Origin of the sequence: Bartonella gabonensis, assembly GCF_903679515.1 — a bacterium.
Taxonomy (GTDB): domain Bacteria; phylum Pseudomonadota; class Alphaproteobacteria; order Rhizobiales; family Rhizobiaceae; genus Bartonella; species Bartonella gabonensis.
Window position 1 is genome coordinate 57,672 of the sequence record NZ_CAHOYM010000001.1, and the last position, 112,901, is coordinate 170,572.

The window sequence follows — 112,901 nt, forward strand, 5'->3', positions numbered from 1 at the left end:
AAAGGACTGGCATCAAAATATTCTTCTAATATACTAGGTAATTTTGATTGATCATTTTCTTCTTTTTGTATTTGTTGTGGAATAATAACAATACGGTAAACGGCTTCCTCCTCTAAGAGAGAAGAAGCAGAGATAAAACAATGAAATATTTTCTCATAAGTCGTCTGTGAATTTAAACATAACGAAAACGTATAAGGGAAAGAGTAACCTGAATTTTGATACCTGTTTGTTTGCAAACAAATATCACTCCATGAGCTCTTAGCGCCAACGCTCTCCAATAATGGATCAAAATGATATTGACCAACCGAAAAATTTGCTAAATCAATAGAGAACCATTCGGAAAAAACCGCATTGGCATAAAGAAGTGTGCCGTGTGTATTAACGGATACAAAACCAACAGGCGCTTGATCTAAGTGATTGATCGCCTCTTGAAGGTTAGAGAAAAAAACTTCTCGCGTTTGTTGTAAATGCGAAATATCGCTAATGCGCCAAAATAAAAGCTTTTTTTTCCGTTTTGTAATAGGTTGAACAGAGATATTATACCAAACAGATCTTTTTTGTATAGAATCGGTAAAAATTGGTTGCTCTACTCTTAACTCTTCTTGCGCAGAAAAGTTATTACAGGCTGCAACTTTTAAGCGATAGGAAAGTGCACCAGCTCCTGGAAGATCAGCAATAACCCTATAAAAAGATCCTTCAGGCTTATAGGTGAGAATTTTTTGATAGTTTTGATTAGAATAATAAACAAAACCAGAAAGATCAGAGATTACAATTGCATCATCGCTCCCATTAAAGATACTAAAAACAAAATCTTCATGCAGCGACACTGCGTGGTATCTTAAAATTCCCATTCCACTCAAAATAAGTGTTGCAACACCGATAGTTGCTAGAATCAAAAAAGATGCTACCCCAACCTTTTGCAAATAACTTTGTGGATAAAAAAAATCTAAAATGCCCACAGTGAAAAGGAAAACTAAGATAAAAACAACACCCAAAACCACAACTCTCCGACGAACAGAAGACGAAAACGCTGATCTTTCATTATTCTCAAAACCTTTATCCATCTCTCTTTGCCTTAGATTTAGCTGTTTCTTATACCTAGAAACTTCCTTTATATCCATTGTTATAAAATATATACTATGATATCATTTTTCTAAGAAAACTCACTTAATGTTAAAAGATTTATTTCTTGTTTTTAAATGAATCTTTGAAGGGTATGTTTATAAATTTATCTCAATAAAAATGATAGTTTCCATACCAGAATGGGAGAAAAACTATGGTTATCTGGTTATCAGAACAAATAGGTGTATCTGCTGCAAACATAACGATATTTTTTTTGTTTTTTATAATAACAATCACAGCTTTTATCATAATTACCTTGTTTTCACGCCGTTTAAATATGGGAAGATTCAAAACTAATAGAAAAAAAAGTCTATCACGATTAACATTATGTGAAGCAATTTCTATAGATCGAACACGCCGCCTTGTTTTAGTCCGTTGTGATAATAAAGAACATTTACTCCTTATTGGTGGGTTAACAGATGTGGTCGTAGAATCCAATATTACCAGTATATCCAAAACACAAAAGAGAGAAATACACACTCATCCCACTTCCCTGACAGAAAGAAACAATACGCCAGATAAAGTCTCTTCTTCTTTTACGAATCAAGCGGTAAAAGATTCAGCTATCACGGCCGAAATTGAAGGAAGACAAGAACCCTCTCTGTTTATTCCCACCCCTCCAAAATAAAATATACAATCTTATCACTTGCAAACTTCATTTAATTATCGTTCTAATGAACTTAATCATCACGATAAACTTTTTCACGTCGTTCGTGACGTTCTTGTGCTTCCAACGACAAAACGGCAATCGGCCGAGCCTCAAGACGCTTTATACTAATAGGCTCGCCGGTTTCTTCACAAAAGCCATATGTCCCATTATCAATGCGCTCCAAGGCAGCATCTATTTTTGAAATAAGTTTCCTTTGACGATCACGAGCACGTAATTCAATTGTACGATCAGTTTCACAAGACGCCCGATCAGTCAAATCGGGTTGACCAACATTCTCTTCCTGCAAATTCTCCAAAGTCTCACGCGCTTCTTTTAAGATATCATTCTTCCAAGAAACCAATTTCGCACGAAAATACGCCTTCTGTCGTTCATTCATAAAAGGCTCATCTTCACTAGGGCGATATTGATCATCAATCTCTTCGCTCATGCAATAAAAAACCTCCACATCTGTTTTGTGGGGTCTATATATTGTGCAATACCCATCAACACAAGAATAAAATGTTTTTTCATAACAATCTACAAATATGTCTAAATGTGCTGTTTTGTCTTGATCGCTTTTTTATTTAAGTTGGATTTTTGATCCAAGATCATCTTTCTCATTTATTGAGAAACCTCAAATTCAGAGCCATCCCCTTCTCCTTCTTCAGGAGACTAAAGTTTAAATGGCACACCAATCAATCATTTCACCAATACAAAAATAAAAATCTTTATAAAGGCAAAGTGTGATATCTACGATTCAAATACATTAAAGCATCTTTTTCTTGACTACGGTTGATTGCAACAACTTCACCAATCAATACACAATGGGTTGCATGCTCGTGCCAACAAATCAAGCGACAATCAAAAGATGCTAAAGCATCTGAAAGACTAGGCGCTCCCGTTTGCAAAGTTCCCCATTGTGCAACATCAAAACGCCCATTTTGTGTAACATTGCAACGTCTTGAAAAGGCGTCAGCTAATGGACGATGTTTTCCTGCCAAGCTATTAACACAAAAAATTCCATTCTCCATAAACACATGATTCTTCAGATTATGGCGCATGAGACAAACAAGCAGAGTTGGAGGATCATCGGATAAAGAACAACACGCCGAAACCGTCACCCCGCGCTTTCCCTTAATGCCATCTGTTGTTACAATATGCACAGCACCTGCAAAATGGCTCATAGCATCTCGATATTCTTGCGAAGAAACGGTAATATTATCTTGAAGTTCAGGCATCAAACATGTTTTATGATTCGACATATCTTTCACTTATCAAACTTTAAAATTTCAAGCGATCTTTCTATAAAAAGATCTATAATACGTATTTTTTCTTTTTCGTCATAACACAAAAGATATTTGTGTATACACCGCGACATGATAAAACAGCCAATCAAGGAGATTTTTATGCCCCATTCTCATCTCATTTCACCTTCACTCTTGGCTTCTGATTTTTCTAAACTTGGACAAGAAACATTAGATGTTGTTGATGCTGGTGCAGATTGGCTCCATCTTGATATCATGGATGGGCACTTTGTTCCTAACATCACCTTTGGCCCTGAAATCGTCAAGGCTCTGCGTCCATTAACCAAAGCAATATTTGATGTCCACCTGATGATCAAACCCGTTGATCCTTATTTGGAAGCTTTTGCAAAAGCTGGCGCAGATATTATAACCATTCATGCTGAATCAAGTCCCCATCTTCATCGTTCACTCCAAACAATCAAAGCAATGGGTAAAAAAGCAGGAATTGCACTCAATCCAAGCACCCCTGAACATGTCCTTGAATATTTGCTTGATCAATTAGATCTCATCCTCATCATGACGGTCAATCCCGGTTTTGTTGGACAAAATTTTATTCCCGAAATAAAAGATAAAATTAAGCGTGTTAAAAGCATGATTGCAAACCGCCCTATTGATCTTGAAGTTGATGGTGGTATCACCGTTGATACAATTGGAATAGCTGCAAAAGCTGGTGCAAATGTATTTGTCGCAGGCTCTGCAATTTATAAAAACGGAAACAAAGAGCTTTACAAAGCACGCATAAGTGCATTGCGCCAAGCAGCAATCCTCTCACAACAAGGAAAAAAATGATGATCGCACGTTATTCCCGCCCTGAAATGGTAGCAATTTGGTCTCCCGAAACCAAATATCGTATTTGGTTTGAAATTGAAGCCCATGCCTGTGATGCCCTTGCTCAACTGGGGGTTATTCCGAAAGAAGCCGCTAAGGTCATTTGGGAAAAAGGGGCAGCTGCGGAATTTGATGTCAATCGTATTGATGAAATTGAAGCCATTACCAAACATGATGTTATCGCATTTCTAACCCATCTCGCTGAGTTCATTGGACCAGAAGCACGTTTTATCCACCAAGGCATGACATCATCTGATGTTCTCGATACAACGCTGAGCATTCAATTGATGCGTGCAAGTGATATTTTACTCAAGGATATAGACCAACTTCTTGCAGCCTTAAAAAGACGTGCTTTTGAACATAAAGAAACCATCACCATTGGGCGGAGTCATGGCATTCATGCTGAACCAACAACATTTGGAGTCAAATTTGCTCTTGCATACGCTGAATTTTCCCGTTGTCGCAAACGTCTTCTTGCTGCACGCGAAGAAATTTCTACTTGCGCGATTTCAGGAGCTGTAGGAACTTTTGCCAATATTGATCCACGCGTTGAAGAACACGTTGCAAAAGCCTTGAAGATGCGAGCTGAACCCGTTTCCACCCAAGTTATACCACGGGATCGTCATGCGATGTTTTTTGCAACACTTGGTGTTATTGCGTCCTCTATTGAAAGGTTAGCAATAGAAATACGCCATTTACAGCGAACGGAAGTTCTCGAAGCAGAGGAACATTTCTCACCAGGGCAAAAAGGTTCATCGGCAATGCCTCATAAACGTAATCCAGTTTTAACAGAAAATTTAACAGGATTAGCCCGTATAGTCCGTGCCTTTGCACTCCCTGCTATGGAAAATGTAGCACTTTGGCATGAACGTGATATTTCTCACTCATCTGTTGAGCGTTATATTGGCCCTGATGCAACAATTACACTTGATTTTGCTCTTTCTCGCCTCACATCTGTCATTGAAAATCTCATTGTCTATCCAGAAAATATGCAAAAAAATCTCAATAAATTCCGAGGTCTTGTTCATTCACAACGGGTACTTTTAGCACTCACACAAGCAGGAATCAGCCGCGAAGATTCGTATCGGATTGTACAACGAAATGCGATGAAGGTTTGGGAACAAGGAAAAGATTTTTTAGAAGAACTGCTCAACGACAAAGATGTTAGCAAATCTTTAAGTGAAGCAGAGCTTCGAGAAAAATTTGATCTTTCTTACCATACCAAACACATAAATACGATTTTTAAACGTGTTTTTGAACAACAATAGAACACCATAGAAAGCCCAAATCTATTCCATCTATGATCAAAAAACCTATTGTAACAAAGAAAACAATTCATGAAAGCAAATCAACTCGATATTCTTATTGTTCCTGGCTACAAAGGATCTGATCCTGATCATTGGCAAACACGTTGGGAAAAGAAACTGTCGACAGCCCGCCGTATAGAACAAGCCCATTGGTCAAAACCTGTTTGTGAGGAGTGGGTTAATGAAGTTAAAACCGCTATCGCACAAGCTCAAAGGCCTGTTATGCTTATTGCTCATTCATTAGGCGTTCCTACCGCACTTCATGCAACTGTACAAAACGCAGAAAAAATTTGTGGTGCTTTCTTTGTTGCGCCTCCCGATGTCGACAATGAGAAAATACGTCCCAAACATTTAATGACATTTGGCCCCTATCATCGTCAAAAGTTGCCTTTTCCTTCTATTGTCATAGCCAGCAGCAACGATGAATTTTGTCAATTTTCAGTAGCAGAAAAAATCGCCCATGACTGGGGGTCACTCCTTGTTGATGCTGGGAATTCTGGCCATATTAACACAGAATCAGGGCACGGACCTTGGCCTGAAGGGCTTATGGTCCTCTCTCACTTTCTTGCAAAAATCTGATCCCAAAGAGGGGCTGCTTTCTCTCATTGCCCCCTGTATCTCTCCCTTGGGGAGATGTATCATGACAAAAATTATAAAAGTATCATAGCAATAGCATTGAGAATTTCAATCAATTAGGATAGTATCATTTACCAATGTTATTAAAAACCTCTCAAGATAAATAGAGAATCATAATGAATCGTCGCCACCGTATTTATGAAGGCAAGGCCAAAATTTTATATGAAGGACCGGAACCAGGAACGTATATTCAATTTTTTAAAGATGATGCCACAGCCTTTAATGCAAAAAAACATGAAATTATCGACGGGAAAGGGGTTTTAAACAACCGAATTTCGGAACATATTTTTAGCCATCTTGGACGTTTGGGCATCCCAACACATTTTATCAAACGCATAAATATGCGCGAACAGCTTATTAAAGCGGTAGAAGTTATTCCATTGGAAGTTGTTGTTCGAAATGTTGCGGCTGGCTCTCTTGCTAAGCGTTTAGGACTAAAAGAAGGAACCCCACTCCCGCAATCCATCATTGAGTTCTACTATAAAAATGATTCTCTCGATGATCCCATGGTGACAGAAGAACATATCACTGCTTTTGGGTGGGCTGTCCCACAAGAGTTAGAAGATATCATGCAACTTTCAATTCGTATTAATGATTTTCTTTCTGGACTTTTTGCCGGTGTTAACATCCAATTAATTGATTTTAAAGTGGAGTTTGGTCGCCTATGGGAAGATGAAACAATGCGCATTGTTCTTGCTGATGAAATTTCACCTGATTCTGCACGACTATGGGATATGCAAACACGAGAAAAAATGGATAAAGATCGTTTTCGTCGTGATATGGGGGGGCTTATTAATGCCTATCAAGAAGTTGCCAAACGCCTTGGTATTATGAATGAAAATGAACCAACGAGGCCAAGTGGTCCCGTCTTGGTAAAGTAAAAACTCGTCAAGCTAAAGCAAGGTAAAACAATTACCACCTTCTATAAATACACCTCTTCAAGGAAGAGGTTCTTTTAACAACAGGAAAAAAAAATGAAAGCACGCATTACAGTTACTTTAAGAGAAAGTGTCCTTGACCCACAAGGAGAAGCAATTGTTGGTGCTTTAAAAAGTTTAGCTTTCAAAGGTATTCACTCCATTCGTCAAGGAAAAGTTTTTGATATTGTTCTTGATGATCAACCGTCTCAAACCGCAAAGAAAAAACTTGAGCAGATGTGTGAAGAGTTACTCGCAAATACTGTCATTGAAAATTATACTATCGAACTTCTTTAAGTGGAACGCTCATGAAAACTGCCATCATTCAACTTCCTGGATTAAATCGCGACCGAGATATGGTGGCGGCATTGCATCATATAACAGGAGTTGAGCCACTCAAAATTTGGCAAACAGAAACAACAATTCCAGATGTAGATGTTATTATTATTCCTGGTGGTTTTTCTTATGGCGACTATTTGCGATGTGGTGCTATTGGAGCGCGAACCCCCGTCTTAAAAGCTATTCATGAAAAAGCACAAGAAGGTATTACTATCATAGGCATTTGTAATGGATTTCAAATTTTGTTGGAAGCTGGATTGTTACCTGGAACTTTAATGCGTAACGCTTCCTTAAAATTTGTTTGTCGTGAAATCAAACTTGAAGTCGTTAATGCCAAGACAAAATTTTCTCGTTATTACTCTAAAGGACAAATTATTCGTTGTCCTGTTGCCCATCACGATGGAAATTACTTTGTTGACAATGAAACATTAAAACAGATGGAAGACAATGAACAAATTGTTTTTCGCTACGCAGAAAATACAAACCCTAACGGCTCAATAAAAGATATTGCTGGTATTGTTAATAAAGCTGGTAATATTCTTGGTATGATGCCGCATCCTGAAAACTTTATTGAATCAGCCCACGGAGGGATTGACGGTCGTTTACTTTTTCAAAGTGCTTTAGAATTAATCAATGGATGATGCTATAAAAATCCTTGTCCTCTATAATTATAAAAACAAAGGTCTATATCATTTCTTACGTTGTAAATTTATAAACGGAAATTTTAAATTCATACAAATAACAATGGATATTATTTTTTGAACACATAATGATTTAAAATTGTTTTTTGTCTTGAAATCCACCCAACCAAACGAACAAAATCTTCAGCTTACGGTCTCATGAATATTTTTATTATTAAATTACGTAGTTTTCCATAATCTAAGCTGCTAGATTAAAAAAAATTAAAAAACTAAATTTCGATTAATTTGACGGATAGATACTCATGAATCCTTGCAATAACATCAAGATTACACCAGAGCTCATTACACAACACGGACTAAAAGAGGATGAATATCAACGTATCCTAACGTTAATCGGTAGAGAACCAACATTTACTGAACTGGGAATTTTTTCTGCAATGTGGAATGAACATTGTTCCTATAAATCCTCTAAAAAGTGGCTCAAAACGCTTCCAACAGAAGGAAAGTGCGTCATTCAAGGTCCTGGTGAAAATGCTGGTGTTATCGATATTGGTGAAGGACAATGTGTGGTTTTCAAAATGGAAAGCCATAACCACCCTTCTTATATTGAACCTTATCAAGGGGCGGCAACAGGTGTTGGTGGTATTTTACGTGATGTCTTTACAATGGGCGCTCGTCCTGTTGCCGCGATGAATGCGTTGCGATTTGGTGCTCCTGATCACCCACGAACACGCCATCTTGTTGCTAGCGTTGTTTCTGGAATAGGTGGTTACAGCAATTCTTTTGGTGTTCCAACAGTTGGTGGAGAAGTCAATTTTGATGAGCGTTATAATGGCAATATTCTTGTTAACGCTTTTGTCGCCGGTATTGCAAAGACAGACACCCTTTTTTATTCTAAAGCACAAGGCATTGGGCTTCCCGTTGTTTATCTTGGTGCCAAAACAGGGCGAGATGGTGTTGGTGGAGCAACAATGGCTTCTGCTGAATTTGATGATTCAATCAGTGAAAAACGCTCAACCGTTCAAGTCGGTGATCCTTTTACAGAAAAATGTCTTCTTGAAGCATGTTTAGAGCTCATGGAACTTGGAGCCGTGGTTGCTATTCAAGATATGGGAGCCGCAGGTCTCACCTCTTCTGCTGTTGAAATGGGTGCAAAAGGAAATCTAGGAATACAGCTTAATCTCGATACAGTTCCTGTTCGTGAAGAAAACATGACCGCCTATGAAATGATGCTTTCTGAAAGTCAAGAGCGTATGCTGATGGTTCTTAAACCAGAGCTAGAAAAGCAAGCAGCAGCAATTTTTCATAAGTGGGGGCTCCATTTTTCCATTATTGGAAAAACAACCGATGATTTACGTTTCCGTGTATTTCATCAAGGAGAAGAAGTTGTTAATCTTCCCATCAAAAAACTTGGTGATGAAGCGCCTGTTTATGATCGTCCTTGGAGTGAACCTGCAAAAAAAACGCCTCTGAAAGCAGAAGATGTCATAAAAGTTGAGAATCTTGGTGATACACTTTTAACCTTATTGAATTCTGCTAATCAAAGTTCAAGACGGTGGGTTTATGAACAATATGATACTCTTATCCAAGGAAATAGCCTTGTTTGTCCAGGAAGTGACGCAGGTGTTATCCGCGTAAGCAATAAGAGTAAACGAGCCCTTGCTTTTTCTTCTGATGTAACACCTCGCTATTGTGAAGCAGACCCTTATGAGGGAGGAAAACAAGCTGTCGCAGAATGCTGGAGAAATATTAACACGACAGGTGCAATACCACTGGCTGCGACAGATAATCTCAATTTTGGAAACCCTGAAAAACCTGAAATTATGGGACAACTGGTTTTAGCGATTAAAGGCATCGGAGAAGCCTGCAGAATCCTCGACTTTCCTATCGTTTCAGGCAATGTTTCTCTTTACAACGAAACAAATGGGGAAGCTATTCTTCCTACCCCTACAATTGCTGGTGTAGGCCTTCTGAGTGATTGGTCAAAAATGGTAACAATAAGTGGTATGCAAAATGGAGATCGTATCATTTTAGTAGGAGATTGCGGCTCTCATTTAGGACAATCAATCTATGCACGTGACATTTTAAATATTGATGCAGGTGCGCCTCCCCCTGTAGACTTGCAACTTGAGAAAAAGCATGGTCAATTTGTCCGAGATGTCATTCACAACGGTTTTGTTCATGCCGCTCATGACATTTCTGATGGAGGACTAGCGATTGCACTTGCAGAAATGGTCATTAAAGCCGGTAAAGGAATCAAGGTAAAATTAAGCAATAAATCTCCCCACCATGCAGAGCTTTTTGGAGAAGACCAAGGACGTTATCTTTTAGCCATCAAACCTGATGCTCTCAACAGTCTTAAAGAGCATGCACAAACCCATGACGTTTCTTTAATAGAGCTAGGTCAAGTTGAGGGAGATTCCCTTAATATAGATGGAATATTCACACTTTCAGTAGAAAGTCTTACACAAGCCTATGAGAATTGGTTTCCACAATTTATGGGTGAAGAGTAAAAAATTATTTTTTCTCTTACACAACTCTTACGAAAAAATGAACGACATAGGAGAATAATGATGGCAATGAGAGCCCATGAAATTGAAAAACTTATTCGTGAAGGTATTCCTGATGCTACTGTAACAATTCGTGATCTTGCTGGTGATGGAGAACATTACGCTGCAGAAGTTATTTCTGAAAGTTTTCGGGGTAAAACCCGTGTTCAGCAACATAAAATGGTCTATGATGCTCTTAAAGGTAATATGGGAAATGACCTTCACGCCTTAATGTTACAAACAAATATCCCAAAATAGTCTAAACTTTCCTCTTGCATTCATTCATTCAATAAGATTAAAAAATAGTGCGAATATAATTACACACTTATAAAAATCTAAAATATAGAGGGATAAAAATGACCACTGTTCATGATTTTATTGACAACGAGATTAAAACAAACGACGTCATTTTATTCATGAAAGGAACACCTGAGGCTCCACAATGTGGTTTTTCAGGACAAGTTGTTCAAATCCTTGATTATTTAGGATTGAATTATAAAGGGATTAATATTCTAACTTCTAACGAATTACGTCAAGGGATCAAAGAATACTCAAATTGGCCAACAATACCACAGCTTTATATCAAAGGTGAATTTATTGGAGGGTGTGATATTGTTAAGGAAATGTTTCAAAACAATGAGTTACAGAAACTTTTGAAAGAAAAAAATATTCCTTGTAATCAGTCATAGGTATCTTTCATTTTATTCAGACTCTTAAAAAAGAGCTGTTTTCAGACGAGATTTTTATTTCAGGGATGCCATATGTCATACTCAGTTGTTGAACAAGCGCACAGTGATTCGATTAAGAAAAAAATTGGCTATAAAGAATTTGTTATTCTTATTGCTTCACTCATGGCCATTAACGCTATAGCTGTAGATATTATGTTACCAGCTATGCCCAATATTTTGGGAGGCTTAAATGTTCTCAACGAAAATGACCAACATTATATCATTTCAAGTTATCTTATTAGCTATGGTATTTCTCAAATATTTTTTGGTCCAATAAGCGATCGATATGGGCGACGGAAACTTATGCTTATTGGGCTTGCTTTTTATTCATTTACGGCAATTGGCTGTGCCTTTGTAACTGATTTTTCTCTCTTGCTTATTTTGCGTGTCTTACAAGGCATTGGAGGAGCTTCTATGCGCGTTCTTACGGTTTCTGTCGTTCGTGATCTCTACAGTGGTCGAAAAATGGCAGAGGTTATGTCTATTGTTATGATGGTTTTTCTTGTTGCCCCCATGATTGGCCCTGCAACAGGACAGATCATCTTGCTGCTCGGACATTGGCAATTTATTTTTGTGTTTATGGCAATGATTGGTTTTGGGCTAATGACTTGGATTCTATTTCGCTTGCCTGAAACTCTTCATGAACAACGCCCTCTTTCCTTTTCTTCCATTAAACACAATTTACGGATTGTTGTGACAAATCGTACAACACTTTCCTACACACTTGCAACATCCATCATTTTAGGCTGCATTTTTATTGCTGTTAATACATCACAACAAACCTATGAAGGAATTTATAACTTAGGCTTTTGGTTTCCGATAGCATTTGCCATCGGTGCTGCATTTCAGGCTTTTTCATCATTCATGAATTCTAAACTTGTCGGACGTCTTGGAATGCGGCGTATTGCACATACTATGCTTTTGCTCTTTTGTGCTACTTCATGTATTTGGTTTATTGGATCCGTTTTAGCTGGTGGTGTTCTCCCTTTCCCTTTTTATATGACGTTATATTGTATATTAATGTTTACCTGCGGTGGTATAATGGCCAATTTCAATACACTCGCTTTAGAATCTGTGGGGGAAATTGCTGGAACAGCCTCTTCTGTCTCCGGCTTTCTCCAAACATCTATCGGTGCAGGACTGAGCTTTCTTATTGCCCAACAATTTGATGAGACAACCATCCCAAACTCAGCAGGATTTTTCTTTCTAAGTCTCGTTGCCATTCTTCTTGTCTTGTGGGCTGAACGCGGTCATCTCTTTAGGCAATATCATCATAATTCTAACGAATAAACATACTTAAAAGAAGATTAATAACATCTCTCTTGAATAAGAGAGATATGCCTATTACACAAAACAGAATACCTCACAATAGGACACTCGTGTATTAAACATTCACACATTTATTTTAAAGATACACCTTATCAAAGCATCAAATCATTTCACAGCAACACCTATGAATAATATAAAACCATTCTATCATCCTCACACTTATGAAGCGTGCAAACCTATTGTATTTATATTTCTCTGTTCCCAATGTTATGACAGCTCTTGGCACTTGAGACAAGCTCATAAAAGACATTTTTAATTTTTTTCTTTATAAATTTCTATCTACAACACCGACCTACTGTGATGTACACAAGCAGATCATTTTGATTGTTTTAACATGAACAAGGTCGAAATAAGAAAATCTATGAATATTATAGTCTCTTATTTAACATAATAAGATATTATTATAAATCAATATGTTATCGTATAATAAAACACATAAGCATTTCTTTTTACGATTTTATATGCTTGAAATAAAAATGTTCTATTATTTAGTTGATAAATTTTCCTGATTTTGGAAATCCTTTTGGAACCAGACGCCCGACACCCGCACGCATTCCCATCCATTCAATAAGCCCCTCAGCTTGACGGTTAAAGATTCGTTCAGCTGTGTCTTGCCAACTTAAGCCTCCTGATAAATTAAAAGTCTTAACATCAACAATACCACCCTCTTTGTAACGTTGTAACCGGACTCCTTTACCACGATTCATTTCAGGTATTTGTTCAATAGAAAAAATAAGCATTTTGCGGTTTTCGCCCACCACGGCAACATAATCACCATTGACCGGAACACAAAGCTTTACCTTATCAGGAGATTTCACATTCATCACTTGCTTTCCTTTTCGTGTATTGGCAATCACTTCTGTAGCAGGAACGATAAAGCCATTTCCGTAATATGAAACCAAGAGTAATTTTTCTTCTGCATGATGCACAAAAGCTGTAAGAACGTCATGCTCATCATCCATATCAACTAAAAGACGAACGGGCTCACCTTGTCCTCGTCCTCCAGGCAAACTATTTGCACTAAGTGTAAAAAACTTTCCACCCGTACTTATCAGCACAATCTTGTCTGTCGTAAATGCCGGAAATGCTAACTTTAAACTGTCTCCTTCCTTAAAAGAAAGCGCTTTGTAATCGTTCAAATGTCCCTTCAAAGCACGCATCCATCCCTTTTCAGAAATAACAACAGTAATCGGTTCTTTTTCGATCATTGCTTGTTGAATATCGTCAAGATCATGTCTTGGCGCTTCTTCAAATGTCGTACGCCTTTTCCCTAAGGGCGTTTCAGGACTAAAAGTGTTGCGAACTTTTTTAATTTCTTCTGAAATTATTTTCCATTGTTTTATAGGAGAATCTAACAAATTCTGTAGTTTTTCTTTTTCAGTTTTAAGTTTTTCAAATTCCTTACGAATTTCAAATTCTTCAAGCTTTCGTAAAGAACGCAAGCGCATATTAAGAATAGCTTCAGCTTGTTTTTCTGTTAATTCAAAACGCTTAATTAGCTTCTTTTTCGGTTCATCCTCTTCACGAATAATATGAATGACCTCATCCAAATTTAAATAGGCAATGAGATACCCATGAAGAATTTCCAATCGGCCATCAATTTGATCAAGCCGATAATGAGAACGTCGAATAAGAACTTCTTGACGATGTTCAAGCCATTGCTGCAAACTTTCTCGCAGAGAGAGGACATTCGGTCTTTTCCCCAAAGATAAAACATTAAGATTAAGAGGAAATCTTATTTCAAAATCAGTCAATTTAAAAAGAGATTCCATAAGAAGTTCAGGATCAACCGACCGATTTTTAGGAACAAGCACAATGCGGATATCTTCTGCTGATTCATCTTGAATATCCTCAAGCATTGGTAAGCGCCGCGCCAGTAACAATTCCGCAGTTTTTTCAATAAGGCGTGACTTTTGAACTTGGTAGGGAATTTCAGTCACAACAATCACATAAGTACCACGGCTACCTGTTTCCTGATGCCAACGTGAGCGCAATCGGAAAAAACCTCGCCCGATACGATAAGACTCCTCAATACTCTTTTTAGGCTCAATTAAAATGCCCCCTGTCGGAAAATCAGGTCCCAGCACAAATTGATTTAAATCTTCATCACGCGTATCAGGGTGTGCAATCAAATGCAGCGCCGCATCACAGAGCTCAGCAACATTATGGGGAGGAATAGATGTTGCCATACCAACAGCAATGCCAGAGGAACCATTGGCTAAAAGATTAGGGAAAGCACCTGGTAGAACAACAGGTTCTTCATCTTCTTCATTATAGGTCAAACGAAAATCAATAGCATTTTCGTTAATTCCCTCAAGTAACAACGCAGCCACTTCTGTCATCCGTGCTTCCGTATAACGCATAGCCGCAGCATTATCACCATCAATATTACCAAAATTGCCTTGTCCATCAATCAACGGATAACGAACTGCAAAACTTTGAGCCAAACGCACCAAAGCATCATAAATAGATGCATCCCCATGAGGATGAAATTTTCCCATGACATCACCGACAATCCGCGCACATTTCGCATAAGACTGTCCAGGGTTCAGTTTGAGAAGACGCATCGCATGAACAATCCGCCGATGGACAGGTTTCAATCCATCACGCACATCAGGCAAAGCACGATGCGTAATCGTAGAAAGCGCATAAGCCAAATAGCGTTCCTGTAAAGCCGAACGCAACTCTATTGGCTCAATATATTCTTTATCAAAAGGTAAATTCATTTTATCAAACAGAGTATTAGAACAAAAATTCCCACAATAATAAGAAATTACTGTGTAGGATTTATTTAATGCAAATTTTTATGAGTAAACTTTTTTATTAAAAGACAACTACATAAAAATAAACGTTGTAATTAGAACATGAACAGAAAATTATATCAATTTGAAAAATTTATATATGTCTCTTTCCTCTTATTCTAAACAATATATGAAAATATTTAATACATTATCGAAAACTTCTTTCAATATCCTCTTTAAGAGTTAAAAAACAATGCTCTTATTAGCTAATACATCTAAGCAAACTGGAGTCATGGCATAACTTTTAAAAATGATGTGAAATAAATTTTTATAGTCTCTCCAACAACAATTTCCCCCCTAAATATATTTTTAAATGCAGATTATTCTAAACAAAAATCTTATTAAAAGCTTTGCTAAATCGGACGATATAATTTAATGGCTCACAAAGAGTCATTTCGCTCCTTTTGAGAATGATAAAAGTGCCTTTCAAACACCATCTTTATTATAAAGATAATTGTATAATAACTCCATCCAGTTTTTCTATAAAAAACTTAAAAAATATTCAGAGCTTATAGAGATTCCCAAGGTTAAGTCCATAGGATGCAGAAACGCATTATTAGTATAAACACGAAGAGACATAATTATCTTTTACAATATTATAAAACTTCAAAAAATATAAATAATACATTGATATATAAAAATAATTCATTCATTGTATTCTAAAGTTTTCTCATTTCCAATTTATTCATGATAAATTCAATCACAATCATTTTCCTGTTTATCACAAAAGGAAGAACCACTATCCAAGTAAGGAATAAAAATACTGAAACCATTTGCATACAAAAACTGTCAGCAACATTAAAACCTAGAAAGTAGAATGACGACTTACCCTTTATTCAATAAAGATTGTGCGGTACAATAGTTTTTATACCACTCATGAGGTTTTTAGTTATACCCTTCACGAGCCCTCGTACATCATAAAACAAGATCAACTGCATCGAGAGATATTTCTTTAGAAACGCTGTCCCTTGAAAAATTAATCCAATAGCATTCTTTTTGCCTCTCTAAATCCATAAATCAACCTTATGAATTGTTTTTGTGAGGAGCAGCCATGCGGATTCCTAAATCACGTAATTGCGTGGAAGAAACATCAGACGGAGCACTCATCAAAAGATCAAGTGCCTGTTGATTCATAGGAAATAAAGCAACTTCACGTAAATTTTTAACACCTTGCAACAGCATAATAATGCGGTCAATTCCCGCAGCCATACCACCATGGGGTGGAGCCCCATAATGGAATGCACGATAAAGACCACCAAAACGATCTTTCACAACTTCCTTAGAAAGCCCTACAAGTTCAAAAACTTTAAGCATCATTTCTGGTAAGTGATTACGAATTCCACCAGATGCAATTTCATAACCATTACAAACAAGATCATATTGAAAAGCTTTAAGTGTAAGAGGGTCTTGACACTCAAGAGCATTTTCTCCCCCTTGAGGCATGGAAAAAGGATTATGTGCAAAATCAATCTTTTTCTCATCTTCATTCCATTCAAAAAATGGAAAATCAACAATCCACGCTAAAGAGAAACTCTCTCTATCGACAAGGTCTAATTCTTCTCCTACCCGTGTGCGAGCTGCTCCAGCAAAAGATGCGAATTTTTTGGGATCACCAGCCACAAAAAAACAAGCATCCCCACTTTCAAGACCAAGTTGCATACGAAGCGCTTCCGTTCGCTGCTCACCAATATTTTTGGCAATAGGCCCTGCTCCTTCAAATTTTCCTTCTTCCTTACGCCAGAAAATATAACCAAGCCCTGGTTGCCCCTCACCTTGTGCCCATACATTCATACGATCACAAAAAGCACGACTCCCACCCATTTTAGCCGGAATAGCCCAAACTTGCGCATTCTCATCATTCGCTAAAATCTGAGCAAAAACTTTGAAACCAGAATTATAAAAATGCTGAGAAACATCTTCCATAATGATCGGATTACGCAGATCAGGCTTATCAGAACCGTATTTCCGCATTGCTTCATCATAAGAAATGCGAGGAAAGTTTTGTGTCACAGTTTTTCCATTTGCAAATTCTTCAAAAATAGAACGCATAATAGGTTCCATTGTTGCTAAAACATCTTCCTGCTCAACAAAACTCATTTCAACATCTAATTGATAAAATTCACCAGGAAGACGATCAGCCCGCGGATCCTCATCTCTAAAACATGGCGCAATTTGAAAATAACGATCAAAACCTGACATCATCAACAACTGTTTATATTGCTGTGGTGCTTGCGGAAGTGCATAAAATTTCCCCTGATGAACACGGCTTGGTACCAAAAAATCACGCGCCCCTTCTGGTGATGAGGCTGTCAAAAGTGGCGTTGTAAATTCCGTAAAACCATTATTCTGCATAGCCCGTCTCATAGCAGCAATAATTTCAGTCCGACGCATGATATTTTTATGCATAGTCTCCCGACGCAAATCAAGAAAACGATATTTTAACCGAATATCTTCTGGATAATCAGGCTCACCAAAAACTGGTAAAGGAAGCTCTTCAGATTTTGAAAGAATTTCTACCTCTTGTGCAAAAATTTCAATCTCACCTGTTGGAAGCGTTGCATTAATAACCTCATCAGAACGTGCACATACCTTCCCATCCACACGAATAACCCATTCAGAACGCACTTTTTCAATAACTTTAAAAGCCGGCGAAGCAGGATCCGCAACAATTTGTGTGATTCCAAAATGATCACGTAAATCCACAAAAAGAATTCCTCCATGATCACGAACACGATGAACCCATCCCGAAAGACGAACTTGTGTTCCTACATCACATCTACGAAGAGCCGCACAATGATGACTGCGATAACGGTGCATGTTTTTTGCCTTTGATTATAATATTCACATGCGCTACAAACGCTTTTTAATAACCATTTGTCAAGATATGAGAATAAAAACGCAAAAATAAAGTCAATAAAAGACAAATTTAATCTATCGAATTATAATAGAATGATGAATCTTATTACACAAACAACAGATCTTGAAATTGCACTTAACGCTCTTTGTACCTCTGATTTTGTAACAGTTGATACTGAGTTTATCCGCGAAACAACTTTTTGGCCTCAACTGTGTTTAATCCAGCTCGCATCACCAGATGTTACAGCTCTCATTGATCCCATAGCGCCAGATATTGATTTACAACCCTTTTTTGACCTCATGATCAATAAAAAAGTTGTCAAAGTTTTTCATGCTGCCCGCCAAGATATTGAAACAATTTATCATCTTGGAGGTGTTATTCCTTTCCCTCTCTTCGATACACAAATAGCAGGATCAATTTGTGGATTTGGTGATTCTATCTCCTATGATCAAATTGTACAACGCTGTACGGGGCATCATATTGATAAATCGTCCCGCTTTACAGACTGGAGTTGTCGCCCCCTGTCTGAAAAACAGCTGCTCTATGCCCTTGCCGATGTCACTCATCTAAGAGATGTTTACCTCCTCTTAAAAAAAAGGTTAGAAAAAAATCAACGTGTTCACTGGATGGATGATGAAATAACAATCCTTTTAAATCCTAAAACTTATGATATGCCTGAAGATGAAGCATGGAAAAAAGTCAAAGGAAAAGTTAAAAAACCGCGTGAACTTGCTGTATTACAAAAGATAGCAGCTTGGCGTGAACGTGAAGCACGAAAATATAATATGCCCCGTCGCCATATCATAAAAGATGAATGTCTTATAGAAATAGCAACCCAACAACCAAAAGATGAATCTGCATTAAAACGGTTGCGCAGTCTCAGTAAAAATTGGGATAAACGCTCAATTGCGCAATCATTAATCAAAGCGGTCCATGAAGGTTTAGAGGTCGATCTTTCTACTTTACCGCCCCTTCCTAAACATAATTCACTCAATGATACGACAGTCGCTGTGATCGATCTACTTAAAGTTTTATTAAAACTCGTTGCAGCCGAAAATAGCATTACCCCTAAAATTATTGCAACATCCAATGATTTAGAAAAAATCGCTAATGGAGGAGCAAAGAAAAATATCCCTGCTATGAATGGCTGGCGTTATGAAATATTTGGTCAAAAAGCCGAAAAACTTCTAAAGGGCCAGATAGGTTTTTACTTTAACGATGGAAAAATAAACACAAAACAGCTTTAGTGTAAATTTCTCCCACACTCTAAGATTTTTATAAAACCTTCTCCTAAAAGGAAGCTAATTTTATGTCACAATGAGTGGAAAATAAAAAAGAGAAAAATTTTGCAATCGCTCCTTATTAAATCAATTTTATTTGAAATAATTTAAAAAAATCTCTGAGTAAATTTAAAACATTCTCATTTAAAAAAAATCCATATCGAAATGTAACAATTAAAAATGAGCGAGCATAGAAACTAAAATAACCAACAATAGCACCATTATAAGGTCTAAAACGCAAATAAATGAGCAGGAAGAATCAAGAAACTTCAAAATCAAGAGGTTGATTTATTATTTTTGATAACTTCTTTAATCGTCCAAGAGGACGTTCTCCCAATAATCCAGCGTAATTTTTGGGAATCTGCAAAACAATATGATCTGCTTTTTTATGCCACAATAAATGAGGTAAAATTTCTGCAACAGAAGCGCTAAACAGATGAGCAATACGCATGGTTTCACCAAGAATACGTGCTTTTTCAATGATATTTTGCGTTGCTAATTGAAAAATGGGTAGAGATTCTTTATCAACCAATAAACTCGTATTGCGAAAAAAAACAGCCAGCGCTGCATAAAGGCGCCCCTCATGAGAAATTCCTGGATAAGACCCTAATGCTATCTGATTGGCAGCTTCATTGCCCCGATAATCTGGATGTATACGCCAACCAATATCCGCAAGAAGACAAGCCGCTTGACGATAACGACATTCATTTTCAGTCTCTGAAATTCCAAAAACGTCAAAGGCATTCGTCGTAAAATCAATAAGTTCTTCTGCTTGTTTTGGTGAACGTGCCCGCAAAATAGCCATTTCTGTACACGCAGCAATGAGAGGGTCTGAAAGTCGAATCGCCTGCGGCAAGCGTGAATAAAGAAAACCTTCACGAACACCAGCACCAGAAAAGATTATCTTTTCAAACCCCATACACTGAATGAGTTCAATAAGAACAATTGCCCCATATGATAAAAGTTTCCGACGATTCTGTGAAACTGCAGCAATCCCTCTCATATTATCAATATTGCCACTTGCGACAAGACGTAAAAAACTCTCCATTTCCACGGCATCAACTTCATAGCCATGCATAACAGGGAGCCGATAGTGTTTCATTGCCATATGGAGCTTTGCCAAATTACGCCATGTCCCCCCTACGGCATAAAAATAACGTGCCATACCTTTACGCGTACGCGCAACAGAAGATTGATCAAATTGCTCATGTACAATTTTTGCAGCGACAGCACTATCATTATTTGACATATACTGTAGCCGTAAACCACCTAATGGAAGTGTTATCCCTTCACCGACATCACAATGATCAATATCAATCAGCTCTAAACTTCCACCACCAAGATCTCCAGAAAGACCCTTTGGTTGATAAAAAGTAGAAATAACTCCATAGGCTGAATACATAGCTTCTTCACTTCCTGAAAGAAGATATATTTTTTTTTGCAAAATATCCTCAGCACTTTGAATAAACGCGACGCCATTTTTTGCATCTCGTGCTGCTGCCGTTGCTAAAGTATAGACCTCCTCTGCCCCAATCTGTTGACAAAGCGTACGAAACCGTTTGAGCGTTTGCAACGCCATTTTCATCGCTTTTTCTTCTAAAAATCCCGTTTTTGCCACACCATGACCGAGACCACAAAGAATCTTTTCATTAAATAAAACCGTTGGTGAGCGAACAAGCCCCTCATAAATAACCAATCGAACAGAATTTGATCCAATGTCAATAACAGCAACAGGTTTACGCCCTTTTAACCGGCCTTGAGCATCTCTATATGTCATTGGATTTCAGTCTTTATGAATTTCAGCTTGTTGCCGACGCAATGCAACCAAACGCGAAATGGAAGATTCAAAAGACTCATTCTTCCCCGCAAAACCTGTATTGGCCATAAAATACTCCTGCGCATTAAACGGACTTTCACCTATCTGCGGTGTGATACGTTTTGATGTTCCATCCTTAAGTATATCAAAGCTTTGTTGATTATCAATGAGATTAGCCACCATAATTTGTAAAAGAATCTGTCGACGTACCATTTTATTAAAAACTGGAACCAATATTTCAATACGGTAGTCAAGATTACGAGGCATCATATCAGCAGAGCCTAAATAAACAAGTGCATTTTCATTAGGCAAATCGTGTCCATTCCCAAAACAAAAAATGCGACTATGTTCAAGAAAACGCCCTACGATTGATTTTACACGAATATTATCCGAAATTCCTGGAATACGAGGACGTAAACAACATATCCCCCGCACAACCAAATCAATCTGTACCCCTGCTTGACTAGCACGATATAAAGCATCAATAATTTCAGGATCAACCAATGCGTTAACTTTTATCCAAATAGCAGCAAATTTTCCTTGTTGTGCATAAGCAATTTCTCCTTCAATATGCTCTAAGATACGACCACGCAATGTTAAAGGCGAAAAAGCAATCTTCATTGTTTCATGGGAACGCTCATATTGTGCAATATAATTGAACAATAACACAACATCATGAGCGATATCATTATCCGTGGAAAAAAAAGAAAGATCCGTATAAGTCCTAGCATTAATAGGATGATAATTTCCTGTTCCAAGATGAACATAAGAACAAAGACGTTTTCCTTCACGCCTCACAACCAGAGACATCTTAGCATGTGTTTTTAAGGTAATAAAACCAAAAATAACTTGAACCCCAGCACATTCAAGATCCCGTGCCCAACGAATATTTGCTTCCTCATCAAAACGTGCTTTAAGTTCTACCAAAGCAGTCACAGACTTTCCCCGTTTAGCGGCTTCAATCAAAGCGCGAACAATTGGGCTATCATTTGATGTACGATAAAGTGTTTGTTTGATTTCTACAACATCAGGATCGTGGGCAGCTTGACGTAAAAATTGGACAACAACATCAAATGTTTCATAAGGGTGATGAATCACGATATCATTTTCACGAATAGCCGAAAAACAATCCCCCTTATGCTTACGAATAGCTTCCGGAACACGAGGAATATAAGGAATAAATTTGAGGTCATCACGGGGAATAGAAACAATCTCTGAGACCATATTAAGTGCCAAAAGTCCATCAAGAACATTAATACAGTTATCAGGAACAGCAAGACAATTCGCTATAAATTGGCGTAAATGCTCTGGCATTTTTGCATCAAATTCAACTCGAATAACCTGCCCACGCCGTCGCTTTTTAAGAGCCTTTTCAAAAAAATGAACAAGATCCTCAGCTTCCTCTTCTACTTCAATATCACTATCCCGAATCACTCTAAATGTACCAATTCCATGGACCTCATAGTGAGGAAATAGATATTTGATAAAAAGGTAAATAACATCTTCAGATGCAATAAAACGAAAATGATTACCCTCTTGAGGTAGAAGAATAAAACGTCTCAAAAGCATTGAAATGGGCAATAATACTGTACGTGCGTGTTGCCCCCTCCCTTCAGACAATTGTAGTGCAAGAGAAAGACCTAAATTAGGAATAAAGGGAAAAGGATGTGTAGAATCAAAAGACAAAGGTTTTAAAACAGGAAAAATTGTATCAAGAAAATATTTTTCAAGCCATGATTTTTCAATTTCTGAAAGATCATCAGAACAAATAATTTCAATATTATTCTTTTTTAATTCACCACGTAAAACATTCAATTCTCGTAGTTGATGAATCTGCAACTGTGAAATCTCAGCTAACACAACATCAAATTGTTCCTGTGGGGTATACCCATCTGCACTGCACGCTGTAACATGAGCACGAACTTGAGCAGCAAGACCAGCAACACGAACCATAAAAAACTCATCAAGGTTTGTTGCTGAAATCGAAAGAAATTGTAACCGTTCTAATAAAGGATGTTTCGAATTAGCTGCTTCCATCAAAACACGATTATTAAATTGTAGCCACGAAAACTCTCGATTAATAAATCGTGCTGGATTTTTCATTGTTATATCCGATATAGAAATTTTATCTGCCACCCTCTGTTCCATATATTTTTATGAATCTTCTTTTATACTTTCTAAAAACCTTAACGAAATACCTCACATAACATTCTATAATATGTTATCACCCTCATAATAACATCAATGTCTTATTTTTATTATCATGTTTCCATTTAATATTTAAAAATACTGAGAACAATTTCCATCTGCAAAGTACTAAAAACATGACGATTATTCCATATAGCATACAAGAAAAGCACTTTGTCTTAAAAAGCATCTTGCATTATTATAAACATTATTACAAACTCACGCTTATAAAATAGAAGAACCTGATCATAGCTGATGAGATAATTTATTTTGGAGTTTGTGCACCATGGCTGATCATAACATTCCCCATTTCCAAAATGACCTTGGATATAAAACAATCGAAATTGGTGTGAAAGAATTTATGTGTGTAGGGGCGACACAACCATTCGATCATCCCCATATCTTTATCGACATGGGAGCAGCTGATGAGAAAATCTGCCCTTATTGTTCAACCCTTTATCGTTATGTCCCCTCACTATCATACGATCAAACAAACCCAACAGGATGTTTATATCGTCCAGACGAGCTGCTGTAATGCGTTCTTGGATTTTCTACCACTCTTTTAATTCTGCTTATTTAATATGAAACCATTTGTGGAGCACCCCCCCATCATCGTTGGAGGAGGAATTGCTGGTTTAAGCACCGCTTTAGCGCTTGCTCATAAAGGAATTGCAAGCACCATTATCGAAAAATGCAAGCAACTTGAAACGATAGGTGCTGGTATTCAATTGACTCCTAATGCAACATCTATTCTTGCTCGCTGGGAACTTCTTAACAAACTTACTAAAGTCGCGATAATCCCACATTTTCTTGAGTTAAAAGATGGTATATCTTTAAAAATACATCTACGTGCTGATCTTATCAATCTAACAGAAAAATATTGGAAAGCCCCTTATATGATAATTCATCGTGCGGCTTTACAAAAAGTTTTATATAATGCAGTGATTGAAAATCCTTTGATCAAATACAAAGCAGGCGAAACGATCGTATCCTCTAGCCAATCTGCAACCAACATTCAAATAACGACAATAAAAACAGATACAGCAACAAAACAGCTTTATTCAACGCATCTCTTAATCGGTTGTGATGGTGTGTGGTCAACATTACGGCAACAATTTCCTTTTCATGAAAAAGCAAATTTTAGTGGCTTTATTGCTTGGCGTGCAACAACAGCGTGTAATAGTCTTCCTCAAGACTTTTGTTCTTCGTTACAAAATATGAAAACAATCACAGCTTGGATGGGACCCAATAATCATCTTGTTGTCTATCCCATTCAAGCATCAGAAGAAAATTTTAATTTTGTCGCCATCACAAATGGAAAAAATTCAAAAGAAGAATGGGCCCATAAAGGAGATAAAGAAAAACTAAAATCTCTTTTTAAGGGTTGGAATTCAAAAATCTTACAAATCTTTGATCATATTGATGAATGGAGATATTGGCCGCTCTTTCACATGAAACAAAATCGTTTTTTAGGCTCAGAGAGACAAGTGTTTGTTGGCGATTGTGCGCATGCAGCTTTACCTTTTGCAGCGCAAGGTGCCGCTATGGCAATCGAAGATGCCGCTACATTAGCTGAAGCACTTTCACTGAAAAATCTTTCAGTAACAAAAGCACTTGCACTTTACGAAACAACACGCATCCCCCGTATGACAGCAGTAAAAAAACGCGTAGATTTCAACAGATTAGTTTATCATGCAACCGGTCCCATAGCCATCGCACGCAATTTCATGATGAAAATTCGTACACCTGAGAGTATTATGTCAAGCCTCCATTGGCTTTATAGCTATGATACCATGAATGCCATAAAAAAATATGATGAAAACTTATAAAATTCTTCCAGTACTTCAAATATTACTAAGGAAAGAGATTTCTTGGTTTTATGACACTAAAAGTCTATCATAATTTACTCAAATAAAAGCAAGATCTCTCAAAATCATCTATATGGTTTTCAAAGCTCAACTTTCAACTTTTCCATAAGCAAAAATCTCCCAATAGCCCCTATCTTTAATCTTGTTTTAACTCAATTCTACATCGACAACACCCTGAATTAATTTCATAGCATTTGCGACATGTGAATTTACCTTATATCGCTTTGGAAGTGCAATTTCGACTTCTCGCAATCCATTCTCTTGAATTAAAATAAGCCCAACCTCTCCATGTCCGCCAAGTGTTAAATTTTGTTCAATTTGTGGAAGCATATCAACTGTTTTTATAAAAAGACGCATCATTTTATGCTGCTGCAATGCTTCTTTTTCCAAAGACTGAATTGTCTCAATTCGCAAACTAACCCCTTCAGAGCGATTTTCTGCGCTCACCGTAATAATAAAAGATTTTCCAGGTTCTAGCATTTCCTCATAATCCGAAAGTGTTTCAGAAAAGAGAACTGCCTCATATTGTCCACTTGTATCAGAAAAATGAATAATTCCCATTTTTTTACCAGATTTTGTTTTGCGCACATTTTTTGCCACAACGGTTCCAGCAAGCCGTGCAGCCGTTGCCCCCCCCTTAACGGCATTGGCAAAATTACTCCAAGTCTGAACACGTTTTTTGGCAAGAATAACTTGATATTCATCCAATGGATGAGCAGAAAAATAAAAACCTATTGCTTGAAATTCTCGATAAAGTTTCTCAGCCAGCAACCAAGAAGTCGTTTGCGATAAAATCAATGGCTCTTTTAATCCGCCTGCCATTCCAAATATATCAACCTGCCCACTAGAATTGTCATCGATAATACGAACTGCTCGTGCATGAAGCGTTCCAAGATTGGCTAATAAAACTTCACGTGCAATATTAAAACAATCAAAAGCCCCCGCACAAACTAAACTTTCCATCGCACGCTTATTAACAATACGAGGATCAACACGTGCACAAAAATCTTCCAGATCCTTAAAAATCTTATTCCCACGACAAGCAACGATATGATCGACAACTGTTTCTCCAACCCCTTTTATGGCAGCAAGAGAATAATAAATACAGTTATCACCAACCTCAAAAACACGATGAGATGTTTGTATAGAAGGTGCAATTACTTCAATACCCAGCCTTAATGCCTCACACCGAAAATCATTGAGCTTATCCGTATTTGTCATATCATACGTCATTGAAGCAGCTAAAAATTCAACGGGATAATTGGCTTTCATATAAGCTGTTTGATAAGAAACAATTGCATAAGCAGCAGCATGCGATTTATTAAATCCGTAATCGGCAAATTTTGCTAAAAGATCAAAGATAACATCAGCTTGCTCTTTATCCACTCCACCAGCAACGGCTCCATTGACAAAACGCGTACGCTGTTTTTGCATTTCTGCATGAATTTTTTTCCCCATAGCACGCCGTAATAAATCAGCTTCTCCAAGCGAATAACCAGAAAGCACCTGAGCAATCTGCATAACCTGTTCTTGATAGACTATAACGCCTTGTGTTTCTTTAATCAGGTGATCTATTTTAGGATGAATAGAAGCTATTTCCTCTTCCCCGTGTTTGCGTGCATTATAGGTTGGAATATTCTCCATTGGACCAGGACGATAAAGCGCAACCAGCGCAATAATATCTTCAATACGGTCTGGCTTCATTCCAATTAGCGCCTTACGCATACCAGAACTTTCCACCTGAAATACGCCAACCGTTTCACCACGTGCCATCATAGCGTAGGTTGTTTCATCATTCAGCGGAACATTTGACAAATCTATTTTGATCCCTTTTCTGGCAACAAAATCAACGGCCATTTTCAAAACAGTCAGCGTTTTTAATCCAAGAAAATCAAATTTTACCAACCCGGCCTGTTCAACATATTTCATGTTAAATTGTGTAACAGGCATATCAGAACGAGAATCACGATACATCGGAACAAGCTCCCAAAGCGGACGAGCTCCGATAACAATCCCAGCAGCATGAGTCGAAGCGTGACGATAAAGTCCCTCCAACTGAAGTGCTATATCTAATGCGCGTCCTATGAGCGGATCTTTTTTCTTTTCCTCTTCAAATTTAGGTTCATCCTTAATAGCATCCGCTAATTCCACCTGACTTCCTGGCGTAGCAGGAATTAATTTTGCAAGATAATCTACCTGACGATAAGGAACCTCTAAAACACGCCCCACATCACGCAAAACCGCACGTGCCTGTAACTTACCAAAGGTAATAATTTGAGCAACTTGATCACGTCCATATTTCTTTTGAACATATTGAATAACTTCTTCACGCCGTTCTTGACAAAAATCAATATCAAAATCTGGCATCGAAACACGATCTGGATTAAGAAAACGTTCAAAAAGAAGAGAAAAACGCAATGGATCAACATCGGTAATCGTTAATGCATAAGCAACAAGAGAACCCGCACCAGAACCCCGTCCTGGTCCGACCGGAATATCATGAATCTTCGCCCATTTTATGAAATCTGAAACGATGAGAAAATATCCAGAAAATTGCATACGTGTAATAACTGAAACCTCATAATCAAGCCGCTGTTCATAATCTACAACCGTATACCCTTCAGCTAATCCAATGGTTTCAATCCGCATTTTCAAACCAGCTTTAGCTTGATTTAACAATTCACTATCTTCTAATTCTAAAGTTATTTCTGAATTAGCAGATTGTTCTATAAAACGAGGCAATATCGGTTTTCGAAGAGGTGTGGCTACATGACACCGCAAGGCAATTTCAACACTATTTTCTAAAGCTTCTGGAAGATCAGAAAACAGTGCAACCATTTCATCTTGTGACTTCAAGTAATGATCTGGCGTCACCCGTTTGCGATCTGGATTAGAGATGATTTGTCCTTCTGAAACAGCCATTAATGCATCATGCGCTTCATACCCTTCTCTCTTCAGAAAAAAGGCTTCATTCGTTGCAACAAGAGGAATTTCATGTGCATAAGCCAATTCAATAAGGTCTGCTTCTACTCCTCGGTCATAAGAGCTATGCCGTTGTAATTCTACATAAAGACGATCAGAAAAAATTTTTTTCAAATAAATTAAGCGCTCAAGGGCGCGTTCTTTTTTTTCTTCTGCCAAAGAGAGATTAATAGATCCTCCCTTGCCACCCGTTAAAGCGATTATACCTTCACTGTGTGCCGACAACCAATCAGCTTTTATATGAGGAGGGTCAATATCACATTTATCAAGATAAGCACGGCTTACAAGACGAACCAAATGAGCATAACCGGTCTCATTAGCAGCCAACAAAACGATAGAACAAAAATCAGAAGCACAACGTCCTTTAACCAAACGTGAATGATCATTTTCATCACAAAAATCAACGGTAAGCTGACAACCAATAATAGGTTGGACCCCATGAGAAAGACAATACTGCGAAAATTCCAAAGCCCCAAATAAATTATTGGTATCAGTGATAGCAACCGCTGGTGCATGATCTGAAATCGCCTGTTGAATAATTTGTGGGATTTTTAAAGCCCCTTCGAGCAAGGAATAAGCTGAATGCACTCTTAAATGAATAAAGCGAGGAAGAGAATTTTTATACTCTTGCAGTTTATTTTTATCTTTGACCACTCTCACAATTTCCTAATAAAAACTAAATGCCAAACAGCACCCCTTAAAGAAAAAATTCCACACTAACATAAGTTTAAAGCTACAAATTTATCATCCCACGCAGAAAAAATATCTCAATTTTATTGATATTTATAAGAGAGTTCTATCAAGAAAATGCTTCTATTCACAGCAAATAAACGCCTCAAATAAAAAGAAGCAAAATACACCTTAATATAAGCCCTTTAATTTTAGCATTCTTTTATTGTATTTCTCTATTAAATATTAATTTTTTCCTAAAATTCCATGTGTTCATAAAACAATTCCCTCATTATGACTTTATCCCCAAAAAGCTCTTCTAAAGGTCTAGAAAAAACAAAAAGAGCAGGTTAAATTTCCCCATGCCTCCAAGTCTTCTTACCCCTCTTTTTAATTCTATTCGGACCCTTTCTGGTATTACACCTAAAGTCTATGGCTTACTGACAAAACTTTTAAATATTAATCCTACAGAACGTGAAATAACCCTTATTGATCTTCTTAAATTAATGCCCCATTCTGTTATAGACCGCAGAATGCGTCCCAGCATTGCTCATGCAAAAGAAGGAGAAATTGTTACGCTCGAAATTGTCATCGATCAACATCAACCTCCACCCCGTGGTCATAACAAAACTCCCTATCGTGTTATCGCTCATGATCAAACAGGAAAAATAAATTTAGTTTTTTTTCATGCTCAGCCTCTTTGGCTCAAAAAACAACTCTCTGAGGGAAAAAAGATCATTGTATCAGGAAAAGTTGAATGGTTTAACGGACAACTTTCAATGGCGCATCCCGACTATATCGCTCCAATCGAACAATCAGCTCAGATTCCTCTCATAGAACCTGTTTATCCCTCTACCGCAGGACTCTCTTCAAAGACGCTAAGACACGCCATACAAAACACTCTTGATTTTATTCCTCTCCTCCCAGAATGGATAGATGAAAATGTTAAAAAACAGCAAAATTTTTCTTCCTTTTCTGTTGCTTTACGCCGTATCCATGCCCCCATTAATCCCGATGATCTATCCTTAGAAAGTACAGCACGCAAACGTCTTGCCTATGATGAACTGCTCGCTTGTCAATTGGCACTAAGTCTTGTACGTTTGAAAACAAAATCTCTTGTTGGGACTTCTCGATCATCAACAGGAATTTACACGAAAAAATTGCTTAATGTTCTTCCCTTTCAGCTCACAAAGGGACAGATAAAAGCGATAGAAGATATTGCCAATGACCTTGCTTCGCCAGAACCGATGCTAAGACTTCTCCAAGGCGATGTAGGTGCAGGAAAAACCGTTGTAGCACTGATGGCAATGGCACAAATTGCTGAAAATTCAGGACAATCAGCTTTAATGGCCCCCACAGAAGTGCTTGCTCGGCAACATTTTGCAACCATTGCCCCACTTGCCGAAAAGATCGGATTACAAACAACACTTTTAACAGGACGAGAAAAAGGAAAATTGCGGACAAATATCTTGAATGATATTTCATCAGGTCAAGTTTCTATCGTCATCGGAACCCATGCTCTTATACAAGACAGCGTAACTTATAACAATCTCGCCCTAACCATTATCGATGAACAGCACCGTTTTGGTGTGCATCAACGTATTGCCCTTACAGAAAAAGGCGATAAACCTGATATGCTGGTCATGACGGCTACCCCTATTCCCCGCACACTTGTCTTAACAGCTTTTGGTGACATGGATGTATCCAAAATTACAGAAAAACCAATGGGACGACAACCCATTACAACGGCAATGCTTTCTTTGAAACGTATTGATGAACTTATAGAACGAATTGCAATTGCATTAGAAAAAGGAGAAAAACTCTATTGGATTTGTCCTTTAGTAGAGGAATCAACAATTCTTGATCTCACTTCAATTGAAAATCGTTTTGCGTTTCTTTATGAACGCTTTGGAACACGTGTTGGGATGATCCATGGCAAAATGTCTACAGCAGAAAAAGAAGCTGCCATGACATCTTTTAAATGCGGAAATACACGTATTTTAGTTGCAACCACCGTCATTGAAGTAGGCGTGGATATCCCAGACGCTTCGATTATTATCATTGAACACGCAGAACATTTTGGCCTTTCACAATTGCACCAATTGCGTGGGCGGGTAGGACGAGGCGATAAAAAATCTTCCTGCATTTTGCTCTATAAAGATCCACTAACCAAAACAGCAGCAACACGTCTGAATATTATACGCAATACAGAAGACGGTTTTGAAATCGCTGAAGAAGATTGGCGCTTGCGAGGTGAAGGAGAACTTTTAGGCACAAAACAATCCGGTGTCCCTGAATTTCATATAGCCAATCTTGCTGTTCACAGTGATCTTTTGTCAATAGCAAGAAAAGATGCACGCTTATTTTTACAACGCGATCCTCATCTTTCTTCTGAGCAAGGACAAGCTTTACAGGTGCTCCTTTACCTTTTCGGACATGATAACGCTACACGCCTCTTACGAGCAGGATAATGAGAGAAAAGAACCTTTGACAAAAAATAAAAATACCTCCCCTATGCAAATATACTTTTTTCTTGAGATCACTCATAAATGATCTAACGCAATCCCTACACCATTATGCTTCATGAAAGAATAACAAACCAACAGCAGCATCTTCTCTCTCAACCTAGATAACCTTTTACATTAAAAGAGGAGCAGCATAGTGCGTTCTTTTCACCCTTATATTCATACATCTGATCCATTTTTTGATCGGTTCAGAAAACATTTTTTATTCTGTCATAAAGATTTGGAATGAAAAATCCTGTCTTTGGTATTCTCATTCAACAGAGAAAATGAAAAAATAAACTACCATTATAAATCAATTTGTTACACTTGATCATTCTCCAAAAAATCAGAAATACACAATCTATTTTTATTCAACGGTGACTGATTTTGCTAAATTACGCGGTTGATCGACATCTGTTCCTAATAAAACAGCCGTATGATAAGCAATTAACTGAATGGGGAGAGCATAAATAATCGGAGCAATAAATTCTGGAACATCTGGCAAAATAATCGTTGATAAAGTCTTAAGACAAGCTACTTCTCCTCCTTTTTTATCGGTTATCAAAATAATACGACCATTACGCGCTACCACTTCTTGCATATTAGAAAAAGTTTTTTCAAACCACCGATCATAAGGAGCCACAACAATAACGGGTATTGTCTCATCCACCAGTGCAATAGGTCCATGCTTCAACTCACCCGCTGCATAACCTTCAGCATGAATATAAGAAAGCTCTTTCAGTTTAAGGGCTCCCTCCAAAGCAATCGGATAAGAAGTGCCACGTCCCAGATAAAGAACACTTTTTGCATTCACCAAATCACGACAAATGGATTCAATTTTTCCTTCTAATTTTAAGAGCTCATTTAAAATACAAGGAACTTTTGCCAATTGTTGCACCAATTGTTTTTCCATTGAAGCTGAGAGATGGCCACGTTGTTTAGCAGCGCTAAGTGCGAGTGCAGCAAGTGTTGCCAATTGGCAGGTAAAAGCTTTTGTTGAAGCAACACCAATTTCCGGTCCGGCAAGTGTTGGGAGAATAAAATCAGTCTCCCTTGCCATTGTTGATTGCTCAACATTCACAATTGTTGCTGTTTTTACACCCCGCTCACGACAATAACGTAAAGAAGCCAATGTATCAGCTGTTTCACCGGATTGAGAAACAAACAGTGATAACACATCAGGCGTTATAGGGGGTTCACGATAACGAAACTCGGACGCAACATCATTATCAACACTTAAAGCAGCAAATTTCTCAAACCAATAGCGCGCAACTAAGGTTGAATAATAAGCCGTTCCACAACTCGCAAAAAGGAGACGATGAATATTTTTCCAATCAATAAAATTCTCAAAAGATCGAACGGTATAATTTCCAAGATCAAGATAATGCGCCAAATTATGAGAAATCACTTCAGGTTGTTCAAACATTTCCTTGTGCATAAAATGACGATGATTACCCTTAGAAATCAATAAGGCTTCTTCAAGTAATGTTGTCACACAACGTTTTACCGGTCGATTGTCTCTATCATAAATTGTGACGCCCTCCCGTGTGAGAACAGCCCAATCCCCATCTTCCAAATAGCTAATATGATCAGCAAATGGTGCCAAAGCAATAGCATCTGATCCCACAAAAAATTCATCTTTTCCATAACCAATTGCCAGTGGGGGACCAGAACGAGCCGCAATCATAAGGTTATCTTCACCCTCAAAAATAAGAGCAACAGCAAAAGCCCCTTGCAGCCTTTTCCAACTAGTACGCATAGCCTCTTGCGGAGAAAGACCACTTTTTAATGCACGCGTTATTAAATGTGCAATAACTTCCGTATCCGTCTCTGTTTCAAAGATATAACCATCCTCGATGAGTTCCTTTTGCAATTCTACAAAATTTTCAATAATACCATTATGAACAACCGCAAGCTTTTCAGTTACATGGGGATGAGCATTGCGTTCAACAGCAACTCCATGCGTCGCCCAACGGGTATGGCCAATCCCTAAACTTCCCTCCAGAGGTGTTTTTTTTAATTTTTCTTCTAAATGAACCAGCTTCCCCTCAGCACGTACACGATGAAGATGACCATTATGGACTGTTGCCACCCCAGATGAATCATACCCTCTATATTCAAGACGTTTTAACCCCTCAACCAAAGAGGAGGTAACACACCTCTTTCCAAGAATTCCAATAATTCCACACATTCAAAAGCTCCAACCCACATTTAAGATTTAAATTTCATAAAACAATCTAACAGTCTTTCATTTAAAACTATAAATAATAAAATTATTTAAATATGGAGTACGGCAATTTTTAAGAATAAACCTCCATCCATCGTTAGATCGACATGAAACAAAGAAATAAACTGAAAATGGTCATTTTTTCTGTTTGTTTTTTGATAAGTTGTTCTCTAATAAGCGCGCCCGAAATTTTGTTGCATAGCCCTCTTTTATAACCTGTCGTGCACGCCCAAAAGCCATACTGTTCATAGGAATATTTTCAGTAATAACACTTCCTGAAGCAATATAAGAACCATCCCCTATCACCAATGGGGAAACAAGTGCCGTATTCGACCCAACAAAAGCATGATCACCAATCGTAGTTTTATATTTATTAAATCCGTCATAATTGCAGGTAATCGTACCGGCTCCAATATTGGTATATGCACCAATTTCGGCATCACCAATATAACTTAAATGATTGATTTTAGAAGCCTCTCCTACCTTAGCTTGTTTGACTTCACAAAAATTTCCAACCTTTACGGATTTAGCCAACTCTGTTCCAGGACGCAAACGTGCATAGGGACCAATCTGTGCATCTTTACCCACCACAGCACCTTCGAGATAACTAAATGCATGAATAACAGCACCAGATTGTATTTTCACACCTGATCCAAAATAAACATTCGGCTCAATGATCACCCCTGGTTCAATCTCCGTATCATGAGAAAAATAAACTGTTTCTGGTTTAAGGATTGTTACACCTGATAACATCAAATCACGCGCTTTACGCTTTTGCCACAAAGAATCAGCCTCAGAAAGCTCAAGACCGTTGTTAATTCCTACAATATGTTCAAAAGGGACTTCAACAACACGCACATCCAATCCTTCACGTATAGCCAGAGAAGCAATATCTGTTAAGTAATATTCTTTTTGCATATTATTATTATCAACCTTCTCTAAAAGAGAAAGTGCATATTTTCCACGCATAGCGAGTATTCCCCCATTACAAAAAGAAATCTTTTTTTCTTCATCGCTCGCGTCTTTTTCTTCTACAATTGCAATCAAATGACCATTTTTCTCGAGAAGGCGCCCATAACCTGTTGGATTTTCGGTATGAAAGCCTGCAAAAACAACATCTACTCCATCAGCAAGCTGCGCACGCATTTGCTGCAATGAATCTTGCTGAATGAGAGGCGTATCCCCAAAAACAATGAGAATATCATCCACTCCCTTTTGCAAAGCCAAACGAGCCGATAAAACAGCATGCGCTGTTCCTAAACGCTCTTTTTGTTCAAAAATCATTACATCTTTTACAAATGACTGAACAACATGTGCAACCTCTTGAGCACCAAATCCCACAACGACAGCCAATTGTGAAGAGCCTGCCAATTCTATTTGTTTTAGAACGTGGCATATAAGAGGCAATCCAGCAATTTTATGAAGCACCTTAGGGAGAGACGATTTCATACGCGTCCCCTCACCTGCAGCAAGAACAATAGAAAGACAACTTCTAACCATAAAAACACATCAGACTAACGAGAAAATCCAAAAAAATTCATAATATCGTGCCAACGAATATCTTCAATATAACTCAATGAAGGATAATGTTCTAAAAGCCAAAATGAAAGATCCTGCATAGAGCCTGTTAAAAATAAAATCCCTGTAAGAATAAGAAAAACACCAATAATTTTTTCAACTTTTCCTAAATGAATACGAAAAGCTGCTAAAAAACGCATAAAACTACTCGAAAATAAAGCTGCCAACACAAAAGGAACAGCAAGACCTAACGCATAAACCGCTAATAGAATAGCACCCTCGCCCACAGTTTCTTTTGTTCCAGCAAGCGTTATAATAGGCCCTAAAATGGGACCAATACATGGTGTCCAACCAAAGGCAAAAGCTAAACCAATAACATAGGCCCCAAACAGACCAGCAGGTGTTTTATGAGTCTGAAAACGTGCTTCACGAAATAAAAACGAAATCTTGAAAAATCCTAAAAAATTTAAACCAAAAATAATAATGATAATTCCAGCAGCAAGTGCAAACCACTCACGATAATAACCGATGAACTTACCAATTGTACTTGCACTAGCACCTAAAGCAACAAAAACAGTGGTAAACCCAAGAACAAAAGCAATAACAGAAGACAACAAAGCCCACCGTATAAAGACTTTCTCATCGCGTTTTTCTGAACGAAAGTCATCAATACCAATCCCTGCCATATAGCATAAATAAGGAGGAACTAATGGCAAAACACATGGCGATAAAAAAGAGAGTGCCCCAGCAAAAAACACACCAACTGTTGAAACTTCAATCAAAACGTACACCCCATCTTTCATCATGGTTTAGTTCCATGAACAACGATCAATCCATATCTTCATTAATTCGTTGCATATTTTGTTCATTCGCCACCACACTTATATCTTCATCATGGCCAGAAACGACAGAGAAAACCTTTTGATAAATTTTATCTTTATTTTTAGCAATTGCAATATACTCTCCCTCCGCTAACACGAGTGAAACATAAGCCCCAACAGTTTCATAAACAATATCACCAGAATCATTGGCAAGAGACCAACTTGTATCTGCAAGCGCTTCCCCACCTTCTTGTCGCACCAGCTTTAAAATAATTTGGGCCGCCTGATGTTCAAGGGTAACTTCTGTCATTTTACCAGCCTCCACTTGAATATCCGAACGAGCCGTCGCATTAATGGAACCATAATGGGAAGCAACATGGTAGCGGCCAGCTTTTAAACGCACAACAGATTGAGGCTTAATATTTGATAAAATCACCCCTGTATCATCATTTTCTTTTTCATCCTCATAGATTGTGAAACGTAATTCCTTCTCATTGATTATACCATTGAGCAGTGTCGCATTTAAAATAAGACCACCTGCCTCAAGGTGAAAGTTTTTCACAAGACTCTGCCCATTTTCTAGACGAATAGGGCGCACAGCACTCATATGACCAAATGAGACATGAACAAGATAACTTCCTGGCTCTAAATCAAAACGTGCACTCCCCCCCTTATAGCTTGCCACTAATGGTAATTTATTATCAATCCCGAGAATAGGAGCATAAAGGCGCCAGACAAGCCCTTTCTCAATATCTTGACGGCTATTTGTTAATCGAGCATTCAAAATGAGTTGTGCCTGAGATGCTAAACTCTCTTTTTCCTGCTCTGGGGACTTTATAATAAAACTCCGTGATTGCCCCTGCTGCAGATCTACTCCTTCTTCACAAAAAGCACCATGGCTCCAGATCAATAAAGTAAACACCATGCATAACCGCACACATCGGTGCACTATTTTTATAAGATTAGCCATTTTTACATTGTTAACCAACATGATATTTTTTTCAAGAAACAATATCACAAAGCCCCCAATCTCAAATTGAAAAACTTACACCACAACCACAGGATGAAACAGCATTGGGATTATGAATTTGAAAAGATTGCCCCATAAGATCATCAACAAAATCAATCTCAGCTCCCTCCATGAAAGGAAGCGATAATGAATCAATAATTACAGTTGCCCCATCTTTTTTGAGAACGAGGTCATCTTTACACATTTCAGAAACCAAGTCATATTTATAAGAAAAACCAGAACAACCACCACCTTCAACAGAAATACGTAACGCTATTTTATCGGGTTCACGCAAAAGTATCTGTACAATTTGCTGAGCAGCAGCATCTGAAATTTTCACATTCATTTTATATATCCTTGCATTAAACCATCAAGAAAGAGTATTCCATATTATAGAAGGAGAAATTTATTCATCATAAACCAACCTCAATTTTAAGATGAGAATGGACAACTTGCAATGAATATAAGCACTATCAACTTCAATTACCAATCTAGAGCGGTCTATAGTGCCAACCCGCAAACAAGTCGTGGACGATTATTCCATGAAGCGATGAGCTCTACCCGCTCACCCTTTCAACGAGATAGAGATCGTATTATCCATTCTAATGCATTTCGATGCCTTAAAGACAAAACGCAAGTATTTATCGCTGATGAAAGCGATTCTTATCGTACAAGGCTGACGCATTCAATAGAAGTTTCTCAAATTGCACGAACATTAGCCCGTACCCTTTGTATTGACGAAGATCTTGCCGAAGCCATTGCCCTTGTTCACGACTTTGGGCATACGCCCTTTGGCCATGCAGGTGGAGATGCCCTCAATGAAGCCATGGCTCACTATGGTGGTTTTGACCATAATGCACAAACCTTACGCATTGTTACAAAACTAGAACAGCGCTATGCAAATTTTGATGGACTTAATCTCTCATGGGAAACACTCGAAGGACTTGTGAAACATAAGGGTCCCCTTTTAGGCCCTTATGCAAAGAACAAAGAGGTTCCTATTGACATTCTCCAATACAATGCAAAACAGGATCTGAAGCTAGACTGTTTTGCAGGACTAGAAGCGCAATGTGCTGCGATTGCAGATGATATTGCTTATAATGCGCATGATATTGATGATGGACTACGTTCGCAATTTTTAACACTCAATCAGTTCGAAGAGGTTTCACTGACAGCAGAAATCTTAAAAGATATAATAGATGAGCACCCCCACCTCGACCAAGCACGACGTGGTTACACACTCGTACGAAGACAAATAACAACCATGGTCGAAGATGTTATCAAACAATCATACGAAAACTTGGCACGCATCAAACCAAGCAGCATAAACGATATTTACCAAGCAAAACAAACCATTGTTACCTTTTCACCCACAATGACCGTTTATGAAAAAGAACTAAAAAACTTTCTCTTTAAAAATCTTTATTATCATGATCAAGTACTGAACCGTCGCAATACAGCAAAATGCATTGTACAAAAATTGTTCAATTGTTATTATGAAAATCCAGATACAATGCCTGAAAGTTGGTGCAAAAAAGCAGTGCACTTAAAAAATCAAGAGTTAGCACGTCTGATTGCTGACTTTCTTTCAGGAATGACTGATCACTATGCTCTACGTGAATATCACCGTTTATTTGACGATACAGATCATTTCGTTTAATTGCTTTTGGCATCATCATGGAAGCTCAATATGAATATCTTTAAATACTTCGAAAAAAAAATTAAAAGATCAATTGAATTATCTGATATAAAAGGAAAAGATGGAGAAGATCTAGATTTATCAAAAATCACCGTTGATCCCCCACGTGATTCCTCCCATGGTCATTTATCAACCAATGCTGCTATGGTTCTTGCAAAGCCTATTGGGATGGGGCCCCGTGCACTTGCAGATAAAATCATAGAACTGCTTAAAAATGATGCCTCTATTGAGAATATTGATGTTGCTGGTCCTGGTTTTATCAACATCAAGCTTACAAAATTATTCTGGCAAGATGCTATAAAATCCATGCTTGAATTAGGCCTTTCTTATGGCCGTATCCCAATGGGACAAGGAAAACGCGTCAATGTTGAATATGTCTCAGCAAATCCAACAGGCCCCATGCATGTAGGACATTGTCGCGGAGCCGTTGTTGGAGATGTTCTCTCCAATTTGCTGCAATTTACGGGCTATAACATTACGAAAGAATATTATATCAATGATGCTGGTCAACAAATCGAAGTCCTTGCTCACTCCGTACTGTTGCGCTACCGTGAAGCTCTTGGAGAAAAAATTAATGAAATTCCAGAGGGACTCTATCCTGGAGAATACTTAATACCATTGGGTCAATCGTTATCTCAAGAGTTTGGTGACCAACTCCTCACCATGGATAAAGATGAAGCCTTATCCATCGTGAAAGAACGGGCAATTCAGGCAATGATGTCCATGATTTGCGAGGATTTGGCAGCTCTTAATATTTATCATGATATCTTTTTCTCTGAACGAATGCTTTATGCAGATAATGCCCGCGCTATTCGTAACACCATTAACGACCTCACTATCAATGGTTATATCTACAAAGGAAAACTCCCCCCTCCCAAAGGGCAAAATATAGAAGATTGGGAACCAAGCGAGCAAATTTTGTTTCGTTCAACAAATGTTGGTGATGACCAAGACCGTGTTTTGATTAAATCTGATGGTTCTTACACTTATTTTGCTGCTGATATTGCTTACTTTCGGGATAAATTTAATCGTCATTTTGATGAAATGATTTATATTCTAGGAGCAGACCATGCTGGTTATGTAAAGCGACTAGAATCCATGGCAAAAGCAATTTCTGGTGATAAAGCCCAATTAAGTGTTTTCTTATGTCAATTGGTAAAACTCTTTCGCAATGGTCAACCTGTACGTATGTCAAAAAGAGCAGGATCATTTGTCACTCTAAGAGATGTTGTTGAGGAAGTCGGTCGAGATCCAGTGCGTTTTATGATGCTATATCGCAAATGCGAAGCGCCTCTTGATTTTGATTTTGCAAAAGTAACAGAACAATCAAAAGATAACCCCATCTTTTACGTACAATATGCAAGTGCACGTTGTCACTCAGTCTTTCGTCAAGCACAAGAAGTGCTTCATATTGAAAGCTTTTCAAAGGACATATTGATCCCTCATCTTCATCGACTAACAGATGACAATGAAATATTATTAATACGCAAACTTTCTGAATATCCGCGTATCATTGAACAAGCCGTCGTTCATAAAGAACCTCATCGATTAGCCTTTTATCTTTATGACCTTGCCTCCTGCTTTCACACCCATTGGAATAAAGGGAGTGAAAACCCCAATTTACGCTTTATTCAGCCTAATGATAAAGAGTTATCCTTTGCAAGATTGGGCTTGATACAAGCTGTTATCAATATTTTATCATCAGGACTGAGCATCATAGGAGTCGAAGCCCCAATAGAAATGCGTTGAAAAAGTTCTATAAATACATACAATAGATACTGTATTGGTAAACTTTTTCATGTATCCTTGCATGAGCGGGGGAAAATTTAATTTTAATATAACAAATCAAAATTAACCATTGATTGCATATTAAGTGCAAATCATTATGTGAGAAAAGCTATGAGCGATAACGATCGCAAAAATCCGCACGAAACAAAACACGATCATGAACCCCATGATCCTTTAAAAAGACTTACGCGCATTTTTAATCCGACCAAACAAAGTGGAAACCAAAATGAACACTCTTCTTTAGAGACAGATCGTTCAACATCTCATTCCAAAACGCCATCTCATGATGATGATTTTGATTTATCCTTTCTAGAAGAAGAACTTAAAAATAATTTAACACAGAACTTACCGTTTGATGATCAAAAAAAGCAATGGAACTTGCATGCAACCAGTAATGCAACAGTCTCAGATATTGCACAAACTGGTTCTTTAAACCATTCAAACAAAAATAATTTATCTACAGAGAGATATTCTTCACCAAGCAGTCATGATGAAGAACAAATCTTAGACGCACTTTCTCCATTACCCATTCAAAAGAATCAATTGTCTCAACAGAAAAAGACAGCAACAAGTGCTAATCCTTTTTTTGAAAAAAGGAATTTTACCTCACAATCAGAATCAGAATCAGAAAATTTCTTTTTTGATAAATCCGAAAAGCGCGAAAATAAGAGAGACGACACAGAAACTGTTGAACAAACCCTTCGTTTTTCACAAACGACCTCACAACAGCCTGAGAGTGTGAATATACAAAAAACGTATAATGACAATAAAAACTTCTATAAACCTTCCATAAACCATCCCTATAACATTGCAGCGGATCAAGAAAATTGGACTGAACAAGATTATATGGATGTTTCCTCTTCTCCGGAACCAAATGAATTTTTGTCATCTTCTAACCTTGCGTCAGAAAGACAAAACACAGCAAAAAATCAAACAACAAGTGGCTTCTCCTCGCCTTTGGATTCTACACATGTTGATACACAATCTTATTTAGAGGGATCTTCACAAGAAGATCATACAACTAATTATCTCCATTTTTTTGAAGAAAATCTCTCACAACAAAAAACTTATAGTGAAAAAGTTCCAACCTATAATGAGGATCAAACGCAATACATCAATAAGGCTGAAAATGTCTCTAACCCAAACAGAGAAATTTCATATAACCAAAATGATTTAGATGATTTTCTTTCTTCATCAAAACCTCTTAGTACAAAACAAACAGAGAGCTTTTTTGCCCATAACTATACACACAGAGATACCCCCCCTCCCAATGTTGATACTTATAAATTTTCAGAAGAAATCGTAGAAAAAACTGGCCCTATTATGGTTCCAGAAGTCCCGTATGAAGCCCCAGAATATGATGTACCAACAAATAGTTTCGAAGAAGAATTTGCGGATGTACTCAATGTAGGAAATGTTCCAACAGATGATTTTTCTCAAAAACAACAGAAAAATGAATCTTTCAATGAAATTTTTCATCAAACTATACAAAATTCAAAAGAAGGGATTTATATAAACTCTAAAGAACAAAATGCCGACTATTTTTCTGCTGCTAATATGGAACATAATTCCCCCTCTTTTAGTGATAGTGAGAATTCACCATACACAGGCTCAGATGAAATCCCCGCATACCCTTCAGCACCTCCTCCCTTTAAAAGTTCTATTTTTGGTAAAATTTTCTTTAAAGGTATTTTTCTTCTTATTTTAATAGCCATTGGATTTGCTGGTTATTCTCATTTTTTCATGAAATCACAGAAAAATGAAGCAATGGTCATTATTCAGGCTGACAATACACCTTTTAAATTCAAACCAGACACAACTGAAACAAAAAATGATGTTGCTCATAATTTAGATGTCTATAAACAAACGACTGGACGAAATGACAAACAAGAAAATACACAACAATTTCTTATCGACAGCTCTGAACAACCTGATAATTTAGAGGGATTAAATCCAGAAGAATCTCTGAACGTCTCATCATCTTCTTCAACTGAATCTGATGTTGAAGATGCTGTTACGCAAGCTGTTACTCATACTATTCCAACGCGCGAAGTACAGACCGTTATTGTCAATCCAGACGGTACAGTTACACTCGCTCCGATGCATCAAAAAGAGAGCAATACTGCTGCTCAATCTGCAGAAGCCGTTGATCAAATTCCTGACGAGATTCAACAGTCGTCCATTGTTTCGTCGCATGATTCCGATAAAAACAACCAAGAAAGTGATTATGATCTCAAAAATAATATTGATAAAATAATCGCCGAAAATACTTCTAACGCGGGTATTGAAGAGAAATTTATCCCTATTCCCTCTCAAGCAGAGAGAAATGCAGAAGTCGAAACGCACGCCGCATCTCGCCCAACATCCCCAAACAAAGTTGCACCACAAAATTCAGAGGGTTATTATGTGCAACTCGCCTCTCAACCTACGCATGAGTTAGCGAGAGATTCTTTAAAAAAGATGGAATCAAAATTTGGATTCCTTATCGGATCCCGTCCTTTAAATATTCAACCGGCTTTGATACCAGGAAAAGGAACCTATTACCGTGTTCGTATTCAAACGCAGAACCGTAATGAGGCTATAATCCTTTGTGAAACCATTAAAAGTTCTGGTGGAAATTGCTTCATAACACGCTAAACCAATCATGCAACGATTCTAAAAATCGTTGCATGATTAATTTCAAGGCCATTTATTTTCAATAACATTTAGTTACTGAAACATTTAGTTACTGATCGAAAACGTTAGAAATTAAAATCGTCTCAATTTTTTTCACTGATCTATTTAAGTTGATTTTATTTTTTGATCTACGTTGATTTTGCCTTCTCTAAAAGATTATGTTTACGAAAAAATCACTGCGTACTCTTATCGCTATAAGGTACAGGAGGGCGTGAACTTAAATCTTTTTTTTGGGGGGGTATACTCTGGCTTGTTTCTGGAGTATTATAATGTGAACTATGTTCAGGATCTTGTGCAAAAAAAGATCCTAAAAAACCAAAAATAAACCAGATAAGAACCAATGCAAGAAGAATAGCAAAAATACCCTTAGCGATTGAAACACGCTGTTCATGATCTTTTCTTTCTGTAGCCATACGTTCTTCATATGTGTGATAATTTTTATCAATCATAGTGGATTCCTTTTCTCAATGCCCTTACCTTTAAATTTTTTAAAAATCTGCATATATGAAATTATTTCAGATACTTATTTTGAGAAAACGATAAAGAGAGATAAAGGTTCCAGACACCTTCATAAAATTAAGAAAAACCGAGGATAGAATTAAAATATCAAGCATAGCCTTTGAGTTCTGCAATAAAACATTGACACAAAGGATTAGCTAATAATAAAGTTATGGCCAAAATATCTCATTATTTTTATTAATAAAAAATAAAAACACTCTCAAAAGGTTTTTCTTATGAAATCTCCCATATCGTCACTTCCCTTTAAAATAGAAAAGCACCCATCACCTCTGTCGGAAGAAAAACGTGAAGAAATTCTAAAAAATCCCAGTTTTGGTCAATTTTTTACAGACCATATGTGTACTATTCAATGGACAGAAGACAAAGGCTGGCATAACGCCGTTATTTTTCAATACAAAGCTTTAGAAATTAACCCTGCAAGTACTGTTTTGCATTATGGACAGGAAATTTTTGAGGGTTTAAAAGCCTATCGTGCAAAAGATGGACGCATCTTACTCTTCCGTCCTGATGCCAATGCAGAACGGTTTATAGAGTCAGCTAAACGGTTAGCCATGCCAGAATTACCAAAAGATGTTTTTCTGGATGCCGTTCATCAATTAGTAAAAGCTGATCAAAAATGGGTTTCTGATCATCCCAGCGCTAGCCTCTATATCCGTCCATTTATGTTTGGCAATGAAAACTTTTTGGGTGTTCGCCCTTCTCAAGAATATCTTTTTTGTGTCATAGCTTCTCCAGTTGAATCCTATTTCAAAGAAGAGGAAAAATCTGTTAGCGTCTGGATCGAAACAGAGTATAGTCGTGCTGGTCCAGGAGGGACAGGTGCTGCCAAATGTGGAGGAAACTATGCAGCAAGCTTACTTGCACAAAAAAGTGCAACCGAAAACAATTGTAGCCAAGTGCTCTTCCTTGATATGATTGAACATAAGTGGATTGAAGAGCTTGGCGGTATGAATGTCTGCTTTATTATGAACAATAATACACTCGTAACCCCTCCCCTTAATGGAACTATCCTTCCGGGAATAACACGTCATTCAATTTTACAGTTGGCTCAACAAATGGGATTAACGATAGAAGAACGTCCTTATTCTTTTGCAACGCTTCAAGAAGATGCAAAAAGTGGACATCTTAAAGAAGTCTTTGCTTGTGGTACAGCTGCCGTTGTCACATCAATCGGTCGTTTTAGATATAAAGGGGGAGAATTTATTATTGGGAATGAAACAATTGGAGAAGTCACAAAGGAACTTCGAACACAATTGGTTGGTCTTCAAAAAGGGAATATAGAAGATAAAAATGGCTGGGTGCACTCTGTCCAGCTCTCATAATAAGACGAATATTCTTATATCTATAAACGCTTCCATGAAGATATATCGACTTTCATGGAAGCGTACACACTAAAAACAATCTGTCTATTTTTTAGGGGTGACAGAAAAAAACATTAATCAAATTTTGAATGATCTCTATGCTGTGCTTTAATATTACGAACTGTCCCCGTATGGGAACGCATTACAAGAGTTTCCGTTTGAATGTAACGAGACGTGAATTTAACACCAGACAGCATATTACCATCTGTTACCCCTGTTGCTGAGAACAAAACGTCTCCCTTTGCCATTTCTTCCATTGTATAAACCTTATTGGGATCACTAATCCCCATTTTGGCTGCTCGAGCAATTTTCTCTTCTGTATCAAGCAACAAACGACCTTGCATCTGTCCTCCAATGCAACGTAAAGCAGCAGACGCTAAAACACCCTCTGGGGCTCCACCAATCCCCATATAGATATCAATACCTGTTTCTTCTGGATCAGTTGTATCAATAACAGCAGCAACATCTCCATCACCAATCAAACGAATCGACGCCCCTGTCGCTCGTACTTGATCAATCAATTTTTCATGACGAGGTCTATCCATAATACAAACAGTAATCTGATTAACAGCCACTCCTTTAGCCTTTGCAAGAGCATGAATATTATCGGTAGGACAAGCATCTATATCCACCACTCCCTTTGGATAACCAGGACCAATAGCAATTTTGTTCATATAAACATCAGGAGCATAAAGGAGGTTACCCTTTTCAGCAATTGCAACCACTGCCAAAGAATTGGCAAGATTTTTAGCACAAAGTGTTGTTCCCTCAAGGGGATCAAGAGCAATATCGATCGCTAGCCCATTTTGAAGACCTACTTTTTCTCCGATATAAAGCATAGGTGCTTCATCCCGCTCACCTTCACCAATCACCACTGTACCCTCAATAGGCAATTGATTAAGTTCTCGCCGCATTGCATCTACAGCAGCTTGATCTGCAGCCTTTTCATCGCCACGTCCACGCCAGCGCGCAGCAGTAACCGCAGCACGTTCAGTGACACGTACCAATTCAAGTGTCAAAATACGATCAAGTCCATTTAAAGTCTTCTGAGTTGTGGACATATGTAAAGAATCCTACCGAATAAATACCAGAAAAAATATGAGTCCCTATTAAGCTCTAAGAATAAAGCTTTTGGCAAAAATGAAAACTTTCCACAAGAGATAAAAGTATTCAAGCTTGTCTTATCAAGACAAGTTATCAATTCTCTGCCATACGTTCAATACGAATGAATTGAGATTTTGCTACAAGAAGTCCATCTTTTTCAATTTCTGCAAGTGCCTGTCGTACATTCACCTCTGTTGTTTCATGCGTGATTAAAATAATTGTTTTTTCAATCTGATTTTCTATAAAAGGTCTTTGAACAATCGACTCTAATGAAATGTGATTATCAGCCATATGCCTTGCAACCGCGGCAAAAACACCAGCACGATCATGAACATTTAAACGAATAAAATAGCCCCCTGCATGATGTGAAATACGTGCTTTTTTATGAGGAGCAAGCTCTAATGCTGGACGTCTTAAAACAGGTGCATAGTGAAAACCAGAACGTGCCTTTGCTATATCAGCCAAATCCCCAATAACAGCTGATGCTGTTGCCATTCCTCCAGCGCCAGGACCAGAAAACAATAATTCACCTAATAAATCACTTTGAATAGAAAGAGCATTGGTTACACCATTTATCTGGGCAATCATTGAGGACGTTGGGACCATGGTTGGACGAACGCGTTGCTCTATTCCAGAATCTGTTTTTAATGCAACCCCTAAAAGCTTAATTCGATACCCCAATTCATCAGCCGCTCGGATATCAATTTGCGAAATATTATGAATCCCTTCAACATAAACATCATCTAATGAAACAGCTGTTCCAAATGCCAAACTTGTCAACAAAGCTAATTTATGAGCCGTATCATTTCCCTCAATATCAAAAGTTGGATCTGCTTCAGCATAACCAAGTCTTTGTGCATCGGCTAAACAATCTTTGAATGAAAGACCCTCCGTAAACATGCGAGTTAATATATAATTACAGGTTCCATTGAGAATACCATAAATCCGCGATATGTGATTACTGACAAGTGATTCTCTCATCGCTTTAATAACAGGAATCCCCCCTGCAACGGCTGCTTCAAAATGAAGAAAAACACCTTTTTGTTCTGCAATTATAGCTAACTCTACCCCATGTCGAGCAAGAAGAGCTTTATTGGCAGTCACAACATGATGTCCTGCCTCAAGTGCTCTCTTAACAGCAGTATACACAATATCCCATTCACCACCAATTAACTCGACAAAAACATCAATCTCATCAGAGGCAGCCATCTCCACAGGTGAATCAAACCATCTTATATTACTGAGATCAATTCCACGATCACGGCCTTTATCACGCGCATTAACAGCAACGACTTTGATGAATCGCCCACATTGACAAGCTAAACTATTCGCTTTTTCACATAGAGCTCGAACAACTGAAGTACCAACCGTACCAAGTCCCGCAACGCCAACTTTTAAAGCTTCTGCCATTATCTAACCACTGATCCCTATCTTTATTGAAAAATTGTTTAAATGATGTGCCTGTGAACACAAAGAATGCTTATAACCATCAGGACAAAAGAAATCCCCTACTCTCTTCACTCTATTTTTTTCTAATAGAATTATCCCCACTTATTCAATCAAAATTCCTAAAAATACAAATATTTATTTTCTTTTAAAATTTCATGACCTTTATAAAAGATCTAATTCAAAATAAAAATCTGCAAAACTAATAAATGCAAGTTGCTGTAAAAAATTGCCTTGTTTTTTAAAAGAAAAAACCTTCTCATAAAAACTCAACTCTATTAACAATAGGATAGAAAAAATCTCTCAAAAAAACAATTAATAACAAACGAAAGAATACTGAAGACTTTCTAAGAAACTCTTCTCAATCAACAAGTATTAACCAAAAAACATTCTTTCATGTGATACGTAAAGAGAATGAACACAATAAAGCAAATTAGTAAATAATGCCACATTCCTCCCTACTATTATATAGCTTAAACTAGTTCTTTAATGCAAAAATTTTAACGCTCTCCTATATCAAAACAGAACCTTACATTAAAGTAAAAAAACAAAAACTCATGTGTGTACAGCATAATTCTGAAATATTACAAATATGGAGAATAAATTTGCAAAATTCGAATATTTTATCCCAACTTATTGCCACTCTTTTGAAAAACGAACCCAAATAAATCCTTTATCTGTGCTGATTCATTTTCAAATAAAGAAATTTCTAAAGATGCAAAAAATAAACAGCTTTAAAATGTTGTTATGATCATTTTTACCTATACCTCAAACTGAAAATAAACAAAAATATCATTCACCGTGCATGATGTCCGCACCAAAAATTTCTATTCATCATAATAACTCTATATTTTTTCCACAAAAATCTTAGAAAATAAAAGGCTTCAAACAAGATTCGTTCAAAAATTATTCAATAAAACACACTTTTTTCAAAAAAAATGATATAGAGGGCTTGCGAAGTAAAAAGATCCTCTCTATAAGCCTCATCATTGGTTTGCGCCCATCGTCTAGCGGTTAGGACATCGCCCTTTCACGGCGGAAACAGGGGTTCGATTCCCCTTGGGCGTACCATTCCTTCTTTTTATTCTATATAATATATTCATTTTATTTATATTTTAAAATATGAGAGATGCATATATAAAAATGAGGGAGGAGGCTTTTAAAGGAATCTCTTCGTAAAAAGGTGCAAGAGTCATCATGTGATTGATTTTTTATTTCTTTTCACGAATAGCACTCTAATTTAGGCTATTAATAGCAATAAAAAATCGGACAAAATAAATTTAGAGAGCTCTTACTCATTATAAAGTGAATTTATAAGCYTTATTTACACGTATGCTGTTAATTTTAAATTAAAACCTGCTACGCTCTTTATGCATTGCTTTCAATCTTCAAAACTGAAATTTATCCTCAAAACGCATTTTAAATGAATTATTCCTCATTAGAAGGTCTGTAGTATCATATTAAATTTTCCTATAAACAAACAGGCCATAATTTAGAATATGATCAACTCATCAAATAGTTGAATGAAAACTGTGATAATAAAAACGCATATCTCTCCAGTAATCTCCTTACTTTATTGATCATATATTCTAACAGTTATATTTACATAGCTTTTCTCCTTGTTTTTACTTTTCATTATAAATCTGAAAGTGCTATAAAGTAATATCACTTAAAAGGAAAAGGACTTCTAATGGCAAAGATCAAAGTAGAAAACCCTGTTGTTGAACTCGATGGGGATGAAATGACCCGTATCATCTGGAAATATATCAAAGATAAATTAATCCATCCCTATCTCGACATTGATCTCAAATATTATGACCTTTCCGTCGAAAACCGTGATGCAACCAATGATCAGGTAACGATCGATTCTGCCAATGCTATCAAAAAATATGGGGTTGGTATAAAATGTGCAACCATCACCCCTGATGAAGCACGCGTTAAAGAATTTAACTTAAAAAAAATGTGGAAATCACCCAATGGCACCATCCGCAATATTTTAGGAGGAGTCATTTTTCGCGAACCCATTATCTGTAAAAATGTCCCCCGCCTTGTTCCTAACTGGACCAAGCCAATTATTATCGGACGTCATGCTTTTGGTGATCAGTATAAAGCAACAGATTTTAAATTTCCAGGCAAAGGGAAATTAAGTATTAAATTTGTCGGTGATGATAATCAAGTTATTGAGCATGATGTTTTTGATGCCCCAAGCGCAGGGGTTGCCATGGCAATGTATAACCTTGATGAATCAATTCGTGATTTTGCCCGCGCATCTTTTAATTATGGACTACAGCGGAATGTTCCGGTTTATCTTTCAACAAAAAATACCATTTTAAAAACTTACGACGGTCGTTTTAAAGATATCTTTCAAGAAATATTTGATACGGAATTTAAAGATGAATTTGAAAGCCGTAAATTATATTACGAACATCGTCTCATTGATGATATGGTGGCTTCTGCATTAAAGTGGTCTGGTGGATACGTATGGGCATGTAAAAACTATGATGGGGATGTTCAATCTGATATTGTTGCCCAAGGCTTTGGCTCTCTTGGTCTTATGACTTCCGTTCTCATGACACCAGACGGTAAAATTGTTGAAGCAGAAGCCGCACACGGCACCGTAACACGCCATTATCGTCAGCATCAAAAGAATGAAGAAACATCAACAAATTCTATTGCATCTATTTTCGCATGGACCCGAGGACTAGCGCACCGTGCCAAACTTGATAACAATGAGAAATTAAAAAACTTTGCCACAACATTAGAAGAAGTTTGTATTAAAACCGTTGAAGAAGGTTTTATGACTAAGGATCTCGCACTTTTGATTGGTCCTAAACAAAAATGGCTTTCTACAACGGGTTTTCTCGATAAAATTGATGAAAATCTCAAAAAAGCAATGAGCAATTAAGGAATAACTTAATTAAAATTCAAAGCTCTATTTAGGGCTTTGAATTTTTCTTGGAGAATTTAAAGAACTCCCTTATAAGTAATAAAGAGGATAAACTTTTATTAAATAGCAAAAACAGTGAAAAAACAAAGCTGGTCTACACTTTTAGTGGGTAAAAATGGTCTTTGCTTTTTAACGTTTACAGGCGGTGTGATGTTGCACGCCACCAACGTTTATATTGTTATTACTATTTTACCCTCTCTTATGAAGCATATTGGCAATGAGATATATTATTCTTGGGTGGCAACTGTTTTTATTACAGCTTCACTCATAGGAACTTGCCTTGCAACAAAAATATTAGGGAAATTGGGTCCTCGCAACGCTTATGTTATCTCTGGGCTTATCTTTACCCTAGGGACTTTCCTGTGTAGCATTTCTTCATCTATGCCATTATTTTTAATAGGACGCTGTATTCAAGGATTTGGAAGTGGTTCTTTATTATCCCTATCTTATTCCATGGTACGTATTATTTTCAGCCCATATTTATGGTCACACGCATTAAGTGTTATTTCTGGAATGTGGGGAATATCAACCTTGTTAGGACCAGCAATTGGGGGATTTTCTGTATATTATGGCCTATGGCGAGCATCATTTTGGATCATTGGCATATTAGCTATATTTTTCTCACTCATTGCTTTTAAACTTTTACCCAAAAAGAATAAAAACAATGTTCCAACATCCCCTATCCCTTTTATTCAACTTCTTACACTTACCTTATTGATTTTTATCATTTCTGTTGGAGGGGCTATGGAGTCGACAATGGCAAAAATTTGCGGGCTAGTTATCGGGCTTAGTCTCCTCTTTGTTCTAGCAAAAATTGAATCATTTACCCTTCATCCCATGTTGCCACACAAAACCTTTTCTTTTTCTTCTGAAATTTTTCCTGTTTATACATTGATACTCGTTATGACAACAGTCGTATACAGTATGGAACTTTATTTTCCCCTTTTTCTTCAAAAGCTTCACGGGCAAGCTCCACTTATTGCTGGTTATATAGCAGCACTCATGAGCCTAGGGTGGACATGTGGAGCCCTCTCAAGTGCTGGTGTCTCCGAAAAAAAAATTCGTAACATCATTGTATACTCTCCCTTATTAAAACTGTTAGGCATCACTATTCTTTTATGGCTCATTCCAACAGAAATTTCCACACTTGGATATATTCTTATTATTTGCTTAGCACTATTTTCTATTGGAATCAGTGCGGGAATAGCGTGGCCACATTTGCTCACAAGAATCTTTCAATGTACAAATGATGAAGATGCTCTCCGTGCGAGTGAATCCCTTACCTCTGTACAACTATTTTCAGCGGCCTTAAGTGCAACTCTAGCGGGAGTCATCACCAATCTTGCTGGTCTTTTTAATCCTGGAGGAACAATAGGAATGATCTTAGCAGCAAAAACCCTTCTTATAGTGCTCATGGGTCTTTTGTTTTTTCTTGCTATTCCATTAGCGCTGCGCATTTCTTACTGCATATTAAAAAATCCAACAGGACATTCCAATAATAACTAATAATAAATATAAAAATTCCTTTTTCACTTAAAAAAGAAAAATATTAAGCATGCTTCTCCATAGACCATGAAACGCAAAAAATCATTAATCCGCACAAAGTTAGAACACTTCCTAAAACAGCTGTATATTCATAACTATAGCCTAATTGTAAAACCAATGCTCCTGCTTCTGCACCAAGAGCGTTAGCAATATTAAAAGCAGACTGCATTAATGCTCCTGCCAAAACCTGTCCCTGTAGTGCAACATCCATAATTTTTGTTTGTATAGAAGGCATAGCCGCAAAAGAAGTCCCAATAAAAAAGCATCCTATTGCAGCTGTTAACGGAGCATAGGATAAAAAGAAAAAAAGCAAAAAAACAAATACGCTCCAAAGCATAGAAAAAAATATCATCGGCGAAATACCTATTTTAACAGCTAATTTAGGCCCCAAGATATTTCCTACCACCATCCCCAATCCAACTAAAGGCATGATAAAGGGTACCCACTCAAGCGAAACACCAGAAATATGCATTAATGTTGACTTAATATAAGTGAAAACAGAAAATAATCCTGACGCTCCCACCGAAACCATTGTCAAAAGAAGCCACACCTGCTTTTGCTTTAATGCCCCCATTTCGCGTAAAGGGCTTGTTCTTTGGGTCCTTGAATCGCAAGGCAAAAAATTCCAAATAAGAAAACAACACAATAAAGCAATCATACCCACAAGGATGAAAGCAATCTGCCAACCAATAAGCTGGCCCATCAAAGTCGCACTTGGTGCTCCTAAAACGGTTGCAATGGTTAAGCCAAGCATAACAGACCCAACAGCTTTAGAACGTTCATTCATTTTCACCATTGAAGCTGCAACCATAGTCGCAAGCCCAAAATAAATGCCATGGGGAAGACCACTAAGAAAACGCAACGCTACCAATATGCTAAAGTTAGAAAAAAATGCGCTGGCAATATTTGCTAAGGCATAAAAAAACATCAACCCTATCAAAACAGTTTTGCGTGCAAATTGAGCAGTTGCAACAGCTAAAAAAGGAGCTCCAATCACAACCCCTAACGCATAAGCAGAAATATATTGACCCGCAGTAGGAATATCAACATATGAACTTCGTGCCATCTCTGGCAAGAGCCCCATTGCAACAAACTCTGCAGTCCCAATAGCAAAACTTCCCACTGCAAGAGCTAAAATTGCTAAACACCGTATTTTTGAATCAATCTCTAATGCAAGAATGTTTTGTTTATGAGAATCCTTCATATCATCACTTCTGGACAAGAATTTTTGCTGTAGATATCTGTAATACATAAAAATAAAAACTCAAAATATTGTTACATACATGCAAAATCGTTCTCAATAAAATTTTAGAAACATTTTGATATAAGTATTTTATGAGGTTTTAAGTAAGATGCTTTAATGAAGGGTCTTTTAAAAAACTAACGGTTATAGATATATTCAAATATTTTTATGAGTCCTGCCAGATAATAAATCGAGATAATAAACTTTTTCTCCTCTTTTCAGCAGTTTCAATTTTACCCTAAAAGCTTTATTTAGAACGATGTATCACACACTATAAACAACTCTAAAATTTATCGAAGAACGCATTCCAAACAAGTGAACAATACCTCATCATTATTCTGATACAAGTATAAAACTTCTCCATAATTTATATTTCTACGTTTTTATTACCTGAATGCTCCCCTTCCAAATCAATAAACTATAATTGAAACGAATACACCATCCTTATACATTATTGCAGAGTCTTTTTAAAATTCTCATAATAATAGAGCTTAATTTCCCCATTGATTAAATCATCCTATTCTAAAGATATTCACTATTATCTCATCTCATAGAGGAATAATATAAAATCATTTTTTATCTAACTCACTCTCTGTAAATTTGAAATATTCACGTAATATATTATGATTTTTTCATATAAATTTTATCAATAAAGAAGAAAATAAATATAATAATTTTTTATTAAAAATATTTATCGATCTTTTATAAAAGTAAAATTATATTATAAATAATTATTATATAAAAATAATAAAAACACAAAATGTAAAACTACAAATTTTAAAGAGTATAATATTAATTTATTATTACTTTAGGTTTATAATAAATTATCTGTTCTACTGCAAGTAACACATTATTTACCTTGATCAATAAAAAACACAAAGGAACTCATAAAAATACAATTTTAATACTTCTTTAAGGCTTCGCTAACGCCTCATTAACATTGTTGCTTTAAACAGTCATCAGAACAGAATAAACTGTTTTTCTCCGGATCAGGTAGCGCGTACCGGAGTAACAGTTTCTGTTTTATATGATCATTACTTCTATTTTGTATAATAATTACAAAAAGAATATGTGCCTATAAAATAGCACCTTTACCTTTTAAGATAGTGCAATTTTATATTTTTGAAAGGTATTTCTAATTTCATTTTTTAGTAACATTTTTAAGTAAAAAAATAAAGCACTATAGGAGATGAATGTTTTAGCGTCCTTGTGCCCATAGAGCACGCGTTTCAGTGCAAAAATCAACATAACAGCCTTCTTCAATGGCATCACGAATTCCTTGCATCAGTTGTTGGTAATAAAAAAGATTATTCCAAGTCAACAACATACCACCAAGAGATTCACCAGATTTGATCAAATGATGCAAATAAGCACAACTATAATCATTTGCTGCCGGACAAAGTGACTGTGGATCAAGAGGATGGGGATCTTCTGCATAACGTGCATTCCGTAAATTAATTCTACCAAAGCGTGTAAAAGCTAAACCATGACGTCCCGCACGCGTCGGCATAACACAATCAAACATATCAATACCACGCGCAACACTTTGTAAAATATCATCCGGTGTTCCCACCCCCATAAGATATCGCGGTTTATCTTCTGGCAAAACCGGACAAGTAGTATCCAACACTGCTGTCATAACACTCTGCGGCTCACCAACAGCAAGCCCTCCAATCGCATAACCTTTTAAATCCATTTCTTTTAATGCTTGAGCAGAACGTTCACGCAATTTCATATTATCCCCCCCTTGAACAATCCCAAACAATGCTTTATCCGGTTGATCCCCAAAAGCTGTTTTACAACGTTGTGCCCACCGCAATGAAAGTTCCATAGCTTCTTCCATCTCTTTTTCAGTGGCTGGTAATGCAATACATTGATCCAACTGCATCTGGATATCCGCATCAAGAAGTCCTTGAATTTCGATAGAACGCTCTGGACTCATTTCATAGTAGGCTCCATTAATATAAGAGCGAAAAATCACACCTTGTTCAGTAATTTTACGGATACCCGCCAATGACATAACCTGAAAACCACCAGAATCGGTTAAAATAGGTCCATTCCAGCGTGAAAATTCATGTAATCCCCCCAAACGTGCAACACATTCAGCTCCTGGACGTAACATTAAATGATAAGTATTCCCCAAAATAATATCTGCCCCAAGATCACGTATTTGATCCATATACATAGCCTTAATGGTTCCTGCCGTCCCAACAGGCATAAAAGCAGGTGTGCGAACACATCCACGTCCAGTAATAATTTCGCCTCGACGCGCACATCCATCTTGAGCAATTTTTCTATAATGAAATGTCTTTATCATCACTCTTATCTTCTTGATTCCATCAATACATATCTCTCATAGAAAGAAATAAGATATCTTTCTTACGAGCATTGCCATAAATTTTATGAATTAATTTTTGATTCACTTAAGCCAGCATAAAAAAATAAATGAGACAAAAAAACATTTTTTGTTAAGAAATCAGCATAACAAAAAAATAATCTAACTTCAAAAAAGAGCAAAATATCATACTTCAAAATATCGATGCTTAACGTACCAAAACCTTAAGAGAACTGCGAAATTATTATCTCGATAATTTCATTTCTACATATGAGCAAGGGATTAGTTTATAAAGACAATTTACTTTTTGCATATTGAATGAGAGAAGCGTTTAGCATAAGTAAGAATCTCTCATTCCAAACCTGTTTCATGTTGAATCCCTCCAAATCACTTATTTACACATTACAAACAATTTGGCCCATTAAAGTGAGACTGTACAAAAAAGACTAAAAATACCTCTTAATAAATGCGCTCGAGTGTCAAAAGCTTGTCTCGAGGCCACATTAGAGACTGAAAAAGTGTGTAAAGTGCCAGCTTTTTATAAAAAACTTTGCAAAACAACACCCTGAACACAACTGACTTTGCTTTTTTATCTTAACAGCTGTTTGTACAAATCCTTGGCACCATATTCTTAAAAAATCAGATTGAAAGAAATAACGAAGAATTCTTGGCTCGAGAATATAAAAGAAAGACATGATACTACAAAAGAGTTTCGTATGCCTTTATTGATTAGAAAAGACTATTTAGCAATTTACAATTGAAACGCGCAGGCTTTATACTATTTCTCATCTGCAGCAATAATAGCTTTGGTAATTGCATCAGGATCAATAACAGGTTCACCACGTTTAATTTCATCAACTTTTTCCATACCTTCAACGACCTGACCCCATATGGAATATTGACGATCAAGCCAAGGAGCATCTGCAAAACAAATAAAAAACTGCGAATTAGCAGAATTCGGATTCTGACTCCGTGCCATAGAAACTGTACCACGCTTATGAGAAAGATTTGAAAACTCTGCTGTTAAATCTGGTTTTTCTGAACCACCCATCCCCGCACGTGATAAATTAAATTTTTCACCATCCTTCTTTCCAAATTGCACATCACCAGTCTGCGCCATAAAACCATCAATAACGCGATGAAAAATAACATTATCATAAGCACCTTCACGCACCAGTTCTTTAATACGCGTAACATGACAAGGCGCCAAATCAGCAAAAAGTTCAATAACAACTCTGCCCTTCGTTGTTTCAAGAATTAAGGTATTCTCTAAATCTTTATTCTCAGCCATATGGAAAACTCCTTTGATTTATCTTTCAATTTGTAAAGTAGCAGCATGAATAACATCAGGATTTGTTACGGATCCATTATTACTGGCGGTACCTTTTTTAATTTTATCAACAATATCCATCCCCTTTATGACTTCCCCAACAACCGTATACTGACCATTTAAAAAAGAAACATCATCAAAACAAATGAAAAATTGAGAATTTGCGGAATCTGGATCTTGTGAACGTGCCATCCCAACAGTACCGCGCTTAAACGGCTGCTTTGAAAATTCAGCCGGTATATTGGGATAATTTGAACCTCCCATACCAACGCGTTTCAGATCAAAATCTCTACTGCCTTTTCTTCCAAACTTTACATCACCAGTTTGTGCCATAAAACCCGGAATAACACGATGAAATACAACATTATCATAAGCCCCCTCTTTTGTTAGTTTTTTTGATTTGCGCAACATGTTTTGGCGCTAAATCAGGACGCAAACGAATAATAACATTACCGTCTGTGAGAGATAAAACAAGCAGGCTTTCACCACTTATTGGGCTTGTTGGGCTAAAATTATCAGCAACAGCGCGCAATGGAAAAAAGCAAACAACACATATCAAAACAGCAAAGAATCTACGAAACACAATTATTCACCCCTAAAAGACTGGAATTTCAAACACAAAGCTTGTGCAATATTAGGCGGCACAAATGGTGACACATCCCCTCCCATAGAAGCAATTTGACGAACCAATGTAGACGTTATCGCACGTCCAGAAACGCTTGCCGGCAAAAAAACAGTTTGCAATTCAGGCGCCATAATGCCATTCATCCCTGCCATTTGCATTTCATAATCAAGATCAGTACCATCACGCAACCCACGAATAAGAAATGAAGCACCAACTTCACGCGCCTTCTCAATGAGAAGGTTATTAAATGAAAGAACCTGCAACCGATCAGAATCTGCACCAAACAAATCTCTCCCTGCCTGCGTAATAAAATCAACGCGCTCTTCAAAGCTAAAGAGTGTTTTTTTCCCTGCCTGTATACCTATAGCAACAACCACCTTATCAGCTAAAACAAAACACCCTTTCAAAACATCAAGATGACCGTTTGTGAGAGGATCAAAAGAACCTGGATAAAAAGCAATTTTCATGATTTCACTCCACCCTCTTCAAAATTATGTTTCCTCGCTTATATCAACTGTGTCAGAACACTTCTCACCTTCATTCTCTAATGAACGTGTATCATCTTCAGGTTCAGAAATACGCTCAACAGATACGACCTTTTCACCTTCAGCCGTATTAAAAATTGTCACTCCTTTAGTTGAGCGCCCAGCAGTACGAATTCCCTCAACAGGGACGCGAATAAGCTGTCCCCCATCTGATACCAACATAATTTGATCTTGCGCCTTCACCGGAAAAGCCGCTACTAATTTACCAATTTCAGTTGTTTTAGATGGATCTGTTGCACGAATCCCTTTTCCTCCACGTCCCGAAATCCGGAACTCATAAGAAGAAGAGCGTTTACCATAACCAAATTCACTCACTGTCAAAAGCATTTGTTCACGTGCAAGGAGTTCCGTATAACGTTCATCTGTTAACTCTGTTTCAGCGCCTCCATCTTCCTCATCAAGAGTGACAATATTTTCAATATCAGCATCTACACCAGCAGCACGCCGTTCATTCATCACCCGTTTAATATATGCAGAACGTTCAATGGACGTCGCCTCAACATGCTCTAAGATTGTCATCGAAATGACTTTATCGCCTTTAGCCAAATTGATACCACGAACCCCCACAGAATTACGCCTTGCAAAGACACGAACATCCACAACTGGAAAACGAATACATTGTCCATTCGCTGTTGTGAGAACGACATCATCATGTTCTGTACAAGTTTCAACAGAAAGAATTTCATCTTCTTCATCAAGTTTCATGGCAATTTTACCATTACGATTAACCTGAACAAAATCTGATAACTTATTACGACGCACAGTACCACGTGTTGTCGCAAACATGATATCCAATGCATTCCAGCTTGCTTCATCTTCAGGCAAAGGCATAATCGTTGTAATGCGTTCGCCTTGTTGTAAGGGAAGCATATTGATCAAAGCCCGCCCACGCGATTGCGGTGTCCCCAGCGGTAATCGCCAAACTTTTTCCTTATAAACAATCCCACGTGATGAAAAGAAAAGAACCGGAGTATGCGTATTGGCGACAAACAAACGCGTTACAAAATCCTCATCCTTCGTGGACATACCAGAACGCCCCTTACCGCCACGACGCTGTGCACGATAGGTACTAAGAGGAACGCGCTTAATATAGCCACTATGACTCACCGTTACCACCATATCTTCTGGCGCGATCAGATCTTCACTCTCCATCTCAGCGCTACCAAAACCAAATACCGTACGTCGCGGCGTTACAAATTCCTCACGAAGAGTACTCAACTCGTCTTTAACAATACGCATAATGCGTACACGCGATGCCAAGATATCAAGATAATCAGCAATATTCACACCAATTTTATTCAGCTCATCAGCGATTTCATCGCGCCCAAGGGCTGTCAACCGTTGCAAACGCAATTCTAAAATAGCACGCGCCTGTTCTTCAGAGAGGTTATAAGTACCATCCTCATGAATAATATGTCGGGGATCATCAATAAGTTTAATCAAAGGAGCAACATTCATCGCTGGCCAGCGTCGTTCCATTAATTGTGTACGTGCTGTCTGCGGATCAGGAGCTTTGCGAATAAGCGCTATAATTTCATCAATATTGGCAACCGCAAGAGCAAGACCAACCAAAACATGAGCCCGTTCACGCGCTTTACGCAAAAGATATTTTGTTCGCCGACTAACAACCTCTTCCCGAAAAATAACAAATGCACGAAGCATATCAAGCAACGTCATTTGTTCAGGTTTGCCTCCATTCAACGCAACCATATTACAACCAAAAGAAGTTTGCAGCGGCGTATAACGATATAATTGGTTTAAAACAACTTCCGCAACAACATCTTTCTTCAATTCAATGACAACGCGATATCCATCACGGTCAGATTCGTCACGCAAATCAGAGATTCCCTCAATGCGTTTATCACGCACCAATTCGGCCATTTTTTCAATCATCGTTGCCTTATTAATCTGATAAGGAATCTCACTCACAATGATTGCTTGTCGACCACTGCGAATTTCTTCAATATCAACTTTAGCACGCATAATAATTGAGCCACGTCCTGTTTCATAAGCTGAACGAACACCAGAATGGCCGAGGATAATCCCCCCTGTAGGAAAGTCTGGACCAGGAATAATTTCAATTATTTGATCGAGTGTGATATCGGGATTATCAATCAGAGCAATACAACCATCAACAACTTCACCAAGATTATGGGGCGGAATATTGGTTGCCATTCCCACAGCAATCCCCCCTGATCCGTTCACCAAAAGATTAGGAAAACGCGCTGGTAAGACAACCGGTTCACGTTCACGCCCATCATAATTATCCTGAAAATCAACCGTATCTTTATCAATATCAGCTAAAAGTTCTTCTGAAACTTTTTCTAAACGACACTCAGTATAGCGCATTGCCGCAGGTGGATCACCATCAACGGAACCAAAATTTCCCTGACCATTAATCAATGGATTTCTCAAAGAGAAATCCTGCGCCATACGCACCAAAGCATCATAAATCGAAGCGTCACCATGGGGATGGAATTTTCCCATAACCTCCCCAACAACACCAGCAGATTTACGATACGGCTTATTAAAAACAAGCCCCATCTCATTCATAGCATGAAGGATACGTCGATGAACAGGTTTAAGACCATCACGGACATCAGGGAGTGCACGCGAAACAATTACACTCATCGCATAATCAAGATAAGAGCGTTGCATTTCATCAATAATGCTGATTGGTTCAATACCGGTCAGCACATCACCTTCTAGCTGTGGAGTAAGATCGGTCACAATTTTAAAACTTTCAAAAAAGAATCATTTCACTTTGTTTATATCGAAAAACAAACCAGAATGCTAATTTCTCTCTCATAATGAAGAAGAAATTTAACAATATTTTTCAAGATGTTATTAATTTCTATTAAAAATTACCAATACTAATAAACAATTTCCACTCCGCTAAACTTCAAAAATCTAAAACAAATAAACTATAAAGAAATCGTAATACTGTAATTTAAAGACTCTTAGAAAGGGACGTCATCATCCAATTTGTGAGAAAAACTCTCTCCCATTTGGCTATTGTTTTGACCAAAAGCATTTTTTTGATTTGAGCTACTATCCGCAAAGCCACCACTGTAACTACCCCCTTGACCTGCTCCTTGCTCCCCACTTGCTCCCCCACGCCCATCAAGCATTTGTAATTCACCACGGTATTTTTGCAAAACAACCTCTGTTGCATAACGATCATTTCCATTTTGATCTTGCCATTTCCGTGTCTGCAACTGCCCCTCAATATAAATTTTGCTGCCTTTTTTTAAATATTGCTCTGCAATTTTGACAAGGTTCTCATTAAAAATAACAATATTATGCCACTCGGTGCGTTCTTTTCGCTCATTTGTATTCCGATCACGCCAACTTTCCGAAGTAGCAATACGCAAATTTGCCACTTGATCTCCAGAATTCAAACGGCGGATTTCAGGATCCGCACCGAGATTCCCAATCAAAATAACTTTATTAAGGCTACCAGCCATCGCATAAACTCCAAAATTTTAATTCGTAAATAATCTGTCATAGAACAGTTATAACCATCTTGACCTTCAATTTACACGACTGTAATTGACCTTCAATATGGACATTGCTATCTTTTCCAATATTGGATCTGTGTAATTATAACAAAATATGATAATGACGCATAGTTTATTCCATCAATAGAGAAAAAAAGCTGCTCATTTGTATTTTTCTTTTTACAAAACTTATACCCTCTTTCTGCGTTAAAGCAGTTAAGCACGTTGTAATTCTAAAAAAACAGTTTTATTTCATTTTAGAGGCTTAATTTTTGTCACATATGCCAAGGATAAAATATGACGCATCAAAAATATATCTCCATTCGCGGTGCACGTGAGCATAACCTTAAAAATATTGATCTCGATCTGCCTCGTGACAAACTCATTGTTATAACAGGACTTTCTGGATCTGGAAAATCATCTTTAGCTTTTGATACAATTTACGCTGAAGGACAGCGTCGCTATGTTGAAAGCCTTTCAGCTTATGCACGCCAATTTCTCGAAGTCATGCAAAAACCCGATGTTGACCGCATAGACGGCCTTTCTCCAGCCATCTCCATTGAACAAAAAACAACCAGCCGCAATCCACGCTCAACCGTCGGTACCGTCACCGAAATCCATGACTATATGCGTCTTCTCTTTGCCCGTATTGGTATTCCTCATTCTCCTGCGACTGGACTTCCTATTGAAAGTCAAACAGTAAGCCAAATGGTTGATCAAATTATGACCTTACCAGAAGGAACGCGAATTTTTATTATGGCCCCCTTAGTGCAAGGTCGAAAGGGAGAATATAAAAAAGAGCTAACAGAACTTTTAAAAAAAGGATTTCAACGCGCTAAAGTGGACGGAAAATTCTATGAAATCCCTGATATTCCACCTCTTGATAAAAAGTATAAACACGACATCGATGTCGTGGTAGACCGCATTGTTGTACGAAATGATATCACCTCCCGCTTGGCTGATAGTATAGAGACTTGTTTACAGCTAGCCAATGGACTTGCCATTGCTGAAATGGCTGACCAACCCTTGGTACAAAAAGAAACAACAAAAGAATCTGCTCATAAATCAAAAAATGCCACACACAAACGGCTTCTTTTTTCAGAAAAATTTTCCTGCCCTGTATCAGGTTTTTCTATCCCTGAAATTGAACCACGTCTTTTTTCGTTCAATAATCCTTTTGGAGCCTGTCCTCTCTGCGATGGACTAGGCATCAAAAAAGCAATGGACCCACTGAAAATTGTACCCAATAAAAATCTTACCTTAAAAGGCGGAGCCATTGCGCCTTGGGCTAAATCAGACTCACTCTATTATAATCAAACCTTAGAAGCATTAGGAAAAGCTTACGGTTTCAAACTCACAGATCAGTGGTGTGAACTCTCTAATGAAGCACAACAGGCTATTCTCTACGGTACAAAAAGAAATGAAATCTCTTTTATCTACAAAAATAATTCTGATTCGCATAAAATGACTCAACCTTTTGAAGGTATCATCCCCTATATGGAGAGACGCTGGAAAGAAACCGATTCTGCTTGGTCGCGTGAAGAAATTGAGCGTTATATGTCTTCTTCACCTTGTCCAGCGTGTCACGGTTATCGTTTAAAACCAGAAGCACTTGCTGTGAAAATCCATGGCATGCATATTGGGCAAATATCTGATCTTTCTATTCTAAAAGCAGATGATTGGTTTGCCAATATCTATCAATATCTCACTGAAAAACAACGGAATATCGCGGTACGTATTTTAAAAGAAATTCGCGAACGCCTAGCTTTTTTAAATCATATAGGATTAGAATATCTCACCTTATCTCGAAATTCAGGGACTCTTTCTGGGGGAGAAAGCCAACGCATTCGATTAGCCTCCCAGATTGGTTCTGGTCTTACAGGCGTCCTGTATATTTTAGACGAACCGTCCATTGGTTTACACCAACGTGATAATGAACGCCTCTTGGAAATGTTACGCCATTTGCGTGATCTTAGCAATACAGTCATTGTCGTTGAACATGATGAAGATGCTATTCTCACAGCAGACCATGTTGTTGATATGGGCCCTGCGGCAGGCATTCATGGTGGTAAAATCATAGCGCAAGGGACACCGCAAGAAATTATAGAAAATCCAGCCTCTCTCACTGGCCAATATCTTTCAGGAAAAATGGCTGTTAGAATGCCTCCTCAACGACGTAAAATATCAAAATCAAAAATTCTTAAAGTTATCGGCGCCAAAGGCAATAACCTTAAAAATATCAGTGCGAATATTCCTCTTGGAACCTTCACATGCATAACCGGTGTTTCTGGAGGGGGAAAATCAACATTTCTTATTGAAACGCTTTTTAAAGCAGCATCACATCAGATCATGGGCTCTCATCACAGTCCTGCCAGCTATGATAAAATTGAAGGTTTAGAATTTCTTGATAAAGTGATTGATATCAACCAATCCCCCATTGGACGCACCCCACGTTCTAATCCCGCAACCTATACAGGCGCTTTTACACCGATTCGTGATTGGTTTGCCGAACTTCCAGAATCAAAAGCCCGTGGTTATAAAACAGGGCGTTTTTCATTTAATGTTAAAGGAGGACGCTGCGAAGCCTGTCAAGGTGATGGAGTCATCAAAATTGAAATGCATTTTTTACCGGATGTCTATGTGACTTGTGATGTCTGTAAAGGAAAGCGCTATAATCGAGAAACCCTAGAAATAAAATTCAAAGAGCAATCTATCGCTGATATTTTGGATATGACAATCGAAAAGGCAGAGGAATTTTTCCACGCTGTTCCTGCTATTCATAATAAAATGGAAACCCTCATGAAAGTGGGATTGGGTTACATAAAAGTAGGACAGCAAGCGACCACGCTTTCTGGTGGGGAAGCACAACGTGTAAAACTTGCGAAAGAACTTGCACGCAAAACAACGGGACGTACACTGTATATTTTGGATGAACCGACAACAGGTTTACATTTTCATGATATTTCCAAACTTCTTGAAGTGCTCCATGATCTGGTCGAACAAGGCAACACCGTCATCGTCATTGAACATAACCTTGACGTTATCAAGACAGCCGACTGGATTATTGATTTAGGACCAGAAGGTGGAGATCGCGGTGGTGAAATCGTTGCAACTGGACGCCCTGAAGATATTATTAAAGCTCCCGCTTCCTATACAGGAAAATTTCTAAAAGATGTTTTACTGCGCCAATCTCTCTACAATTCCAACTCTTAAAAAGACTTACCTTTGAAAATACAACATATGAATAAGGACTGTACTTTTATTTTTTATTATTGCCTGTCAATTAACATCTCATTCTAGTGCAACAGGATATTTAAAACAAAGGCTGAAACAATTTAGCACTTTATAAGCTTTTTCAGTTTTTGTATTATCAAATAGGAACGCGCGCATATTTGCGTATCTTTTCTCTGTTTGTTTATATCTGAAACAACCCAAAAGCCTAACTTGAGAAGAATACAAAGTTTTAAAGATATAAGAAGTTGCCATCTCTTTTTAATTCATTTTAACAGCTTTCAAAAACATCCACAGCAAGATCTTATAATGAAAATTGCACATTGCTTCACGCTTTTGTTTATCGCGTTCTTTAATAAGATCACACTCCTCACGAAGGGATAGAACGCCCCAAACGAAATCATTTGCGTTACCAATTCTAGATATTTGTCTTAAAGAAACATTTCTCAATGATCCCAAGTCCATTTCATGACATCCCCTATGAATGATATCTTGATGCATCTATTATTATACACCAGCATCTTTATACTTATGATGGAGCAAATCGCTGCTCTCATGATATTTGCCAATATTTGCTAGTCACCATTATCCCCAAAAACCTTGTATTTGATATGCCGTCTATTATAGGCATTTTATTTCTCTCTTAACCGTTTTTATCCACACCCCCGTACAATTTATGATATACAAAGGTATTGTTTTAATTGATTAACCATAAAAAGATCGAAAATGAAAAAATCTCACGCTATGAGAGTTTCTCATTTAATATGAAAAAACGTCTAATTATCCTTATGAGACAAAGTATTATTCAACAAAAAAGAAAAAACTCTCTTAATTATCTTATTTTATTCTATACAAAGAATTGTAAGATTTTTTTCAAAACAACAGTATTTCACTTTATTCTACAAAAAGAACTCTCCTCCAAGAGCATAGAGGAGCATTATTTTCGACTTTTTGTGCACAAAGTATCTGTTGGACTTCTTACAGTTGTCAATATAATGTGATGCAGTCTAATAAAGACAAAATAACGTTGGAGATAATTTCAGCATGAAAAAAATTGAAGCCATTATAAAACCTTTCAAACTGGATGAAGTAAAAGAAGCGCTTCAAAAAATTGGACTGCATGGTATTACTGTAACAGAAGCGAAAGGTTTTGGTCATCAAAGGGAACATACAGAACTTTATCGTGGTACGAACTATGTTGTTGACTTTCTACCTAAAGTAAAAATTGAAATTGTTGTATCCGATGAAAAACTGAAGCAAACTGTTGATGCTATACGCAAAGCAGCTCAAACGAAACATATAGGGGATGGAAAAATATTTGTCTTTTCCATTGATGATGCCATTCGTATAAGCACTGACGAAACTGGGATTGATGCTCTTTAATAGACAACGAAAATTCATCTTTTATTACCCTCAACGCCATATTAAGGAAATTGAATATGACAACCGCATCAGATATTATCAAACAGATTGCAGACAACGAAATCCGTTTTGTTGATTTACGTTTTACTGATCCACGAGGAAAATTGCATCACATTACAATGGATATCGCAGAGATCAGCGAAGACACCTTTAATGATGGTGTTATGTTTGATGGTTCGTCAATTGCTGGTTGGAAAACAATTAATGAATCTGATATGGTTTTATTGCCTGATCCCAAAACAGCGTATATTGATCCTTTTTTTGCTCAGTCTACTTTGGTCATATTTTGTGACATCCTTGATCCTGTCTCTGGTGAATTTTATCGTAGAGATCCTCGTTCTATCGCCAAAAGGGCTGAGGTTTATATGAAATCTTTAGGTATTGGAGATACAATCAATATAGGTCCAGAAGCAGAGTTTTTTATCTTTGATGATGTGCGCTATAAAACGGATCCTTACAACACAGGGTTTAAACTCGATTCAAGCGAACTTCCTTCCAATGATGATACAGAATATGAAACAGGCAATTTAGGACATCGCCCACGAATGAAGGGAGGCTATCTTCCTGTCCCGCCAATTGATTCCTGTCAAGATATGCGTTCTGAAATGCTCACAGCACTCAAAGATATGGGCGTACAGGTTGAAAAACACCATCACGAAGTGGCAGCAGGCCAACATGAATTGGGGATTCGTTTTGATACGCTTGTTCGCGAAGCGGATAAAATGCAAATTTTTAAATATGTCGTCCATCAAATAGCAAACAGTTATGGAAAAACAGCAACCTTCATGCCCAAACCAATTTTTGGTGATAACGGATCTGGAATGCATGTTCATATTTCTATTTGGAAAGATGGCAAACCCATTTTTGCGGGAAATGAATATGCTGGGCTCTCAGAAACCTGTTTATTTTTTATCGGTGGTGTTATTAAGCACGCGAAAGCAATCAATGCCTTTACTAATCCATCCACAAACTCCTATAAGCGTTTGGTTCCTGGTTATGAAGCTCCTGTCCTTCTTGCCTATTCGGCACGTAATCGTTCTGCATCTTGCCGTATTCCAATGAGTTCTTCACCAAATTCAAAACGCGTAGAAGTTCGTTTTCCAGACCCAACAGCAAATCCTTATTTAGCATTTGCAGCTCTCTTAATGGCTGGTCTTGATGGAATCAAAAACAAAATTCATCCTGGACATGCCATGGATAAAGATCTTTATGATCTACCCTTAAAAGAACTCAAAGATATCCCTACCGTTTCAAGAAGTCTGCGTGAAGCACTTGAAGCACTCGACAAAGATCGTGGCTTTCTTAAAGCTGGCGATGTTTTTGATGATGATCAGATTAATTCCTTTATTCAAGTAAAGATGCAAGAAGTCTTGCGTTACGAAACAACGCCCCATCCTGTTGAATTTGATATGTACTATTCTGTTTAAACAATCGGTACGTATTCTTTTAATTTTTAAAATGGAGGCGAAAGCCTCCATTTTTGTGGATATTCTTCTCGTGTAAGAGTGCAAGAAGCTTTTTGCTTATCTACTTTTCCTTTATAATCATTTTGAATCTCTTCAAATTAATTAGCAAGGTTTCTAATGCGGCGAATTTATTTTCTCGTTTCCATTCTTTTGTGCATTGTCCTTATTACATCAATAACGCAAGCACATACAATTACAAACCAAAAACTCATAGCCCTTGAAAAAGCAACATCTGCTTATAGTAAAGCACTTAAAAATGCCGATGCAAATGCCATCTTAAATACTATCCCTCCCGAAATCATCAACAGCTTAATCGCCAAAAAAAATTTTAGTCTATCACAATTTCGGCAAATCATGAAAAGCCAAATCGAACAGTTAGCAAAAAATTATAAGATTGAAAGTGTCCACATTGACCAAAAACAAAAACGTGAAGGTAAACTTGATAATGGCATTCCTTATTTTGTTATACCTGTAGAGCTTGTAACCACAACAAATGCAGGAAAAAAATGCTCTATTCAAACTGAAATTATTGCCCTATTTCACAATAACCAATGGTATTTTATCCGAGATAATGACGAAGCAATTTTAAATACAATTGATGAAGTGTTTCCTGGACTTGAAAAAGTAAAAATCAATCCTCAAAAAGTCACAAAAATACTGTAATGGGAGAAAGAAAGTTTATAAACAAGTTGTAACAATTGTAGCAGCAGCCTTAAACTCAATTTTTTTATGAGCACGGCGTTCCATTGTCTCTTTATCCGTTCCCCACTGTTCCATCATCCAATCTTCATCTAAATGGGCAATAAACCAAGCATGATCCGCATCAATTTGTCCCGCAGCGACCGCAAGAGCAATAAGAGCAGATCCCGTTAAAGTTGTCATCACATGAAGTGCAGCAAGCATATAAGGAGACTCAACGCTATGCAAATAATGACTCACGGCTTGAAGTGCTTCTGGTGATTGTTCCACATGCATCAGCCCTTCTGTCAAATAAAACCGTGCTCTTAGTTTTTCTTCTGCCCAATCCAATAAAGGATCCCATTGCTCAGATTGTTTTTGCACCAGTTCTTTAGGGGTTTGTGCGCGATAAAAGATCATATCACAAACAACAAAACGCAATAAATCTTCAAAAACAACCTGCATATCATCAGCAATACCATCAATAACAGTGTTAACAAGACGTGTCATCGGCATTTTTGCTGGATCAACAACGTGCTTTTGGCTCTCAAATTCCTGAGCAATGAATTCCGCAAACACTTTCGTTGGCACAAGAAAACGGCGCCTTGCTGGTGTTTTAACAGGGCGTTCATCTAATAAGATTGTAAAGCCCCCCTCCTCATAAGCGATTTTCACTTCCCTATAAAACCGCTTGGGATGTGGTTGGCATGAAAGATTTTGAGTCTTTTGAACAGAATTATCTTTATTTAAACTATTTTTATTCAAGGGACGATCAAAATGATTCAAAATTTCACGCATATTGTTTCACCTCTGATATTTCAAAAAACGACAGTTTTTCAAAGCACTATATATCCGATTAAGGTTAAATTGATTTTTCCCTATCTTAAAGAAGAAAAAAGATCTTACCAATCCAAACCGATTTTAAAATATATCCTTCCTTATAACAAATAAAACAATGATCTTCTCCCTATATTCAGCAACAGTTGTTAGAATAATTTTTTAAAAGAGTTTATTTTCTTATATCGTACTTTTATCGTGCTTTTTGAAATGTTGATGCATAACAAAGCATGATTGAAATGAATCAAAGTTATATTCAATTTAACTTAGAGAATCTTAAGCAAGTAATATCACTGATAATGACAGATATAGAAGCACTTGAAACATTAGATGATGACGCTTATTTGGCAGGGGCTAAGGTTTATATCCAAAATAATCTTAGAAGACCGCAAACCTCCTAGTCACGATTTAATTTTTCAACATCATACCGTGCACAAGCACGTTCTTGGGGGATTAAATCATTGAGTTTCTTAAAAGGACGGTTATTCCTATTTACTTTTGCCATTCTAGCTTTGTTTTCCATAAGTTGGTTATTATCTAAAAATTTGGTGAGCAATATACCTGTCATGCATGCGGTTGGACTGAGATTGTGTGCGACGGCTGCTGCCTTATGGTTGATGGCAGTCTTTCATGAGAAAGCCATTTTCAGATCCCTCCCATTGCTTTCCATGATACTTTCTTTTTTAATTCTATCGGTGTTAGGATTCTCACTGTACTTTGTCTGCAGCTTCGGTGCATTAAAGTCACTCAAAGCCAGTGATTTAACCATGATTTTAGCCACTATTCCAGGAATTACCTATATATTGGGAACACTGACGAAGAGCCTTATGTTCTCATGGTTCAAGCTTATCGGTATGATCATTGTCAGTGTAGCGGCTATAACATTTAATATAAACAGTGTAGAGAGTGAATTTTACAGCCTGATAGGAATACTCTTGCTTTAATAGCAGCGCTTTCTTACTCTACTTATGGCTTATTATCTAAACATTATCTAAAAATTTACCTTTACTCACCTCACTGGCTTGGATCACGACAATTTCTGCGGCATCGTTTATGCCATTATTCATTTTTGATCCTGACCTGCTCTTCTATCTTAGGTTAGAAGATATATTTAAGATATTGATTTTAGGAACTGTTTGCTCAGCGCCCGTTTACGTATTGTACCAAAAAGTTTTAGCCGAAGGAGGTGTATTATACGCTAACACTATTGGCGTATTATCTCCTTTTGCCGTGGTTGCATGTGAATGGATCATCGGCTCGAGCACTTCTCTCAATATGATCAAAATAATTGCTATGATGATGGCTGTTATAGGGATATCACTCTTATTTATAAATGCATCAAAGGTATCTAAATGGCAACAGAAACGCCATTCCCAAAATTCCAAATTTAATGAGGAAAATGAAAAAACTCGCGTTAGTTTGCCAACGCAATGCAAAACTACCCTTTATATTTGAAGCTGCGAGGGCAGCTGATATCGAATTAGTCATGATCTATGATACTGCTGAAAGCGCTCCTATTCAGCTGCCTACAGCAGTTACTTCAACTTGGCAACTTCCTATTTTTGACAACTCAGAGGCAGCTCTAAACGCTTTTGCAGCAGGAGCAAAAGAACACAATATTGGTGGAGTTATAACCCTTCGTGAAGAAGCCATCCTATGGACAGCTTTGGCCGCAAACAAAATCAATACTCCAAGTATTGAGCCAGAAGTAGCGGCATTAACCCGAAACAAATATCTCATGCGTCAAGCTTTTGCTAAAGCAGGGCTTAGAACACCAAGATTTTTTTATATCAATAATCCAGAAGACCTATCACAAGTGCATGCCTTAGATTATCCGCTCGTCATTAAACCCATCTCTGGATGGGCAAGTACAGGCGTAATGTTAGCTAAAAATTCCACTGAACTTCCTGATCTCATTAAAGCAGTATGGAATGTTCAGCATAAAGACATGGTACGTTTCAATGATAAAAATAAACCTTTAGGTTTAATAATAGAACAGTATTTGCCAGGAAAAGAGTTTGTCGTAGAATGCTTTGTCGATACGGCAGGTGTCCATGTTCTGGCTGTTGGCGACAAAGGGCAACCTGAAGAACCATGGTTTGAAGAAACAATTTATCGTCAACGCTGTGATATAGACAATCCTCTCATTATTGCTTTATGTGAGGTTGCATGTGCTGGCGTTAAAGCTCTTGGTATAAATATGGGAGCTGCCCATGTAGAGCTCCGCCTAGATGCCAATAACTTGCCTTATATCATTGAGATCGGTGCTCGTATCGGTGGATCGGGTGTCTCCCATTTTATTTTGGAGCAAGGGACAGAGATTTCATTTGCAAAACTCTGTATGAAAGCCGCTTTAGCTGAACCAACCCCAAACCTTCCCGATATACTTCCTGCTGAAAAAGTAGTAGCAAATTATATTATTCCTCTTCATGGGTATGGACTCTTCTGTGGATTTTCAGGTCTCGATAAGGTTACACAACATCCACAAACCACCAGAACTATAATTTTCTTTGAAACTGATCATTTTTCACCACCTCCACCAGCATTTGGTGGATATCCTGGCTTTATTTTCTCTATTCATGCCTCAAATCAAGAAGCGTGAGATTACCATAAATGGCTTGATGACACCTTAAGTATCTTATGGAACCACCATATTTAAATAACCTGATAGAGATATTTCTTTTACCCTTAACTTGGATATCAACCTCACCGATACAGATAGAAACAAAATCACAATGCGATTGCCTAAAATTTCTCACAGACCCTCTCCTTAAAAGGACATATTTCAAAACCCAACGGTTGAGAGAACTATGACCTACTTTTACACCGCATTTTAACAGAAGCTCTTCAATATTTCTATATTTGAAGCAATGAGGACTTATAATCGACTTTTCGGCATGACCAACCTCTTCTACCCCCACTCTGATTTAAGAATTATATTTCATATCTATCTAACGAGCAAGGCAATGGTCTTGTTCATATATTCAACAACAGCTGCCAGAACAATTTTTTTAAAGAATTTATCTCGATTTAAAGACTGAAGATCTTGAATTTAATAGTGCTAATTTTATCCATAACCTTGCACGCTCTCCCTCTAAAAAAAGGTATTTCCACACACTCACATGTTTTAAAAATACTACTTACAGACTATAAAGCAAAATAGAAAATGCGCATCACTCAAAATATGAAGCTATGCATTTTAATGCACCATTCATCTTTTCTTAACAGCAAAAGCCCCCAATCAGAAATCAATATCCCCTTCCTTGTTATACTTAATATCAGTTCCCTCAAACAACGATGTTTGCCAGTATATAAAGATAAACAATGCGGCTATTTTAAAAAGCTAATGACGAATACGTCTCATATATCTGTAGCCCAAACAATGTAATCCTTTTATATTTATTAAAACACATGGATTATTTTGAAAAAGATTTATTAAAAATGATAACGAAATCCACCAGAAAAACGAACTCCGGAAAAACCTGCTTTGGTTAGCTTATGCTGATAGCTAAGATCACTGTAAAGTGTAACTTTAGAAGAAAATTGCGCCTTAATGCCCAAACCTGTTTCTAAAGAAGAACCAAAAGCACCTAACTGGAAAACATCTTTTAGATAAACAAATTGTTTTTCACCAAAACGATGTACAAGATGAATCTTGCCATTAAAAGAAATAATACGATCCTTTTCAGATGCCGTAAATATTTTACTTAAATGTCCTCCAATACGCATCAACCATTGATCTCCTTTTTTCATCTCAACATCAAATCCATCAATATCACGAAACTTATCAAATTGAAGATGTTGATAAATAAGCTGAATCTGCGGATCAAAAATAAGACCATCCTGTCCTGTCATAAAAACCTTACCAGCAGACACGGAAACATTCAGAGAATTTGCTTTTAATGTCGCAGTCTTACCCCAAGCATGAGTAAGCACATCCCCTTTAAACAAACCATAAGATAAAAGACCATCTACATAAAAACCAGTGTTGTGTTCCACACTACCATATGCCGTAAATGACCATTTATTAAACGGACTCTTTTGACTTTGCGCCACGTTACGAGGTTGTAAGGAAAGCTTTCCATAGGTTCCTATAATCCCAAAAGATGTCGTATTATATGCCCCCTCTATTGTTTTGAGTAAAATGTCTGTTTCTATAGCGTTATAATCAACATTTCCATCGTACCCATATTTAAGAAGAGACAAATCTGAAACATAATGATAACTCCCACCATAACCATGAACAGATAAAGCAAAACTCCCTTCAACTTTTAATAACTTACGAGAAATAGACCGCGAAGCTTGCAACTGCTTTTGTTGATGACTGATATCTATGATCCCCACATGAAATAAAGCATTTTGTAACAGAAGATAGGTAGGAACTTGTGGAACAACTTCCCTAATCTTTAATTCAGAATGAGCAATAACAGACTTCACTAAAGCAGGCTGAATATATTTACTTTCAAGGCGGAAGTCCCAAAAATCTCCCTCTCCTTCAACTAATCTCTGAGAAGTTTGTGCTTTTCCAAGAGCAGAATCTGGCCCATAACCATTAAGATAATATTGGTAAGGCAACCCCTCTAATGCAATATAAGCACGATTTAACTGAAAAGAATCCTCTGCCGCTTTTCCGGAAACCTGAATAAGTGAAATACTATGAGCATTTTCACCGGTTGCTATCTCCCCCTGATCTCCTAGAACAAATTGCACATAAACTGTCGTTTTTCCAGAAACATCACCTTGTATTAAAAGTCTATCAGTCTTTTTATTATCGAGCAAACCATCACTACTGAGATGTGTATTGAGATAAATATCCGCACCATCTTGTGCACTATATACTTCTTTCTCTCCCTTTCCAATATGAAGTGTCTGATACTCTTGAAACATTGGTGTTTCAAAAGCAATAAAACTATCAGAAAGTTTTACAAATGAAAGAAACGAACTTGTATGATTTGCAACTAGCGAATCGATCTCTCTTCTTCTCGTCAAAAACCATTTTGATCCTCTTGTCAAATAAAGCTCAGCAGTAGAATTATCGGCAACACGAGTTCCCCCAATCACTGAAGAAGAATCAGCCAAAATCGCTACAGTCCCCCCTTTTTCAGCGGTTAATAATAAATCACCAGAAATTTTTGTGCCTTCTGTTACTGCAATATAACTCTGACTGTTATTACTTTGAATAGCTGTTCCAGCTGGAACCTCAAAAACCGTCCTCTTCAAAAAAACAAATCCCTGTCCGTACACATTATCCTCTCCTCCCATTTCAAAATGTATACCATGCTTGTTACCTATTGCCTTAATGGTTGAATCTTCAATATTAACTCGCGAAATTAAAATATTTCCTTCCCAGCCGACAGCAGATTGTGTGTTAAAATCTTGTCCAACTGTTAAAACATGAACATCAGTAGAAACAATATTCGTATTTTTTAAAGAAACAGAGCCCTGCTGTTTTACAGCAAAAACTGTATGCGTAATTTCCTCATTTGTATTTTTTCTATCTTTTATTTTTTGACATTTTGAAGAAATGGTAACATTATCTAAAATTGCACTCCCCCCTCTCCCCACATAAAGCGCAGCCGCATCATTCACATCAATAGCTCCACCTTTCATCTGAATACTCGCATCAGAACTAATGAAAAGAGCACTCTCTTGACCAATACCCTGACCTGCCACTTTAATTTTTGTATTCGTTAACATAACAGATGCTCCAACATTCTCTGCATAAGCAGCGACCTGAGAAGCTTCAATTTTTCCACGATTGACCTCAATTATTCCACGATCAGCTTTAAGACCTATTGACACATTTTTAAAAGTTGAATCGCTCAAGACAATTTTTCCCCCTCCTGTTACAACAGCACCATAAATATCTTTTATATCTTCAGTACCTTCAATCTCTATACGCATTGCCTGGATAACTGTATTTGGCTCCTGTACTCTTATAGCAGCAGGAAAATTGAGAGAACTTTTCCCCTCATTCTTTGATTTAACAGGCACCGTGAACTTATATATTTTATCACTAATTATATGCTTTGCACCATCACTGCTGCATTCATAAGGTAATTTGTTTTCGTCACATGACAGTGGTACAAACGAGTGAGAATGTGCCTCAATATTTATATTTAACAAAAAAGAAAAAATRGCTGCTGTAAAAACACACGAATACAAGCGATTATTAAATACCTTGATTATCATTGCTTTTCAAAACTTTCTTTTTTCAACAAAAACAAAAAATGCTGGCAAAACAATAAACCGCACATTAAATACAATAAGAACAAAATTAAGCAGAGTTGTTTTATTATTTTTCTGATAAATGACAGTATTTAATAATAGGTTTTGTATTTTATGTAAAGAAAGAACACAAAATTTAAAAAGATCATTGAAAATGACGCTCTTTTTAAAGATTCATCCCCACGAGGCTAGGAACTACAACACAAAACACCAGAAAATTAATCTCAAAAAAACGCGAAGAAATATGAATTTTGAAGAGATATAATATTCAATTTACCTCATTTCCAAAAATAAAAATACAACAAAATGGAAATAATTTTTAAAATTCAAATGATCAAAATATTATTAATAAAAATATCACACAATGAAATGCAGTGAAATCTATAACCGCATCATTTCTTCAACGACAACAAAAATTCAAAGAAACGCGCACTGCTGATATAAGCTAATGTACACAATTTCTACATTAAAATTGACAGCTATCTAGCAAAAAAATTGAATAAACAAACAAAACTTCTCTTCATGCCCTATCATCAATGATTTGAATGAATCAATAAAATACTTTAGGATATATCATGTCAAAACAGATCATAAAATGAAAGGCTCTTTAACATCAAAACCACTTGCATAAAATTCTAAATTTCCAAATAAGAACTAAAATACAGTGAAACACTCTCTATCCTAAAATTGAAAAACATCAAAATCAGTTTTATGAAAACAATCTGTTTATGATCGTTAAAGCAGATATTTTAGCAAAGTTATTTTTTGCCATTTTTATATTGAATAAATTTCTCAACATTCCCCAATATCATCATCTAGTCATAACACTATTGCAACTTTCAAAGCTGATGAATATCCATTATATCAAGAGGTAAAAGAGCTGTATTTTTCTCTCGCTTCTCCATAATATTTTTCWCTTAATTATTGCTTTAAAGAAGAATATTTTACTTTTTCAAAGCTTTCTTATTTTCTGGAATTTTTTATCATTTTCAAGATGTAACATCAAATCTCTCTCTTGTTTTATCGAATTAGTTACACCAAAAGTATCATTGTCCATAACCTGCTGATACCCTACTACCATTAAATTAATTAAAAATGAATCACTTCGCGGCGCTGATGAAAAATAGATTCCCTTTGAATCTTGCAATTTGTAGCGATAACCTGCTTTAGTTATGCATTCATAAACTGCTGCAAACTCACTTGCATGTGAATCCATATTTTCAGAAGAAGTGTAAATTGGTTTCCAGCCACATTTTGACAATGCTTGTTGGACCACAGATTTATTGACACTAGGCTTTTCCCATAATGCAAAAGTCGATGGAGGGGGTGTATTAATACATCCTAGCAGAGTTTAATAAATGGTAGCACTCAATAATTTCAATATTTCTTTCATTTCCCCCTTCTTCAATATTTACGACAGAAAGATTGCTAAATCTGCTAATATTTGCTCACATGCAAGATAACTTTCGTTAACATATAGACACTACCCCCCTATGCAAGAACAAGAATGTGAGAATTTCTAATTACAGCAGCCTCAATATTTAAGGCTGGCATTCAGGTTGTTCTTTGTGCTCTTCACAATGAGGACTATCCAAGCGCCTCTCTACACTTCGCTGAGGAATAACAGCATCAGGCTGACAAATTGGAAGATTTTCATATTTCTCACACCACTTCACTCTTCCTAATTTATCTTGGAAACCTGCTTGTATCATACATGCATTCACAGACTCCTCTGCATTAAATTTCTCATCGGTACTTTTTTCAGTATCAAGACGACCATCAAGATGCTGGATTCCGCATTCCAACAGAGCTTTTTTGACCTCAAGTTGATCTGCACCAGACTTTTCCCACATATCTACAGACGTTCGAGAAGGCTGTTCTGGATAACACCCTACCATAACAAATAAGGCTATCCCGCTTAATAATTTTAAAATCTGCYTCATTTTTCTACCCTTAAATAATTTTTATATTACGAAACAATCTCTAAATTATTTTAAATGTTATTTTTTCATTTCCAAAACAATGATGGATATTAATCAATAATGATCATTTATTTTTTTCCGATGACTATGCCATTCGGCATTGTATCAAAAATACAGCAAAATTACTACTAAAATCATATTCTATCAACGCTATGCTTATAATTATTCTCAATATTTTGACAACAATTGAAATAGATATTTTTATAAATCATTGCGCTACATTTGTAGGTCCCATAGTTAAATAGCGTTGGAATGGCTAAACTGAGAAAGAAATCCCGCACCGATATGGGAATACCTAGAGGTGGGATTGTGCTTTCCACAAACAGCAAAACTTAAAGTTTACATTCAGATGCATTTTTATTTTTTTTACAAAAAGGGCTGTTTAAGCGCTTTTTGACACTTGACTGGGGGAAGACAACGCTTGGACGACAATTGGGAAGGTTCTCTTCTTTAAAAGTATAACACCAATTACTTCTGCTTTTACGGCGAAAACCTGATTGAACCATGCAAGCATCAATGGCGACCATGTCAGTAGGAGTGAGCGTTTGAGTTTCTGGATCGACATCATAAGGGGTTGGCATGCCACATTCTAACAGGGCTTTTCCTACTTCAGTAAAATCTACTCCTGGTTTTTTCCACATAGTTATGTATCCTGGAGCAGGCTTACCTAAATTACATGCAATCATGCTTAACAGAATGACCCCACTTAATATTTTTAAAATTTGTTTCATTATTTGTGCTTTTGTCCAAGAACCTTTTTAACGACGGCTGGGACGCTTTGAAGATCCATTTTGTAAAGCTTTTGTCTTTTGCTGATATTTTTTTTTCATCCTCAAAATGCGCTAGTAAAGCGCGTTCCTTTTTCGTTTTGTTGGTCACACCAAAGGTGTCATTATCCATAAATTGCTGATATCCAGCTACCATCAAATTAACTAAAAGCGAGTCACTTTTCACGGGGGGGACAAAATAGATCCCTTTTGAATCTTGCATTTTGTACCGAAAACCTGCTTTTTTCATGCACTCATAAACTGAGGCAAATTCACTCACATACGAATCCATATTATCAGGAGAAGCATAGATTGGTTTCCAACCACATTTTCGACAAAGCTTGTTGGAGCATCGCTTTATCGGCACCTGGTTTTTCCCATAAGGCTAAAGTTGATGGAGGAGGTTGGTTAACACATCCAGTGACACTTAACAGAGCTATGAAGCTCAATAGTTTTAAAGTTTTCTTCATTTTTCCCCTCTTTCAATGGATTTATTTGCTATTAGAAGGCTCTAAAGCCTGTTGATATTTTGTCCGATAGTGAGGACTGAGTTGAAATAGTTGTTTGATAGAACAATCCCGCACCGCCATGGGAATACATGGATGTGAGGATTGTACTTTCCATCAACAGCAAAATTTAAGGATAGCATTCATATTGTTCTGGATGTTTTTTACAAAAAGGGCTGTTTAAGCGCCTCTTGACACTTCTCTGGGGAATGACTGCACCAGGACGACAAATCGGCAAGTTTTCGGCTTTATAAGTATAACACCACCCACCCGCTCTTGCTACCTGTTCATCTTTATAGCGGAATCCTGATTGAAGCATACATGCATAAACTGTTGCTTTTGCATTAATGCTCTGCTTTCTGTTTTCTGGAAAAACATCATAAGGGGTTGGCATACCACATTCTAACAAGGCTTTTCCTATCTCCGTAAAATCTGCTCCTGGCTTCTCCCATGCATCCAAATATCCTCCAGGAGTTTTATTAAACTGACATCCTGCAATACCTAACAAAGTTACAGCACTTAATAGCTTTATAGTTTGTTTCATTTTTCCCTCCATGATTTACTTAAAGGTCTTTGTTCTCGATGCGATGAGCCATAGCGTGCTCTACACTTATCACCTGCATCTCCAAGGCAAGTATGGGGACTTATGGGATTGGTGATCACTCTCAACCCTTCTGACAAAGCATTGCTGCCAGCAGGTGCTATCTCGTAAGTATAGCCATTGCCGCCAATCACTCCGCTTACAAAGTCATATCTATGCCCATCAAAACCAATAGTGGTTTGTTTACCATCACTCAAATAAGATAACAGACCGGCTGCAGCCAAAACATTCGCCGCTGGTCCATGGAAATTCATCGTCGTATTCTCAGCTATCCTATGCACACCTTCTTGTTTGAAAGACTTCATCATATTATAGCCTGTCAAACTGCCACGACTATGGGCATCAAAATGCAATCCCGTGTTACCATAGCGAGACACCAGATCTTTTGCTTCTTGTGTGGAATTGGTTAAACCCCAAAAGTTATTTTCCATAAACTTCTGATAGCCTGCTACCAGAAGCTCTGAGATGGCAGAATCAGCTTCTGGGAACACAACAAAATAAAGCGGTGCATTTTTATCCTCCGCATGTTGCAATGCATAAACAGCCGCCTCATAGGGTGGCGTAAAAATGCCATTGAGGGACACATGCACCTTGCCATCAGCCCCCTCCTGCAAATGCTGCTTTTCTTCCTCTGTTAAATAATGGAACTTAGGAATTGGTTGTCCACGGGCGTCTTTGATATACTGTCCATTTTCATCTGTTTTATAGATTATATTGCCCTTTTCATCACGATCGACCACAGCGAGAGGGTGTTCTTTGATAAACATGGTTTTATAGGAGTCATCAGTGTATTTAAACCCTTCCTCCAGCAATTGCGTTGCCATTTCACGGTTTTCGTGGACGATTTGTTCTAGCTTACCTACATCGATGGGTGAGACACCCTTATGGGCGTTGACGGTATCGCGATTAATGGAGGCGATAGCTTGTTCGCCATTTTGCCCTGTCAATGCTTTCTGCCCTGCTTCATCGGTGACAACAATGGTGCTATTGCTGATAGCGGATTTGGTATAACCTTCCTCAGAATCTTTAACTTTTGAATGATCTAAGATATTTTTGATAATGTTTTTTCCAACGCCATATTTGCCTTGATACATCGGACCACCCGCTGAAATGCTAAAGCCATGGCTGCTGGCTGTCGCTTCAGAACTGTTGACAATATCGCTCGTCGTAATGGTTCCGGTGGTTAGTTTGTTTTTATCTGCTGGGGCAGCGCTGGCAATAATGCCTCCGGTTAGCGTTGTTTTATCTTTAACGTTGATCTCAAAGCCGCCAGCCCCTGCTTTGATGCCTGATTGTTCTACAACATTGTGATAATCACTAGAGGTTTTATCCTTGTTCAAAGCAATATTGGTTGAGGCTGCATCCTCTTTTTTTCCACCATTATAACCAATGGAAACAGAGTTTTGCTTGCTGGAGCTTTTTCCCGTATCGCTCTGGCTGGTAATGGTCAAGCTGCCCCCCACATCCCCTTTGAATTGGTTTCCAGAAAACACAGCGCCATTCAATGTGGTATCTCCCCCACTGTTGGTATGAATAGTGCCCGTGCCTATAACATGGCTGTTCTTGTGTTGCACTTCATCACTCGAGCCCTTTCCTTTCCCAAAGGAAGCATTGCCCATCCACCCTGTACCACCCGTACCATAGGTATAGCCAACATTCATGGAAGCACTTTGCGAATGATTTTGCGTTGTTTGTGTGTTTTTTGCACTTTCAAAGGTGATATCTTGCCACGCTGTCATATTAATATTGCCACTCTGTTCATCATTGATCAGAGGGTTTGTGCCAGCAATAAGATCAGCGCCAACACCATGGATGCTGCCTTTGTGAGCGTTCATGTTAATAGAACGCCCTGCTTCTATGGTATCCGTTACTGCGGTGGAGACTTGAGAAGAGCCCTCTATCTTTTCAGTCTTAAACCCTGCCGTAATGCTGGCTGAGACATCAAGAGCATTACGAATGTCTTTTTGGGTTGCTCCACCTTTTATCCCACTGTAAAGACCTTTGCCTTTGTTATAGAGATCATAACCCTTCATACCAGCTATCAAACCATTGCCGATTTTGTGTTTTGTATCCCCATGTCCAAAACGTTTTCCTGCATCTCTTATATCTTGTACCGTACCAAGAATGCCAACATTGACAGAACCTGTCACACCGGCAAAGTATTTTTCATGTTTTTCCTTAGCATTAGAGGTATCATAGCTTTCCGATAGTGTGATATTATTGCCCGCATCAATGTTGACATCACGATTTGCCAAAACATTTGTTGCTTGTAAATTCACATCATTGCCGGCATTAAACTGCACATCTCTGCCCGCCTTGAAATTCGATGGCGTATTGGTCTTTTCCCATTGATCGCCTTTATCCTTGGCGCCTCCAACTCCAATCCCTACAGAAACACCACTGCGGTTCTTTTCAAGCTGAAAGCCAAGGCCTGTGCGTTCTTCTTGTGTGCTTGTGCTATGGCTATTGTGACCAGGCAAAACATTGATATCATGAGCTGCCGAAAGCTTGATATCTTCCTGTGCTATAAAATCAGAGCCCATAACGTTCACATTGTCTTTTTTGGCAGTAATGGTGATATTTTTTCCATTGAATGAAGAGCCTTGATGTTCAAAACTTTCTTCATTCTCTGTTTTTCCTTCACTCCCGTAGATTGAGACAAATCCCTTGCCTGAACCAACCCCAAAACCCGTTTCATGGGTTTCCGAATGGCTCTTATGGTGGTCTGTCATGCCATTAATCGTCACGCTGTTCGCTGACACATTGATATCTTCATTGGCAATCATATGAGAAGCGGTAATCGTAGCCTCTTTTTCGGCATCCAACACAATATTGCCTGTTGCCCCAAGAATGGAGGAAACCGTTGTGGTGTGCGATTCAGCTGTATTGGAAGAGTTGCTACTCAAAAAGCCACTTTCGGAGGATTGTGCTTGCTGGTCATAATTTTCTTGTGCACCTTTGATGAGAAGATTTCCCCCAGAGTGAATGGTAATATCCGCTTGCTTCTGATCTGGTGTTTGCCCTATCTTGCCGGCTGTGAGCGTCGAGGCTACAATTTCCGTGTTGTTTCCTGAGTTAATGGCAACACCTTTGCCCCCAGATATGAGTGAACCGACAACCTCTGTTGCATCAGTCTTGTTATGCACAGATTTGCTGCTGCTAAACACCCCACCTTCTTTATGGTAGGACATCTCATAATGGAGACTATTTTCCGCATTGTTGATAAGAACATCATTGCTTGCTTTCAACCCCACCTTGCCATCAGCCGTAACGGCACTGCCCGTGATGGTGAGATTATGCGGTTTGCCATCCTGCCCCGCAATAGCGGTGATATCACCCCCTGCATTGATGGAAGAGCCAACAGCAACGGAGGCTTGCATGTCCACTTTAAGATTTTTGTCCCGAAGATGATAATCCATCTCATCAGATTTGGTCTCTATTGTGATATCCCCTTGAGCACCAAGAGCAACATTGCCTTTCGCATCTATATCGAACGCAGCCATATGGATATCTTTTCCGGATATGACCGTGGTATCTTTGCCAGAGCTCAAATGAGAGCCATTGTGCACGACAACATGGGAGGTTTCATGATCCGTAGAACGATTTGCACTGTTGCGTGTGGCCTCAATTGAAACATTTTCTTTTGCTTGTAAGAAAAGATTATCCTTTGCTTGAACTTCAGAGCCTAAAATATTCAGGTCTTTTCCAGAGGAAAGCGTTGTTGAGCTCCCCGAATGAACTTCCGATTGTTGATGCATCGTCACATTCCCCTGCGCATCATGGTGCTCAGTTTTGACGGCACCGATTGTTAAATTGCCCTGCTCTGTGGCCATGGTAAGATCACCCCCTGTGGTAATTTTTACCCCTGAAGCTGTGATATCTTGTTTTGCTATCACAGCTGCATTTCCTCCAGCAGACAAGGCATTAGTGTTTAAAACAGTCTCCACACCATCAACGCTTGTGCGCCCTGCCTCCAAGCGAATATTGTTCTGTGCAAGCAAAACAGCATCATTTCCGGCTGCAAAATGCCCCCCTTGACCCACAATATCATTACTCTGCACAGATAAGTTATGGGTTGCACTTATCCGCCCTGAATTCACCAGATCTTTGCTCCTGATATTGACATCATCACCCATCATCAAAGCCCCAGCAGAAACAAAGGAGGCTCTGTCTTTCTCAGAGATGTAAAGCACTGGTGCATAAACCTCCATGCCCTTGACTTGTTGACGGACATAAATCACCATCGGCGCTTCTAGGCTTGCCAATTGTTCTTCACTTAAAGGCTCACCAAAGGGGAGATTGTGTGTTTTGGTATATTCTGCCCCCACATCCAGCAAGGTTTTAACTTGTTCAATCGAATCCTTTCCTGGAATAAACGAGCCTTTGCCTAAACCTTGCCCTACAAGATCACGCATTTGTTTTTCAATCAATTGCTTTTCAAAATAAGCATCTCCTAAGAAGAAAATCTCCCGATCTGGCTTATAACCAATTCTATTCAAAAAATAGGCTGAGCCATAAAACTTGCCAACATCAAGGAATTCTGCCCTCGTTTCATAAATGAAATTCTGTTGAGGCAAAGTGCCCCCAACACCCCCCGATTGAGGCTTTGGCAAAGGGAGCCCATCAGAAAGATCCCCCGCACCATTGATGTCCACTTTTGGTGTAAAGAGCGCGCCAGCCCCAGTTAAACCGCTCAGCGCCTCCAGTGGATTGCCTCCAACCGCTTTGGCTTCAAAATGCGCATCCCCCGTAATGGACCCTTCAACAGCCGTGTTATTGAGTTGATCAACCACTAGGTTCAACGTACCCCCCGCCTGGACAAGACCAGAAACCGTATCGAGGACTTCTGAGCCAGTTTGGCGCTTCATATTATTTGCTATATCGAGACTAACATTACGACTTCCATCAGCATTATAGGCATAACAATAAGCATCTGTATTGGCGTTACAATGCATAAAGGTATTTTTATAAGCGGTCATCCCTACATTGGTCAGCGTCTTGGCTTGGATATCTGCATTTCCGCTCGCTCTCATGATGCTATAGTTATTCTCAATATCATCAGCGTTAATGATAAGATTCCCGTGAGATTGAATCATGCCCTGAATCGCCGGTTTATGCGAAAAACTCTGCGTGACAGTCTTCTCGCTCATGTGTGACCAGTTATCGTTTATTATTGACCCGAAAAATCCTCCTTCTTCCCACGGAGAACCATTCCATTTATAGTGGTGTACAGAAAATTCCTCCTTTATAGACTTATGTTTCCAAGTAAATGCCTTATAGAACGTTCCGTCTTTTAATGTTGCTATACCATAAGTCCCTTCTTTGCTATTCCAAAGTGGAATATCTAAATAAAGTTCTACGTGCCCTTTACCTATTAATTTATCTTCTTGATATTCGTGCCCCTTTCCCCAAAGATTAGGATCCTCCTGATATAACATCCCATCACTGAGCCGATCAGCCCCCTCTGGTTTTTGGAATGCGATGGCGACTTCCTCAGTTTTTTCCTTCATTTCAGGCGTACTATCGGCTTCGTTTTTCAACGTTTTGGTTCGGATCAATAAGTTTCCACCGGCTTGAATAAGCCCTGCCGTATTGATAAGAGAAAGGCTTTTTCCTGTGCCATCTGCATTGGTAAAAAACAAATCACCTTCTGCCATAATGGCGCCAAAATCATTCAACAAAGCGCCATCAACTTGTAAAGCCCCATTGCCCCCCACATAAATTAAACCCGTTTTGTTGTTGGTCACATCCCCTGTCATGCTAAAGGCTAAATTCTGGCCTGCTACCAATTGACCGCTATTGTCTAACTTTCCTGTTTTGATGGTAAAATCTTTCGCCGCTAAAACAGAGGTTGTCTCATCAACCATAACCCCTTGAGCCATAAACAGAATATCGCCCGTTCCCCCTACATCGGTAATGGCTTGTAGCCGCGCATGATGAATATCAAGAACATTGGTGCTGTTAAAATCTAAGCCACCATAGGTCAATTCGCTCCCCGAGACATCAATATGATCAGCCATTAAATACAGCGTTTGAGGCGTGTAAATATGAGATCGATTATTGCTTAAATCCAGTGTTGTTGCTTTCAACCTCACATCCCCCAGAACAGACAGCACATTCTCAACACTGATCCCGCCTGACACGGATGTTAATGTCGCTGTGCCATACCCTATGATCTGATCATAATAAATATCGTTGCCAGCAAAAAGTTCAATATTACCACCACTGATAATATGTCCAACCTTCATACCTTTTTCTGCTGTGATCGAAAGAGAACCTTTATCATAAAAAACAAGATCACCGGAAGGATTCGAAGGGCTTGCCTGAGAACCAACAAAATCTAAACCTGTCATCAGAGTGCCAGCATCAAGGCTGCCACCCTTCAAAACAGCATCCCCACCTGTCATCAGCGAAGAAAAATCAACCGCTCCACCACGGATATCAGCTTTTCCATAAGCCATCAGTTGTCCAAAATGAACCCCAGCATCAGATTGTGTATGAAGAACCACATCGTGGTGTGAGAGAAGGGATTGCGAAACAAATATCCCCTTATGAGAGCCTAAAGTAATATCTCCAGCGCCATAAATGTTTTCTGCTGCAATACCCCCACTTACACTTTGGAGATCCACACCCCCTTGGCTGCCTAAAACAAAGCTCCCAGTAGCTTGGGTCGCTGCCATATCAACCCCACCGGCTAAAAAATGCGCCCTGATATCCCCACCAGCATGTGCCTTTAAATTACCCCCTGCCAAAACAGTGCCACCAATGGTCAAATCACCACCTGTTTCAAACGCCATATCAGCCCCTGCCCCTAGCCCAGAGACTTTCATGGTATGGCGGGAAGACAACTTCATATTKCCCCCMGAGGKTGCTTGTCCAGCAATGGTTAAAAGCCCTTCCCCCGCTTCTGCTGTAAAATGACCCTCAGCCCCAACAGTTTCTAACGTCACATCTTTTTTCGCGGCAATATCAACATGTCTTTTGGAGCTGATATGCTTTGCCAAAATGCTCTGTTTTTTCGATTTGAGAACAACATCCCCATGACCAAAAACATTCTTTAGTGAAATCTTCCCATCCGCAGAAAGCTGTAACTGCCCCGCATTGGCCGCCATATCATGGCGCATGCGAACCCCAACACCTTTTTCAGTTGCAACAAGTTTAATCTGATCTGCCTGGAGCGCCCCCAAAGCAGAACCATCTATCGCATATTCTGGTTTACCAGTAGTATCGGTCAGCTCCTTCATTTCCCGTAAAGCATAATCATAACGGCCCGTTCCAGCAAAAACCTCAATATCCTTCCCCGCAACAGGACCTTCAAAATGCACCGTGCGTGAAACAATATCAACAATATCAACAGCCCCTTGACCTGAGAAAAAATTAGCCCCGTGTGGACCAAAAGTGACATCTCCACCTCTGACCACAAAACCCTTCAGAAAACCAGAAGCATCAATTTCTGGAACACCGGTAGTTAATGTCGCATGGGGTGTATTGATAAACCCACAACCATCACAAGTTATTCCATTGGGATTGGCTATAATTACATCTGCGGGGCGCCCAAAAACCTCTCCTGGACCATTCAATGCACTGCGCTTGCTGCTGGTCACTTCATTTAAAATAACCTTCGCTGAACCCGTAACATGCAAATGAGGATTGCCCGGCATAATGCCCCCCAATTGCGATTGCCCTACTTCACTCGCGTAATTGTTCCAAATCACACCAGAATGACCAATATTAAAATCATTATATTTATTGTGCGATAAACCACTGCTATTGGGGGTTACAATATCTATGGAAGGAACCCCATTAGGCGCTGCCACTATATCAGGGCGATAAGCGGCACTCGCGTTAGCATCAACTGCAATTTGCGCCTGTAAGGCGGAAGGGGCTAACAAACAAGAAAAACAAAGCCCCCCAAATAAAACCTTTTTGAGCATCGTACTAGAAACTAAAACACCGAATAAAGCGGCTCTTTGTTCTCTCTTCTCATATCTCATGCTTATACTCCCCATTGCTATTTAAAGATCCATTGTTAATATTATTAAAAACGTGTCTGACTTTTTATGCTTGACTGTGCTCCAGAAAATACTGGAATAACTGGCATCAAGAGAAACCATGCCCCCCGCAAGCTTCACACCTGCTGTCCAACCGGCAAGCTGTTCATTGGTAAAACCATACAAAGGTTGTGCAAAAACATGGCCATAGTCCAAACCAACAAAGGGGCGAAGTTCTCCAAAAACCTTTTTGAGTGTCGGGTTGTTGCGCCACGGAATAGTGCGCAGCATCAAGTCATTACGGATAAAAAAACCGTTATTGCCAAAAATAAAACTCTCACGCGTACCACGAACATTGGAAGCGCTCCCCAAAGATATCTGCTCTGCACCCAATAAATTATGCGGTGAATATTGCCCACTGAAAAGATTGCTTAAAACAAAATTCCACCCACTCACCTGAAAAGGTGTCATGATATTGAGAGACCCTGTAAATTTGGCAAATTGAGGCTCTGCATCCCCTGCTCCTAGAGCATGTTTTTTAATCGAATGAAAAAGCGGAAGTCCTTGTAAATAACTCACATCAAAGGTCCAAGTCCCCCCTAACATTTGACGAGAATGCGAAATCCCAAAATTGGCAACACTATATTGACGGCTGCCCACTTCAATCTTATTGCCAAGAAGGTAATTGTTGGTTCTTTTATAGGAAAGACCTAAATTCAAAGTCGTCAGAGAAACACTATCACGGTGGAGAACCCTGCTGGTACTGGCGTGTAACTCACTGGAATCCCCCGTCGTTTCAATATCTGAAAAATTACCCTTGATCATGCTTTGATAATTATAAGCATAGCCATTTAAACCAAAAGTCCAATAACCATAAGGGATACTCACACTTGCTGAAATGTTATTGCTATGGCCTTCTTGTTTGCTCCCACCCCAATAATCTGTCTCACTGCGTTGATAACCAAAATCCCACGCATCATTGAGACCTAAAATATTCTCTAACTTTAAACCGGCATTATAACGCGCATAGCCCGTTGAGGATTGTCCTAAATTATCGTGGGAAACAGTAACCTTGAAAGCTTTACTCACTTGATTGCTAATATTGACAATGGTGCTCCCTTCTTCACGACCTGGTAGAAGCTCACTTTGAGCGTGCCCTGAAAAAAGCCTATTGATTTGATCAAGCCCCTGCTCAATATCGCGCATATTGAGAATATGCCCTTCTAAACCGGGAAAAGCACTCCACACAACATGATTATGAAGAGAAGCCGGTAAACCGTTGTAATAAATCTCTGACAGCTTCCCCTCAACAACAACAAATTTGAGCATCTTGCTCTTTTTGATATCTTGATCGGGGATATAAAAGCGTGCTGTGACATAGCCTTTATCTAAATAAACCTTAGTTAACTGCTTGATTAAAAGCTGGATATCAGCAAGACCTATACATCTCCCCACATAAGGATCTGTTACCGCTGCTATAGCATGCTTTTTGATATGATAGACCCCGTCAACAATAATATCATGAATTGGAAAGCAGTAGCCACTGCCCCAAAGTACTCCCTGTTTCCCTTCAGAAGGCGTTGTAATACCTTTAGGCGTTAAAGCGCGTAAATTCTCAATTCTTTCTAATTGCTGCTTCTCAGATTGTTGACGGAAAAAATTATCTGCTGGGGAAGGGAAAACAGCCGATGACTGCGCATAAACCGTTACGCCACGAAACAGGAAAAACAACACGAAAATAGCAAGAAAAAGCTTTAAAAAACGATTCCAACGTAAAAAAATGAATAACAATACACACTGCCCCGCTTTTATCATTCATGAAGAAATCGCTTCATAACCCCTTGAGAATACTACTCAAAACACTCATTATTCTATAAAGATTTCTAACAACAGAGCATAGCTCTGCAGCCAAATAAAAACCGCGTAAAAATTCTTATTTCTATTGCTGAAAACTTCTCCCCCCTTACCTATACAGAAGAATTCATAACCAAAACGGCTTAACAAATCAATCTTTAATGCCGCAATATCCACAATCAAGAACATAGAATAAATTTTCTCTCCTCCCCAATACCCTAAACATACCACGCTAAATAAATGACACATGATGTTATCAAGCACCATCTTTTAGTGAAAAGTGATAAGACATCACAATAGGCAATCTGAAAATCTTATAAAATACTAAACTTTATAACCTTTATTTGTGTTATGAACCTTCAAAGTCTTTTTATCTCTTAGTTTTGAGGTTTTTGAAGATTTTGAGCGTTCTTTTTACGCCCCCTTATATATTTTTTTAAAATCAAAAAATAAAAGTTATTATATTTCAATATGTTAATTTTTATCAAGTTTAAAAACAACAACCTATAGTGACATTGCAAGCCTATAGATACAACTAAYAATATATTTTGAAGGTATTTTGAGGGTTTGAGAAACCTTCAAAATCTATCTATTAAAGTCACTCATAAAACCTATCAAAATAATCATTMTGATGTTTTAAAAGYACGTATTGCATCTGTYTTGATTAACATATGAAATAACCAGTAAATTTCACTACTGTGCTGATCTGATCTCTCTTCATAGGCTGTGGATAAATAGCCTCTTAAAACCCCTTTTGAAAAAATTTATCCGCTTTTTTAGCTCTTTTTTCTCACTTTACGCTATCTATTGGAATATTATCATCAACGAACAAAATCACACCCTAAATTAGGAACTCTATTTGAAAGTATTGTCATAACCTAATCTTATGCAAGACCCGCTTCAAAAGCAAAAAACCGAGGGATATTCGTAAAAATATGATGAACAAAAATAATTCTTAAGAAGGAAAAAATGTTTTTGGTGATGGTAGTATGACTGATATTATCGTAACACTATTTATCAAAAATTCCAATGTTTCTGGAGACTATAAAACTTACTATCATGACATTGTGGAAGATATTGCTAGCAAAAAATTATATCAATTGCGTAAATTAAAAAGCATARAGGGAATAACAAAATCCAAACAATTTATTGAAATCATAAAACTAAATGAAAAGATGATACTCAAAATGAGCACTATTTTATTTCTTTCAATGATACTGTATATGCATTTCAGCAATACACCAGACAAATATTGGTGATATTTAAACGCTAATCCAACATAAAAATGTAAAAAACAAAGTTTTTACTTTTTAAATCTTTTCCAGAAAATCTTTTAGTACCACAAATGCCTCATCAGCCTTCTTTCCCTCAGGACCACCAGCTTGCGCCATATCAGGACGTCCACCACCACCTTGACCACCAAGAACAGCTGAAAGAATACGAACAAGCTCGACAGCATTCAATTTATCCGTTAAATTATCCGTAACACCAACAACAGCACTTCCTTTGCCATCTTCTGAAACAGCGATAAAAGCAACGACGCCAGATCCAATTTGTTTTTTCCCAGAATCAACAAGTGCCTTAAGTTCCCGTGGTGGAATATTGTTTACAACACGTCCCATAAAAGAAAGTTCATTGATAACGGTAATATCACTTTGACCACTTTCTGTTACTCCCCCACTCAACACCATTTTCTTGCGTATATCATTCAATTCTTTTTCAAGTTTACGACGATCATCAAGCAAAACTCTCACCCGTTCTTCTAAACCAGAAGAAGAAGTTTTTAAAAGATCAGCAATTTCACGGATATGTACATTTTGGCGGCAAAGATAAAGACGCGCTTCTGCACCTGTTAAAGCTTCGATACGCCGCACTCCAGCTGAAACAGAACTTTCAGAAACAACATGAATTAAACCAATATCCCCCGTTCTTTCCACATGTGTCCCTCCACAAAGCTCAATGGACCAACGCCTTGTTAAGTCTCCCTTTTCAAGCAGATCTCCCATAGAAACAACGCGAACTTCATCACCATATTTTTCCCCAAAGAGTGCCATTGCTCCTTCAGAAATTGCATCATCCACAGGCATAAGGCGCGTTATCACTTTACTATTTTGCAAAATAATCTCATTTGCTAAGTCTTCTATTTTTTTCAATTCTTCCAAAGAAATAGCTTTTGGATGAGAAAAATCAAAACGCAACCGTTCCGGCGACACAAGAGAGCCCTTTTGAGTAACATGAGATCCCAATACTTGACGTAAAGCTTCGTGTAACAAATGGGTAGCAGAATGGTTCGCACGAATTTTCTTACGACGAACAACATCAACAGTTAATTGCACACAATCAGAAGTCTTTAGCTGACCAGATTTAACCTCTCCAAGATGAATAAAAACCCCATCAGCCTTTTTCTGAGTATCATGCACTTCAAAAATAAAATTTTCACCCGAAATAATACCACTATCACCTATCTGCCCACCAGATTCAGCATAAAAAGGGGTCTGATTGACAACAAGAATGGCTTTCTGCCCTGAAGAAACCTCATCAACAATTTTACCATCACACACAAGAACCGTAAGAATACCTTCAGCTTTTTCTGTTTCATAACCTAAAAATTCTGTAGCCCCTACCTGATCACGAACAGAAAACCAAATTGCCTCTGTTAGAGCTTCACCTGAACCAGACCAATGAGCACGGGCTTCTTCTTTCTGACGTTCCATCGCTTTATCAAAGGCATCAACATCAACAGATATTCCACGACGTCGAAGCACATCTTGCGTCAAATCAAGTGGAAAACCATAAGTATCATAAAGCTTAAAAGCAACTTCACCACTTAAATGATTCCCTTCCTTAAGCTGAGCACTTTCTTCATTTAATAAACTCAGTCCTCGTTCAAGCGTTTTACGAAAACGTATTTCTTCCAATTTTAAAGTTTCTGCAATCAAAGATTCAGCACGCACTAACTCCGGATAAGCTTGTCCCATTTCACGGATTAAAGCAGGCAAAAGCTGCCACATTAAAGGTTCTTTAGCACCAAGAAGATGCGCATGACGCATAGCACGACGCATAATGCGACGTAAAACATATCCTCTTCCCTCATTGGAAGGAAGAACCCCATCTGCAATCAAAAATGCCGATGAGCGAAGATGATCAGCAATAACACGATGGCTCGCAATAAAATCACCCTTTGCCTCAACCCCTGTAATTTTTTCTGATGCTCCAATTAATGCACGAAAAAGATCAATGTCATAATTATCATGCTTCCCCTGTAAAACAGCAGCAATCCGCTCTAACCCCATACCAGTATCAATAGAAGGATGAGGCAAGTCAACACGTTCTTCTTTAGAAAGCTGCTCATACTGCATAAAAACAAGGTTCCAAATCTCAATAAAGCGATCACCATCTTCTTCCATACTTCCAGGGGGACCACCCCATATTTCATCACCATGATCATAAAAAATCTCCGAACAAGGACCACAAGGGCCTGTATCGCCCATCGCCCAAAAATTATCAGCTGTCGCAATACGAATGATTTTTTCATCTGGAAGGCCTGAGATTTTACGCCATAATTCAGCAGCAACAACATCACTTTGATAAACGGTTACCAACAATTTATCTTTTTGTAGGCAAAATTCTTTTGTTAAAAGATCCCATGATAAAAAAATGGCCTCTTCTTTGAAATAATCACCGAAAGAAAAATTACCTAACATTTCAAAAAATGTATGATGGCGCGCCGTATAGCCAACATTATCAAGATCATTATGCTTTCCACCCGCACGAACACATTTTTGTGCCGTTGTCGCCTTTTTATAAGGATGCTGTTCAAGTCCAGTAAAAACATTTTTAAACTGCACCATCCCTGCATTTGTAAACATAAGTGTAGGATCATTGCGTGGAACGAGAGGGCTAGAAGAAAGAATTTTATGCCCATTACGATGAAAATAATCCAAAAATGTTGACCGGATATTATTAACACTATTCATATGTACACCTGCAGAATACCGCACAAAACCATAAAAGAAAAATCCCCCTCATTAAATATCCTCTTTGCCACGCATGGAGTCAATTTAATCAAAGAATGGAATATTTGTTCAAAAAAATTGAGAAAAGATCTTAAATGAAAAAATTATAGATGAACACACGCTCCATCAAATGGCTTCATCGTCTTCCGTATTTTCAGACCCTGCATTTTCTAACAATTCAATCGCAATCAAACCAGCATTTTGACGTAAAGCCGTTTCAATTTCTGCCGCTATTTCTGCATGTTCGCGTAAAAACTGCTTCGCATTTTCACGTCCCTGTCCTAAACGTTGAGAATTATAAGAAAACCACGAGCCAGATTTTTCCACGATACCTACTTTGACTCCTAAATCAATCAACTCACCTAGCTTGGAAATACCTTCCCCATAGATAATATCAAACTCAACCTGTTTGAAGGGAGGAGCCAACTTATTCTTCACCACTTTAACACGCGTCTGATTGCCAACAATCATATCCCGATCTTTAATAGACCCAATACGGCGAATATCCAAACGGACAGAAGCATAAAACTTTAACGCATTTCCCCCTGTTGTTGTTTCAGGAGAACCAAACATCACACCAATTTTCATGCGAATTTGATTAATAAAAATCACCATACAGTTAGAGCGAAAAATAGAAGCCGTGAGTTTTCGCAAAGCTTTGCTCATCAATCGTGCTTGTAATCCTGGTAAAGCATCACCCATTTCACCATCAATTTCTGCTCGTGGGGTTAAAGCAGCGACAGAATCCACAACAAGCACATCAACAGCACCAGAACGAACCAACGTTTCGGTAATTTCCAATGCCTGTTCACCGGTGTCTGGCTGAGAAATGAATAAATTCTCTAAATCAACACCAAGCTTACGCGCATAGATAGGATCAAGCGCATGTTCAGCATCAATAAAAGCACAAATTCCACCCATTTTCTGTGCCTCAGCAATAGCATGAAGAGCCAATGTGGTTTTTCCAGAACTTTCTGGTCCATAAATCTCAACAATACGTCCCTTCGGTAATCCCCCCACCCCTAAAGCAATATCCAAAGATAATGAGCCTGTTGAGATTGTTTCAATTTCAACAACCTGCTCTTTTTGCCCAAGACGCATAATTGAGCCTTTACCAAAAGAACGTTCAATTTGTGAGAGAGCAGCATCGAGAGCTTTTGTTTTATCCACGATTATATCCTTGACCGATTCATAATAATCTAACACTTAAACTGTACACTGTACTTTTAATTTAACTAAAGCCTTGAGTTTAGATTTTCACAGACTATTTCCATCCCTATCGCCACGTTATGTCTATAATATATCATGACCATTAAAATAAAGAATTGGCATTCCCTCTCTTATGACACAACATAAACTCCAAACAAAATAATACTTCCATAAGAGAGCAAATTAACATATTTATCTCTCTCTAGAAATGCAACAATTTAAATTTCAACACAATGTTTAATCTTTCTGCTTACCCCTGTGGTTAAATACTTAAGGGAAAAACACTCCCCTTAATCACACAAAAACGCCTCATCAATCAAAATCACACCCTATGCCATCAAAGAACAAAACACTTTTTGTTTGTATATCACGCGCTTGTTTTAAAGAGATATCTTTCAACGCTCATCACACCCATTTCGCGACGGCACGCGTGAATGGTATACTGTGAAATCCATCGAGCACTAACACCTTTACGCTTGGAACAACTCGACACCATCACCATTACACCATCACACACTCTTCCAACTCCAAATATTGCAACGACTCTTGACACTTAAAACGATTTATAAAAGTCATTTTTAATTTTTTCTTGTAGTGTTTTTATCATACATTAATCCCGCTTTTAACGTACAAGCGAATGTTTTTGATCGATTAGGTTTAGAATGAGAGAATCATACAGTCTTTGGGACTTTCATTCAACATACAAAACATTGAACTATTGTTATAAATCAAAATATTACTCAACTAAAACCCAAAAATAAAACAGCTTTAAGAGTAGAATGACATATTTTAAAAATTTGAAACCCATAAAAAGATATGCATTTTGAAGGTATCAAAAAAATTGCTCTACGAGCAATGCAATAAGTATTTAAAATATAAACTAAATTGTTCATACAATGACATGAGAGATAAAAAATAAATCTAATATCAATAAAAACGTATTTTAACTTAAATTTTATTGTTGATTTTTACGTTTTTTGCGCAATTGCTTCCACCATTCAAGCCGTTTTACAATTTCACGCTCAAATCCACGCTCAACAGGTTTATAATAGCTCTGACGCCCAAGTTTTTCAGGAAAATATTCCTGCCCTGAAAAAGCATCTGGTTCATCATGGTCATAACAATAACCATCTCCATACCCTTCCTCTCTCATCAATTTTGTCGGTGCATTAAGGATATGTTTAGGAGGCGGTAAAGAGCCATTTTTTTGTGCACAACGCAATGCAGCTTTATACGCGATATATGCCGCGTTTGACTTTGGTGCAGTTGCAACATAAAGACATGCCTGCGCCAAAGCCAGTTCTCCTTCCGGTGATCCTAAATAATCATAGGCGTCTTTTGCAGCATTACAAATGACAAGAGCTTGAGGATCCGCCAAACCGACATCTTCAACAGCCATCCGAACCAATCTTCGCCCAATATAGAGAGGATCTTCACCAGCATCCAACATACGTGCTAAATAATAAAGTGCCGCATCAGGATCAGAACCCCGAACGGATTTATGCAACGCTGAAATGAGATTATAGTGCCCCTCTCGTCCTTTATCATAAATAGGAGCACGACGCTGAATAACTTTTTGCAAAGCACCAACATCAAGAATCTCTCCCAAGCGTACAACAGACCAAACTTCCTCTGCTAATGTCAATGCTACCCGTGCATCACCATCAGACATTCCTATCAAAACGTCTCTGGCCTCATCATCCAAGGGAAGAAGCCTTCCTACCACTTTTTCAGCACGTTTTAAAAGCATGCCTAAACTTTCATGATCATGAGAAAGAAATGTTAAAACCCGCACGCGCGAAAGAAGAGCAGCATTAAGTTCAAAAGAAGGATTTTCAGTTGTTGCACCAATAAGGACCACCGTACCATCTTCCATCACCGGAAGAAAACTATCCTGCTGGGCACGATTAAATCGATGAATTTCATCAACAAAGAGAAGCGTTTTATCCCCAGACATAAAACGCCTCTGCGCAACTTCAAAAATCTTTTTAAGTTCAGAAACGCCTGTAAAAATAGCAGAAACTTGCTCAAACACGAAATTTGTTTCAAGTGCTAACAAACGTGCAACTGTTGTTTTTCCGGTTCCTGGAGGTCCCCAAAAAATCATCGATCCAATTGAACCCGCTGCCACCATCCGTGAAAGCAAACCGTCCTCTCCAATTAAATGCTTTTGTCCCACAACTTCATTGAGAGAACAAGGACGCATTCTTTCTGCAAATGGCTGATTTTTATTAACTTTAGGATCAAACGATGAAGTAAAAAAATCTTTCTTCAAAAAAACCTCAACGAATAAATTGGCGAATATACATACCATCACGTTCATATTCCAATTGCCAAGTACGCGAACGCATTTGCATTAGAACCTTCTTCAACTGATGAACTGTTTGAATCTTATGGCCATTAACAACACGTAAGATATCTCCGGGTCGAAAAATTCCCGCAGCATTGCTCATTTCATCAAGATTGGTAATCACAACACCTTTTGCCGATATAGGAAGCTGAAAACGTCGACTATTTTGCGGTGTTAAATCTAACACTTCGGCACCCGCAAGAGGACTGTCACCCGTAATTTTTTCGGATTTTAAAAATGCAGTTTCCGATATTGATGCAACCGTTATCTGTGTCTTTAAAGTTTTTCCACTTCGTAAATATTCTAAAGCAAGACTATGGCCAACTTCCGCTGTCATCAAACGATACCCAAGACTATCTGGACTATCAACGCGTACCCCCTGCACACTCAAAATAACATCACCTACTTTCAAGCCAGCTTTTTCAGCAGGACTGTCTTTGATAACTTCAATAATAAGAGCACCATAAGGACGTTCTAAACCTAAACCACCAGCAATATCAGATGTAACATTTTGAAAGGATGCCCCAATATAAGGCGGCACAAAATATTTTCCACCGCGTTTAACAGTATCAAGCATCACTTTTACAAGATTAACTGGAATAGCAAAACCAATCCCCACAGAACCACCGGAACGCGAATAAATAGCCGTATTAATTCCGATTAATTGACCTTTCATATCAATTAAAGCGCCACCAGAGTTTCCTGGATTAATGGCAGCATCTGTTTGAATGAAAAAGTCAAAGTCAGAAATCCCAACACGTGTACGCGCTTGCGCTGAAACAATACCACTTGTAACCGTTTGACCAACACCAAAAGGATTACCAATAGCCAGAACAAGATCACCAACTTCAACAGTATCAGAATCCCCCAAAGGAAGAACAGAAAACTGAGTATCTTTTACATCAACTTCAAGAACAGCAATATCCGTTGCTTCATCCTTGAGCACAACCTTACTCTCAAATTCTCGCCCATCAGAAAAAGCCACTTTGATTTCGCTTGCATCTTTAATGACGTGGTAATTTGTAACAATCAAACCACGTGCATCAACAATCACTCCTGAGCCTAATGATGATTGCTTGCGGAAAGGAAAATTATTTTGCAAACGACCAAAAAATTGCTCAAAAAATGGATCTCCCTCAAAAGGTGATCGCGCTCTAATTTGTCGAGCTGCATAAATATTGACAACCGATGGAACTGTCTTTTTAACTAAAGGAGCAAATGAAAGAGTAATTTCTTTTTGTGTTTGAGGAACATGAGCATATACATGATCAAACGATATCAGCATCATAATCGCAAAAAAAAGCCGCACCCCAAATGAATATCTCATAATCTACTCCTTATAAAATCAGTCCATTCTGTTGAAGATTCATAGAATTTTAAAAAAGCATCCCCGCAAATGAAGAATTTTTATTAATATTCATAATAGAGAATAAAAACAACCCATTTAAATAATAAATATTATAAAAATCAAATAATTCAATAACCTACAATTTTCTCTCACCATCTATTTCTCAAGTAAAACGAACTTTAAAAATACGCATAAAAAAACCGCCTAAGACAAGACGGCCTTTAAAAATCCAATAGAATAAACAACTTATGAAGACGCTTCCTTATCATGCTCGGACGCTTCTATACGAGCACGATCCCCTGCCCCCTTTGCTTCAACATCACGATCAACAAATTCTATAACAGCCATGGGCGCATTATCACCGGTACGAAATCCCGCTTTCATAATACGCAAATAGCCACCGTTGCGTGATGCATAACGCGGCGCAAGTGTATCAAATAACTTTGCAACTTTCCCTGTATCACGAAGTGCCGCAATTGCTTGTCGACGCGCGTGCAAACCGCCACGTTTACCAAGAGTAACAAGTTTTTCAACAATAGGACGAATTTCTTTAGCCTTTGGAAGCGTTGTCACAATCTGCTCATGCTCGATCAACGAAGTTGCCATATTTGCAAACATCGCTTTACGGTGACTAGCAGTCCGATTCAACTTGCGGCCTGACTTACTATGGCGCATAAGCCCTCTCCTTAAATTCTAATCTAAGTTTAATACTGATCTTCATAACGTTTAGCAAGATCATCAATGTTTTCAGGCGGCCATGCAGGAATTTCCATTCCAAGATGTAACCCCATACATGCCAAAACTTCTTTAATCTCATTCAATGATTTACGACCAAAATTGGGTGTCCGAAGCATTTCAGATTCTGTTTTTTGAATAAGATCACCAATATAGACAATATTATCATTCTTAAGACAATTTGCTGAACGAACAGAAAGTTCTAATTCATCCACTTTTTTGAGAAGTGCAGGATTAAAGGAAAGCTCAGAATCAACTTCCTCAACAGGCTCCTTCTGTGGCTCTTCAAAGTTAATAAATAACGATAATTGATCCTGAAGAATGCGTGCTGCAAAAGCAACAGCATCTTCTCCATTAACAGCACCATTCGTTTCGATTGTTAACGTTAATTTATCATAATCGAGAACTTGGCCTTCACGTGTATTTTCAACCTTATAAGATACTTTACGAATTGGTGAATAAAGACTATCAATTGGAATAAGACCTATACGCCCATCATCAACAGAATTACGATCAGATGGAACATAACCTTTCCCTGTGTTGACAATAAATTCCATACGAATTTCAGCATCTTCATCAAGGGTACAGATAACATGATCTGGATTGAGAATTTCCATATCTCCAACAGTATTGATATCCCCCGCTCTCACAACACCAGGACCCTCTTTATAAACGACGAGACGTTTAGGCCCTTCTTCTTCCATACGAAGCGCAATTTCCTTTATATTCAGAATAATATCTGTAACATCCTCACGGACACCTGGAATTGAAGAAAATTCGTGTAAAACACCATCAATCTGTACAGCAGTAATAGCAGCACCACGAAGCGAAGATAACAACACACGACGAAGTGCATTTCCTAATGTTAAACCAAAACCCCGCTCAAGAGGCTCAGCAATTATACTTGTAATATTTGGATTATCATGCGTACATGATTCAACCTTATTGGGTTTAATAAGTTCCTGCCAGTTTTTCTGGATCATATTTTTATTCCCGTTCTTTAGTTCCGTTACCATTCAATCGTAACGACCAATGTGAACATCAGAGAAGTCTCTGACAACAAAAAACAACACCCAATTAAACACGTCGCCTTTTCCGCGGACGACATCCATTATGAGGAATTGGTGTTACATCACGAATAGAAGTAATGACAAAACCAACAGATTGCAAAGCACGTAGAGCAGATTCACGCCCTGCTCCAGGACCACAAACTTCAACTTCTAAAGAACGCATACCATGTTCTTGTGCTTTTTTTGCACAATCTTCCGCAGCAACTTGAGCGGCAAAAGGTGTAGACTTACGCGCCCCTTTAAAACCCTGAGCACCAGCAGATGACCACGCAATCGCATTCCCCTGAGCATCAGCAATCGTAATCATTGTATTATTAAATGTTGAATTGATATGTACAACACCCGATGAAATATTTTTACGTTCGCGGCGACGAACACGTGTGGCTTCCTTGGCCATAACTTTCCTTTCAACGATCTCAACACTGCCGTAATATCAGCAGCTCCACCTTCTTTTCCTTGTCAAACCATCTTCAACAAGAAACAGAATATATAAAAAACCTTTCACAAAGATTCTTATTTCTTCTTACCAGCGATTGCTTTAGCAGGGCCCTTACGCGTACGAGCATTTGTATGTGTACGCTGTCCCCGAACAGGCAAAGACCGCCGATGACGCAATCCACGATAACAACCAAGATCCATCAAACGCTTAACATTCATAGCGACTTCACGACGAAGATCACCTTCAACTTGATAGCCCTGATCTATCGCTTCACGAATCTGCAACACCTCAGCATCTGAAAGCTCATGTACACGACGCTCCGCAGGAATACCAACCTTTTCAATAATTTCTTGAGCAAATTTTGGTCCAATCCCGTGGATATATTGAAGCGCAATAATTACACGCTTATTTGTCGGGATATTGACGCCAGCAATACGAGCCACGCCTACTCTCCTTAATTATGTTGACAAATTATTATAAAATACCTGATGTACCTTACAGAAAAAATAGACTCAGAACAAAATCCTTCCGAATCTGCTTACTTAACTGAAATAAATTAAAGTTGTTTGTGATAGATTTTATCTCAAAAGTCAACTCTTTTCATTTACTTCTAAAAAATCTCATGAAAGAAAACCTTTAATCATACGTGTCACTTCAGCAATATCAATCATTCCATCAATGACCTTCAACATTCCTTTCTCTGAATAAAATTTTGATAAAGGAGATGTTTTTTCACGGTATTCTACTAATCTTTTTGCAAAAGCAACAGCGTTATCATCTAAACGGACCTGTCCACCGGCTGCTATTGTATCCTGAACACGCTTTTCCATACGTTCAATCAATGCGTCTTCATCAACACACAACTCAATCACAGCATCAAGCCGCATATTTTTTGACTCAAGTATTTGTTGTAAGGCTTCTGCCTGTCCTACAGTCCTTGGATAGCCATCCAAAATAAAACCGTTTATACAATCAGCTTCATCAATCCGATCTGACATGATCTGATTAACAATACTATCAGGAACCAAAGCACCAGAACTTATAATAGCTTTAACTTTTTTACCAATTTCCGTTTCTTTGTGAATAACCTCACGCAAAATATCCCCTGTTGATAAATGAGGAATATTATATTCCTCAGTTAACATTTTAGCTTGTGTCCCTTTCCCTGCTCCAGGCGGACCTAAAAGAACAACTCTCATCGATTTCTTCGACCTCCACGAAGTTTTGATTTTTTTATCAATCCTTCATATTGGTGCGCAACAAGATGCCCTTGGATTTGAGTAACCGTATCAAGAGTAACAGTTACAACAATCAACAAAGACGTCCCTCCAAGATAAAAAGGAACCTGAAATGCAGATATCATAAATTCAGGGAGTAAACAAACTAAGATAATATAAATAGCGCCCACAACAGTAATACGCGTTAAAACATAATCGATATATTCTGCTGTACGCTCACCTGGACGAATTCCTGGAATAAAACCAGAATGTTTTTTCAACTGATCTGCAGTATCACTTGGATTAAACACAATAGCCGTATAAAAAAAGCAAAAAAACGCCATTAAAAATGCATAAACAATCATATAAAGTGGCTGCCCATGACCAAGAGAATAAGAAATCGCTTGCATCCATTGTGGCATTTTATCAGAAAAATTATTAATAGTGGCGGGTAATAACAATAAAGATGAAGCAAAAATAGGTGGAATAACACCAGCAGTATTCAATTTTAAAGGAAGATGCGACATATCTCCTTGAAACATTTGATTACCAACCTGTCTTTTCGGGTATTGAATAAGAATTCGCCGTTGTGCACGCTCTATAAAAACAATAAGTCCGATAACAAAAACAGCAATAAGAACGATTGCTATTAAAAGAAAAGTTGATAAATCAGCCTGACTATGCGCGGTCAAAAGCTGAGCAAAAGTAGAAGGAAAGTTGGCTACGATCCCTGTAAAAATGATGAGAGAAACTCCATTACCAACACCGCGTGACGTAATTTGCTCGCCAAGCCACATGAGAAACATTGTCCCGCCAACAAGTGTAATAACAGAAGAAATACGAAACATGAGACCTGGTTCTACAACAATCTGAAGCCCTGTCCCTATACCACTTTCAAGCGCAACCGCAATACCAAAAGCCTGCAGAACAGCCAATACTACGGTCACATAACGCGTATATTGATTAATAACTTTACGACCTACCTCACCCTCTTTTTTAAGAGTTTCCAAAGAAGGAATAACAGACGTAAGTAATTGTACAATAATAGATGCCGATATATAAGGCATAATACCCAAGGCAAAAATTGCCATACGCCCAACAGCACCGCCAGCAAACATATTAAAGAGTCCTAAGACACCTGATGCATGATGTTCAAATGTTTGCCGCAAAGCATCAATATTAATACCTGGAAGAGAAATATAAGTGCCGAAACGATAGACAAGAAGAGCCGCCAGAGTAAACCAGATACGTTTCTTTAATTCAGTTGCACGCGAAAAGGTACCGAAGTTTATATTGGAAGCAAATTGCTCTGCTGCTGATGCCATAAAACGTCTCCACTTCACGTTCCAGTTCTTTAAATCACAGAACTATAACTCTAAAATTCATATCTTTATATACAAATAATTGCAGAACTTAAACAATTCTCCACAAGATATTCATAACGAATAGATAGACCTCTTCTTTAAATGACGACTTATATCAAAAAAATTATCGAACAACATCAGGAAGAATAACCTGACCACCTGCTTTTTCAATCTTAACGCGAGCAGCTTGCGAAACACCTGAAACATGAAAGGTAATCTTAGCCTTCAAATCACCATCAGAAAGAAGACGAACCCCATCCCTCTCGCGACGAATAACACCAGCCTCTTTCAAAGAAATCATATCAACAGGCTTTTCAATATTCAATTTACCTGCATCAACAGCCAACTGAATACGCTCCAGTGAAACTTCATTGTAGGTTTTAGAAAAGAAATTTTTAAATCCACGTTTTGGTAAACGCCGATAGATAGGCATTTGCCCACCTTCAAAACCATTAAGAAAAACACCAGAACGGGATTTTTGCCCTTTTACACCGCGACCACCAGTCTTACCAGTACCCGAACCAATACCACGACCAACACGCTTACGATTTTTTGTTGCGCCTTCGCAATCACGTAGTTCATTGAGTTTCATATCTATACTCCTGCAACCCTTAATCTTCATCTATAACGCGAACAAGATGCCGAACCTGAGCAATCATACCCCGTACACAAAGTGTATCTTCTAAAACACGCCGCCGACGCATTTTATTGAGTCCGAGCCCCTTCAAGGTTGCACGCTGAATCTGTGAATTCCGAATAGGGCTTCCTATTTGCTCTACCGTCACAGTTTTACCACTCTGAGATTTTTTCTGAACCATTTCCTAATTCCTTTTCTGACAATCTCAGAAACTACCCTTCTACGTCGACTAAATGGCGACGACGCGCCTGCAAAGTCGAATATTTTATACCACGCTGAGCAGCAATATCTCTCGGATGCATTTGATGTTTCAATGCATCAAACGTTGCACGAACCATGTTATAAGGATTCGATGATCCTAGTGATTTTGCAACAACATCCTGCATCCCAAGAGCTTCAAATATAGCACGCATAGGTCCCCCAGCAATAATACCAGTACCAGCAGATGCTGAACGGAGCAAAACGCGCCCAGCGCCGTGACGACCTTCAAGATCATGATGCAATGTACGTCCAGACCGAAGCGGAACGTAAATCATTGTACGCTTTGCAGATTCCGTTGCTTTACGAACGGCCTCTGGAACTTCACGGGCTTTACCATGTCCAAAACCCACACGCCCTTTTTGATCGCCAACTACAACAAGAGCAGCAAAACCAAAACGCCGACCACCCTTTACAACTTTAGCAACACGATTAATATGAACGAGTCTATCGACAAACTCACTATCGCGTTCTTCTCTTTCACCACGTTCTTTTTGTGCCATTCCTCATTCCTTTTTCTTTTCCGGAAGCACGATACAAAATTCCTCATCAAATCGGAGGAACTTAAACGAAATACTCTAAAGTATCCTGACTAATCCATAAGTAGGAAACTTTAAAAGTTCAAACCACCTTCACGAGCAGCTTCAGCCAAAGCTTTGACTCGACCATGGTACACATAAGCGCCACGATCAAAAACCACCTCATTAACACCAGCTTGCTTCGCACGCTCAGCAATTAACTTACCAACAGCAAAAGCGGCTTCTTTATCAGCCCCACTTTTTAATGATTTTTTCAAATCACTTTCAAGAGTAGAAGCTGAAACAAGTGTACATCCCCGTAAATCATCAATAATTTGCGCATAGATGTTCTGATTTGAACGATAAACGCTAAGCCGAGGACGATCATGAGAAACCATCTTGATTCTACGACGAACACGTCTTGCACGACGCTGGATAATGTCCTTAGATGAAACCATAATACAAAATCCTTATTTCTTTTTACCTTCTTTACGGAAGATACATTCATCTGCATGCTTAACACCTTTACCTTTATAAGGCTCAGGTCTACGATACTCGCGAATCTCCGCTGCAACTTGTCCAACCTGCTGTTTATCAATTCCAGAAATAACAATTTCTGTGGGCTTAGGAACAGTTACAGTAATACCCGATGGAACTTTATAAACCACATCATGGGAAAAGCCTAAAGATAGTTGAATATCCTTACCCTGCAAAGCAGCACGATAACCAACCCCATTGATCTCTAACCTTTTTTCAAAACCATCTTTTACACCACAAAAAATGTTCTCAATCATTGAACGTGACATACCCCATTTAGAGCGCGCATCTTTTGACTGATCCCGCGGCATAACTGATATGACATTTTCCTCGAATTTAACTAAGACCTCATCATTAACGAGGTAACTTAGTTCACCTTTTGGACCCTTTGCCTTAACCAGCTGACCTTCAACAGTAGCAGTAACCCCAGAAGGAATTGAAATGGGCTTTTTTCCAATACGAGACATTGTTCTAACCTACTTTTTCTTCCGTTTTCTTGACATACCTTAGAAAACACGACAAAGAAGTTCTCCACCAACATTCTGTTCACGCGCTTCATGATCAGCCATAACACCTTTAGGAGTCGATAAAATCGAAATACCTAAACCATTTGCCACCTGCGGAAGTGACTTAGCAGAAACATACACACGACGACCAGGCTTTGATACACGTGAAATCTCACGAATAGCAGCCATCCCTTCAAAATACTTCAATTCGATTTCGAGTTCAGCTTTTCCATCACCCAAATCAACTTGATTATATCCGCGAATATAACCTTCCGACTGAAGAACATCAAGAACGTGCGCACGAAGCTTTGAAGCTGGAGTAACCACTTTGCCTTTTTTACGACCAAGTGCATTACGAATACGTGTTAACATATCACCAAGAGGATCTGACATAGACATTAAACAATCTCCTCTTACCAACTAGACTTTACAATACCGGGAATATGGCCAAGAGAGCCAAGTTCACGCAATGCAATCCGTGACATTTTTAACTTACGATAATAAGCCCGCGGACGACCTGAAACCTCACAGCGATTACGAATACGAACTTTCGAAGAATTACGCGGCAATCTTGCCAATTGAACAGAAGCTTTAAAACGTTCCTCAAGAGAAATCTTCTGATCCATAACGATTGCTTTTAAACGTGCACGACGTGCAGCATAACGCTTCACCATCACCTCACGACGCTTATTTTTTTCAACGGCACTTACTTTGGCCATAATTTCACCTCGCTACGTTTGCCGTTACGAACGAAAAGGAAAATTAAAAGCACGCAATAACTCACGCGCTTCATCATCCGTTTTTGCTGTCGTACAAACGATAATATCCATGCCCCAAATTTGATCAACTTTATCATAGTTGATTTCTGGAAACACAATGTGTTCTTTAATTCCCATAGCAAAATTGCCACGACCATCAAAACTCTTTGGATTTAAACCACGAAAGTCACGAACCCTAGGAAGAGCAATCGTAACAAGACGATCTAAAAACTCAAACATACGATCTTTACGTAATGTCACTTTAGCCCCAAGAGGCATTCCTTCACGAACCTTAAAGCTCGCAACAGAATTACGCGCACGGGTAACAACAGCCTTTTGACCTGTTATGAGTCCTAAATCCTCAGCTGCAAGGGAAGGCTTTTTTGAATCAGCAGTTGCTTCACCTATCCCCATATTAATTACAATTTTATCAATCCGCGGTATTTGCATCGAATTTTTGTAATTAAACTTCTCTTGAAGCGCTTTACGAATCACTTCAAAATAATGCGCTTTCATACGCGGTATTTGTCTTTCCTCAGCCATTAATCAACTCTCCCGAACGCTTGGCAAAACGTACCTTATTACCATCTGCATTCATACGAAAGCCTACACGTGTAGGCTTACCATCTTCAGGATCAGCAATCGCCAAATTAGACAGATGAATCGGAGCTTCTTTAGAAATAATTCCAGCTTCTTGCTTCTGCGTTTGACGTTGATGACGTTTAATCATATTAATCCCACGAACAAAAGCCTTATTCTCTTTTGGAATAACCTTAATTACTTCACCACTACATCCTTTATCCTTACCGGATAAGACAACAACTTTATCACCTTTTCGAATCTTCTGCATAACGTTGACTCCTTACAGCACTTCAGGAGCGAGTGAGATGATCTTCATGTGATTTCTCCCACGCAATTCACGGGGAACAGGCCCAAAGATACGTGTACCGATCGGCTCTTTTTTATTATCCACTAAAACCGCAGCATTACCATCAAAACGAATGACACTACCATCTGTGCGACGAATATCCTTAGCAGTACGCACCACAACAGCTTTCATAACATCACCTTTTTTAACACGGCCACGAGGAATAGCATCCTTAACCGAAACAACAATAATGTCACCGACCGAAGCATATTTCCGCTTTGAACCGCCTAACACCTTGATGCACATGACACGACGAGCCCCAGAATTATCAGCAACGTCGAGGTTTGTTTGCATCTGAATCATGACTGGCCACCTTTTCTTAACATATATATCCGCTTGTACTTTTTATACACTCAGATTTGCCTGCCAAATAATGATAAAGCCATCGTCTTCAAATTTATCAACGAAAAACCATTGTTAAATTCTAAAACAATAAACTTAGTTCATTACGTTACATTGTCTTTTAGAACAATCCAACATTTATCTTTCGAAATTGGTCTAGATTCCTGAATAGAAACTTGATCCCCAATCTTAAATTGGTTGTTTTCATCATGCGCTTTATAATTTTTAGACTGTCGAACAGTCTTCTTAAGAAGCGGATGAGAATAACGACGCTCAACTTTTACAACAATAGTCTTATCGCTCTTGTCGCTAATAACAACACCTTGCAAAACACGCTTAGGCATCTCTCATTTCCTTAAACCTTAACTTTCACTTACTTTTTGACGAAGACAAGTCTTAATGCGCGCAATATCACGACGAACTTGTTTAACACGCGCAGTCTTCTCTAATTGACCTGTTGCTTTTTGAAAGCGCAAATTAAATTGCTCTTTCTTTAATTTAGCCAATTCATCTTTCATTTGGTCGAGCGTTTGCGCCCGTAATTCTCTGGCTCTCATCGCTTAACCTCTTTATTCAGCAATACGCTGGACGAAACGCGTCTTTATAGGCAACTTTGCAGCGCCCAACCTTAGTGCTTCACGTGCAACATCTTCAGGAATCCCATCAAGCTCAAACATGATGCGCCCAGGAGCAACACGTGCAGCCCAATAATCAACACTTCCCTTACCTTTACCCATACGAACTTCCGTCGGTTTAGAAGTAACCGGAAGATCTGGAAAAATGCGAATCCATACACGACCAGAACGTTTCATATAACGTGTAATTGCACGACGCGCCGCTTCAATTTGACGAGCAGTAACCCGCTCCGGCTCAACAGCCTTCAAACCGTAGGCACCGAAATTCAAATCCGTACCACCCTTCGCAACACCGTGAATACGGCCTTTGAACTGCTTACGGAACTTTGTGCGCTTTGGCTGCAACATTGCTCTCTACTCCAAATTTTAGTTCAATCTCAAAAACTAAGCATTTTCGCGGCGACGATTCGATGAAAAACCAGATTGATCAGCTTCCGTAGCACGACGTTCTGAAGCCATCGGATCATGTTCAAGAATCTCACCCTTAAAGACCCAAACTTTAATACCACAAATACCGTAAGCCGTCTTAGCTTCTGCTGTACCGTAATCGACATCAGAACGCAAGGTATGAAGTGGAACACGACCTTCACGATACCATTCCATACGCGCAATTTCAGCACCACCAAGACGACCAGAACAATTGATACGAATACCTTCCGCACCAAGACGCATAGCGGACTGAACAGCACGCTTCATTGCACGACGAAAAGCAACACGACGCTCTAACTGTTGAGCAATTGATTGCGCAATAATCGTAGCATCAATCTCTGGCTTACGAATCTCCACAATATTCAATGAAGTTTCAGCATTAGTCATTTCTGAAAGCTTACGACGAAGTTTCTCGATATCAGCACCCTTTTTACCGATAATCAAACCAGGACGTGCAGAATGAATCGTAACACGACATTTTTTATGAGGGCGCTCAATAACAACCTTAGAAATCGCTGCCTGTTTAAGCTCTTCAAGCACATAAGAACGAATTTTCAAATCTTCATGAAGAAGACGCCCATATTCACCACTATCAGCATACCAACGAGAATCCCAAGTCCGATTAACACCCAGACGAAGTCCTATTGGATTGATCTTCTGACCCATTATGCGGCCTCCACTTTTTCGCTAACTTCACGAACAATAACAGTAAGATGTGAAAATGGACGCTCAATTCGACTAGCACGCCCGCGACCACGAACATGAAAGCGCTTCATCACTATCGACTTACCAACATAAGCTTCTGCAACAATAAGCGAATCAATGTCAAGATCGTGGTTATTTTCTGCGTTTGCAATCGCTGATTCAAGTGTTTTTTTCACAGTAGCAGCAATACGTTTACGCGAAAACATTAAATCAGCAAGCGCCACATTAACTCTTTTTCCACGAATCATCGCAGCAACTAAATTAAGCTTCTGCGGACTAACACGAATTGTTCGTGTGACAGCCTTTGCTTCATTATCTTTAAGCTGGCGCACAACCTTAGCTTTTCCCATTCCTACTTCCTCTTCGCTTTTTTATCGGCACCATGACCATAATAAGTCCGGGTAGGAGCGAACTCACCAAACTTATGCCCAACCATCTCTTCAGAAACAGAAACAGGAATATGCTTATTGCCGTTGTAAACACCAAAAGTTAAACCAACAAATTGCGGCAAAATAGTAGAGCGACGACTCCATATTTTTATAACTTCATTGCGTCCACTTGCACGTACCTTCTCTGCTTTACCAAGAAGATAGCCGTCAACAAACGGACCTTTCCAAACTGAACGAACCACTTCAGACTACCTTTCTCATTTCTTGCGCTGATGACGCGTACGCATAATAAACTTATCAGTAGCTTTATTGGAGCGCGTACGCTTACCTTTCGTAGGTTTTCCCCAAGGAGACACTGGATGACGCCCCCCCGATGTACGACCCTCACCACCACCGTGCGGATGATCAACGGGGTTCATAGCAACACCACGAACATGTGGACGTTTACCTCGCCAACGTGACCGACCTGCCTTACCATCATTAATATTCCCATGATCAGGATTTGAAACAGCACCAACAGTTGCAAAACAGCTGCTAGAGACCAAACGCTGTTCACCAGAATTCAAGCGAAGAATAGCCATACCATGATCTCGTCCAACCAACTGCGCATAAGCACCCGCTGAACGTGCAATCTGCCCCCCTTTTCCCGGCTTCATTTCAACATTATGAATAATTGTACCTACCGGCATATTACTAAGGGGCATTGCATTCCCTGGCTTAACATCAACATTTAAACCAGCAATAACACAATCGCCAACATCAAGACGCTGTGGTGCAAGAATATAACTCAATTCGCCACCCTCATAGCGAATTAAAGCGATAAAAGCAGTACGATTAGGATCATACTCTAAACGCTCAACTTTCGCTGAAACATCACGCTTAAGACGCTTAAAGTCGACAAACCGATAACTCCGTTTATGCCCACCACCCTGAAAACGAGCAGTAACACGACCGCGATTATTACGTCCACCCTTTGAAGATAAACCTTCTGTCAACATCTTTACAGGTTTTCCCTTATAAAGACAAGAACGTTCCACAATGACAAGCTGACGCTGCCCAGGTGTTGTTGGATTAAATTGCTTAAGTGCCATTATTCCTATCTCCGAGCCTCTTTAAAGACCTGTCGAAACGTCGATAGCCTGACCACTGGCCAGAGTTACGATCGCTTTTTTGACATCACTCTGCCGACCAACAATACCTTTAAAACGTTTCACTTTACCCTTACGGACTATCGTGTTAACTGCTTTAACCTTTACGCTAAAAAGCGCCTCAACAGCAGCTTTAATTTCAGGTTTCGTCGCTTTCGGCGCGACATTAAAAATAACTTGATTATATTCAGAAATCATAGTCGACTTTTCAGTAATAACTGGACTAATAATTATATCATAATGGCGAAGATCTGTCATTTTAAACGCTCCTCAAGAGCCTCAACAGCTGCCTTTGATAAAACAAGTTTGCTGCGACGCAAAATATCATAAACATTAATTCCCTGAATGGGCAAAATATCAATATTAGGGATATTCGATCCTGCACGAAAAAAGTTAATATCAATCTCCTTTCCACCAATCAAGAGGGCATTATTAAAGCCAAGCTTAGAAAAATGAGAAACAAGATTTTTCGTTTTAGCATCCTTAACAGTCAACTCATCCACAATAATTAAATCTTTTGCTTTTAATTTTGCAGATAAAGCAAGACGCAACCCAAGAGCACGAATTTTCTTAGGAAGATCATGCGCATGGCTACGAACTACCGGCCCATGCGCCTTACCCCCACCTCGAAACTGCGGCGCACGTGCAGACGAATGTCGAGCACGCCCTGTTCCCTTTTGTTTAAACATCTTTGCTCCCGTTCGTGATACATCAGAGCGCCCTTGAGACTGATGGGTACCCTGTTGACGACGCGCCAACTGCCAACGAACAACACGTTGCAAAATATCCTCACGAGGAACAAGATCAAAGATAGTTTCAGAAACTTTTAATTTACCAGCTTCATTACCATCAAGAGTCTTAATTACAAGATCCATTATTAGGCTCCCTCAACTTCAGAGGTTTCCGTCACCGGAGTAACCATTTCCGTTTTCTCCTTCACAAGACGGCGAATACCGGCAGGCTTTGGAGCATTATCAGGAAAAGGTTTCTTCACAGCATCTCTTACCAAAATCCAAGAACCTTTAGAACCAGAAACAGCACCACGAACTAAAATTAAACCACGCTCAATATCAGTGGAAATAACTTCAATATTTTGTGTTGTTACACGCACCTGCCCCATATGGCCAGCCATTTTTTTACCTTTAAAAACTTTACCAGGATCTTGGCACTGTCCCGTAGAGCCATGAGCACGATGTGTGATCGAATTACCATGGGAAGCACGGTGTCCGCCAAAGTTATGCCGTTTCATAACACCAGCAAAACCCTTACCAATACTGGTCCCAGTCACATCAACTCTCTGTCCTGGAACAAAATGTTCCACGGTAATCTCCGTACCGATATCAAGGAGATTATCGGGACTCACACGAAACTCTGCTATTTTAGCTTTAGGCTCAACAGAAGCCTTAGCAAAATGTCCACGAAGAGCTTGCGAAGTATTCTTAACCTTAGCAAAGCCTACACCTAATTGAACAGCAGTATAACCATTCTTCTCAACTGTACGCTGAGCAACGACTTGACAATTCTCCAAACGAAGTACTGTCACCGGCACATGCTCACCAGCATCATTATAAATACGGGTCATGCCCAGCTTCTGTGCTATTACACCTGAACGCATCGGGTCTGCTCCTTCTGTCCTCAAACCTCAAAGCTTAATTTCTACATCCACACCAGCAGAAAGATCGAGCTTCATAAGCGCATCCACTGTTTGCGGCGTTGGATCAACAATATCGAGAAGACGCTTATGCGTACGCATTTCAAACTGCTCACGACTCTTCTTATCAATATGCGGTCCACGATTGACTGTAAATTTCTCAATTCGCGTCGGAAGCGGAATGGGACCACGGACATTTGCACCGGTCCGTTTAGCAGTCGATACAATCTCACGCGTCGACATATCAAGAATTCTATGATCAAACGCTTTCAAGCGAATACGAATATTTTGACTGTTCATGCTCTTTATTTCCCTGTCATATAAAGCGCCCCCAATAATCAAGGCGCTCAACAAGCATTATTTATTCAATGATCTTAGAGACGATACCGGCACCAACAGTACGACCACCTTCACGAATAGCAAAACGAAGCTTCTCTTCCATCGCTATCGGGACAATAAGAGAAACATCCATGGCTACATTATCGCCGGGCATAACCATTTCTGTTCCTTCTGGAAGTATAACAATACCCGTAACATCCGTCGTACGGAAATAAAACTGAGGACGATAATTCGTGAAAAACGGTGTATGACGACCACC

Annotated in this window: 94 protein-coding genes, 1 tRNA gene and 1 pseudogene (1 of these 96 only partly in view); 30 read left to right on the top strand and 66 right to left on the bottom strand. The window is 38.4% G+C overall.

Going from position 1 to position 112,901, the window contains the following annotated elements; translation table 11 throughout:
- Positions 1-1,064: the 5' portion of a response regulator gene (locus HWX04_RS00290; RefSeq protein WP_175868333.1), read on the bottom strand. It extends 1,480 nt beyond the left edge of the window; only the first 1,064 of its 2,544 coding nucleotides appear in the window; it begins with the start codon at positions 1,062-1,064; its stop codon lies beyond the left edge, outside the window.
- 212 nt (positions 1,065-1,276) lie between these two features.
- Between HWX04_RS00290 and HWX04_RS00295 the strand changes: the two genes are divergently transcribed.
- Entirely contained in the window at positions 1,277-1,750 is a 474-nt protein-coding gene (locus HWX04_RS00295) for a flagellar biosynthetic protein FliO (RefSeq protein ID WP_175868253.1), read from the top strand.
- A gap of 52 nt (positions 1,751-1,802) precedes the next feature.
- On the opposite strand, the gene dksA is transcribed toward HWX04_RS00295, so the two are convergent.
- Positions 1,803-2,219, bottom strand: coding sequence for an RNA polymerase-binding protein DksA (gene dksA / locus HWX04_RS00300; protein WP_175868254.1), 417 nt, complete (start codon positions 2,217-2,219; stop codon positions 1,803-1,805).
- Between the two features lie 280 nt (positions 2,220-2,499).
- Positions 2,500-3,033, bottom strand: a complete 534-nt coding sequence (locus HWX04_RS00305) for a flavin reductase (RefSeq protein ID WP_175868255.1) — start codon at positions 3,031-3,033, stop codon at positions 2,500-2,502.
- A gap of 144 nt (positions 3,034-3,177) precedes the next feature.
- Here HWX04_RS00305 and rpe point away from each other — a divergent pair, with 144 nt between their 5' ends.
- The 10 genes from rpe to HWX04_RS00355 all read left to right on the top strand — a co-directional run bounded on the left by rpe (position 3,178) and on the right by HWX04_RS00355 (position 12,310).
- Entirely contained in the window at positions 3,178-3,864 is a 687-nt protein-coding gene (rpe, locus tag HWX04_RS00310) for a ribulose-phosphate 3-epimerase (protein WP_175868256.1), read from the top strand.
- Complete coding sequence (purB, locus tag HWX04_RS00315; protein ID WP_175868334.1) at positions 3,864-5,171, top strand: adenylosuccinate lyase; 1,308 nt, start codon at positions 3,864-3,866, stop codon at positions 5,169-5,171. The genes rpe and purB overlap by 1 nt, the downstream gene beginning before the upstream one ends.
- Positions 5,172-5,240: 69 nt before the next feature.
- Entirely contained in the window at positions 5,241-5,789 is a 549-nt protein-coding gene (locus HWX04_RS00320; RefSeq protein WP_175868257.1) for an RBBP9/YdeN family alpha/beta hydrolase, read from the top strand.
- Positions 5,790-5,962: 173 nt separating this feature from the next.
- Entirely contained in the window at positions 5,963-6,727 is a 765-nt protein-coding gene (gene purC, locus HWX04_RS00325; RefSeq protein ID WP_175868258.1) for a phosphoribosylaminoimidazolesuccinocarboxamide synthase, read from the top strand.
- Between the two features lie 93 nt (positions 6,728-6,820).
- Positions 6,821-7,060, top strand: a complete 240-nt coding sequence (purS, locus tag HWX04_RS00330; RefSeq protein ID WP_175868259.1) for a phosphoribosylformylglycinamidine synthase subunit PurS — start codon at positions 6,821-6,823, stop codon at positions 7,058-7,060.
- 11 nt (positions 7,061-7,071) lie between these two features.
- A complete protein-coding gene (gene purQ / locus HWX04_RS00335; protein WP_175868260.1) occupies positions 7,072-7,743 on the top strand; it encodes a phosphoribosylformylglycinamidine synthase subunit PurQ in 672 nt (223 codons plus the stop codon).
- A gap of 302 nt (positions 7,744-8,045) precedes the next feature.
- Entirely contained in the window at positions 8,046-10,256 is a 2,211-nt protein-coding gene (gene purL, locus HWX04_RS00340) for a phosphoribosylformylglycinamidine synthase subunit PurL (RefSeq protein WP_175868261.1), read from the top strand.
- Between the two features lie 60 nt (positions 10,257-10,316).
- Complete coding sequence (locus HWX04_RS00345; protein WP_175868335.1) at positions 10,317-10,550, top strand: BolA/IbaG family iron-sulfur metabolism protein; 234 nt, start codon at positions 10,317-10,319, stop codon at positions 10,548-10,550.
- Between the two features lie 98 nt (positions 10,551-10,648).
- The gene (gene grxD / locus HWX04_RS00350; protein ID WP_175868262.1) at positions 10,649-10,981 is read left to right on the top strand and encodes a Grx4 family monothiol glutaredoxin; all 333 of its coding nucleotides are present in this window, start codon (positions 10,649-10,651) and stop codon (positions 10,979-10,981) included.
- Positions 10,982-11,053: 72 nt separating this feature from the next.
- The gene (locus HWX04_RS00355) at positions 11,054-12,310 is read left to right on the top strand and encodes a multidrug effflux MFS transporter (protein ID WP_175868263.1); all 1,257 of its coding nucleotides are present in this window, start codon (positions 11,054-11,056) and stop codon (positions 12,308-12,310) included.
- A gap of 527 nt (positions 12,311-12,837) precedes the next feature.
- Here the strand turns inward: HWX04_RS00355 and parC are convergent.
- Together parC and aspS are read right to left on the bottom strand one after the other, a co-directional pair.
- Positions 12,838-15,087, bottom strand: coding sequence for a DNA topoisomerase IV subunit A (parC, locus tag HWX04_RS00360; RefSeq protein ID WP_175868336.1), 2,250 nt, complete (start codon positions 15,085-15,087; stop codon positions 12,838-12,840).
- A 1,086-nt stretch (positions 15,088-16,173) separates the two neighbouring features.
- Positions 16,174-17,967 (bottom strand): aspartate--tRNA ligase, encoded by a 1,794-nt coding sequence (gene aspS, locus HWX04_RS00365; protein WP_175868264.1) that lies wholly within the window; start codon positions 17,965-17,967, stop codon positions 16,174-16,176.
- Positions 17,968-18,099: 132 nt separating this feature from the next.
- Here aspS and rnd point away from each other — a divergent pair, with 132 nt between their 5' ends.
- Positions 18,100-19,254 (top strand): ribonuclease D, encoded by a 1,155-nt coding sequence (rnd, locus tag HWX04_RS00370; RefSeq protein WP_175868265.1) that lies wholly within the window; start codon positions 18,100-18,102, stop codon positions 19,252-19,254.
- 292 nt (positions 19,255-19,546) lie between these two features.
- Here rnd and ppx read toward each other — a convergent pair whose 3' ends face one another.
- Complete coding sequence (ppx, locus tag HWX04_RS00375; protein ID WP_175868266.1) at positions 19,547-21,064, bottom strand: exopolyphosphatase; 1,518 nt, start codon at positions 21,062-21,064, stop codon at positions 19,547-19,549.
- Positions 21,065-21,070: 6 nt separating this feature from the next.
- Positions 21,071-23,251: an RNA degradosome polyphosphate kinase gene (locus HWX04_RS00380; protein ID WP_175868267.1), complete on the bottom strand. Its 2,181-nt coding sequence runs from the start codon at positions 23,249-23,251 to the stop codon at positions 21,071-21,073.
- A 325-nt stretch (positions 23,252-23,576) separates the two neighbouring features.
- Between HWX04_RS00380 and HWX04_RS00385 the strand changes: the two genes are divergently transcribed.
- Both HWX04_RS00385 and HWX04_RS00390 read left to right on the top strand, forming a co-directional pair.
- Positions 23,577-23,825 carry a zinc-finger domain-containing protein gene (locus HWX04_RS00385; RefSeq protein ID WP_175868268.1) on the top strand — a complete coding sequence of 83 codons (249 nt, stop codon included), beginning with the start codon at positions 23,577-23,579 and terminating at the stop codon, positions 23,823-23,825.
- A 46-nt stretch (positions 23,826-23,871) separates the two neighbouring features.
- Entirely contained in the window at positions 23,872-25,119 is a 1,248-nt protein-coding gene (locus HWX04_RS00390) for an FAD-binding protein (protein ID WP_175868269.1), read from the top strand.
- Between the two features lie 186 nt (positions 25,120-25,305).
- Here the strand turns inward: HWX04_RS00390 and dnaE are convergent, their stop codons facing one another.
- Complete coding sequence (dnaE, locus tag HWX04_RS00395; protein WP_175868270.1) at positions 25,306-28,794, bottom strand: DNA polymerase III subunit alpha; 3,489 nt, start codon at positions 28,792-28,794, stop codon at positions 25,306-25,308.
- Positions 28,795-29,171: 377 nt separating this feature from the next.
- On the opposite strand from dnaE, the gene recG reads away from it, so the two are divergent.
- Positions 29,172-31,280 carry an ATP-dependent DNA helicase RecG gene (recG, locus tag HWX04_RS00400; protein WP_175868271.1) on the top strand — a complete coding sequence of 703 codons (2,109 nt, stop codon included), beginning with the start codon at positions 29,172-29,174 and terminating at the stop codon, positions 31,278-31,280.
- Between the two features lie 400 nt (positions 31,281-31,680).
- On the opposite strand, the gene glmS is transcribed toward recG, so the two are convergent.
- The 5 genes from glmS to HWX04_RS00425 all read right to left on the bottom strand — a co-directional run bounded on the left by glmS (position 31,681) and on the right by HWX04_RS00425 (position 37,234).
- The gene (gene glmS / locus HWX04_RS00405) at positions 31,681-33,504 is read right to left on the bottom strand and encodes a glutamine--fructose-6-phosphate transaminase (isomerizing) (RefSeq protein ID WP_175868272.1); all 1,824 of its coding nucleotides are present in this window, start codon (positions 33,502-33,504) and stop codon (positions 31,681-31,683) included.
- Between the two features lie 171 nt (positions 33,505-33,675).
- Positions 33,676-35,040, bottom strand: coding sequence for a bifunctional UDP-N-acetylglucosamine diphosphorylase/glucosamine-1-phosphate N-acetyltransferase GlmU (gene glmU / locus HWX04_RS00410; RefSeq protein ID WP_175868273.1), 1,365 nt, complete (start codon positions 35,038-35,040; stop codon positions 33,676-33,678).
- Between the two features lie 14 nt (positions 35,041-35,054).
- Positions 35,055-35,861: a cytochrome c biogenesis CcdA family protein gene (locus tag HWX04_RS00415; RefSeq protein WP_175868337.1), complete on the bottom strand. Its 807-nt coding sequence runs from the start codon at positions 35,859-35,861 to the stop codon at positions 35,055-35,057.
- A 25-nt stretch (positions 35,862-35,886) separates the two neighbouring features.
- Positions 35,887-36,897, bottom strand: a complete 1,011-nt coding sequence (locus HWX04_RS00420) for an RgsD C-terminal domain-containing protein (RefSeq protein ID WP_500676362.1) — start codon at positions 36,895-36,897, stop codon at positions 35,887-35,889.
- A gap of 13 nt (positions 36,898-36,910) precedes the next feature.
- A complete protein-coding gene (locus tag HWX04_RS00425; RefSeq protein ID WP_175868274.1) occupies positions 36,911-37,234 on the bottom strand; it encodes a HesB/IscA family protein in 324 nt (107 codons plus the stop codon).
- 111 nt (positions 37,235-37,345) lie between these two features.
- Between HWX04_RS00425 and HWX04_RS00430 the strand changes: the two genes are divergently transcribed.
- The 3 genes from HWX04_RS00430 (at position 37,346) to HWX04_RS00440 (ending at position 43,012) form a co-directional block, all read left to right on the top strand.
- Positions 37,346-38,548 (top strand): deoxyguanosinetriphosphate triphosphohydrolase, encoded by a 1,203-nt coding sequence (locus HWX04_RS00430; RefSeq protein ID WP_175868275.1) that lies wholly within the window; start codon positions 37,346-37,348, stop codon positions 38,546-38,548.
- Between the two features lie 30 nt (positions 38,549-38,578).
- Positions 38,579-40,336, top strand: coding sequence for an arginine--tRNA ligase (gene argS / locus HWX04_RS00435; protein ID WP_175868276.1), 1,758 nt, complete (start codon positions 38,579-38,581; stop codon positions 40,334-40,336).
- A gap of 150 nt (positions 40,337-40,486) precedes the next feature.
- Positions 40,487-43,012, top strand: a complete 2,526-nt coding sequence (locus HWX04_RS00440) for an SPOR domain-containing protein (RefSeq protein WP_175868277.1) — start codon at positions 40,487-40,489, stop codon at positions 43,010-43,012.
- A gap of 212 nt (positions 43,013-43,224) precedes the next feature.
- Here the strand turns inward: HWX04_RS00440 and HWX04_RS00445 are convergent, their stop codons facing one another.
- Entirely contained in the window at positions 43,225-43,500 is a 276-nt protein-coding gene (locus HWX04_RS00445) for a hypothetical protein (RefSeq protein ID WP_175868278.1), read from the bottom strand.
- A 285-nt stretch (positions 43,501-43,785) separates the two neighbouring features.
- On the opposite strand from HWX04_RS00445, the gene HWX04_RS00450 reads away from it, so the two are divergent.
- The gene (locus HWX04_RS00450) at positions 43,786-44,892 is read left to right on the top strand and encodes a branched-chain amino acid aminotransferase (protein ID WP_175868279.1); all 1,107 of its coding nucleotides are present in this window, start codon (positions 43,786-43,788) and stop codon (positions 44,890-44,892) included.
- 113 nt (positions 44,893-45,005) lie between these two features.
- On the opposite strand, the gene glpX is transcribed toward HWX04_RS00450, so the two are convergent.
- Positions 45,006-45,992: a class II fructose-bisphosphatase gene (gene glpX / locus HWX04_RS00455; protein WP_175868280.1), complete on the bottom strand. Its 987-nt coding sequence runs from the start codon at positions 45,990-45,992 to the stop codon at positions 45,006-45,008.
- 136 nt (positions 45,993-46,128) lie between these two features.
- Entirely contained in the window at positions 46,129-47,445 is a 1,317-nt protein-coding gene (locus HWX04_RS00460; RefSeq protein WP_175868281.1) for a homoserine dehydrogenase, read from the bottom strand.
- A 1,032-nt stretch (positions 47,446-48,477) separates the two neighbouring features.
- Here HWX04_RS00460 and HWX04_RS00465 point away from each other — a divergent pair.
- From HWX04_RS00465 to HWX04_RS00475, 3 genes are all read left to right on the top strand, one after another.
- Positions 48,478-48,552: transfer RNA gene (locus HWX04_RS00465), tRNA-Glu, on the top strand.
- Positions 48,553-49,171: 619 nt separating this feature from the next.
- Complete coding sequence (locus tag HWX04_RS00470; protein ID WP_175868282.1) at positions 49,172-50,386, top strand: NADP-dependent isocitrate dehydrogenase; 1,215 nt, start codon at positions 49,172-49,174, stop codon at positions 50,384-50,386.
- Positions 50,387-50,503: 117 nt separating this feature from the next.
- Entirely contained in the window at positions 50,504-51,934 is a 1,431-nt protein-coding gene (locus tag HWX04_RS00475) for an MFS transporter (protein WP_175868283.1), read from the top strand.
- Positions 51,935-51,977: 43 nt separating this feature from the next.
- Here HWX04_RS00475 and HWX04_RS00480 read toward each other — a convergent pair whose 3' ends face one another.
- The 7 genes and pseudogenes from HWX04_RS00480 to ssb all read right to left on the bottom strand — a co-directional run bounded on the left by HWX04_RS00480 (position 51,978) and on the right by ssb (position 61,518).
- Entirely contained in the window at positions 51,978-53,177 is a 1,200-nt protein-coding gene (locus HWX04_RS00480) for an MFS transporter (RefSeq protein WP_175868339.1), read from the bottom strand.
- Positions 53,178-54,414: 1,237 nt separating this feature from the next.
- The gene (gene tgt / locus HWX04_RS00485; RefSeq protein ID WP_175868284.1) at positions 54,415-55,533 is read right to left on the bottom strand and encodes a tRNA guanosine(34) transglycosylase Tgt; all 1,119 of its coding nucleotides are present in this window, start codon (positions 55,531-55,533) and stop codon (positions 54,415-54,417) included.
- A gap of 796 nt (positions 55,534-56,329) precedes the next feature.
- Positions 56,330-56,842 (bottom strand): peptidylprolyl isomerase, encoded by a 513-nt coding sequence (locus HWX04_RS00490; protein WP_175868285.1) that lies wholly within the window; start codon positions 56,840-56,842, stop codon positions 56,330-56,332.
- Positions 56,843-56,860: 18 nt separating this feature from the next.
- Positions 56,861-57,464 (bottom strand): annotated as a pseudogene (locus HWX04_RS00495) (peptidylprolyl isomerase).
- Between the two features lie 2 nt (positions 57,465-57,466).
- Positions 57,467-57,973, bottom strand: coding sequence for a pantetheine-phosphate adenylyltransferase (gene coaD / locus HWX04_RS00500; RefSeq protein WP_175868286.1), 507 nt, complete (start codon positions 57,971-57,973; stop codon positions 57,467-57,469).
- Between the two features lie 24 nt (positions 57,974-57,997).
- Positions 57,998-60,781, bottom strand: a complete 2,784-nt coding sequence (gene gyrA / locus HWX04_RS00505) for a DNA gyrase subunit A (protein WP_175868287.1) — start codon at positions 60,779-60,781, stop codon at positions 57,998-58,000.
- A gap of 230 nt (positions 60,782-61,011) precedes the next feature.
- Positions 61,012-61,518: a single-stranded DNA-binding protein gene (gene ssb / locus HWX04_RS00510; protein WP_175868288.1), complete on the bottom strand. Its 507-nt coding sequence runs from the start codon at positions 61,516-61,518 to the stop codon at positions 61,012-61,014.
- Between the two features lie 330 nt (positions 61,519-61,848).
- Here ssb and uvrA point away from each other — a divergent pair, with 330 nt between their 5' ends.
- From uvrA to HWX04_RS00530, 4 genes are all read left to right on the top strand, one after another.
- Positions 61,849-64,764: an excinuclease ABC subunit UvrA gene (gene uvrA / locus HWX04_RS00515; RefSeq protein ID WP_175868289.1), complete on the top strand. Its 2,916-nt coding sequence runs from the start codon at positions 61,849-61,851 to the stop codon at positions 64,762-64,764.
- A gap of 1,062 nt (positions 64,765-65,826) precedes the next feature.
- Complete coding sequence (locus HWX04_RS00520) at positions 65,827-66,165, top strand: P-II family nitrogen regulator (protein ID WP_175868290.1); 339 nt, start codon at positions 65,827-65,829, stop codon at positions 66,163-66,165.
- Positions 66,166-66,221: 56 nt separating this feature from the next.
- Positions 66,222-67,631, top strand: a complete 1,410-nt coding sequence (glnA, locus tag HWX04_RS00525; protein WP_175868291.1) for a type I glutamate--ammonia ligase — start codon at positions 66,222-66,224, stop codon at positions 67,629-67,631.
- 156 nt (positions 67,632-67,787) lie between these two features.
- Positions 67,788-68,333: a hypothetical protein gene (locus HWX04_RS00530; protein ID WP_175868292.1), complete on the top strand. Its 546-nt coding sequence runs from the start codon at positions 67,788-67,790 to the stop codon at positions 68,331-68,333.
- A gap of 15 nt (positions 68,334-68,348) precedes the next feature.
- Here the strand turns inward: HWX04_RS00530 and HWX04_RS00535 are convergent, their stop codons facing one another.
- Positions 68,349-69,146 carry an ATP12 family chaperone protein gene (locus HWX04_RS00535; protein ID WP_175868293.1) on the bottom strand — a complete coding sequence of 266 codons (798 nt, stop codon included), beginning with the start codon at positions 69,144-69,146 and terminating at the stop codon, positions 68,349-68,351.
- A gap of 269 nt (positions 69,147-69,415) precedes the next feature.
- On the opposite strand from HWX04_RS00535, the gene HWX04_RS00540 reads away from it, so the two are divergent.
- The 4 genes from HWX04_RS00540 to HWX04_RS00550 all read left to right on the top strand — a co-directional run bounded on the left by HWX04_RS00540 (position 69,416) and on the right by HWX04_RS00550 (position 71,787).
- Positions 69,416-69,586 (top strand): hypothetical protein, encoded by a 171-nt coding sequence (locus HWX04_RS00540; protein WP_175868294.1) that lies wholly within the window; start codon positions 69,416-69,418, stop codon positions 69,584-69,586.
- A 147-nt stretch (positions 69,587-69,733) separates the two neighbouring features.
- Positions 69,734-70,129 (top strand): EamA family transporter, encoded by a 396-nt coding sequence (locus HWX04_RS08390; protein ID WP_246257272.1) that lies wholly within the window; start codon positions 69,734-69,736, stop codon positions 70,127-70,129.
- A 91-nt stretch (positions 70,130-70,220) separates the two neighbouring features.
- Positions 70,221-70,640 carry an EamA family transporter gene (locus HWX04_RS08395; protein ID WP_343037548.1) on the top strand — a complete coding sequence of 140 codons (420 nt, stop codon included), beginning with the start codon at positions 70,221-70,223 and terminating at the stop codon, positions 70,638-70,640.
- On the top strand, positions 70,585-71,787 hold the full coding sequence (locus HWX04_RS00550; RefSeq protein ID WP_175868295.1) for an ATP-grasp domain-containing protein: 1,203 nt from the start codon (positions 70,585-70,587) through the stop codon (positions 71,785-71,787). Before HWX04_RS08395 ends, HWX04_RS00550 begins: the two co-directional genes overlap by 56 nt.
- Before the next feature lie 833 nt (positions 71,788-72,620).
- Here HWX04_RS00550 and HWX04_RS00555 read toward each other — a convergent pair.
- The 42 genes from HWX04_RS00555 to HWX04_RS00760 all read right to left on the bottom strand — a co-directional run.
- Positions 72,621-75,377: an autotransporter family protein gene (locus HWX04_RS00555; protein ID WP_175868296.1), complete on the bottom strand. Its 2,757-nt coding sequence runs from the start codon at positions 75,375-75,377 to the stop codon at positions 72,621-72,623.
- Positions 75,378-76,365: 988 nt separating this feature from the next.
- The gene (locus HWX04_RS00560) at positions 76,366-76,761 is read right to left on the bottom strand and encodes a hypothetical protein (RefSeq protein ID WP_246257274.1); all 396 of its coding nucleotides are present in this window, start codon (positions 76,759-76,761) and stop codon (positions 76,366-76,368) included.
- A gap of 193 nt (positions 76,762-76,954) precedes the next feature.
- Complete coding sequence (locus HWX04_RS00565) at positions 76,955-77,356, bottom strand: hypothetical protein (protein WP_175868297.1); 402 nt, start codon at positions 77,354-77,356, stop codon at positions 76,955-76,957.
- Between the two features lie 371 nt (positions 77,357-77,727).
- Positions 77,728-78,126, bottom strand: coding sequence for a hypothetical protein (locus tag HWX04_RS00570; protein ID WP_175868298.1), 399 nt, complete (start codon positions 78,124-78,126; stop codon positions 77,728-77,730).
- Entirely contained in the window at positions 78,068-78,442 is a 375-nt protein-coding gene (locus HWX04_RS08400) for a hypothetical protein (RefSeq protein WP_246257261.1), read from the bottom strand. Before HWX04_RS08400 ends, HWX04_RS00570 begins: the two co-directional genes overlap by 59 nt.
- Before the next feature lie 356 nt (positions 78,443-78,798).
- Entirely contained in the window at positions 78,799-79,212 is a 414-nt protein-coding gene (locus HWX04_RS00580; protein ID WP_175868299.1) for a hypothetical protein, read from the bottom strand.
- Entirely contained in the window at positions 79,209-87,263 is an 8,055-nt protein-coding gene (locus tag HWX04_RS00585; RefSeq protein WP_175868300.1) for a hemagglutinin repeat-containing protein, read from the bottom strand. Before HWX04_RS00585 ends, HWX04_RS00580 begins: the two co-directional genes overlap by 4 nt.
- Before the next feature lie 21 nt (positions 87,264-87,284).
- On the bottom strand, positions 87,285-89,075 hold the full coding sequence (locus HWX04_RS00590; protein ID WP_175868301.1) for a ShlB/FhaC/HecB family hemolysin secretion/activation protein: 1,791 nt from the start codon (positions 89,073-89,075) through the stop codon (positions 87,285-87,287).
- 51 nt (positions 89,076-89,126) lie between these two features.
- Positions 89,127-89,363, bottom strand: a complete 237-nt coding sequence (locus HWX04_RS00595; protein WP_175868302.1) for a hypothetical protein — start codon at positions 89,361-89,363, stop codon at positions 89,127-89,129.
- A gap of 1,061 nt (positions 89,364-90,424) precedes the next feature.
- Positions 90,425-93,091, bottom strand: coding sequence for an alanine--tRNA ligase (gene alaS, locus HWX04_RS00600; RefSeq protein WP_175868303.1), 2,667 nt, complete (start codon positions 93,089-93,091; stop codon positions 90,425-90,427).
- A gap of 165 nt (positions 93,092-93,256) precedes the next feature.
- The gene (gene recA, locus HWX04_RS00605) at positions 93,257-94,300 is read right to left on the bottom strand and encodes a recombinase RecA (RefSeq protein ID WP_175868304.1); all 1,044 of its coding nucleotides are present in this window, start codon (positions 94,298-94,300) and stop codon (positions 93,257-93,259) included.
- Between the two features lie 406 nt (positions 94,301-94,706).
- Positions 94,707-94,856: a hypothetical protein gene (locus tag HWX04_RS00610; RefSeq protein ID WP_175868305.1), complete on the bottom strand. Its 150-nt coding sequence runs from the start codon at positions 94,854-94,856 to the stop codon at positions 94,707-94,709.
- A 438-nt stretch (positions 94,857-95,294) separates the two neighbouring features.
- Complete coding sequence (locus tag HWX04_RS00615) at positions 95,295-96,614, bottom strand: replication-associated recombination protein A (protein ID WP_175868306.1); 1,320 nt, start codon at positions 96,612-96,614, stop codon at positions 95,295-95,297.
- A gap of 7 nt (positions 96,615-96,621) precedes the next feature.
- Entirely contained in the window at positions 96,622-98,016 is a 1,395-nt protein-coding gene (locus tag HWX04_RS00620) for a DegQ family serine endoprotease (RefSeq protein WP_175868307.1), read from the bottom strand.
- A gap of 267 nt (positions 98,017-98,283) precedes the next feature.
- Complete coding sequence (gene rplQ, locus HWX04_RS00625) at positions 98,284-98,712, bottom strand: 50S ribosomal protein L17 (protein ID WP_175868308.1); 429 nt, start codon at positions 98,710-98,712, stop codon at positions 98,284-98,286.
- A 29-nt stretch (positions 98,713-98,741) separates the two neighbouring features.
- Positions 98,742-99,755 (bottom strand): DNA-directed RNA polymerase subunit alpha, encoded by a 1,014-nt coding sequence (locus tag HWX04_RS00630; RefSeq protein WP_175868309.1) that lies wholly within the window; start codon positions 99,753-99,755, stop codon positions 98,742-98,744.
- A gap of 94 nt (positions 99,756-99,849) precedes the next feature.
- On the bottom strand, positions 99,850-100,239 hold the full coding sequence (gene rpsK / locus HWX04_RS00635) for a 30S ribosomal protein S11 (protein WP_175868310.1): 390 nt from the start codon (positions 100,237-100,239) through the stop codon (positions 99,850-99,852).
- 116 nt (positions 100,240-100,355) lie between these two features.
- Complete coding sequence (gene rpsM, locus HWX04_RS00640) at positions 100,356-100,724, bottom strand: 30S ribosomal protein S13 (protein WP_175868311.1); 369 nt, start codon at positions 100,722-100,724, stop codon at positions 100,356-100,358.
- Between the two features lie 177 nt (positions 100,725-100,901).
- Entirely contained in the window at positions 100,902-101,480 is a 579-nt protein-coding gene (locus HWX04_RS00645; protein ID WP_175868312.1) for an adenylate kinase, read from the bottom strand.
- Positions 101,477-102,823: a preprotein translocase subunit SecY gene (gene secY / locus HWX04_RS00650; RefSeq protein WP_175868340.1), complete on the bottom strand. Its 1,347-nt coding sequence runs from the start codon at positions 102,821-102,823 to the stop codon at positions 101,477-101,479. Before secY ends, HWX04_RS00645 begins: the two co-directional genes overlap by 4 nt.
- A 163-nt stretch (positions 102,824-102,986) precedes the next feature.
- A complete protein-coding gene (gene rplO / locus HWX04_RS00655) occupies positions 102,987-103,454 on the bottom strand; it encodes a 50S ribosomal protein L15 (RefSeq protein ID WP_175868313.1) in 468 nt (155 codons plus the stop codon).
- Between the two features lie 19 nt (positions 103,455-103,473).
- Positions 103,474-103,680 (bottom strand): 50S ribosomal protein L30, encoded by a 207-nt coding sequence (gene rpmD, locus HWX04_RS00660; protein WP_175868314.1) that lies wholly within the window; start codon positions 103,678-103,680, stop codon positions 103,474-103,476.
- Between the two features lie 31 nt (positions 103,681-103,711).
- A complete protein-coding gene (gene rpsE, locus HWX04_RS00665; protein ID WP_175868315.1) occupies positions 103,712-104,260 on the bottom strand; it encodes a 30S ribosomal protein S5 in 549 nt (182 codons plus the stop codon).
- A 110-nt stretch (positions 104,261-104,370) separates the two neighbouring features.
- Complete coding sequence (rplR, locus tag HWX04_RS00670; RefSeq protein WP_175868316.1) at positions 104,371-104,733, bottom strand: 50S ribosomal protein L18; 363 nt, start codon at positions 104,731-104,733, stop codon at positions 104,371-104,373.
- Between the two features lie 12 nt (positions 104,734-104,745).
- Entirely contained in the window at positions 104,746-105,279 is a 534-nt protein-coding gene (rplF, locus tag HWX04_RS00675) for a 50S ribosomal protein L6 (protein WP_175868317.1), read from the bottom strand.
- Between the two features lie 39 nt (positions 105,280-105,318).
- Entirely contained in the window at positions 105,319-105,717 is a 399-nt protein-coding gene (rpsH, locus tag HWX04_RS00680; RefSeq protein ID WP_005773284.1) for a 30S ribosomal protein S8, read from the bottom strand.
- A gap of 14 nt (positions 105,718-105,731) precedes the next feature.
- On the bottom strand, positions 105,732-106,037 hold the full coding sequence (gene rpsN, locus HWX04_RS00685; RefSeq protein WP_175868318.1) for a 30S ribosomal protein S14: 306 nt from the start codon (positions 106,035-106,037) through the stop codon (positions 105,732-105,734).
- Between the two features lie 24 nt (positions 106,038-106,061).
- On the bottom strand, positions 106,062-106,619 hold the full coding sequence (rplE, locus tag HWX04_RS00690; protein ID WP_175868319.1) for a 50S ribosomal protein L5: 558 nt from the start codon (positions 106,617-106,619) through the stop codon (positions 106,062-106,064).
- Positions 106,612-106,926, bottom strand: coding sequence for a 50S ribosomal protein L24 (gene rplX / locus HWX04_RS00695; protein WP_175868320.1), 315 nt, complete (start codon positions 106,924-106,926; stop codon positions 106,612-106,614). Before rplX ends, rplE begins: the two co-directional genes overlap by 8 nt.
- Positions 106,927-106,938: 12 nt before the next feature.
- A complete protein-coding gene (rplN, locus tag HWX04_RS00700) occupies positions 106,939-107,307 on the bottom strand; it encodes a 50S ribosomal protein L14 (protein WP_175868321.1) in 369 nt (122 codons plus the stop codon).
- A gap of 143 nt (positions 107,308-107,450) precedes the next feature.
- Positions 107,451-107,690: a 30S ribosomal protein S17 gene (gene rpsQ / locus HWX04_RS00705; RefSeq protein WP_175868322.1), complete on the bottom strand. Its 240-nt coding sequence runs from the start codon at positions 107,688-107,690 to the stop codon at positions 107,451-107,453.
- An 18-nt stretch (positions 107,691-107,708) separates the two neighbouring features.
- Positions 107,709-107,903: a 50S ribosomal protein L29 gene (gene rpmC / locus HWX04_RS00710; protein WP_175868323.1), complete on the bottom strand. Its 195-nt coding sequence runs from the start codon at positions 107,901-107,903 to the stop codon at positions 107,709-107,711.
- Positions 107,904-107,915: 12 nt separating this feature from the next.
- Positions 107,916-108,329, bottom strand: coding sequence for a 50S ribosomal protein L16 (rplP, locus tag HWX04_RS00715; RefSeq protein WP_175868324.1), 414 nt, complete (start codon positions 108,327-108,329; stop codon positions 107,916-107,918).
- A gap of 36 nt (positions 108,330-108,365) precedes the next feature.
- A complete protein-coding gene (gene rpsC, locus HWX04_RS00720) occupies positions 108,366-109,076 on the bottom strand; it encodes a 30S ribosomal protein S3 (RefSeq protein WP_100130792.1) in 711 nt (236 codons plus the stop codon).
- Positions 109,076-109,465 (bottom strand): 50S ribosomal protein L22, encoded by a 390-nt coding sequence (gene rplV / locus HWX04_RS00725; protein WP_175868325.1) that lies wholly within the window; start codon positions 109,463-109,465, stop codon positions 109,076-109,078. The genes rpsC and rplV overlap by 1 nt, the downstream gene beginning before the upstream one ends.
- A gap of 2 nt (positions 109,466-109,467) precedes the next feature.
- Positions 109,468-109,746 (bottom strand): 30S ribosomal protein S19, encoded by a 279-nt coding sequence (gene rpsS, locus HWX04_RS00730; protein WP_004855734.1) that lies wholly within the window; start codon positions 109,744-109,746, stop codon positions 109,468-109,470.
- 15 nt (positions 109,747-109,761) lie between these two features.
- Positions 109,762-110,595 carry a 50S ribosomal protein L2 gene (rplB, locus tag HWX04_RS00735; RefSeq protein WP_175868326.1) on the bottom strand — a complete coding sequence of 278 codons (834 nt, stop codon included), beginning with the start codon at positions 110,593-110,595 and terminating at the stop codon, positions 109,762-109,764.
- Between the two features lie 21 nt (positions 110,596-110,616).
- Positions 110,617-110,910: a 50S ribosomal protein L23 gene (locus tag HWX04_RS00740; protein ID WP_175868327.1), complete on the bottom strand. Its 294-nt coding sequence runs from the start codon at positions 110,908-110,910 to the stop codon at positions 110,617-110,619.
- Positions 110,907-111,527, bottom strand: coding sequence for a 50S ribosomal protein L4 (gene rplD, locus HWX04_RS00745; RefSeq protein ID WP_175868328.1), 621 nt, complete (start codon positions 111,525-111,527; stop codon positions 110,907-110,909). The genes HWX04_RS00740 and rplD overlap by 4 nt, the downstream gene beginning before the upstream one ends.
- 2 nt (positions 111,528-111,529) lie before the next feature.
- Positions 111,530-112,267 (bottom strand): 50S ribosomal protein L3, encoded by a 738-nt coding sequence (gene rplC / locus HWX04_RS00750; RefSeq protein WP_175868329.1) that lies wholly within the window; start codon positions 112,265-112,267, stop codon positions 111,530-111,532.
- Positions 112,268-112,294: 27 nt separating this feature from the next.
- Positions 112,295-112,603 (bottom strand): 30S ribosomal protein S10, encoded by a 309-nt coding sequence (gene rpsJ, locus HWX04_RS00755; RefSeq protein WP_175868330.1) that lies wholly within the window; start codon positions 112,601-112,603, stop codon positions 112,295-112,297.
- 61 nt (positions 112,604-112,664) lie between these two features.
- Positions 112,665-112,901, bottom strand: a 237-nt coding sequence (locus HWX04_RS00760) for an EF-Tu C-terminal domain-related protein (RefSeq protein ID WP_500676363.1), incomplete at its 5' end; no start/stop codon positions are given.

Bases quoted from the DNA above. Each gene is read 5' to 3' on its own strand.
- rpsQ (WP_175868322.1), bottom strand. From the start codon at position 107,690: ATGCCTAAGCGTGTTTTGCAAGGTGTTGTTATTAGCGACAAGAGCGAT.
- HWX04_RS00450 (WP_175868279.1), top strand. From the start codon at position 43,786: ATGAAATCTCCCATATCGTCACTTCCCTTTAAAATAGAAAAGCACCCA.
- HWX04_RS00320 (WP_175868257.1), top strand. From the start codon at position 5,241: ATGAAAGCAAATCAACTCGATATTCTTATTGTTCCTGGCTACAAAGGA.
- HWX04_RS00550 (WP_175868295.1), top strand. From the start codon at position 70,585: ATGAAAAAACTCGCGTTAGTTTGCCAACGCAATGCAAAACTACCCTTT.
- rplE (WP_175868319.1), bottom strand. From the start codon at position 106,619: ATGGCTGAGGAAAGACAAATACCGCGTATGAAAGCGCATTATTTTGAA.
- HWX04_RS00535 (WP_175868293.1), bottom strand. From the start codon at position 69,146: ATGCGTGAAATTTTGAATCATTTTGATCGTCCCTTGAATAAAAATAGT.
- rpsN (WP_175868318.1), bottom strand. From the start codon at position 106,037: ATGGCCAAAGTAAGTGCCGTTGAAAAAAATAAGCGTCGTGAGGTGATG.
- rpsK (WP_175868310.1), bottom strand. From the start codon at position 100,239: ATGGCCAAGGAAGCCACACGTGTTCGTCGCCGCGAACGTAAAAATATT.
- rplF (WP_175868317.1), bottom strand. From the start codon at position 105,279: ATGTCTCGTATTGGAAAAAAGCCCATTTCAATTCCTTCTGGGGTTACT.
- HWX04_RS00295 (WP_175868253.1), top strand. From the start codon at position 1,277: ATGGTTATCTGGTTATCAGAACAAATAGGTGTATCTGCTGCAAACATA.
- recG (WP_175868271.1), top strand. From the start codon at position 29,172: ATGCCTCCAAGTCTTCTTACCCCTCTTTTTAATTCTATTCGGACCCTT.
- rplP (WP_175868324.1), bottom strand. From the start codon at position 108,329: ATGTTGCAGCCAAAGCGCACAAAGTTCCGTAAGCAGTTCAAAGGCCGT.
- grxD (WP_175868262.1), top strand. From the start codon at position 10,649: ATGACCACTGTTCATGATTTTATTGACAACGAGATTAAAACAAACGAC.
- HWX04_RS00740 (WP_175868327.1), bottom strand. From the start codon at position 110,910: ATGACAGATCTTCGCCATTATGATATAATTATTAGTCCAGTTATTACT.
- ssb (WP_175868288.1), bottom strand. From the start codon at position 61,518: ATGGCTGGTAGCCTTAATAAAGTTATTTTGATTGGGAATCTCGGTGCG.
- rpsJ (WP_175868330.1), bottom strand. From the start codon at position 112,603: ATGAACAGTCAAAATATTCGTATTCGCTTGAAAGCGTTTGATCATAGA.
- HWX04_RS00460 (WP_175868281.1), bottom strand. From the start codon at position 47,445: ATGGCAGAAGCTTTAAAAGTTGGCGTTGCGGGACTTGGTACGGTTGGT.
- HWX04_RS00385 (WP_175868268.1), top strand. From the start codon at position 23,577: ATGGCTGATCATAACATTCCCCATTTCCAAAATGACCTTGGATATAAA.
- rplQ (WP_175868308.1), bottom strand. From the start codon at position 98,712: ATGCGCCATAGTAAGTCAGGCCGCAAGTTGAATCGGACTGCTAGTCAC.
- HWX04_RS00570 (WP_175868298.1), bottom strand. From the start codon at position 78,126: ATGAAACAAATTTTAAAAATATTAAGTGGGGTCATTCTGTTAAGCATG.
- HWX04_RS00355 (WP_175868263.1), top strand. From the start codon at position 11,054: ATGTCATACTCAGTTGTTGAACAAGCGCACAGTGATTCGATTAAGAAA.
- glmU (WP_175868273.1), bottom strand. From the start codon at position 35,040: ATGGTTAGAAGTTGTCTTTCTATTGTTCTTGCTGCAGGTGAGGGGACG.
- coaD (WP_175868286.1), bottom strand. From the start codon at position 57,973: ATGAAAATTGCTTTTTATCCAGGTTCTTTTGATCCTCTCACAAACGGT.
- glmS (WP_175868272.1), bottom strand. From the start codon at position 33,504: ATGTGTGGAATTATTGGAATTCTTGGAAAGAGGTGTGTTACCTCCTCT.
- purQ (WP_175868260.1), top strand. From the start codon at position 7,072: ATGAAAACTGCCATCATTCAACTTCCTGGATTAAATCGCGACCGAGAT.
- HWX04_RS00540 (WP_175868294.1), top strand. From the start codon at position 69,416: ATGATTGAAATGAATCAAAGTTATATTCAATTTAACTTAGAGAATCTT.
- HWX04_RS00430 (WP_175868275.1), top strand. From the start codon at position 37,346: ATGAATATAAGCACTATCAACTTCAATTACCAATCTAGAGCGGTCTAT.
- ppx (WP_175868266.1), bottom strand. From the start codon at position 21,064: ATGACATATAGAGATGCTCAAGGCCGGTTAAAAGGGCGTAAACCTGTT.
- dksA (WP_175868254.1), bottom strand. From the start codon at position 2,219: ATGAGCGAAGAGATTGATGATCAATATCGCCCTAGTGAAGATGAGCCT.
- HWX04_RS00345 (WP_175868335.1), top strand. From the start codon at position 10,317: ATGGCAATGAGAGCCCATGAAATTGAAAAACTTATTCGTGAAGGTATT.
- purC (WP_175868258.1), top strand. From the start codon at position 5,963: ATGAATCGTCGCCACCGTATTTATGAAGGCAAGGCCAAAATTTTATAT.
- HWX04_RS00490 (WP_175868285.1), bottom strand. From the start codon at position 56,842: ATGGCTGAGAATAAAGATTTAGAGAATACCTTAATTCTTGAAACAACG.
- rplC (WP_175868329.1), bottom strand. From the start codon at position 112,267: ATGCGTTCAGGTGTAATAGCACAGAAGCTGGGCATGACCCGTATTTAT.
- aspS (WP_175868264.1), bottom strand. From the start codon at position 17,967: ATGCACCGTTATCGCAGTCATCATTGTGCGGCTCTTCGTAGATGTGAT.
- rplV (WP_175868325.1), bottom strand. From the start codon at position 109,465: ATGGGAAAAGCTAAGGTTGTGCGCCAGCTTAAAGATAATGAAGCAAAG.
- HWX04_RS00520 (WP_175868290.1), top strand. From the start codon at position 65,827: ATGAAAAAAATTGAAGCCATTATAAAACCTTTCAAACTGGATGAAGTA.
- HWX04_RS00470 (WP_175868282.1), top strand. From the start codon at position 49,172: ATGGCAAAGATCAAAGTAGAAAACCCTGTTGTTGAACTCGATGGGGAT.
- HWX04_RS00390 (WP_175868269.1), top strand. From the start codon at position 23,872: ATGAAACCATTTGTGGAGCACCCCCCCATCATCGTTGGAGGAGGAATT.
- rpmC (WP_175868323.1), bottom strand. From the start codon at position 107,903: ATGAGAGCCAGAGAATTACGGGCGCAAACGCTCGACCAAATGAAAGAT.
- secY (WP_175868340.1), bottom strand. From the start codon at position 102,823: ATGGCATCAGCAGCAGAGCAATTTGCTTCCAATATAAACTTCGGTACC.
- HWX04_RS00480 (WP_175868339.1), bottom strand. From the start codon at position 53,177: ATGAAGGATTCTCATAAACAAAACATTCTTGCATTAGAGATTGATTCA.
- HWX04_RS00425 (WP_175868274.1), bottom strand. From the start codon at position 37,234: ATGAATGTGAAAATTTCAGATGCTGCTGCTCAGCAAATTGTACAGATA.
- HWX04_RS00580 (WP_175868299.1), bottom strand. From the start codon at position 79,212: ATGAAACAAACTATAAAGCTATTAAGTGCTGTAACTTTGTTAGGTATT.
- HWX04_RS00595 (WP_175868302.1), bottom strand. From the start codon at position 89,363: ATGTGTCATTTATTTAGCGTGGTATGTTTAGGGTATTGGGGAGGAGAG.
- HWX04_RS00620 (WP_175868307.1), bottom strand. From the start codon at position 98,016: ATGAGATATTCATTTGGGGTGCGGCTTTTTTTTGCGATTATGATGCTG.
- rplN (WP_175868321.1), bottom strand. From the start codon at position 107,307: ATGATTCAGATGCAAACAAACCTCGACGTTGCTGATAATTCTGGGGCT.
- purL (WP_175868261.1), top strand. From the start codon at position 8,046: ATGAATCCTTGCAATAACATCAAGATTACACCAGAGCTCATTACACAA.
- HWX04_RS00645 (WP_175868312.1), bottom strand. From the start codon at position 101,480: ATGAGAGTTGTTCTTTTAGGTCCGCCTGGAGCAGGGAAAGGGACACAA.
- rpsH (WP_005773284.1), bottom strand. From the start codon at position 105,717: ATGTCTATGTCAGATCCTCTTGGTGATATGTTAACACGTATTCGTAAT.
- rpsC (WP_100130792.1), bottom strand. From the start codon at position 109,076: ATGGGTCAGAAGATCAATCCAATAGGACTTCGTCTGGGTGTTAATCGG.
- rplX (WP_175868320.1), bottom strand. From the start codon at position 106,926: ATGCAGAAGATTCGAAAAGGTGATAAAGTTGTTGTCTTATCCGGTAAG.
- argS (WP_175868276.1), top strand. From the start codon at position 38,579: ATGAATATCTTTAAATACTTCGAAAAAAAAATTAAAAGATCAATTGAA.
- rplB (WP_175868326.1), bottom strand. From the start codon at position 110,595: ATGGCACTTAAGCAATTTAATCCAACAACACCTGGGCAGCGTCAGCTT.
- rnd (WP_175868265.1), top strand. From the start codon at position 18,100: ATGATGAATCTTATTACACAAACAACAGATCTTGAAATTGCACTTAAC.
- rpe (WP_175868256.1), top strand. From the start codon at position 3,178: ATGCCCCATTCTCATCTCATTTCACCTTCACTCTTGGCTTCTGATTTT.
- rplO (WP_175868313.1), bottom strand. From the start codon at position 103,454: ATGAAACTCAATGAACTACGTGATTGCGAAGGCGCAACAAAAAATCGT.
- rpmD (WP_175868314.1), bottom strand. From the start codon at position 103,680: ATGGTTCAGAAAAAATCTCAGAGTGGTAAAACTGTGACGGTAGAGCAA.
- rplD (WP_175868328.1), bottom strand. From the start codon at position 111,527: ATGGATCTTGTAATTAAGACTCTTGATGGTAATGAAGCTGGTAAATTA.
- HWX04_RS00380 (WP_175868267.1), bottom strand. From the start codon at position 23,251: ATGGAACAGAGGGTGGCAGATAAAATTTCTATATCGGATATAACAATG.
- glnA (WP_175868291.1), top strand. From the start codon at position 66,222: ATGACAACCGCATCAGATATTATCAAACAGATTGCAGACAACGAAATC.
- glpX (WP_175868280.1), bottom strand. From the start codon at position 45,992: ATGTCCACAACTCAGAAGACTTTAAATGGACTTGATCGTATTTTGACA.
- rpsE (WP_175868315.1), bottom strand. From the start codon at position 104,260: ATGGCACAAAAAGAACGTGGTGAAAGAGAAGAACGCGATAGTGAGTTT.
- HWX04_RS00630 (WP_175868309.1), bottom strand. From the start codon at position 99,755: ATGATCCAGAAAAACTGGCAGGAACTTATTAAACCCAATAAGGTTGAA.
- HWX04_RS00305 (WP_175868255.1), bottom strand. From the start codon at position 3,033: ATGTCGAATCATAAAACATGTTTGATGCCTGAACTTCAAGATAATATT.
- rplR (WP_175868316.1), bottom strand. From the start codon at position 104,733: ATGGTTTCATCTAAGGACATTATCCAGCGTCGTGCAAGACGTGTTCGT.
- tgt (WP_175868284.1), bottom strand. From the start codon at position 55,533: ATGATAAAGACATTTCATTATAGAAAAATTGCTCAAGATGGATGTGCG.
- HWX04_RS00590 (WP_175868301.1), bottom strand. From the start codon at position 89,075: ATGATAAAAGCGGGGCAGTGTGTATTGTTATTCATTTTTTTACGTTGG.
- purB (WP_175868334.1), top strand. From the start codon at position 3,864: ATGATCGCACGTTATTCCCGCCCTGAAATGGTAGCAATTTGGTCTCCC.
- uvrA (WP_175868289.1), top strand. From the start codon at position 61,849: ATGACGCATCAAAAATATATCTCCATTCGCGGTGCACGTGAGCATAAC.
- HWX04_RS00530 (WP_175868292.1), top strand. From the start codon at position 67,788: ATGCGGCGAATTTATTTTCTCGTTTCCATTCTTTTGTGCATTGTCCTT.
- HWX04_RS00440 (WP_175868277.1), top strand. From the start codon at position 40,487: ATGAGCGATAACGATCGCAAAAATCCGCACGAAACAAAACACGATCAT.
- HWX04_RS00445 (WP_175868278.1), bottom strand. From the start codon at position 43,500: ATGATTGATAAAAATTATCACACATATGAAGAACGTATGGCTACAGAA.
- purS (WP_175868259.1), top strand. From the start codon at position 6,821: ATGAAAGCACGCATTACAGTTACTTTAAGAGAAAGTGTCCTTGACCCA.
- alaS (WP_175868303.1), bottom strand. From the start codon at position 93,091: ATGAATAGTGTTAATAATATCCGGTCAACATTTTTGGATTATTTTCAT.
- HWX04_RS00415 (WP_175868337.1), bottom strand. From the start codon at position 35,861: ATGAAAGATGGGGTGTACGTTTTGATTGAAGTTTCAACAGTTGGTGTG.